General features: G+C 72.1%; 103 protein-coding genes, 5 tRNA genes, 2 pseudogenes and 1 other annotated feature (2 of these 111 only partly in view). Of the genes and pseudogenes, 40 read left to right on the plus strand and 70 right to left on the minus strand.

Annotation, left to right across the window (positions count from 1 at the left end):
* The 3 genes from ACXET9_RS06060 to ACXET9_RS06070 form a co-directional block, all read right to left on the minus strand.
* A protein-coding gene (locus ACXET9_RS06060) for an N-acetyltransferase family protein (RefSeq protein WP_457885598.1) crosses the window boundary here: on the minus strand, nt 1-469 show its 5' portion. Its footprint begins 83 nt before the window's first position; only the first 469 of its 552 coding nucleotides appear in the window; its start codon is at nt 467-469; its stop codon lies off the left edge, out of view.
* Nucleotides 470-554: 85 nt separating this feature from the next.
* The gene (locus ACXET9_RS06065; protein ID WP_457885599.1) at nt 555-1,220 is read right to left on the minus strand and encodes a response regulator; all 666 of its coding nucleotides are present in this window, start codon (nt 1,218-1,220) and stop codon (nt 555-557) included.
* On the minus strand, nt 1,217-2,551 hold the full coding sequence (locus ACXET9_RS06070; protein ID WP_457885600.1) for a sensor histidine kinase: 1,335 nt from the start codon (nt 2,549-2,551) through the stop codon (nt 1,217-1,219). Before ACXET9_RS06070 ends, ACXET9_RS06065 begins: the two co-directional genes overlap by 4 nt.
* A 252-nt stretch (nt 2,552-2,803) precedes the next feature.
* On the opposite strand from ACXET9_RS06070, the gene ACXET9_RS06075 reads away from it, so the two are divergent.
* The 3 genes from ACXET9_RS06075 (at nt 2,804) to ACXET9_RS06085 (ending at nt 4,992) form a co-directional block, all read left to right on the plus strand.
* Nucleotides 2,804-3,331: a hypothetical protein gene (locus ACXET9_RS06075; RefSeq protein WP_457885601.1), complete on the plus strand. Its 528-nt coding sequence runs from the start codon at nt 2,804-2,806 to the stop codon at nt 3,329-3,331.
* Nucleotides 3,328-3,597 (plus strand): hypothetical protein, encoded by a 270-nt coding sequence (locus tag ACXET9_RS06080; protein WP_457885602.1) that lies wholly within the window; start codon nt 3,328-3,330, stop codon nt 3,595-3,597. Before ACXET9_RS06075 ends, ACXET9_RS06080 begins: the two co-directional genes overlap by 4 nt.
* Before the next feature lie 69 nt (nt 3,598-3,666).
* Nucleotides 3,667-4,992: an acyltransferase family protein gene (locus tag ACXET9_RS06085; RefSeq protein ID WP_457885603.1), complete on the plus strand. Its 1,326-nt coding sequence runs from the start codon at nt 3,667-3,669 to the stop codon at nt 4,990-4,992.
* Here ACXET9_RS06085 and ACXET9_RS06090 read toward each other — a convergent pair.
* Nucleotides 4,955-5,608 carry an SIMPL domain-containing protein gene (locus tag ACXET9_RS06090; protein ID WP_457885604.1) on the minus strand — a complete coding sequence of 218 codons (654 nt, stop codon included), beginning with the start codon at nt 5,606-5,608 and terminating at the stop codon, nt 4,955-4,957. The two genes, ACXET9_RS06085 and ACXET9_RS06090, sit on opposite strands and share 38 nt — an antisense overlap.
* A gap of 120 nt (nt 5,609-5,728) precedes the next feature.
* Here ACXET9_RS06090 and ACXET9_RS06095 point away from each other — a divergent pair, with 120 nt between their 5' ends.
* The 9 genes from ACXET9_RS06095 (at nt 5,729) to ACXET9_RS06135 (ending at nt 16,553) form a co-directional block, all read left to right on the plus strand.
* Complete coding sequence (locus tag ACXET9_RS06095) at nt 5,729-6,778, plus strand: LacI family DNA-binding transcriptional regulator (protein ID WP_457885605.1); 1,050 nt, start codon at nt 5,729-5,731, stop codon at nt 6,776-6,778.
* A 239-nt stretch (nt 6,779-7,017) separates the two neighbouring features.
* The gene (locus ACXET9_RS06100) at nt 7,018-7,758 is read left to right on the plus strand and encodes a sugar phosphate isomerase/epimerase family protein (RefSeq protein ID WP_457885606.1); all 741 of its coding nucleotides are present in this window, start codon (nt 7,018-7,020) and stop codon (nt 7,756-7,758) included.
* Between the two features lie 78 nt (nt 7,759-7,836).
* On the plus strand, nt 7,837-8,952 hold the full coding sequence (locus ACXET9_RS06105; protein ID WP_457885607.1) for a Gfo/Idh/MocA family protein: 1,116 nt from the start codon (nt 7,837-7,839) through the stop codon (nt 8,950-8,952).
* 496 nt (nt 8,953-9,448) lie between these two features.
* Entirely contained in the window at nt 9,449-11,596 is a 2,148-nt protein-coding gene (locus ACXET9_RS06110; RefSeq protein ID WP_457885608.1) for a carbohydrate-binding module family 20 domain-containing protein, read from the plus strand.
* A 275-nt stretch (nt 11,597-11,871) separates the two neighbouring features.
* Complete coding sequence (locus ACXET9_RS06115) at nt 11,872-12,258, plus strand: DUF1304 domain-containing protein (RefSeq protein ID WP_457885609.1); 387 nt, start codon at nt 11,872-11,874, stop codon at nt 12,256-12,258.
* A 103-nt stretch (nt 12,259-12,361) separates the two neighbouring features.
* Nucleotides 12,362-13,378, plus strand: coding sequence for an NADP-dependent oxidoreductase (locus ACXET9_RS06120; protein WP_457885610.1), 1,017 nt, complete (start codon nt 12,362-12,364; stop codon nt 13,376-13,378).
* A 323-nt stretch (nt 13,379-13,701) separates the two neighbouring features.
* Complete coding sequence (locus ACXET9_RS06125; protein ID WP_457885611.1) at nt 13,702-14,184, plus strand: CarD family transcriptional regulator; 483 nt, start codon at nt 13,702-13,704, stop codon at nt 14,182-14,184.
* A 153-nt stretch (nt 14,185-14,337) separates the two neighbouring features.
* Nucleotides 14,338-15,207, plus strand: coding sequence for an N-acyl homoserine lactonase family protein (locus ACXET9_RS06130; RefSeq protein ID WP_457885612.1), 870 nt, complete (start codon nt 14,338-14,340; stop codon nt 15,205-15,207).
* Nucleotides 15,204-16,553 carry a YhgE/Pip domain-containing protein gene (locus tag ACXET9_RS06135; RefSeq protein WP_457885613.1) on the plus strand — a complete coding sequence of 450 codons (1,350 nt, stop codon included), beginning with the start codon at nt 15,204-15,206 and terminating at the stop codon, nt 16,551-16,553. Before ACXET9_RS06130 ends, ACXET9_RS06135 begins: the two co-directional genes overlap by 4 nt.
* Nucleotides 16,554-16,577: 24 nt before the next feature.
* Here the strand turns inward: ACXET9_RS06135 and ACXET9_RS06140 are convergent, their stop codons facing one another.
* From ACXET9_RS06140 to ACXET9_RS06170, 7 genes and pseudogenes are all read right to left on the minus strand, one after another.
* Entirely contained in the window at nt 16,578-17,966 is a 1,389-nt protein-coding gene (locus ACXET9_RS06140; protein ID WP_457885614.1) for an FAD-dependent oxidoreductase, read from the minus strand.
* 40 nt (nt 17,967-18,006) lie between these two features.
* Complete coding sequence (locus ACXET9_RS06145; RefSeq protein WP_457885615.1) at nt 18,007-18,204, minus strand: hypothetical protein; 198 nt, start codon at nt 18,202-18,204, stop codon at nt 18,007-18,009.
* Between the two features lie 105 nt (nt 18,205-18,309).
* On the minus strand, nt 18,310-18,585 hold the full coding sequence (locus ACXET9_RS06150) for a metal-sensitive transcriptional regulator (protein WP_457885616.1): 276 nt from the start codon (nt 18,583-18,585) through the stop codon (nt 18,310-18,312).
* Complete coding sequence (locus tag ACXET9_RS06155; protein WP_457885617.1) at nt 18,582-20,375, minus strand: FAD-dependent oxidoreductase; 1,794 nt, start codon at nt 20,373-20,375, stop codon at nt 18,582-18,584. Before ACXET9_RS06155 ends, ACXET9_RS06150 begins: the two co-directional genes overlap by 4 nt.
* Before the next feature lie 252 nt (nt 20,376-20,627).
* A complete protein-coding gene (locus ACXET9_RS06160) occupies nt 20,628-21,188 on the minus strand; it encodes a putative immunity protein (protein ID WP_457885618.1) in 561 nt (186 codons plus the stop codon).
* Nucleotides 21,189-21,239: 51 nt separating this feature from the next.
* A pseudogene (locus tag ACXET9_RS06165) lies at nt 21,240-22,145 on the minus strand (aldo/keto reductase).
* Between the two features lie 77 nt (nt 22,146-22,222).
* Complete coding sequence (locus ACXET9_RS06170; RefSeq protein WP_457885619.1) at nt 22,223-23,707, minus strand: MFS transporter; 1,485 nt, start codon at nt 23,705-23,707, stop codon at nt 22,223-22,225.
* 421 nt (nt 23,708-24,128) lie between these two features.
* On the opposite strand from ACXET9_RS06170, the gene ACXET9_RS06175 reads away from it, so the two are divergent.
* Nucleotides 24,129-25,396, plus strand: a protein-coding gene (locus ACXET9_RS06175; RefSeq protein WP_457885620.1) for an IS3 family transposase whose coding sequence is annotated in 2 segments (ribosomal slippage) — nt 24,129-24,411 and nt 24,411-25,396 — 1,269 coding nt in all. Because the reading frame shifts where the segments join, the coding sequence is not laid out codon by codon here.
* Nucleotides 24,410-24,538 (plus strand) — a sequence feature (AL1L pseudoknot). Its footprint overlaps the gene before it by 129 nt.
* 231 nt (nt 25,397-25,627) lie before the next feature.
* On the opposite strand, the gene ACXET9_RS06180 is transcribed toward ACXET9_RS06175, so the two are convergent.
* From ACXET9_RS06180 to ACXET9_RS06245, 14 genes are all read right to left on the minus strand, one after another.
* Nucleotides 25,628-26,005: a hypothetical protein gene (locus tag ACXET9_RS06180; RefSeq protein ID WP_457885621.1), complete on the minus strand. Its 378-nt coding sequence runs from the start codon at nt 26,003-26,005 to the stop codon at nt 25,628-25,630.
* Nucleotides 26,006-26,078: 73 nt separating this feature from the next.
* Nucleotides 26,079-26,154: transfer RNA gene (locus tag ACXET9_RS06185), tRNA-Ala, on the minus strand.
* A 370-nt stretch (nt 26,155-26,524) separates the two neighbouring features.
* Nucleotides 26,525-26,597, minus strand: a tRNA-Ala gene (locus tag ACXET9_RS06190).
* Nucleotides 26,598-26,674: 77 nt separating this feature from the next.
* Nucleotides 26,675-27,328: a histidine phosphatase family protein gene (locus ACXET9_RS06195; RefSeq protein ID WP_457885622.1), complete on the minus strand. Its 654-nt coding sequence runs from the start codon at nt 27,326-27,328 to the stop codon at nt 26,675-26,677.
* Nucleotides 27,325-27,732: a ribosome silencing factor gene (gene rsfS, locus ACXET9_RS06200; RefSeq protein WP_457885623.1), complete on the minus strand. Its 408-nt coding sequence runs from the start codon at nt 27,730-27,732 to the stop codon at nt 27,325-27,327. Before rsfS ends, ACXET9_RS06195 begins: the two co-directional genes overlap by 4 nt.
* On the minus strand, nt 27,729-28,946 hold the full coding sequence (locus ACXET9_RS06205) for a hypothetical protein (RefSeq protein ID WP_457885624.1): 1,218 nt from the start codon (nt 28,944-28,946) through the stop codon (nt 27,729-27,731). The genes rsfS and ACXET9_RS06205 overlap by 4 nt, the downstream gene beginning before the upstream one ends.
* The gene (gene nadD / locus ACXET9_RS06210; RefSeq protein WP_457885625.1) at nt 28,939-29,547 is read right to left on the minus strand and encodes a nicotinate-nucleotide adenylyltransferase; all 609 of its coding nucleotides are present in this window, start codon (nt 29,545-29,547) and stop codon (nt 28,939-28,941) included. Before nadD ends, ACXET9_RS06205 begins: the two co-directional genes overlap by 8 nt.
* Nucleotides 29,548-29,551: 4 nt before the next feature.
* Complete coding sequence (locus tag ACXET9_RS06215) at nt 29,552-29,731, minus strand: hypothetical protein (protein WP_457885626.1); 180 nt, start codon at nt 29,729-29,731, stop codon at nt 29,552-29,554.
* 220 nt (nt 29,732-29,951) lie between these two features.
* A complete protein-coding gene (locus ACXET9_RS06220) occupies nt 29,952-31,283 on the minus strand; it encodes a glutamate-5-semialdehyde dehydrogenase (RefSeq protein ID WP_457885627.1) in 1,332 nt (443 codons plus the stop codon).
* A 140-nt stretch (nt 31,284-31,423) separates the two neighbouring features.
* Entirely contained in the window at nt 31,424-32,602 is a 1,179-nt protein-coding gene (proB, locus tag ACXET9_RS06225) for a glutamate 5-kinase (protein WP_457885628.1), read from the minus strand.
* Nucleotides 32,603-32,604: 2 nt separating this feature from the next.
* On the minus strand, nt 32,605-34,140 hold the full coding sequence (obgE, locus tag ACXET9_RS06230; RefSeq protein WP_457885629.1) for a GTPase ObgE: 1,536 nt from the start codon (nt 34,138-34,140) through the stop codon (nt 32,605-32,607).
* 176 nt (nt 34,141-34,316) lie between these two features.
* Entirely contained in the window at nt 34,317-34,571 is a 255-nt protein-coding gene (rpmA, locus tag ACXET9_RS06235; protein WP_457885630.1) for a 50S ribosomal protein L27, read from the minus strand.
* A 41-nt stretch (nt 34,572-34,612) separates the two neighbouring features.
* Nucleotides 34,613-34,921 (minus strand): 50S ribosomal protein L21, encoded by a 309-nt coding sequence (gene rplU / locus ACXET9_RS06240; protein WP_457885876.1) that lies wholly within the window; start codon nt 34,919-34,921, stop codon nt 34,613-34,615.
* A 249-nt stretch (nt 34,922-35,170) separates the two neighbouring features.
* Entirely contained in the window at nt 35,171-38,365 is a 3,195-nt protein-coding gene (locus tag ACXET9_RS06245; protein WP_457885631.1) for an Rne/Rng family ribonuclease, read from the minus strand.
* Between the two features lie 507 nt (nt 38,366-38,872).
* On the opposite strand from ACXET9_RS06245, the gene ACXET9_RS06250 reads away from it, so the two are divergent.
* The 5 genes from ACXET9_RS06250 to ACXET9_RS06270 are packed head-to-tail and all read left to right on the plus strand — an operon-like array spanning nt 38,873 to nt 46,291.
* Nucleotides 38,873-40,429, plus strand: a complete 1,557-nt coding sequence (locus ACXET9_RS06250) for a cytochrome ubiquinol oxidase subunit I (protein ID WP_457885632.1) — start codon at nt 38,873-38,875, stop codon at nt 40,427-40,429.
* An 18-nt stretch (nt 40,430-40,447) separates the two neighbouring features.
* The gene (cydB, locus tag ACXET9_RS06255) at nt 40,448-41,533 is read left to right on the plus strand and encodes a cytochrome d ubiquinol oxidase subunit II (protein WP_457885633.1); all 1,086 of its coding nucleotides are present in this window, start codon (nt 40,448-40,450) and stop codon (nt 41,531-41,533) included.
* Nucleotides 41,530-43,227, plus strand: coding sequence for a thiol reductant ABC exporter subunit CydD (cydD, locus tag ACXET9_RS06260; RefSeq protein WP_457885634.1), 1,698 nt, complete (start codon nt 41,530-41,532; stop codon nt 43,225-43,227). Before cydB ends, cydD begins: the two co-directional genes overlap by 4 nt.
* Entirely contained in the window at nt 43,224-45,074 is a 1,851-nt protein-coding gene (gene cydC, locus ACXET9_RS06265; protein ID WP_457885635.1) for a thiol reductant ABC exporter subunit CydC, read from the plus strand. Before cydD ends, cydC begins: the two co-directional genes overlap by 4 nt.
* Nucleotides 45,075-45,076: 2 nt before the next feature.
* The gene (locus ACXET9_RS06270; RefSeq protein ID WP_457885636.1) at nt 45,077-46,291 is read left to right on the plus strand and encodes a sensor histidine kinase; all 1,215 of its coding nucleotides are present in this window, start codon (nt 45,077-45,079) and stop codon (nt 46,289-46,291) included.
* Nucleotides 46,292-46,321: 30 nt separating this feature from the next.
* Here the strand turns inward: ACXET9_RS06270 and ACXET9_RS06275 are convergent, their stop codons facing one another.
* Entirely contained in the window at nt 46,322-46,909 is a 588-nt protein-coding gene (locus tag ACXET9_RS06275) for a response regulator transcription factor (RefSeq protein WP_457885877.1), read from the minus strand.
* Between the two features lie 543 nt (nt 46,910-47,452).
* On the opposite strand from ACXET9_RS06275, the gene ACXET9_RS06280 reads away from it, so the two are divergent.
* Genes ACXET9_RS06280 through ACXET9_RS06290 form a run of 3 tightly spaced genes read left to right on the plus strand, consistent with a single transcriptional unit; the run spans nt 47,453 to nt 50,491 of the window.
* Complete coding sequence (locus ACXET9_RS06280) at nt 47,453-48,235, plus strand: DsbA family protein (RefSeq protein ID WP_457885637.1); 783 nt, start codon at nt 47,453-47,455, stop codon at nt 48,233-48,235.
* Between the two features lies 1 nt (nt 48,236).
* Nucleotides 48,237-49,244, plus strand: a complete 1,008-nt coding sequence (locus tag ACXET9_RS06285; protein WP_457885638.1) for a cytochrome c biogenesis CcdA family protein — start codon at nt 48,237-48,239, stop codon at nt 49,242-49,244.
* Nucleotides 49,241-50,491 (plus strand): hypothetical protein, encoded by a 1,251-nt coding sequence (locus tag ACXET9_RS06290; RefSeq protein ID WP_457885639.1) that lies wholly within the window; start codon nt 49,241-49,243, stop codon nt 50,489-50,491. Before ACXET9_RS06285 ends, ACXET9_RS06290 begins: the two co-directional genes overlap by 4 nt.
* Here the strand turns inward: ACXET9_RS06290 and ACXET9_RS06295 are convergent.
* Nucleotides 50,451-51,290 carry a MerR family transcriptional regulator gene (locus ACXET9_RS06295; RefSeq protein WP_457885640.1) on the minus strand — a complete coding sequence of 280 codons (840 nt, stop codon included), beginning with the start codon at nt 51,288-51,290 and terminating at the stop codon, nt 50,451-50,453. The genes ACXET9_RS06290 and ACXET9_RS06295 overlap by 41 nt on opposite strands.
* Nucleotides 51,291-51,330: 40 nt before the next feature.
* On the opposite strand from ACXET9_RS06295, the gene ACXET9_RS06300 reads away from it, so the two are divergent.
* Nucleotides 51,331-51,792: a DUF6194 family protein gene (locus tag ACXET9_RS06300; RefSeq protein WP_457885641.1), complete on the plus strand. Its 462-nt coding sequence runs from the start codon at nt 51,331-51,333 to the stop codon at nt 51,790-51,792.
* Between the two features lie 79 nt (nt 51,793-51,871).
* On the plus strand, nt 51,872-52,684 hold the full coding sequence (locus tag ACXET9_RS06305) for an aminoglycoside N(3)-acetyltransferase (protein ID WP_457885642.1): 813 nt from the start codon (nt 51,872-51,874) through the stop codon (nt 52,682-52,684).
* 191 nt (nt 52,685-52,875) lie between these two features.
* On the opposite strand, the pseudogene ACXET9_RS06310 reads toward ACXET9_RS06305, so the two are convergent.
* Nucleotides 52,876-52,977, minus strand: a pseudogene (locus tag ACXET9_RS06310) (type II toxin-antitoxin system Phd/YefM family antitoxin); the annotation flags it as partial.
* 562 nt (nt 52,978-53,539) lie between these two features.
* Between ACXET9_RS06310 and ACXET9_RS06315 the strand changes: the two are divergent.
* Nucleotides 53,540-54,559: an Abi family protein gene (locus tag ACXET9_RS06315; protein ID WP_457885643.1), complete on the plus strand. Its 1,020-nt coding sequence runs from the start codon at nt 53,540-53,542 to the stop codon at nt 54,557-54,559.
* Nucleotides 54,560-54,598: 39 nt separating this feature from the next.
* On the opposite strand, the gene ACXET9_RS06320 is transcribed toward ACXET9_RS06315, so the two are convergent.
* Nucleotides 54,599-55,162 carry a TetR/AcrR family transcriptional regulator gene (locus ACXET9_RS06320; protein WP_457885644.1) on the minus strand — a complete coding sequence of 188 codons (564 nt, stop codon included), beginning with the start codon at nt 55,160-55,162 and terminating at the stop codon, nt 54,599-54,601.
* A 97-nt stretch (nt 55,163-55,259) separates the two neighbouring features.
* Here ACXET9_RS06320 and ACXET9_RS06325 point away from each other — a divergent pair, with 97 nt between their 5' ends.
* On the plus strand, nt 55,260-56,207 hold the full coding sequence (locus ACXET9_RS06325; RefSeq protein ID WP_457885645.1) for a ketopantoate reductase family protein: 948 nt from the start codon (nt 55,260-55,262) through the stop codon (nt 56,205-56,207).
* An 8-nt stretch (nt 56,208-56,215) separates the two neighbouring features.
* Here ACXET9_RS06325 and mutM read toward each other — a convergent pair whose 3' ends face one another.
* The 6 genes from mutM to ACXET9_RS06355 form a co-directional block, all read right to left on the minus strand.
* Nucleotides 56,216-57,190: a bifunctional DNA-formamidopyrimidine glycosylase/DNA-(apurinic or apyrimidinic site) lyase gene (gene mutM / locus ACXET9_RS06330; RefSeq protein ID WP_457885646.1), complete on the minus strand. Its 975-nt coding sequence runs from the start codon at nt 57,188-57,190 to the stop codon at nt 56,216-56,218.
* Nucleotides 57,191-57,278: 88 nt separating this feature from the next.
* Nucleotides 57,279-58,031 (minus strand): ribonuclease III, encoded by a 753-nt coding sequence (rnc, locus tag ACXET9_RS06335; protein ID WP_457885647.1) that lies wholly within the window; start codon nt 58,029-58,031, stop codon nt 57,279-57,281.
* Entirely contained in the window at nt 58,031-58,636 is a 606-nt protein-coding gene (locus ACXET9_RS06340) for a YceD family protein (RefSeq protein WP_457885648.1), read from the minus strand. The genes rnc and ACXET9_RS06340 overlap by 1 nt, the downstream gene beginning before the upstream one ends.
* Before the next feature lie 59 nt (nt 58,637-58,695).
* Entirely contained in the window at nt 58,696-59,196 is a 501-nt protein-coding gene (gene coaD / locus ACXET9_RS06345; RefSeq protein ID WP_457885649.1) for a pantetheine-phosphate adenylyltransferase, read from the minus strand.
* 107 nt (nt 59,197-59,303) lie between these two features.
* Nucleotides 59,304-59,681 (minus strand): DUF3224 domain-containing protein, encoded by a 378-nt coding sequence (locus ACXET9_RS06350; protein WP_457885650.1) that lies wholly within the window; start codon nt 59,679-59,681, stop codon nt 59,304-59,306.
* Nucleotides 59,682-59,699: 18 nt separating this feature from the next.
* Nucleotides 59,700-61,643, minus strand: coding sequence for an erythromycin esterase family protein (locus ACXET9_RS06355; RefSeq protein ID WP_457885651.1), 1,944 nt, complete (start codon nt 61,641-61,643; stop codon nt 59,700-59,702).
* Between the two features lie 225 nt (nt 61,644-61,868).
* Between ACXET9_RS06355 and ACXET9_RS06360 the strand changes: the two genes are divergently transcribed.
* On the plus strand, nt 61,869-62,462 hold the full coding sequence (locus tag ACXET9_RS06360) for a hypothetical protein (protein ID WP_457885652.1): 594 nt from the start codon (nt 61,869-61,871) through the stop codon (nt 62,460-62,462).
* 138 nt (nt 62,463-62,600) lie between these two features.
* Nucleotides 62,601-63,170: a hypothetical protein gene (locus tag ACXET9_RS06365; protein WP_457885653.1), complete on the plus strand. Its 570-nt coding sequence runs from the start codon at nt 62,601-62,603 to the stop codon at nt 63,168-63,170.
* A gap of 128 nt (nt 63,171-63,298) precedes the next feature.
* Here ACXET9_RS06365 and ACXET9_RS06370 read toward each other — a convergent pair whose 3' ends face one another.
* Nucleotides 63,299-64,183 (minus strand): helix-turn-helix domain-containing protein, encoded by an 885-nt coding sequence (locus ACXET9_RS06370; protein ID WP_457885654.1) that lies wholly within the window; start codon nt 64,181-64,183, stop codon nt 63,299-63,301.
* 18 nt (nt 64,184-64,201) lie between these two features.
* Between ACXET9_RS06370 and ACXET9_RS06375 the strand changes: the two genes are divergently transcribed.
* Together ACXET9_RS06375 and ACXET9_RS06380 are read left to right on the plus strand one after the other, a co-directional pair.
* The gene (locus ACXET9_RS06375) at nt 64,202-64,642 is read left to right on the plus strand and encodes a VOC family protein (RefSeq protein ID WP_457885655.1); all 441 of its coding nucleotides are present in this window, start codon (nt 64,202-64,204) and stop codon (nt 64,640-64,642) included.
* A gap of 94 nt (nt 64,643-64,736) precedes the next feature.
* Complete coding sequence (locus ACXET9_RS06380) at nt 64,737-65,294, plus strand: hypothetical protein (RefSeq protein ID WP_457885656.1); 558 nt, start codon at nt 64,737-64,739, stop codon at nt 65,292-65,294.
* A 36-nt stretch (nt 65,295-65,330) separates the two neighbouring features.
* Here ACXET9_RS06380 and rsmD read toward each other — a convergent pair whose 3' ends face one another.
* Nucleotides 65,331-65,906, minus strand: coding sequence for a 16S rRNA (guanine(966)-N(2))-methyltransferase RsmD (rsmD, locus tag ACXET9_RS06385; RefSeq protein WP_457885657.1), 576 nt, complete (start codon nt 65,904-65,906; stop codon nt 65,331-65,333).
* Nucleotide 65,907: 1 nt separating this feature from the next.
* Nucleotides 65,908-68,178: an ATP-dependent DNA helicase RecG gene (locus ACXET9_RS06390; RefSeq protein WP_457885658.1), complete on the minus strand. Its 2,271-nt coding sequence runs from the start codon at nt 68,176-68,178 to the stop codon at nt 65,908-65,910.
* 285 nt (nt 68,179-68,463) lie between these two features.
* On the opposite strand from ACXET9_RS06390, the gene rpmB reads away from it, so the two are divergent.
* The 3 genes from rpmB to ACXET9_RS06405 all read left to right on the plus strand — a co-directional run bounded on the left by rpmB (nt 68,464) and on the right by ACXET9_RS06405 (nt 69,495).
* Nucleotides 68,464-68,658 carry a 50S ribosomal protein L28 gene (rpmB, locus tag ACXET9_RS06395; RefSeq protein WP_457885659.1) on the plus strand — a complete coding sequence of 65 codons (195 nt, stop codon included), beginning with the start codon at nt 68,464-68,466 and terminating at the stop codon, nt 68,656-68,658.
* Nucleotides 68,659-68,755: 97 nt separating this feature from the next.
* On the plus strand, nt 68,756-69,121 hold the full coding sequence (locus ACXET9_RS06400; RefSeq protein ID WP_457885660.1) for a hypothetical protein: 366 nt from the start codon (nt 68,756-68,758) through the stop codon (nt 69,119-69,121).
* A complete protein-coding gene (locus tag ACXET9_RS06405; protein ID WP_457885661.1) occupies nt 69,070-69,495 on the plus strand; it encodes a MarR family winged helix-turn-helix transcriptional regulator in 426 nt (141 codons plus the stop codon). Before ACXET9_RS06400 ends, ACXET9_RS06405 begins: the two co-directional genes overlap by 52 nt.
* A 13-nt stretch (nt 69,496-69,508) precedes the next feature.
* On the opposite strand, the gene ACXET9_RS06410 is transcribed toward ACXET9_RS06405, so the two are convergent.
* From ACXET9_RS06410 to ACXET9_RS06425, 4 genes are all read right to left on the minus strand, one after another.
* Entirely contained in the window at nt 69,509-69,955 is a 447-nt protein-coding gene (locus ACXET9_RS06410) for a pyrimidine dimer DNA glycosylase/endonuclease V (protein ID WP_457885662.1), read from the minus strand.
* Nucleotides 69,952-72,168: an MMPL family transporter gene (locus tag ACXET9_RS06415; protein ID WP_457885663.1), complete on the minus strand. Its 2,217-nt coding sequence runs from the start codon at nt 72,166-72,168 to the stop codon at nt 69,952-69,954. Before ACXET9_RS06415 ends, ACXET9_RS06410 begins: the two co-directional genes overlap by 4 nt.
* Before the next feature lie 211 nt (nt 72,169-72,379).
* A protein-coding gene (locus tag ACXET9_RS06420) for an IS3 family transposase (protein WP_457885664.1) occupies nt 72,380-73,545 on the minus strand; the annotation gives its coding sequence in 2 pieces (ribosomal slippage) (nt 72,380-73,258 and nt 73,261-73,545; 1,164 coding nt in all).
* Between the two features lie 62 nt (nt 73,546-73,607).
* The gene (locus tag ACXET9_RS06425; protein ID WP_457885665.1) at nt 73,608-74,177 is read right to left on the minus strand and encodes a TetR/AcrR family transcriptional regulator; all 570 of its coding nucleotides are present in this window, start codon (nt 74,175-74,177) and stop codon (nt 73,608-73,610) included.
* Between the two features lie 116 nt (nt 74,178-74,293).
* On the opposite strand from ACXET9_RS06425, the gene ACXET9_RS06430 reads away from it, so the two are divergent.
* Both ACXET9_RS06430 and ACXET9_RS06435 read left to right on the plus strand, forming a co-directional pair.
* Complete coding sequence (locus ACXET9_RS06430) at nt 74,294-74,923, plus strand: DUF998 domain-containing protein (RefSeq protein WP_457885666.1); 630 nt, start codon at nt 74,294-74,296, stop codon at nt 74,921-74,923.
* A gap of 139 nt (nt 74,924-75,062) precedes the next feature.
* Entirely contained in the window at nt 75,063-75,476 is a 414-nt protein-coding gene (locus ACXET9_RS06435) for a Type 1 glutamine amidotransferase-like domain-containing protein (RefSeq protein ID WP_457885667.1), read from the plus strand.
* 43 nt (nt 75,477-75,519) lie between these two features.
* Here ACXET9_RS06435 and ACXET9_RS06440 read toward each other — a convergent pair whose 3' ends face one another.
* Together ACXET9_RS06440 and thiL are read right to left on the minus strand one after the other, a co-directional pair.
* Nucleotides 75,520-76,599 (minus strand): NAD(P)-dependent alcohol dehydrogenase, encoded by a 1,080-nt coding sequence (locus tag ACXET9_RS06440; RefSeq protein ID WP_457885668.1) that lies wholly within the window; start codon nt 76,597-76,599, stop codon nt 75,520-75,522.
* 159 nt (nt 76,600-76,758) lie between these two features.
* Nucleotides 76,759-77,856: a thiamine-phosphate kinase gene (gene thiL / locus ACXET9_RS06445; protein WP_457885669.1), complete on the minus strand. Its 1,098-nt coding sequence runs from the start codon at nt 77,854-77,856 to the stop codon at nt 76,759-76,761.
* Between the two features lie 99 nt (nt 77,857-77,955).
* Here thiL and ACXET9_RS06450 point away from each other — a divergent pair, with 99 nt between their 5' ends.
* Nucleotides 77,956-78,447, plus strand: coding sequence for a DUF3515 family protein (locus tag ACXET9_RS06450; protein WP_457885670.1), 492 nt, complete (start codon nt 77,956-77,958; stop codon nt 78,445-78,447).
* Between the two features lie 58 nt (nt 78,448-78,505).
* Here the strand turns inward: ACXET9_RS06450 and ACXET9_RS06455 are convergent, their stop codons facing one another.
* The 7 genes from ACXET9_RS06455 to leuC all read right to left on the minus strand — a co-directional run bounded on the left by ACXET9_RS06455 (nt 78,506) and on the right by leuC (nt 85,817).
* Nucleotides 78,506-79,624, minus strand: coding sequence for a D-alanine--D-alanine ligase family protein (locus ACXET9_RS06455; protein WP_457885671.1), 1,119 nt, complete (start codon nt 79,622-79,624; stop codon nt 78,506-78,508).
* 14 nt (nt 79,625-79,638) lie between these two features.
* The gene (locus tag ACXET9_RS06460; RefSeq protein ID WP_457885672.1) at nt 79,639-80,655 is read right to left on the minus strand and encodes an NAD(P)H-dependent glycerol-3-phosphate dehydrogenase; all 1,017 of its coding nucleotides are present in this window, start codon (nt 80,653-80,655) and stop codon (nt 79,639-79,641) included.
* Nucleotides 80,652-81,542 (minus strand): lysophospholipid acyltransferase family protein, encoded by an 891-nt coding sequence (locus ACXET9_RS06465; protein ID WP_457885673.1) that lies wholly within the window; start codon nt 81,540-81,542, stop codon nt 80,652-80,654. Before ACXET9_RS06465 ends, ACXET9_RS06460 begins: the two co-directional genes overlap by 4 nt.
* Nucleotides 81,542-82,261, minus strand: a complete 720-nt coding sequence (locus tag ACXET9_RS06470; RefSeq protein WP_457885674.1) for a hypothetical protein — start codon at nt 82,259-82,261, stop codon at nt 81,542-81,544. The genes ACXET9_RS06465 and ACXET9_RS06470 overlap by 1 nt, the downstream gene beginning before the upstream one ends.
* A 7-nt stretch (nt 82,262-82,268) precedes the next feature.
* Nucleotides 82,269-83,585: a UDP-N-acetylglucosamine 1-carboxyvinyltransferase gene (murA, locus tag ACXET9_RS06475; protein WP_457885675.1), complete on the minus strand. Its 1,317-nt coding sequence runs from the start codon at nt 83,583-83,585 to the stop codon at nt 82,269-82,271.
* Nucleotides 83,586-83,728: 143 nt separating this feature from the next.
* Entirely contained in the window at nt 83,729-84,343 is a 615-nt protein-coding gene (gene leuD / locus ACXET9_RS06480; protein ID WP_457885676.1) for a 3-isopropylmalate dehydratase small subunit, read from the minus strand.
* Between the two features lie 43 nt (nt 84,344-84,386).
* Nucleotides 84,387-85,817 carry a 3-isopropylmalate dehydratase large subunit gene (gene leuC / locus ACXET9_RS06485; protein ID WP_457885677.1) on the minus strand — a complete coding sequence of 477 codons (1,431 nt, stop codon included), beginning with the start codon at nt 85,815-85,817 and terminating at the stop codon, nt 84,387-84,389.
* Nucleotides 85,818-85,985: 168 nt separating this feature from the next.
* Here leuC and ACXET9_RS06490 point away from each other — a divergent pair, with 168 nt between their 5' ends.
* A complete protein-coding gene (locus ACXET9_RS06490) occupies nt 85,986-86,723 on the plus strand; it encodes an IclR family transcriptional regulator (protein ID WP_457885678.1) in 738 nt (245 codons plus the stop codon).
* Nucleotides 86,724-86,813: 90 nt separating this feature from the next.
* Here ACXET9_RS06490 and ACXET9_RS06495 read toward each other — a convergent pair whose 3' ends face one another.
* From ACXET9_RS06495 to ACXET9_RS06525, 7 genes are all read right to left on the minus strand, one after another.
* Nucleotides 86,814-87,629 (minus strand): universal stress protein, encoded by an 816-nt coding sequence (locus ACXET9_RS06495; protein WP_457885679.1) that lies wholly within the window; start codon nt 87,627-87,629, stop codon nt 86,814-86,816.
* A 197-nt stretch (nt 87,630-87,826) separates the two neighbouring features.
* Nucleotides 87,827-87,899, minus strand: a tRNA-Glu gene (locus ACXET9_RS06500).
* Nucleotides 87,900-87,927: 28 nt separating this feature from the next.
* Nucleotides 87,928-88,000, minus strand: a tRNA-Glu gene (locus ACXET9_RS06505).
* Between the two features lie 33 nt (nt 88,001-88,033).
* Nucleotides 88,034-88,105 (minus strand) — tRNA-Gln (locus tag ACXET9_RS06510).
* Nucleotides 88,106-88,287: 182 nt separating this feature from the next.
* Nucleotides 88,288-89,724, minus strand: coding sequence for a glutamate--tRNA ligase (gene gltX, locus ACXET9_RS06515; protein WP_457885878.1), 1,437 nt, complete (start codon nt 89,722-89,724; stop codon nt 88,288-88,290).
* Nucleotides 89,725-89,852: 128 nt separating this feature from the next.
* A complete protein-coding gene (locus tag ACXET9_RS06520; RefSeq protein ID WP_457885680.1) occupies nt 89,853-90,629 on the minus strand; it encodes a fumarylacetoacetate hydrolase family protein in 777 nt (258 codons plus the stop codon).
* A gap of 139 nt (nt 90,630-90,768) precedes the next feature.
* The gene (locus ACXET9_RS06525; RefSeq protein ID WP_457885681.1) at nt 90,769-91,080 is read right to left on the minus strand and encodes a DUF4333 domain-containing protein; all 312 of its coding nucleotides are present in this window, start codon (nt 91,078-91,080) and stop codon (nt 90,769-90,771) included.
* Between the two features lie 186 nt (nt 91,081-91,266).
* On the opposite strand from ACXET9_RS06525, the gene ACXET9_RS06530 reads away from it, so the two are divergent.
* The 4 genes from ACXET9_RS06530 to ACXET9_RS06545 all read left to right on the plus strand — a co-directional run bounded on the left by ACXET9_RS06530 (nt 91,267) and on the right by ACXET9_RS06545 (nt 96,148).
* Nucleotides 91,267-91,830 (plus strand): hypothetical protein, encoded by a 564-nt coding sequence (locus ACXET9_RS06530; RefSeq protein ID WP_457885682.1) that lies wholly within the window; start codon nt 91,267-91,269, stop codon nt 91,828-91,830.
* Between the two features lie 131 nt (nt 91,831-91,961).
* Nucleotides 91,962-92,936, plus strand: a complete 975-nt coding sequence (locus ACXET9_RS06535) for a 3-methyladenine DNA glycosylase (protein ID WP_457885683.1) — start codon at nt 91,962-91,964, stop codon at nt 92,934-92,936.
* Between the two features lie 58 nt (nt 92,937-92,994).
* Complete coding sequence (locus ACXET9_RS06540; protein WP_457885684.1) at nt 92,995-93,561, plus strand: PH domain-containing protein; 567 nt, start codon at nt 92,995-92,997, stop codon at nt 93,559-93,561.
* Nucleotides 93,562-93,583: 22 nt separating this feature from the next.
* Complete coding sequence (locus ACXET9_RS06545) at nt 93,584-96,148, plus strand: DEAD/DEAH box helicase (RefSeq protein WP_457885685.1); 2,565 nt, start codon at nt 93,584-93,586, stop codon at nt 96,146-96,148.
* Between the two features lie 105 nt (nt 96,149-96,253).
* Here ACXET9_RS06545 and ACXET9_RS06550 read toward each other — a convergent pair whose 3' ends face one another.
* From ACXET9_RS06550 to serA, 12 genes are all read right to left on the minus strand, one after another.
* Entirely contained in the window at nt 96,254-97,525 is a 1,272-nt protein-coding gene (locus tag ACXET9_RS06550) for an MFS transporter (RefSeq protein WP_457885686.1), read from the minus strand.
* 378 nt (nt 97,526-97,903) lie between these two features.
* Nucleotides 97,904-98,200 (minus strand): DUF6457 domain-containing protein, encoded by a 297-nt coding sequence (locus ACXET9_RS06555; RefSeq protein ID WP_457885687.1) that lies wholly within the window; start codon nt 98,198-98,200, stop codon nt 97,904-97,906.
* The gene (gene narI, locus ACXET9_RS06560; RefSeq protein ID WP_457885688.1) at nt 98,200-98,931 is read right to left on the minus strand and encodes a respiratory nitrate reductase subunit gamma; all 732 of its coding nucleotides are present in this window, start codon (nt 98,929-98,931) and stop codon (nt 98,200-98,202) included. The genes ACXET9_RS06555 and narI overlap by 1 nt, the downstream gene beginning before the upstream one ends.
* Nucleotides 98,928-99,686, minus strand: a complete 759-nt coding sequence (gene narJ / locus ACXET9_RS06565) for a nitrate reductase molybdenum cofactor assembly chaperone (RefSeq protein ID WP_457885689.1) — start codon at nt 99,684-99,686, stop codon at nt 98,928-98,930. Before narJ ends, narI begins: the two co-directional genes overlap by 4 nt.
* A 125-nt stretch (nt 99,687-99,811) precedes the next feature.
* Nucleotides 99,812-101,455, minus strand: a complete 1,644-nt coding sequence (narH, locus tag ACXET9_RS06570; RefSeq protein WP_457885690.1) for a nitrate reductase subunit beta — start codon at nt 101,453-101,455, stop codon at nt 99,812-99,814.
* A gap of 39 nt (nt 101,456-101,494) precedes the next feature.
* A complete protein-coding gene (locus tag ACXET9_RS06575) occupies nt 101,495-105,280 on the minus strand; it encodes a nitrate reductase subunit alpha (protein WP_457885691.1) in 3,786 nt (1,261 codons plus the stop codon).
* Between the two features lie 83 nt (nt 105,281-105,363).
* Nucleotides 105,364-106,545 carry an MFS transporter gene (locus ACXET9_RS06580; protein ID WP_457885692.1) on the minus strand — a complete coding sequence of 394 codons (1,182 nt, stop codon included), beginning with the start codon at nt 106,543-106,545 and terminating at the stop codon, nt 105,364-105,366.
* Between the two features lie 592 nt (nt 106,546-107,137).
* Nucleotides 107,138-107,698 carry a glycine cleavage system protein R gene (locus tag ACXET9_RS06585; protein ID WP_457885693.1) on the minus strand — a complete coding sequence of 187 codons (561 nt, stop codon included), beginning with the start codon at nt 107,696-107,698 and terminating at the stop codon, nt 107,138-107,140.
* A gap of 217 nt (nt 107,699-107,915) precedes the next feature.
* Entirely contained in the window at nt 107,916-109,553 is a 1,638-nt protein-coding gene (gene cimA, locus ACXET9_RS06590; RefSeq protein WP_457885694.1) for a citramalate synthase, read from the minus strand.
* Nucleotides 109,554-109,563: 10 nt separating this feature from the next.
* Entirely contained in the window at nt 109,564-110,655 is a 1,092-nt protein-coding gene (locus ACXET9_RS06595) for a branched-chain amino acid aminotransferase (RefSeq protein ID WP_457885695.1), read from the minus strand.
* Nucleotides 110,656-110,694: 39 nt separating this feature from the next.
* Complete coding sequence (locus tag ACXET9_RS06600) at nt 110,695-111,765, minus strand: 3-isopropylmalate dehydrogenase (protein WP_457885696.1); 1,071 nt, start codon at nt 111,763-111,765, stop codon at nt 110,695-110,697.
* A 96-nt stretch (nt 111,766-111,861) separates the two neighbouring features.
* Nucleotides 111,862-112,936: the 3' portion of a phosphoglycerate dehydrogenase gene (gene serA / locus ACXET9_RS06605; RefSeq protein ID WP_457885697.1), read on the minus strand. The gene runs 533 nt beyond the window's last position; 1,075 of the gene's 1,608 nt are visible here — the last part of the coding sequence; its start codon lies beyond the right edge, outside the window — the gene reads right to left on this strand; the stop codon is at nt 111,862-111,864.

Raw genomic sequence — 112,936 nt, forward strand, 5'->3', positions numbered from 1 at the left:
ACTTCTCGCCGACCTGGGGCATGAGGCCGACGTGCGCGAAGCCGAGGCGCTCGTGGATGCGGATCGAGCCGGTGTTGTCGGCGTCGATCGCGGCGACCATGACGTGCACGCCCTGCGCGCGAGCACGGGCGAGGAGCTCATGCATGAGCGCGGTGCCGATGCCTCGGCCGCGGGCGGTGCCGTCGACGTAGACGGAGTGCTCGACGGTGCGGCGGTAGCCGTCGTGGGGCCGGAACGGGCCGTAGGTCGCGTAGCCGAGGAGGGGTGCTCCCTCCGTCGGCTCCCCCGGGGCGGCGTCGACGGCGGCGAGGACCGGCAGACCGGCATCGCGGTGGGCCTGCAGCCAGGCGGCCCGGTCCTCGACGGTCACGACCGTGTCGTTCCAGATCGCGGTGGTGCGCTGGACCGCCTCGTTGTGGATCGCGGTGATGGCGGGGAGATGAGCGCTGACGGCGTCGATGATCTGCACCGGAGGATTCTCGCACCGGCGCGGGCGGCGGTGGGCGGCGCCGCCCCGCGGCGCGGGCGGCGCCCGCCGACGCGGATGGCAGGGTTCAGGGGACGTCGCCGGGGCGGACGAGCCCGGATTCGTAGGCGAGGACGACGAGGCGGGATCGGTCGCGGGCTCCGAGCTTGCCGAGCAGACGGGAGACGTGCGTGCGGGCGGTCGCGGGACTGATGTGCAGGCTCGCCCCGATCTCGTCGTTGGACTCCCCCAGGCCCACGCGCCGCAGCACCTCCCGCTCCCGGGCGGTGAGTCCGTCGATCAGCGCGGGGCGGATGCGGTGCGCGAGACGCCGCTCGAGCTGGCCGAGGACGGTCGTCGTGACCGCCGGGGAGAGCAGGGAGCCGCCCGCGGCGACGGTGCGGATGCCGGCGCGGAGGTCCGCGGGGGCGACGTCCTTGAGGAGGTATCCGCTGGCTCCGGCGGCGATCGCCCCGAGCACGTCCTCGTCCTCGTCGAAGGTGGTCAGGACGATCACCCGCACGCTCGCGAGCGCGGGGTCGGCGGTGATCGCGGCGGTCGCGGCGATGCCGTCCCGGCGCGGCATGCGGATGTCCATCAGGACGACGTCGGGCGTCTCGCGGCGGATCCGTCGCAGGGCCTCCTCGCCGTCGGCGGCCTCGGCGACGACCTCGATGTCGCCGTCGCGCTCGGCGAGGGCGCGCAGCCCGGTGCGGACCATCTCCTGGTCGTCGACGAGCACGATGCGGATCACGGGGTCCTCCTGGGCGACGGGGCGTCAGCCGGGGCGTCGGCTGAGGCGTCAGCCGGGGCGTCGGCTGCGGCGGGCGGGAGGGGCAGGCGGGCGTCGACGACGAAGCCGCCGTGCGCGCCGCCGCCCGCGTCGAGGACGCCGCCGAGCAGGCGCGCCCGTTCCGCCATGCCGGCCAGGCCCGTGCCGACCCGGGCGGCACCGGTCGGCCCGGAGGCGGTGCGTGCCGGGGTGATGCTCGCGGGGGCGGGGCCCCGTCCGTCGTCGCGCACGGTCAGATGCAGCTGCTCGTCCTCCCGGACGATGCGGATCTCCACGCGGGTCGCCTCGGCATGGCGCAGGACGTTGGTCAGGGACTCCTGGACGATCCGGTAGGCGGCGGCGTCGACCAGGGCGGGGATCCGCGCGTCGGCCGTCGATGCCCCGTCCCGCGGCTCCGACGGCGCGGCGATCTCCGCGTCGATCTCCGCATCGATCTCGAGGCCGGCCGCGCGCATGCGCTCGAGCAGGGCCGGGAGGTCGGCGAGGGAGCGCACGTGCCGCTCGCGGGCGGCCTCGTCGGCGCGGAGCATGCGGACCATGGCGCGCAGCTCCTGCAGGGAGGCCGAGGACTGCTCGCGGATCCGCTCGAGGGCCGCGGCGGCCTCGGCGGTCTCGGAGCCGTCGGAGGCCCCCTCCGCGAGGGCTTCGCGGCCGACGCCGGCATGCAGGGCGATGACCGACAGCGCATGGCCGAGGGTGTCGTGCAGCTCCCGGGAGATCCGCTCCCGCTCCCCGGCCACCCGCTCCTCGGCGACGCGATCGGCCCTCTCGGCCGTGAGCTCGGCGATGACGCGCTGCTGGAGGTCCCGCTCGCGGCGGGTGCGGATCGCGTGGCCGAGGGCGAGCGCTGCGGCCGCCAGGGCGAGGTTCATGGCGGTGTCGGTGCCGAGGAGGTAGCCGAGCGGCTGGGGGTCGTCGCGCAGCCGGAAGGCGAGGGCGACCGCCACGACCACGGCCCCGGCGATGCCCGCGGCCCGCAGCCGACCCTGCTCGGCGGCCGAGCCGAGGGCCGCGACGACGGGAAGCGCGACACCGATCGTCGGCAGCTGCAGGCTGTAGTAGGCGAAGGTGCCCAGAACGCTGAGGACGAGCACGCCGACGGGCAGCTGCCGGCGCAGCAGGAGCACGCCGCCGAACCCGAGCGCGAAGACGTAGGCGAGGGCGGTGGGAGCAGCGGCGGTCCCGGAGCCGCCGACGGACGCCAGAGCGATGACGAGCGCGAGGACGAGCGCGACGGCGGTGCCGAGGAGCGCATCGACGATGCGGAGGCGACGCGGCGACGCGGTGGACATGGTCGGCTCCATCGCCATCGCCCTCCTCCTGCGCTGTCGATCCGTTCCTGTGCTGCCGATCCGCCGGGCGCTGCTGCGCGCCTGCGTCGCGGTGTCGTCGCGTCCAGCCTAGGAGGCGCGCGCCGCCGCGGCATGCGACCTCGGGCGGAGTCCGATGTCGCTCCTCGACGTAGACGAGGACCGCGATCCTGCGCTCCGGGCGGAGACCGCAGGCCGACGCGTCCGGTGCACCGGGCTCCCTACCGTCGGAACATGGACATCGACACCAGCTCCGACAGCACCCGCCCTCGACCCTCGACCTCGACCTCCGCCTCAGGGTCGCCCTCCCCTCATCCCTCATCCTCTGCTTCAGGGTTCGACCTGCTGCGTCCGGCCTGGGGTATCGCCCTCGGCCTGGGCGCTCTCGCCCTGGTCAGGCCCGTCATCCGGATCCTCCTCGATCAGGCGGGAGTGGAGCTCTTCGGCCCGCTGCTGCCGCTCGCGACGACCGCGCTGATCTCCCTCGTGTGGGTGCTCGCCGCGGTCCTCCTGCGCACTCGCTCGCCGCTGGCGACCCTCACGGCCGCCGGGATCGTCTACGCGCTGCTCGCGATCGTGCTCAGCGGGGTGCTCTCGCCGCTGCTGACAGGGACCCTCTCGGGCCCCCTCGCGCATCCGTTCGCGATCCTCCCGATGCTGCTGACCAATGCCCTCTGGGGGCTCGCCTGCGGCGCGATCGCGCTCGGTCTGCAGTCCTCGCTGCACCGCCGTCCCGCCCCGTCCGACCGGGGCGCCCGATGAGCCGCCACCGCACCAGCGCAGCGCGCGCCGTCGGCATCGCCCTGCTCGGCGCCCTCGGAGGGCTCCTCGCCGCGCTCGTCCTCCAGGACGCCCTCGCGACGCTCCTGGTCGCCTCCACCGGCGGGCCGTCGGCCGCCGGCGCCGTCCTCGGCGGCTCCTCGCGGATCCTCCTGCTCGGCTGCCCGATCGTCGGGGCGGTGCTCGCCTGGCGGATCGACCGACGACGCCGACGGACGCACCGGCATGGAGAGCCGCCGGTACATTGACCCCACGGCGCGCCCCGGAGGCCCGCCCTCGCCCCCGCCGCCCCGCGGCGCCGACGACAGGAGTCCCCGGTGACGACGCCCTCCCTCAGCCGCGCCGAGCAGATCGATGCCGCCACGCCGGCCAGCCGGAACCGGGTCGTGGACCTGCTGCGGGCCGCGGCCATCACCGTGGTGGTCCTCGGTCACTGGACGATCATGGCGGTCGACGTCGACGGCGGGATCCTCCCCCACGGCGTCCTCGACGGCGCCCGCTGGACGCATCCGCTGACCTGGGTGTTCCAGGTGATGCCGATCTTCTTCCTGGTCGGGGGCTACTCCAACGGCCTGTCCTGGCGATCCGCCCGACGGCGCGGCACGTCCTACGGCGCCTGGCTGCGGGCGCGGCTGCGGCGCCTGGGCATCCCGCTGGTCCCGCTGCTGCTGGTGTGGCTGGTCGTCTGCGCGATCGCCCTCGCCGCCGGGGCCGACGCCGCGACCGTGCAGCTGGCCTCGCAGATGGCGCTGGTCCCGACCTGGTTCCTCGCCGCCTACCTGCTGGTGATCATCGCGGGACCGCCCTGCCTGGTGCTGTGGGAGCGCTGGGGATGGGCGTCGATCGTCGGCGGGATCCTGCTCGCCGGGGCGGTCGACGCGGTCAGCATCGCCGCCGACAGCCCACTGCTGGGCTACCCCAATTACCTGCTGGTATGGGCGGCCTTCCACCAGGTCGGCTACGCCTGGCTCGACGGACGCCTGCAGGGCGTCCCGCGGCGCCTGCTGCTGGCCGCGGTCGGCGCCGTCGGCCTGGTGCTGCTGGTGGCTCTCGGGCCCTACCCGGTCTCGATGATCACCGCCGGCTCCGACGCGATCTCGAACTCCAGCCCCACGCGCGTGACGATGGCGTTCCTCGGGATGCTGCAGGCGGGTCTCGTGCTGAGCCTCGAGGGGCCGCTCGCCGCGGCGCTGCGCCGTCCGCGCCTGTGGATGGTGACGGTGCTCGTGAACCGCCGGATCATGACCTGGTTCCTCTGGCACCTCACGGCGCTCGTCGGCCTCTCCCATCTGCTGCTCGCCGTCGGCGGGCTGGGACTGCTGCCGACGCCGCTGACCGGCGTGTGGTGGGCGACGCGCCCCCTGTGGTGCGCGGCCCTGCTCCTGATCACCGGCGGGATCGTCCTGCTCATGGGCCGGTTCGAGGATCCCCGCGCGGACGACCGCCCGGCACCGGCGGCATGGCGTCCGCTCGCGGCGGCCGCCTGCGTGATCGCCGGACTCGCCGTGATGGCCTCGTCGGGGATCGTCGGCCCCGACGGCCTGCACTGGATCTGGCCGCTGCTGCCCGGGGCCGGGCTCCTCGTCTTCGGGGTGGTGCGCCCGCTCAGCCGTCGAGCGGAACCGTCTCGAACAGACCGGTGACCTCGGCGCGCACGGTGATCTCGGCGATCGTGACCTCGGCCGCCTCCACCGCGCCCGCGCCGCCCGCGACCATCCGCATGCTCGCCGCCATCGGCGCGATCGCCCCGCCCCCGGGGACGTCGGAGATCGAGACGACCAGCCCGACCCTCTCCCCCAGCGCCTCCGCGTAGTCGCCGGCGATCTCGCGGGCGACGCGGACGGCGGACCTCCGCGCCGCCTTCTCGTGCTCGCGGCGCGAGGCCTCGGTGAGGCTCCAGTCGACGTCGGTCGTCGCCCCCATCTCCGCCAGGAGCGTGACCAGGGTGCTGACCTGCTCGAGATCGGAGACCTTCACGCGCACCGCCGAGGTCGTGCGGTGCTCGATGACGACGCGGCGGGACTTCCCCTCGCGGTAGGTGCGGGTCCCGTAGGTGCGGATCGGTTCTCCCGCATGCCAGGTCGCGGCCCCCTGCTCGCGCAGGTCGCGCGCGATCCCCATGATCCGCCCGTGCAGAGCCGTCGCCTCGGCGATGCTGCGCTCGCGATCCTCCGAGGCGATCGAGATGCGGGCGGTGATCGTCGCCCGCTCCGCCACATGGTGGCTCTCGTGCTCGCCGCGCGCCTGGATCGTGGTCATCCTCGTGCCTCCTCCGGACGGGCCCGGCCGCTCCGGTCCCGCACCCGCGGAATCGTATCCGGGCGACCCGGGCGACGGCCCTGCGGCCGGCCCGCGCGCGGTCGCTCGTACGATGGGCCGATGCCGCGCTCCTCCTCGCGTCCCACCGTCGCGACCATCGCCCGCGATCTGGGGATCTCCCCCGCCACCGTCAGCTACGCCCTGAACGGCAAGCCCGGCGTGTCCGAGCGGCTGCGCGCGAAGATCGTCGCCCACGCCCAGGAGATCGGGTGGACCCCGCACGCCGGAGCGCAGGCCCTGCGCCGCGGGCTCAGCGGGAACATCGGTCTGGTCCTCACCCGCGATCCGCGGGAGCTGGCCCGCGAGCCCTTCTACTCCTCGGTGACGGCGGGGATCGAGTCCGCGACCTCGGCCCGCGGCTACGAGCTGATGGTCCGCTTCGCGACCGGCGGCCCCGAGCAGCAGCTGGAGGTCCTGCACGACTGGTGCGATCGGCGCCGCGTCGACGGCGTGGTCCTGATGGACATCACCACGACCGATCGTCGGCCCGCGCTCCTGTCCGAGCGCTCCATGCCCTTCGCCGTCATCGGCGACCACGACGCCCTGCCCGACGGTCCCGCGGGCGAGGTCGCCCACGTGCAGGTCATGACCGATGAGCCGGCCGACGCCGCCACGCTCGTCCAGCACGTGAGGGACTGCGGCTACGACGGCGTGCTCCAGCTGACGGGCTCCCTCGCCCACCGTCACGAGCAGCGCCGCCTCGCCCTGGTCCAGCGGCTCTGCGCCGAGCACGGGATCCCGCACGGCTTCGCCGAGGCCGACTACACGATCGATGCGGGGCAGCGGGCCTTCGGCCAGCTCGAGCACGACCTCTCCGCGCGGCCCGCGGTGATGGCCGCGAGCGATCTCATCGCCATCGGCGCGCTGCGCGGCGCCGAGCGCGCCGGCATCGCGATCCCCTCCGAGATGGGACTGCTGAGCTGGGACGACTCGCTCATCGCCGAGATCAGCTCCCCCGGGCTCACCGCCCTCTCCCGGCGCCCCTTCGAGATGGGGCAGCGGGCGGGCGCCCTGCTGGTCGGGCTCCTCCGGGGCGAACCGCCCGTCGACGAGCCGGCCGCGATCGCCCCCTCCCCGCTCGTCGTGCGCACCTCGACCGCCCGGGCCTGAGGAGGCCCCGGTCCGGGAAGACTCCACTTTGGGAGGACCCTTCGTCGTTGACATGTCCGAGACGGCGCTGACATACTTGCCGAATCGATTCAGTCCCGTCGATGCGACGCCCTCCGCGGCGGCGCACCCGCGGCGCCGGACCCGACGATGCGATGGAGCATCCGCCCCTCGCAGGATCGGACCGTCCGCCTCGCCGCACGCACGCCCTCGCCCCTCTTCACTCCGCAGGAGCCCGGTCCATGCAGATCTCCGTCCAGATGTACTCGATCCGCCACGCGCTCGAGGCCGACTACCTCGGTGCCGTCGGCCGCCTCGTCGAGCTCGGCCTGACCGTCGCCGAGCCCTTCGACCTCGTCGCCCAGCGCGAGGACCTCGTCGCCGCCCGCGAGGCCCACGACATCGCCTTCCCGAGCGCCCATCAGTCCTTCCTCGGCGACCAGGACCTGGACGAGGTCCTCGACGCCGCCCGCGCCGTCGGCGCCCGCTACGTCGTCGACCCGTACTGGAACCCCGAGGACTGGCAGCACCCCGATCGCGTGCGCGACCTCGCCGCGCGGCTGAACGAGAAGGCGGCCCGCGCCGCCGACGCCGGCATCCGCCTGGGCTACCACAACCACGGCTTCGAGCTCGCGGCCCGGCACGACGGCGCGACCGCTCTCGAGCTGCTCGCCTCGCACCTGTCCGACGACGTGGTCCTCGAGATCGACACCTACTGGGCCGCGGTCGGCGGTGCCGACGCCGCGGCGCTCATCCGCGACCTCGGCGACCGGGTGCGCATGGTCCACCTCAAGGACGGCGACCTCAGCGAGGACCCCGACCGCCAGCTGCCGCTGGGCACCGGAGCGATGCCGCTCGAGGAGACCCTCGCCGCCTCCCTCGCCGGATCCGTGGAGCTCGGCGTCATCGAGTTCGACGGCTACGCCGGCGACATCTTCGAGGGCATCGCCGCCTCCCTCGCGCGCCTGCGCGACCTCGGCTGACGCCGCCCCTCCATCTCCGGCCCCCGCCGCACTCGCAGCACCCTCCATCGCACTTCACCACCCTCCAGGAGCACCTCCATGTCCTCGTCCCCCGCCTCCGGCCCCGTCGGCGTCGGCCTCATCGGCGCCGGCACCATCTCCGCCGAGTACCTCCGCCACCTCACCTCCTTCCCCGACATCGACGTCCGCATCGTCGGCGACATCGTCCCCGAGGCCGCCGCGGCCCGCGCCGCGGAGTTCTCCGTGCCCGCGCACGGCACGCCCGAGGACGTCCTCGCCGATCCCGCCGTCGAGATCGTCGTGAACCTGACGATCCCCACCGCCCACTTCGACGTGTCCCGCCGCATCGTCGAGGCCGGCAAGCACGTGTGGACGGAGAAGCCGATCACGACCGCGCCCGAGGACGCGGCGACCCTGCTGGCCCTCGCGGCCGAGCACGGCGTGCGCGTCGGCGGCGCCCCGGACACCGTGCTCGGCGCCGGCATCCAGACCGGTCTGCGCACGCTGCGCGACGGCAGCATCGGCACGCCGGCCTCGGCGCTGACGATCTTCCAGACGCCCGGCCCGGAGGACTGGCACCCGAACCCCGCCTTCCTCTTCCAGGAAGGCGCCGGCCCGCTCTACGACATCGCGCCCTACTACGTCACCACGCTCGCCCTCGCCCTCGGTCCCGTCGAGCGCGTGACCGCCGTCGGCTCGACCGCCCGCACGCAGCGCACCATCGGCTCGGGCCCGAAGGCCGGCGAGGTGTTCGACGTGACCGTCCCGACCCAGGTCTCCGCGCTGCTGAGCTTCGCCTCCGGTCAGAACGCGACGGTGCTGCTGAGCTTCGACGCCCCGCACACCCGCGCCGGCTTCGTCGAGGTGTACGGGACCGAGGCGACGCTCGCCTTCCCCGACCCCAACGTCTTCGAGGGCGACAGCGCGCTGACCGCGCACCGCGGAGACACGGCGACGCCGATCCCCGCCGCGGGCGCGACCACCGGGCGCGGACTCGGCGTGCTGGAGATGGCGCGGGCGATCCGCGCGGGCGTCCCGCACCGAGCGCAGGGCGAGATCGCCGCGCACGTGCTGGACGTGATGGTCGCGATCGAGCGGGCGATCGCCGACGGCGGAGTCGTCGCGGTCTCCTCCTCCTTCACCGAGGTCGAGCCGATGCCGGCGGACTTCGACCCCTTCGCCGCCACGCTCTGAGCCACCGCGCTCGAGCCACCGCGCTCGGGGCCACCGCGCTCCGAGCCGACGGGCGGCGACGCCCCGGGCCCCGGCATCCGTCTCCTCGAGGTGGATGCCGGGGCCTTCGCCTTTCTTATGCAAGCTGACGCAAGAATGTGCGGGCGTCGCGACCCGCGCTCGTCCTGTCCCGACGGGCGAGACTTCACCGGATAAAGATTCGGCAAAGCCTGCCAGATCCCGCCGCCAGAGCGACGATGCTCACGGTCCGACACGTCGCGCCAGGTCATCGAAGGTTTCGAACAGCCGTCGACATGACCTGCGACACACGACGGGCGGCGCATTGAGAACGCTCTCTCGCCACGCAGACCCTCCACCCTCCTCGACGTTGCTGACCGGCCGCTGTACTCTCGCCGCGTACCGCATGAATACTCTTGCAATTCTTGCAGTACTTCCCGGCAGAGCAGCCGGTGCCGACGGTCCGACGATGGGCCGCCCCGATGCAGAGGAGAGAACGATGCAGTCCACCCTCACGAGATCGCGCCGCGGGAAGGGGCTGGGCCGGATCGCGCTCGCGCTGTCGACCGCGGCCCTGGTCGCCGCCGGCGGCCTGAGCTCAGCGCCGGTCCCGGCCGCCGCGACCGCACCCGACTCGTCGGTGTCCGCCGACGGCAGCAACGGCGACGTGATCCTGAACCTGTTCCAGTGGAACTGGGACTCGGTCGCCGCCGAGTGCACCAGCACCATCGGCCCCGAGGGCTTCGGCTACGTGCAGGTCTCCCCGCCGCAGGAGGAGATCCAGGGCACCCAGTGGTGGACCTCGTACCAGCCGGTCAGCTACAAGATCGAGGGCAAGCTCGGCACCCGCGCCGAGTTCAAGAACATGGTCGACACCTGCAACGCCGCGGGCGTCGAGGTGATCGCCGACGCGGTCATCAACCACATGACCGGTGCCGACAACGGCAGCGGCACGGGCGTGGCCGGGTCCTCCTTCGGGATCGACTCCTTCCCCGGCATCTACGGGGCGAACGACTTCAACGACTGCCGCAGGAACATCTCCAACTACGGCGACCGCTACGAGGTGCAGAACTGCCGCCTGGTCTCGCTGCAGGATCTGAAGACGGGCTCCCCGTACGTGCAGGACACGATCGCGGGCTACCTCAACGACCTGATCGACCTCGGCGTGGCCGGCTTCCGCATCGACGCCGCGAAGCACATGCCGGCGTCGGACCTCGCCGCGATCAAGTCGAAGCTCTCCGACCCGAACATCTACTGGGTCCAGGAGGTCATCGGCGCCGGCGGTGAGCCCATCCAGCCCTCCGAGTACGTCGGCAACGGCGACGTCCACGAGTTCAACTACGGCCGCCAGCTGAAGTCGAACTTCGACGGCCAGATCAAGGATCTGCGCTACATCGCCGACGGCAAGCTCTCCTCCGACGTCGCCGGAGTGTTCGTGGACAACCACGACACCGAGCGCAACGGCGAGACCATGAACTACAAGTGGGGCGCGAAGTACATCCTCGCCAACACGTTCATGCTGTCCTGGCCCTACGGCTCGCCCTCGGTCTACTCGGGCTACACCTTCGACGACAAGGACGCCGGCGCCCCCGGCGCCACCGCCACCTCGGTGCCGGACGTGGACTGCTCCTCCTCCAGCTGGACCTGCACCCAGCGCTGGACCGAGATCAAGGGCATGGTCGGCTTCCACAACGCGGTCGACGGCACCTCGGTCACGAACTGGTGGGACGACGGCAGCAACAACATCGGCTACGGCCGCGGCGACAAGGGCTACGTCGCGATCAACAACACCGGCTCCGCCGTGACCCACACCTACCAGACCTCGATGGCCGCGGGCACCTACTGCGACGTCATCGCCTCGGACGACTGCTCGGAGACGATCACCGTCGCCTCCGACGGCACCTTCTCCGCCACCATCCCCGCCTACGGCGCCCTCGCGATCCACGTCGGCTCCGACAGCACCGGCGGCGGCGATGACGGCGGCAACGACGGCGGCGACGACGGCTCGACCGGCGAGTACGAGACCACCACGGTCTACTACTCCACCGAGGCCGGCTGGAGCGACTACTACATGCACTACAAGGCCGGCTCCGGCACCTGGACCACCGCTCCCGGCACCGAGATGACGCAGGCCTGCGAGGGCTGGTACTCCACCACCGTCGACAGCGCCGACACCCTCACCGCCGCCTTCAACGACGGCAGCGGCACCTGGGACAACAACGGCTCGAAGGACTACACCCTGAAGGGCGAGGACGTCACCGTCACCGGCGGCTCCGTCGCCGCGGGCGATCCCTGCGGGACCGACGACGGCTCCGGCGGCGACGACGGCTCCGACGACGGCTCGGGCGAGGTCGTCACCGGCACCACGACCGTCGGCGCGACCGTCTCCACGACCTGGGGACAGAACGTCTACCTCGTCGGCTCCATCGCGGCGCTGGGCAGCTGGACCCCGTCCGCGGGCCTCGCGCTCTCGGCCGACGCCTACCCGGTCTGGTCGGGCTCCGTCGACCTGCCCGCCGGGACGACCTTCGAGTACAAGTACGTGAAGATCGACGGCAGCGGCAACGTCACCTGGGAGTCCGGCGCGAACCGCAGCGCGACCGTCGGCGCCGACGGCACGCTGACGCTCTCCGACAGCTGGAAGTGACGGCCGCGGCCGTCCGCTTCCGCTCCTGAGTCCGCTCGGCCTCCTGCGAGGCCGTCCGACGCGGACCCGACATCGACCCTGGGTCGTCACCTCGTGGAGGGGGTGACGGCCCAGGGTCCTCTCATGCGCACCTTCTCCCGCGGGCCTCGGCGTGGAAGGCTCAGGACGGAAGGCTCGGGGTGCGCGTCGTCACCCTCGCTTCGCCGGCGAACCGGTGCGACATATAGTGGAACGGTCATTACAGAACGAGGGGTCGACCCCCGAGGAGGATTCCCATGCTCATCGCAGGTCTCGTGCTCACCGCCCTGGCGGCGCTGATCCACGTCTACATCTTCTTCATGGAGTCGATCGCCTGGACGGGTGAGAAGGCCCGCGCGACCTTCGGCACCACGGCCGAAGAGGCCGAGGCCACCCGGGAGCTCGCCTTCAACCAGGGGTTCTACAACCTCTTCCTGGCGATCTCGGTGGCGGTCGGCACCGTCATCCTCGCGACCGGGTCGACCGGAGCCGGCGCCGCGCTCGTGCTCGTCGGCGCCGGGTCCATGGCGGCGGCCGCCACGGTGCTCTTCGTCTCCAGCCCGAGCAAGCGCGGGGCCGCGCTCAAGCAGGGTGTGCTGCCCCTGCTCGGCGTGATCCTCCTGGTCCTCGGCCTGGCGCTCTGAGCGCCGCGACCATCGCCACCGGGCCCGCGCACCCGCCCGCCCCCTCGTCCGCCCGTCGGACCGGACCCGCCCGGCCCGCACCCTCCGAAGGAGAAGCCCTCTCGTGACCGATGCCCTCAGCACCCAGGTCCAGCTCGTCGCCCGCCCCCAGGGGTGGCCCGATCCGTCGGACTTCCGCACCGTGACCGTCCCGCTCGAGGATCTCGCGCCGGGGCAGGTGCGGGTCCGCAACGAGTTCGTGTCCGTCGACCCCTACATGCGCGGTCGCATGAACGACACCCGCAGCTACGTGGCCCCCTACGCGCTCGGCGAGACCATCGCCGGCGGCGCCGTCGGCCGCGTCATCGCCTCGGAGGCGCCCGGGCTGCCGGTGGGGACGCTCGTCCTGCATCAGCACGGCTGGAGCGACGTCGTCCAGGATGCGGCCGCGACCTTCCGGGCAGTGCCCGAGGTCCCCGGCGCGCCGTCCTCGGTCCACCTCCACATCCTGGGCATGACGGGTCTGACGGCCTATGTCGGTCTGACCGCGATCGCCGGGCTGCAGCCCGGGGAGACCGTCTTCATCTCGGGCGCCGCGGGGGCCGTCGGCACCGCCGCCGGGCAGATCGCCAAGATCCTCGGCGCCGGTCGCGTGATCGGCTCCGCCGGCAGCCCCGAGAAGGTCGAGCTGCTGACCAGCAAGTACGGCTACGACGCGGCCTTCGACTACAAGCAGGGCGATGTGCGCGGCCAGCTCGCGGCCGCCGCGCCCGAGGGCATCGACGTCTACTTCGACAACGTCGGCGGCGACCACCTCGAGGCCGCTCTCGACGCGTTCAACGACGGCGGGCGCGCCGCCCTCTGCGGCGCGATCTCCGGCTACAACTCCGACGAGCGCGCCGCAGGCCCCGACAACATGGCCAACATCATCACCCGCGCGCTCACCCTGAAGGGCTTCACGCTCGCCGCCCACCTGCATCTCGCACCCGAGTTCCAGGAGCGGATCGTGCCGCGGTTCGCCGCCGGCGAGATCGCCTTCGACGAGACCGTCGTGGACGGCATCGAGCACACCGTCGACGCCTTCCTCGACATGATGCGCGGGGCGAACACCGGCAAGATGCTGGTGCGCATCCCGGCCTGACGGCAGGGGCCGCGCCCCCCCTCCAGAACGTCTCCGAGGACCCTCCTGCCATCACGGCCGGGGGGTCCTCCGCCGTCACTCACCACGACCACCGGACGCACTGAACATGCAGGCCAGAGCCTCTTTTGCATCACATCGCACCGACCCCGACCAGCGCTCGCACGATACAATGAGGTGTCGTCTTCGCAGGATCCGACGGTCTCTCCGATGGGAGCCCGCGGTCCCGTGCCTCGCGTGCCCTCGTGCCGCCGTCGCCGACTCCAGCGCCCTGCGGGGCGGGAGGTGTCGCAGACCGACGTCCGCGAGACCCGAGGAGATCAGCGATGAGCTTCGCTGTCGGCCAGACCGTCGTCCACCCCTTCCACGGCCCCGTGAGGATCGTCGAACGCACCCAGCGGATGCTGCGCGGGACGCCGACGCCGTGCCTGCGGATGGTGACCGCCGAGAACACCCTCGACATCAGCGTCCCGGTGGCGCGCGTCGAGCAGGTCGGCCTGCGGGAGGTGTCCTCCCGCGCACGCGTCGACGAGCTCCTGGGAATCCTCGGCACACCGGCCACGACCGGCGGCCTGCAGTGGTCGCGCCAGATGAAGGAGTACCAGCACCGGCTGTCGACGGGCCGGTTGGAGGACGTCTGCCTGGTGATCCGCGAGATCGCCCGCAGCGGTCCGCATGCCCCGGGGACGACGTCCGGGCAGATGCTCCGCACCGCCCGCGGCCGCCTCGCCGCGGAGATCGCCCTCGCGCTCCACGTCTCCGGCGAGGACGCCGACTCCCTGATCGACGGGGCGCTCCGCCCGGCGTAACCCCCGCCGACCGCTCCTGAGACGCCCGCATGACTGCTGCGGCACATGCGGTGGCAATTCGTTCTTACGTCTGTAAACTCTTTACATGCGTAAACCCTCGTGAGCGGGGCCGTCGGCCCGATGGCCCCGCTCGGAACGGAACGGAGCAGAGTCATGAGCGTGAGCGTGTCGATCCTCGAGACGGGGACGATCCGGATCCGCCCCGCGCACCGCCATCAGAGCGCGACCCGCCCGGTGCTGCTGCGCCGGGCGAAGGCGATCGTCGGCGACCGGCGCTGGACGGAGCCGCTGCCGATCAACACCTACCTGATCCAGCACCCCGACGAGCCGATCCTGTTCGACACCGGGGAGTCCCCGCACGCCTCCCATCGGAGCGGTCTGCCGTGGTGGCACCCGTTCTTCCAGCTCGACGTCGACATCGCCGTCTCCCCCGAGGAGGGGATCGGCGCCCGCCTCGCCCAGCAGGGCCTCGCTCCGGAAGACCTCCAGGCGGTGGTGGTCTCCCACCTGCATCACGACCACGGGGACGGGCTCGCCGACCTCGACGGGGCGCGCGTCCTGGTGGCCGCCGAGCACTGGGAGGTCTTCCGCCGCCGGTTCAGCGCGACGATCGTCGGCGCCGCTCCCCAGTACTGGCCGACGGACTTCCAGCCCGAGCAGCTCCGGCTCACCGGCCCCGCGCTCGGCCCGTGGGAGCGGACCTATCCGATCACGGCCGACGGACGCGTCGTCGGCATCCCCACCCCCGGCCATGTGCCGGGGCACATGTCGGTGATCGTGCGCGGCGACGAGGCGACCTATCTCCTCGGCGGCGACGTCACCTACGACCAGGAGCTCCTGGACCAGGAGGAGACCGACGGCGTCAACGGCGACCCCCATCTCGCCGTCGAGCAGCTGCGGAGGATCAAGGCCTTCGCCGCCGAGGAGCCCCTCGTCCTGCTGCCCGCTCACGATCCGCGCGCCGCGGAGCGCCTCGCGCGCGGCACCGTGTACCGCCCCTCCCCGCTCAAGGACATCCGATGAACACGAACACCAGCACGACTGGGCGCGGCACCGGGCGCAGGGCGTCGACCCGCAGCCCGCTGAGGAGGATCGGGCTGTGGCTGGCCCCGACGCTCGTCGTCGCGGCCGTCATGAGCGCCCTCGCCGGCGCGTATCTCGGAGGGAGCCTGAACTCCTCCGAGAGCATCGCAGACTTCCCCCTCGCGATCGTGGACGAGGACGCCGGCGCCGTCCTCCCCGACGGGACGACCCTGGACGCCGGCGAGCAGGTCGCCTCGGGCATCCTCGCCGGGATCGACGCCGAGCGCTTCGACGTGCAGGTCCTCACCCTCGCCGAGGCCGAGGCGCAGATGGACGAGGGTGCGCTGTACGGCGCGATCGTCCTCCCCGAGACCTTCAGCGCGGACCTCCTCGCCTGGGCGACCGGCTCCGTCCTGCCCGGGGAGGAGATCGTCCGTCCCCAGGCGACGGTGCTGACGAACACGCGGGCCGGAACGGCCGCCGCGACCATCGCCGGCACCGCCGGGACCGCCGCGCTGGACGCCGCCGCCGAGCAGCTCGGCATCCAGCTCACCGCGATGGTCGCCCAGCAGCAGGAGCAGGCGGGCCTCTCGACGCCGCTGACGGCGACCGCCGCCGCTGCGCTCGCCGCACCGCTGACCATCACGGTCGAGGCGCACGATCCGCTGCCCGACGGGACCGGAGGGGGCCTCTCCGCGTTCTACTACGCGCTGCTGATCGTGCTCGCCGGGTTCACCGGATCCGTCATGGCGAACACGCTGATCGACGCCCGGCTGGGGTTCCTGCCCACGGAGTTCGGTCCGCTCTACCGGCTCGAGCGCAGCTCCGGGATCAGCCGTCGCACCACGCTGCTGATCAAGTGGGGCGTCGGGGCGCTGATCGCCGTGGTGGTCTCCGCCCTGTACGTGGGGATCTCCGCGGCCCTCGGCATGCCCATCGACGACCCCTGGCTGCTCTGGGGATTCGGGGTCGCGACGATCTTCGCGGTCTCGATGATCGTCCAGGCGATCAACGCGCTCGTCGGCAACGCCGGCATGCTCATCAACATGATCGTGTTCATCGTGCTGGGACTGCCCTCCGCCGGCGGGACGCTGCCGGTCGAGGCGACGCCGCGGTTCTTCCGCTGGCTGTCCGGCTTCGAGCCGCTGCACCAGATCTACCTCGGGACCCGGTCGCTGCTCTACTACGGAGGGACGTGGGAGTCCGGTCTCGGCCGCTCGCTCCTCGCCGCGGCGATCATGGCCGTGCTCGGCCTCGCCATCGGGCTCGTCGGCGTCACCGCCTACGACCGGACCCGCCACGTCCGCGGGTTCGCCGCGCCGACGAGCGCACCGTCTGCGCGCTGATCCCGCCGGTCCTCGGCGCGCCGCCTACCGCAGCGCGCCGAGGACCTCGTTGAGCGCCTCCGTCGCCGAGGGGTGCGTGTAGATCGCGTCGCGGAGCTCGGCGGCGGTCACGTCGTGGCGCATCGCGAGCGCGACGGTGTTGATGACCTCGGTCGAGTGGACATGCAGGAGGGCGGCGCCGAGGATCAGATCGGTCTCGGCGTCGACCACGAGCTTCAGCAGGCCGCGGGGGTCGCCCTCGATCTTCGCGCGGGGCGCGGCGGCGACGTCGGCCATGGCCTTCTGCCCGACGCGCACCGCGAGCCCCTGGGCGCGCGCCTCCTGCTCGGTGATGCCCACGCGGGACAGCGGCGGCGTGGTGAACATCGAGTACGGGACGGCGACGCGGTCCGTGGTCCGGCGCTCGCCGTCGCGCAGCAGCTGGTCGGCGAGGATGCGATGGTCGTCGAGCGAGAGGTACGTGAACATCTCCCCGCCCGTCACGTCGCCGGCGGCGAAGACCCCGTCCGCGGTGGTCCGCAGATGCGCATCGACGACGACGAACCCCGCCTCGTCGGTGCGCACGCCCGCCCTCTCGAGCCCGAGGCCGACGGTGGCGGGGGCGCGCCCGGTGGCCAGGAGCACGGCCTCGGCAGCGAACGTCCGCTCCTCGCCGTCGATCGTGCAGCGCACCCGGACCTCCTCCTCGCCGTCCTCGATCGCCGTCACGGCGGCGCCGTCGACGAGCTCGACGCCCGCATCGGCGAGCGCCGAGGCGACGGCGGCGGCGACGTCCGCGTCCTCCTTCGGGAGCAGCCGCCTCCCGCGGCCGAGGACGGTGACCTGCGTGCCGAACTGCCCGAACATCGAGGCGAACTCGAGGCCGACGTAGCCGGCGCCGACGACCAGGAGGGATGCGGGGCGCGGGGTGATGTGCTGGAGGGTCTCGGAGTCGTGGACGCGGCCGCCGAGGCGGGCGCCGGGCACGTCGGGCATCCGCGCGACGGACCCGGTGTTGATCACGACGGTGTCGGCGGTGAGGGTGAGCTCCTCGTCGCCGCCGGTGACGATCACCTCCCGCTCCCCCGCGAACTCGGCGTGCCCTCCGACGAGGAGGACCTCGTCGAGGTCGGCGAGCATGGCGCGGTTCTTCGCGCGCATGGCGCCGGTGAGGGTGTCGCGCCGGGCGACGGCGGCGGCGAAGACCGCGTCGGGGTCTTCGCCCTCCCGCCGCTGCTCGGCGTCGTGGATGAGGATCTTCGTGGGGATGCAGGCGATGTTGATGCAGGAGCCCCCGATCATGGCCTCGGACTGCTCGACCACGGCGACGCGGCGGCCGGCGCGGGCGAGGGTCCCGGCGAGGGTCTTGCCCGCCTTGCCCCATCCGATCACGAGGACGTCCACGTGCTGGCGTGCGCTCTGCTGAGGGCTCATCGATGCTGCCTCCTGGCTGGTGCGGTCCGGGGGCTCCAGGCTACGACCCGGCTCGGCGCCCGAACAGGCGGGCGAGGAACCCGGAGCGGGTCCCGCGTCCCGGGGTCGGGCCCTGATCGGCGTCGTGGCCGGGGCAGCGCTCGGCGGCGGGGACGTGGCGCATGACCTGGTCGACATGCTGGCCGCATCCGGCCCAGGTGGTCTTGCCGCAGGTGCGGCAGGCGACGGGTCGGCACATGGGTGGTCCTCCTGTTGAGGGGATTCGTGAACGGATTCGTGAAGGGGTTCGTGGACGGGTTCGCGCACGGGTCGTGCGGCGGACGGGCGGCGGCGCGTGCGCCGGTCAGGCGAGGGAGAGGAACAGCTTCTCGAGGTCCTCGGTGGTGAGGCCGTCGCGGTTCTCGCCCTTCTCGGGGTCGGCCAGGCAGTCCTCCATCGCGGTGGAGACGACGAGGAAGCCGGCCCGGTTCAGGGCGTGGGTGACGGCGGCGAGCTGGGTGACGACGTCGCGGCACGAGCCGCCGTCCTCGACGGCGGCGATGACGCCGTCGAGCTGGCCGCGGGCACGGCGCAGCCGGTTGAGGACCTTGCGCTGGGCGGTGGGATCGGGCGAGGTCATCGGATGCTCTCCTCGAGGATCGGGGCGGGGGTCGGGGCGGGGGTCGGGGCGGGTGCCAGGACGGCGTCGGCCTCCGGGCCGAGCACGGCGCGCAGCGTGAGCATGCCGCCGGACAGCGAGGCGGAGTCGATGCCGGACTGCACCAGGATCCGATGCGCGATCGCCGAGCGCACGCCGGAGGCGCACAGGACCCGCACCGGCCGTCCCTGCGCGGCGCTGCGGACCTCGTCGAGCCGCGCGCGCAGCTGCGTGTGCGGGATGTGGAGGGATCCGGGGATCATGCCCTGGGCGACCTCGTCGTCGGTGCGGACGTCGAGGATCAGCGCCTGCTCGCGCACGGCGTCGAGGTCGCGGGCGTCCCACAGGGCGAGGGTCCCGTTCAGGACGTTCTCGCCGACCATGCCGACGAGGGTGATCGGGTCCTTGGCCTGCCCGTACGGGGGCGAGTAGGCGAGGTCGAGGTCGATCAGGTCCTGCGCCCGCATCCCGGCGCGGATCGCGGTGGCGAGCACGTCGATGCGCTTGTCGACGCCGTCGGTCCCGTGGGCCTGGGCACCGAGCAGGCGCCCGTCCTCGGCGTGGATCTGGACGGTCAGGTGGATCTGCGCGGCGCCCGGGAAGTACCCGGCATGCTGGGTGGGGTGCAGGTGGAGCGTGCGGGAGGGGATCCCCGCCCGTTCGAGCTCGCGGCGGCTCGCCCCGGTCAGGGCGACGGTGAGGCGGCCGACGCGGATGATCGCCGTGCCCGCGGGCCGCGGGATCGGTCGTGCGGCGTCGGGGCGCAGGATGTCGTCGGCGACGAGGCGCCCGGCCCGGTTGGCGGGACCGGCGAGCGCGATGGGCCGACGGACGCCGGTGATCGGGTCGGTGCTCACGGTCGCGTCCCCGACGGCCCAGATGCCGGGGGCGCTCGTGCGCCCGTGCTCGTCGACGACGATCGCGCCGTCCGACAGGGCGAGGCCCGCCTGCGCGAACGCCGCGGTGTCGGGGCGGACGCCGGCGGCGAGGACGATCAGTCCTGCCGCGACGGTCGTCCCGTCGGAGAGGACCACGGCGGCTTCCTCCGAACTGTCAGCCGAACTGTCCGCCGAGCTGTCCGCCGAACTCTTCGCCGAGCTGTCCTCCGGGTCCGCGACGGGGCCGGGGTCGATCCGCTGGACGGCGGTGCCGGTGCGGACGTCGATCCCGAGGCGCTCGAGCTCCTCGGCGACGGGTCCGGCATGCTCGACGTCCAGGGGCGAGAGGACCTGCTCCGCGCTCTGCACGAGCACGGTCCGCAGCCCCTCGAGGGCGAGGGCCTCCGCCGCTTCGATGCCGATGAAGCCGGCGCCGATGACGACCGCTCGTCGGGCGCCGCCGACGACGGCCCCGCGCAGCGCCACGGCGTCGTCGACGGTGCGGAGCGTGCGCACGCGGGCGGAGTCGATGCCCGGGATGTCGGGGCGGACGGCGGCCGCGCCCGGGGCGAGGACGAGCGCGTCGTACCGGATCCGTTCGGTGCCGGAGGGCGTCCGCACGGTGAGCTCGCGGGCCTCGGCGTCGAGGCCGACGACGTCGTGCCGGGTGCGGACGTCGAGGTCGAGGGCGGCGCGGAGCCGTTCGGGCGTCTGGACCAGCAGGGAGCCCTGATCGGCGATCTCCCCGCCGACGTAGTACGGGAGCCCGCAGTTGGCGAAGGACACGTGCTCCCCGCGGTCGAGGACGATGATCTCGGCGCTCTCGTCGAGCCGCCGGGCACGGGCCGCGGCGCTCATGCCTCCGGCGACGCCGCCGACGATCACGATCCTCATCGGAGGGCCTCCCCCGAGCTCGTCTCCTGCCGGGCGGAACGGGTGCACTGTCGCGTCATCATGCGCCGACCATATACCCCCCGGGGTATACGTGTCGATGGATCCCGTCACGGCCGGACACCCCACGATCCGCCGCCCGAACTCCTAGGAAGGACCGACCGGCGATGGACGAGACCTCGCCGACGTGCCGGGAGCTGGAGGCGGCGACCGCCGAGCTGCTCCGCCGACACCTCCGCTCAGGTCACCGATCGCTCAGGAGCTCCCGCCGCGATCGGCACACAGCTCCGCCTGGATCTCCCGGATCGTCTCGGCGAGGACGCCCTTCGCCAGGAGCCCTCCGCCGAGCGGGCCGGAGGCGTCCTCGCCGAGCAGGGGCAGGGAGGCGAGCGCGGCCCGGACGTCGGCCGACATCCGCTCGATCTGCCAGCGGACCTCCGCACGCCGTGCGACCTCCGCCGCAACCGGGTCCGGCGCGGTCAGGGCGACGGCCTTCGCGGCATAGGCGGCGGCGCCGAGGGCATGCGCCCCCATATGCGCAACGCCCGAGGCCTGACCGGCGGCGCGAGCGGCGGCGATCGCGGCCGGCGAGGTCACCGAGCGGGCCGCGCGGCCCGCTTCGAACCGTCGCCGGATCTCCCCGGCGGCGTCGAGCTCGCCGCGGCCGTACGCCCGGGCCCGCTCGATCCCGTCCCGGGCGCGCTCGTCGCCCCGGGCCTCGGCCTCGAAGAGCGGCAGGACGCGCTCGGCGCAGTCCGCGGCCCAGAGGGCGACGAGGCGTCGATCGGCGTCGGCGAGGGTCTGCAGGGAGGCCATGCGGTCAGGTTCTCATGCGATGCCCAGCGCCCGGGGAGCGGAGACCGCGGCTCAGGCCTCGGGGATCACGAGGCCGACGGCGGAGGGGTCCCGCACGTCGGGGTCCGGGCCGCCGCGGCGCCCGGTGTCCAGGGCGTCGATCCGGGCGAGCTCGTCCGCGGTGAGGGCGAAGCCGAGCACGTCGAGGTTCTCCGCGATCCGGGCGGGGTTCGTGGACTTCGGGATCGCCGAGCGCCCCTGCTGCAGGTGCCAGCGCAGCATGACCTGCGCGGGCGTCCGCCCGTGGGCGGCGGCGATCTCCCCGAGGACGGGATCGGCGAGCACGCTGACGCGCTCCTCGCCGTAGCCCGGATAGAAGGTGATGCCGCCGATCGGGGACCACGCCTGGGTCAGGACGCCGCGGGCCGCGTTCGCGGCCTGCACGTCCGGCTATGCGAAGTAGGGGTGCAGCTCCACCTGGTTCACCGCGGGCACGACGGTCGCCGACTCCATCAGCGTCTCCAGGTGATGCGGCATGAAGTTGCTGACGCCGATCGCCCGCACCCGTCCGTCGGCGAGCAGCGTCTCCAGCGCCCGGTACGCCTCGCGGGTGCGCTCGGCGTGCTGCGGCATGGGCTGGTGCAGGATCAGCAGGTCGATGCGGTCGACGCCGAGCTTGGCCGTGCTCTTGGTGAAGGCGTGCAGCGTCTCGTCGTAGCCGTAGTCGGAGACCCAGACTTTCGTCTCCAGGAACACCTCGTCCCGCGGGATCCCGGAGCGCCGCAGGCCCTCGCCGACGCCGCTCTCGTTGCCGTACGCGGCGGCGGTGTCGATGTGGCGATAGCCGGTCGCGAGCGCCGTCGCGACGGCGTCGGCGGTCTCCGCCGGCGGCGTCTGGAAGACGCCGTAGCCCTGGGCGGGCATCTCGATGCCGTTGTTCAGCGTGAAGGTCGGGGGTGCGGGGGTCGTCTCGGTCATGTCCATCCCATCGGTCGGGTCGGTCGGGTGAGTCAGGTCGGTCGGGTGAAGCGGTGCGGTCGGGTGAAGCGGTTCGGTCATGCCCGCCGTCCTGCGACGCCGGGGAGAGATGTCGCCGCCGCGACCAGGCAGGCGAGCGCCAGCACCGCCCCGGAGGCGAGGCCGATGCTCATCCCCACGACGAAGTCGTCACCGCGGGAGACGAGGACGCCGAGGAGGGCGACGGCGAGCGCGCCTCCGATCTGGCGGAAGGTGTTCGAGACGGCGCTGGCCACGCCCGCCTGTCCGGAGGGGGCGTGCTCGAGCACGACTCCCGCCACCGGCGGCATGGCGAATGAACCGCCCGCTCCGACGAGGGCGACCGCGGCGCCGACGAGCACCGCGGATCCGGCGCCCGCGGCCAGCGACAGCGCGACGAGGCCGACGATCAGCGAGACCATCCCGATCAGGACCGGGACCCGCGGACCGAAGCGGTTCGTCAGCGGAGCGCTCAGGAGGTTCCCGCCGAGGGCCAGGAGCGCACCGGGGAGGAACACCAGCCCCGCCCGGGCCGGCGCCATGCCGAGCTCCTGCTGCAGAAACAGGCTCGCGACGAAGACGGCGCCGAACCAGGAGTACAGGAACGCGAAGCCACTGAACAGGGCGACGCGTATCGGACGGGACCGGAACAGCGCGAGCGGCATCATCGGATGCGCGGTGCGCGCCTGCACCCGGAGGAACAGGGCGAGCGCCGCCGCCCCGACGACGAACAGGGCGAGGATCGTCGGACGCCCGTAGCCGATCTCACCGCCCTCGATCAGCGCGAACAGGACCGTTCCGAGGGCGACCAGCGCCAGCGCCTGCCCGGCCCAGTCGAAGGGCGCGGGCCGGCGCGGAGAGCGCCGCACCTGCGTTGTGAGCACCAGCATCACGGCGCACACCGGCAGGTTCACGGCGAAGACGAACCGCCAGTCCCAGGCAGAGAACGCCCCGCCGAGGACGGGTCCGGCCGCCGAGGCGACGGCACCGCCCGCCGCCCACAGCCCGAGGGCCTTCGCCCGACGTCGCGGTTCGGGGAACGCCTCGTTGATCAGCGTCATCGATGCCGGCAGCATCAGCGCCGCGGTCACACCCTGCACGCAGCGCGCGGCGACCAGCATCCCCGCCGTCGGCGCGAGCGCGCACAGCAGCGACGCGAGCCCGAACAGGGCGATGCCCAGCACGTAGGCGCGCTTCGCGCCGAACCGGTCCGCGAGGTTGCCGCAGCACAGCAGCAGGGCGGCGAAGAACAGCGTGTACCCGTCGAGGACCCACTGCTGGATGCTGGCCCCTCCCCCGAGGTCCTCGCGGATGCTCGGCAGGGCGAGGTTCACGATGCTCACGTCGAGGGTGACGAGGAAGAACCCGAGCGACGCCAGCTTCAGCGCGGCGACCGCGCCCTGGCGGTCGCCGCCCGTGCCGCGGGCCGGACGCTCCTGCGGGGCGGCGTCCGCATCCGCCGCCGGCGGCTCCGCTGGAGGGGAGGCCGCGTCGTCCCTCGCGGGGCGGAGGCGATCGGGGGCGCCGGGCGGTCGGATGCTCATGGGACCAGCCAATGCGATGGGGAATCCGCCAGCCAGTCCCTGGCGGTACCCCCTCTGGGCGCAGCCCGTCGGGGCGATGAGCACGACGCGCGGTCCGAGACGCGGTCGTCCCTTCCGAACCCGCACAGCACACGACCCCTGTCCCGCGATCAGGCGGAGCAGGGGTCGTGCGATGAGTATCGAGTGGACATCCTAGGAAATTACTTCTACCCCAGACGGTCCGCTGACCAGGCATTTCGTCTCATCGATCTGGCGAGGAAGAGCCAGAGCAGAGGCGGGATTAGAACCCTCAGACGGGAATCTACTCGAACTCCGGGGCGGCGACCGAAGCTCAGCGACGAGCAAGTGCAGCGGCTTATCGCGTGCTGATCCGCCCCGGGGATGATGGAGAGACTGAAGCCACGGAAAGGACTTCACCCTCATGGCCGCACCCCGCAAGTACCCCGACGAGCTCCGTGAGCGAGCGATCCGGATGGTCGTGGACCTCCTCGAAGACGATCCCGGCTCGCAGCGGGGAGTGTTCCGCCGAGTCGGCGACCAGCTCGGGGTGAACCCCGAGACCCTGCGCGGCTGGGTCCGCCAGGCGCAGGTCGATGCCGGCACCCGACCCGGCACGACGACTGACGACGCGCAGCGACTCGCCGAGTTGGAGAAGGAAGTCCGCGAGTTGCGTCGCGCGAACGCGATCTTGAAGTCGGCCTCGGCTTTCTTCGCGGCGGAGCTCGACCGCCCCTCCCGCTGACCTGCCAGTTCATCGACGAGCACAAGGGAGACTTCGGAGTCGAGCCGATCTGCGCGACCCTGCGAGAAGCAGGCGTCCAGATCGCTCCGAGCACCTACTACGCGCGTCAGCACCATGAACCGTCCGCCCGGGAACGCCGGGACGATGTTCTCAAGGAGGAGATCGTCCAGGTCCATCGCAGCAACTTCGGGATGTTCGGCGCGAGGAAGATGCACATCGTCCTGAACCGTGAAGAAGACCGGATGGGCCGCGGTCACGTCGCCCGCTGCACGATCGAGCGGCTGATGCGCGACCTCGGGCTTCATGGGATCCGACGGAAGAGATCGCCGAACACGACCCGATCCGCACCGCGGGAGGAGTGCCCCTCTGATCTCGTGGACCGGCATTTCAGCGCGTTCGCTCCGAACCAGTTGTGGGTCGCGGACATCACCTACGTGCACACATTCTCCGGATGGGTCTACGTCGCGTTCGTGACGGACGTGTTCAACCGGGAGATCGTCGGCTGGCGGGTGTCTCGCTCACTCCATACCGATCTCGCGCTCGACGCCCTGAACATGGCGATCTACCTGCGGAAACGAGAGGGCGATGACCTGGACGGGCTCGTGCACCACTCCGATCGAGGAGTCCAGTATCGGGCCATCCGCTACGGACAGGCCCTCGCAGAGCAGGCCGCGGTCGCATCGGTCGGCTCACGCGGCGACTCCTACGACAACGCGCTGGCCGAGGCCCTGAACTCGCTGTTCAAAGCCGAAGTCATCCGGAACCTGGGGCCCTGGAAGGGCATCGACGACCTGGAGATCGCAACCGCGGAATGGGTCCACTGGTTCAAGACCTTCCGACCCCATCTCTCCCTCGGAGGCCTCACCCCGCAGGCCTTCCGCCACGCCCACCAGACCCCCGCAGCGACCGATCCCGAGCCGCTCCCCGAGACCCTCAACGCCAGATAACCGACCTTCCGTCAAAGCCGGGGCTTGACACATGGCCCCGACTTCCTCGCCGACGTTCGCGCTCTCATGGCCGGCACGCTCGATGATCAGGACACAGCGCAGAAGCTCCTCAAGAAGCAGCTCGACGACCAGCTCGCCGCGCTCGATACCCAGGAAGACAACCTGCTCGACCTCCTCGGCGACCCCGACGTCAACCGGGACAAGATCAAGGTCCGCCTCCGCAAGCTCCAATCAGAGCAAGCCCGACTGCGGGAACAGCGCGACGGCGTCACGCTCGACCTGACCGAAGGCGCCGACTACCTCGAAGCCAACCTCCAGCTCCTCGAGCACCCGTACGAGCTGTACATGCTCGCCGACGACGAAGTGCGCAGACGTCTCAACCAAGCCATCTTCGGCGTCATCTACATCCTGGACGAAGAAGTCGTCGGCCGGACCCTCAAGCCACCGCACGACGAACTCCGCGCCGCCGAAGCCGCCTACCACGCGGCCAAGGCAGGTGGAACGAAGGACGAAGCCATCGCCGCGTTCACCCGATCGTTCATCAAGGCACACGGCACCCAGAAACACCAGAAGGCCACCCCGGAGGATGGCCTTCTGGCTGACATCCACGTGCGTGAAGCGGCCATGTGGGGAGCACTATTCACCAGCAGCTTCGTGGCTGTGGGTTCTAGTAACCCTCCTATGGTGGAGCTAAGGGGATTCGAACCCCTGACCTCTTCCATGCCATGGAAGCGCGCTACCAACTGCGCCATAGCCCCGTACCGGGTGGCCGCTGCGATCCGCTCCGTTCCCGGGGCGTCTCGCGACGACTCCCCAACAATACATCTTCCCTGGCCCTGGGCCAAAACGGAGACGCGCCCACGGGGAGTGCTGTGCGCCACGTCAGCGGGCGGCGGCCACACCTCCGGGCTCTTCGAGCTCTCCAGGCTCTCGGCAGCCAGCTGATGCCGCCGCTGCTGGAGGGGATCCTTGCTCGCAGTGCGCTGAGCTATCCGTTCCAGGAGGAGATAGCCATCGTCTGAGCCCCACCGCTAGCTCGCCGACATGGGCATCTGATCAGGAACGCGAAAGGCCCCCGCTCATCAGCGGGGGCCTTCCGAACGAGTCACTGTCTCACGGTTTCTCGAGTGGAGCTAAGGGGATTCGAACCCCTGACCTCTTCCATGCCATGGAAGCGCGCTACCAACTGCGCCATAGCCCCGTAACGGGTGCCGCTGCGTTCCGCTCCGTTCCCGGAGCGCGCCGCGGCGACTCGTCAAGATTACAACTCTGCAGGCCTCAGGGGAAATCCGGAGGAGCGTTGTGTGACAGCAACCTCATCAGCTCGCCGTTGGTGTCGGAGGCGAGGGGCTCGAGCACCGAGCGATGGCAGTTCTCCAGGCCGCTGATGCCGCGGAAGCCGTCGGCGTCCAGGCCCAGCAGCCGGGTGATGCCGAGGGTGATAGCGGCGCCGTGCGCGACGATCATGATCGTGCGGCCGGGATGCTCGGAGGCGAGGCGACGGCAGGCGGCCGCCACGCGGTCCCCCACCTCGGCCCGGTCCTCGACACCGACGCCGAGCACGGGCCGATGACCGCGCCAGGCGGCATGCTGCTCGGGCCAGCGGCGGCGGATCTCGTCGCCCTGGAGCCCCTCCCACACGCCGAAGCTGCGCTCGAGGAGCGCCTCGTCGGTCGCGACCTCGAGGCCCGTGGCCTCGCCGACGATGCGGGCGGTCTCATGCGCCCGCTGCAGGGGCGAGGCGATGAGGAGATCCGGCGGATCCTGCGCGACGGTCCGGGCGAGCGTCGCCGCCTGGCGCAGGCCGTGAGCGTTCAGCGGGATGTCGACCTGGCCCTGGAGCCGGCCCTCCCGGTTGTAGTCGGTCTGGCCGTGGCGGACGAGGACGAGTCTCGTGCGGGCCTGGCCGCGGATCCCGGCAGGGGCCTTCACGCCTGCGCCTGGGGCCGGTCCTGCCCGGTCTCAGGGCGACGGTCGTCGATCTGGAGGTCGAGCACGGGGGCGTCGCGCCAGAGCCGCTCGAGCGCGTAGAAGGCGCGGTCCTCGGCGTGCTGCACGTGGACGACGATGTCGCCGTAGTCGAGCAGCACCCAACGGGCGTCGCGCTCCCCCTCGCGGCGGATCGGCTTGCGTCGGCGCTGCTCGATGAGCTCCTGCTCGATCGCGCCGACAATCGCGGAGACCTGGCGCTCCGAGTCGCCGGAGCAGACGAGGAAGACGTCGGTGATGACGATCTGCTCGGAGACGTCGAGGCCGATCACCTCCTGCGCCTGCTTGTCGGCGGCGGCCTGCCCGGCGAGGCGGGCGAGGTCGAGGGATTCTTCGGAAGCGCTCACGCGGCGTGTACCTCCAGGGCGGTGCGGATATCGGGATGGAGCGCGGCGACGGCGGCATCGAGGCCGTCGTGCGCAGCGCTGGAGCTGAGGGCGTCGGTCACGCCGGGGCCGAGGACCCCGGTGACGAGCAGGGCGACGAGGACGATCAGGGCGAGGGCGATCAGCCCCCACACGACCCACACCAGCGGCCGGCCGCCGGAGCGCTCGGGCCGGTGCAGGACCTTGCCGTCGAAGCGGGGGGCGGGGCGGGGCGCGGGGGCGTCGGCGGCGGCGAGCTCGCCGAGCTCGGCGCCGTCCTGGTCGCGGTCGATCGCCGGTGACGGCCGACCGGCCGGGGAGCCCGCGCCCGCCGGAGACCCGGCGCGGGGCAGCGCGACCGTCGGCGCGGGATCGGGCGTCGGCGCAGACCCCGCCGACGCTGCGGATGCAGCGGGATCCGCGGCCGCAGCGGCCGACGCCGGGCTCGCGGCGGAGCCGACGGCGGGGCTGCCCGCCGAGGCGCCCAGCGGGCTCGCCGCGGACGCCGAGGACGACGCGCTCGGGGCGGAGGCCGCGGTGCGGAAGGAGATCAGGGCCGTGTCGTCATCGGGCGGAGCATCGGGGTCCTCGACGCGCGCGAGCGCACCGGTGATCTCCGAGGGGGACACGGACGACGCCGAGTCGGCGCTCAGCGCGGAGGACGCCGACTGAGCGGAGATCGCGGACTGGGCCGACTGGGCCGACAGGGCGGAGCCCGCCGTTCCCGCCGACAGCGCCGATGCGGCAGACGCAGCCGACGCTGCGGACGCCGCGGAACGAGCGGACGCCGCCGACGCCGCGGAACGCGCCGACGCGGCGGAGACCGCGGATCCTGCGGTGCCTGCCGACGCGGCCGATGCCGCCGACACGGCCGATGAGGAGACGGCCGCGCCGGCGGTCTCCGGGGTGGTCGGGGCGATCGACGGCGGGTGGGGATGGAGCCGGTCCTCGGCGGGGGCGTCCGCGGGGACGGGCTCGTCGGTCAGCTCGATGATCCGGGCGCGCCGACCGAACTTCCGCAGCATCGGCAGCGGGGCGTCGGAGGTGGGCGGGGCGACGGCACCGCGGCCGCCGGGGACGACGGCCAGCTCGCCCGTCAGCTCTGCTCCCGTCCGGGAGTCGAGCACCGCAGCCTCTTCGGGGCTCAGCTGCCGTGCGCGACGGCCGTGCCGTCGGCCGGTCTGGGGCTCACTCATCTGCGTCACCACCTGTGTAGAGGGCGTACTTGTTGATGTATTGGACGACCCCGTCGGGCACCAGGTACCACACCGGCGCACCCGCACCGACGCGCGTGCGGCAGTCGGTGGAGCTGATCGCCATCGCGGGGACCTCGATCAGCGTCACGCCGTCATCGGGGAGCCCGGAGGTGTCGAGGACGTGCCCCGGCCGGGTGACTCCGATGAAGTGGGCGAGCTCGAAGATCTCCTGGTTGTCCTTCCACGTGAGGATGGACTGCAGGGCGTCGGCACCGGTGATGAAGAAGAGGTCCGCATCGCCGTAGTGCGCGACCAGGTCGCGCAGGGTGTCGATCGTGTAGGTCGCGCCCGGGCGGTCGATATCGACCCGGGACACCGTGAACACGGGGTTCGCGGCCGTCGCGACGACGGTCATGAGATACCGGTGCTCGGCGTCGGAGATCGACCGATCGGCCTTCTGCCACGGCCGACCGGTGGGGACGAACACGACCTCATCCAGCGCGAAGACGCTCTGGACCTCGCTGGCCGCGACGAGGTGGCCGTGATGGATCGGATCGAAGGTCCCGCCCATCACGCCGATACGACGTCGCTGCTGCTCCATGAGGTCAGTGATCGGAGCTCTCGGAGGAGCTCTCCTCACCGCGCTGGTGCTGACCGCTGGTCAGGGCGATGATGCCGAGCAGGGTCAGGAGGATGAGGAGGGCGCCGCCGCCCACATAGCCGGGAGCGATCCCGTGGGAGCCTTCGGCACCGGCCTCGGCGAGGATCATGAGCTGGTCGATCATTCTCAGTTGCCCTTTCGACGTTAGACCGCTTCATCATCCCATAGGGGCGGCCGTCGTCCGGGACGCACACGCGGTCGTGGGAGGGTCATCACGGCCGGATCCAGGACCGAGGTCCCGCCGCGGGCCGACCGGACGGTCCGGGCAGAACGGACACGCCCCCGACGAGCCGCGCAGGCGGACCGTCGGGGGCGGAGCTTCCGGGCATCCGGGCGGCCGCGCGTCAGGGGCGCACGTGCCCCTGACCGACGACGACCCACTTCGTGGTCGTCAGCTCCCGCAGGCCCATGGGGCCGCGGGCATGGAGCTTCTGGGTGGAGATGCCCACCTCGGCGCCGAAGCCGAACTCGCCGCCGTCGGAGAAGCGGGTCGAGGCGTTGGCCATGACCACGGCCGAGTCGACCTCGGCGAGGAAGCGCTGCTGGCTGAGCAGGTCGCGGGTGAGGATCGACTCGGTGTGGCCGGTCGAGTGCTCGCGGATGTGGGCGAGGGCCTCGTCGAGGTCCGCGACGACCTTCACGGCGAGATCGAGCGCGAGGTACTCGGTCTCCCAGTCCTCCTCCGTCGCGGGCACGACGGCGACCGTCGCGGGCGCGTCGGCGACGTCGTCGTGCGCGAGGATCGCCAGCGCCGCGGGGTCCGCATGCAGGGTCACCCCGGCCCGGCCGAGGGCCTCGGCGATCACCGGCAGGGCATGCTCGGCGGCGTCGCGGTGGATGAGCAGGGTCTCGAGCGCATTGCACACGCCGACGCGCTGGGTCTTGGCGTTGACGATGATCTCGACCGCCTGGCCGAGATCGGCGGAGGCGTCGACGAGGATGTGGGTCTTGCCGGTGCCGGTCTCGATCACGGGGACGGTGGAGGTCTCGACGACGCGGCGGATCAGGCCCGCTCCGCCGCGCGGGATCAGCACATCCACCAGGCCGCGGGCGCGCATGAGGGCGTCGGCGCCGGGGCGCCCGTGCTCGTCGATCCCGACGATCAGGTCCTCGGGCAGGCCGCGCCCGGCCAGCACGCGGCGCAGCACGGCGATCAGCGCGGTGTTGGAGTGCAGGGCGGCGGAGCCGCCGCGCAGCACGACGGCGGAGCCCGCCTTGAGGGCGAGGCCCGCGGCGTCGACGGTGACGTTGGGGCGCGCCTCGTAGATCATGCCCACCACGCCCATCGGAACGCGCACCTCGCGCAGCTCGAGGCCGTTGGCGAGGATCGATCCGCGCACGACCTCGCCGACGGGGTCGGGCAGGGCGGCGGCGTCGCGGAGCTGCTGGGCGATCGCCGCGACCCGCTGCGGGTCCAGGGCGAGCCGGTCGCGGAGGCCCGCGGCGATGCCGGCGGCGTCCGCGGCGGCGAGGTCCTGGGCGTTCGCGGCGACGATCTCGTCGGCCGCGGCGACGAGCGCGTCGGCCATCGCGAGCAGCAGATCGTCCTTGGCGGCGCGGTGCAGGCGCGCCAGCTGCGGCTGCGCGTCCCGGGCCGCGCGGGCGGCGGCCCGGACGGCGCGCTCCACGTCGGAGAGGTCGGCGGGACGGTCGTCGAGCTCGGCAGAGGAAGTCATGCCCACCAGGGTACGCCGCAGGTCAGCGCCCTGTCGCTCGGCGTCCAGCGCTCGGGCGCCGAGCCCGGTCGGCGCGGGGCCCGCACGTCCGGTCAGCGCAGGAACCGTGCGTCCGGTCAGCGCAGGAACCGCGCGTCCGGTCAGCGCGCGGGCCGTGCCGGCTCGAGGACGACCAGCTGGTCCCGGTGGACGGCGGGCTTGCGGTACCGCTCCCCCAGCACCTCGCGCAGCTCGCCCGTCGGCCGGCCCGCCATGACCCGCAGCTCCTCGCTCGAGAAGCCGACGAGGCCGCGGGCGATCGTGCGGCCCTCGGGGTCGGCGATGTCGACCGGGACGCCGGCCGGGAAGGTGCCGTCGACGTCGACGATGCCGACGGGCAGCAGGGAGCGGCGTCGGCTGCGGACCGCGAGCGCCGCGCCCTCGTCGAGACGGAGGGTGCCCGCGCCGCGGGTCGCGAAGCGCAGCCACACCAGGCGCGAGCGCCGCCGGCCGTGGTGGGCGGGGAAGAAGGTGCCCACGTCCTCCCCCGCGACGGCGTCCGCGAAGCGCGCCGCCGAGGTCATGACGGTGGCGGTGCCGAGGGTCGCCGCCTGCTGGGCGGCCGACAGCTTCGTGACCATGCCGCCGGTGCCGACCTTCGAGCCGACGGATCCGATGCTGACGCCCTGCAGGCGCGCCGCGTCCTCGACCACGCCGATCCGCTCGGCGCCGGGATCCCGCGGGGGCGCCGTGTAGAGGGCGTCGACGTCGGTGAGCAGCACGAGGGCGTCGGCCCCGAGGAGCTGGGCGACGAGCGCTGCGAGACGGTCGTTGTCGCCGAAGCGGATCTCGTGGGTGGCGGTGGTGTCGTTCTCGTTGATCACCGGCACCGTGCCGAGCGCCAGCAGCGACTCGAGCGCCGTGCGGACGTTGCTGTAGGTCTGCGAGCGGATCACGTCGGACTCCGTCAGCAGCACCTGCCCGGCGATCAGCCCGTGGACCCGCAGGGCGTTCGCCCAGGAGACCGCGAGGATCGACTGGCCGACGCTCGCCGCCGCCTGCTGGAGGGCCACGCTGCGGGGCCGCTCCTCGAGGCCCAGCGGGCCCAGGGCCGCGGCGATCGCCCCCGAGGAGACGACGACGACCTCGGTGCCGTGCTCGCGCAGCGCGGCGACGACATCGGCGATCGCGCCGACCTTCGCGTCGTCGAGGCGCCCGCGCTCGTCGGTGAGGCTCGAGGAGCCGATCTTGACGACCACGCGGCCCGCGCCAGGGATCTGCGCGCGCTCGGTGATCCGCGAGGGCTGGCGCAGCTCGCCGCCGGCCGTCGATCCCGACACGATCAGCGGTCCGTCGCGTCGTCGACGGAGGGGTCGGCCCAGTGGCCGGAGCGCCGCTCGTCCTCCATCGCCGCCAGGCGGTCCATGCGGGCGGCGGTGCGGGCCCTCTGCTCCTCGCGCTTGGCCTCGCGCGTGGGACGGTGGTTGTCCTCCACGCGCTTGTCGGTGCCGCGGCGTCCCAGCAGCTCGGCGCCGCCGACCATCGTGGGCTCCCAGTCGAAGACCACCGCATCGTCGTCGGAGCCGATCAGCACGGTCGACCCGGCGACGGCGCCGGACTTGAACAGGGCGTCCTCGACGCCCAGCTTCGCCAGGCGGTCGGCGAGATAGCCGACGGCCTCGTCGTTGCGGAAGTCGGTCTGGCGGACCCAGCGCTCGGGCTTGTCGCCGGAGATCCGGAAGGCGGTGGAGCCCTCGAACTCCTCCTTGACCACCTGGAAGGGCTTCTCGTTCACCGCGCGGGGCGAGATGACGATGGGGGCGGGCTCCGGCTCGGGCAGCGCGGCGCGCGCCTCCTCGACGATCTCGCCGAGCGCGAAGCTGAGCTCGCGCAGGCCCTTGCGGGACACCGCGGACACGTCGAGCACGGGGATGCCGCGCTGCTCGAGGCGCTCGCGGACGAGATCGGCCATGTCGGCGCCGTCGGGCAGGTCGGTCTTGTTCAGCACGACGACCGTCGGCCGCTCCATGAGCGGCACCCGACCCTCGCCGTCGTCGTCGAGGCCCGCGGCGTAGGCGGCGAGCTCCGCCTCGATGGTCTCGAGGTCGCTCAGCGGGTCGCGGTCGGACTCGAGGGCGGCGGCGTCGAGGACATGGACGATCACATGGCAGCGCTCGATGTGGCGCAGGAAATCCAGGCCCAGGCCCTTGCCCTCGCTCGCACCGGGGATCAGGCCCGGGACGTCGGCGATGGTGTACCGGTGCTCGCCGGCCTCGACGACGCCGAGGTTCGGGACCAGGGTCGTGAAGGGGTAGTCGGCGATCTTGGGACGGGCCGCGCTCATCGCCGCGATCAGCGAGCTCTTGCCGGCGCTGGGGTAGCCCACGAGCGCGACGTCGGCGACCGACTTCAGCTCGAGGACGAGGCGGCGCTCGTCGCCGGGCTCGCCGAGCAGCGCGAAGCCGGGGGCCTTGCGGTGCTTGTTGGCGAGGGTCGCGTTGCCGAGGCCGCCCTGGCCGCCGCGGGCGGCGACGTAACGGGTGCCGATGCCGACGAGATCCGCCAGCAGCGTTCCGTCCTCGCGGCGCACGACGGTGCCGTCGGGCACCGGGAGGACGAGGTCCTCGCCGTTCTCGCCGCGACGCATGTCCCCCTTGCCGAAGCCGCCGGAGGTGGCCTTCCGGTGCGGCTTGTGGTGGTAGGCGAGCAGCGTGGTGGTCGAGGCGTCCACCTCGAGCACGACGTCGCCGCCGCTGCCGCCGTCGGCCCCGTCGGGCCCGGCCAGCGGCTTGAACTTCTCGCGGCGGATCGAGGCGGCACCATGGCCTCCGGAACCACCGACGACGTGCAGCACGACGCGGTCGACGAACGTGGCCATGGGGATCTCCGATGGTCGGGAACGGGTGGAGCAGGAACGGAGCGGCCACGGGGTCCTCCCCGTGCCCGGTCCGCGGCGGACGTCCGCGAAGCGGACGTCCGGGGACGCATCGAGGGGCGGAGCAGTCGGCTCCGCCCCTCGCAGGCGTTGGTTCCCCGGGGTGACCGGGGAGCGCGTCAGGCGCTCTCGACGACGCTGACCACGCGACGGTCGCGGGAGCGACCGAACTCGACGGTGCCCGCGGTGAGGGCGAACAGGGTGTCGTCCTTGCCGCGGCCGACGCCGGCGCCCGGGTGGATGCGGGTGCCGCGCTGGCGGACGATGATCTCGCCCGCGCCGACGTTCTGGCCGCCGAAGCGCTTCACGCCGAGGCGCTGCGCGTTGGAGTCGCGACCGTTCTTCGAGGAGCTCGCGCCCTTCTTATGTGCCATGAGGAGTTACCTTCTCTCGTTGCAGCCTGGGAGGCTGATCGTCAGGCGATGCCCGTGATCTTGAGGCGCGTGAGCTCCTGGCGGTGGCCCTGGCGCTTCTTGTAGCCCGTCTTGTTCTTGTACTTGAGGATCCGGATCTTCGGACCGCGCAGGTCCTCGACCTTCTCCGCCGTGACCTTCACCGAGGCGAGGTCGGACTGCGCCGAGGTCACCTTGTCTCCGTCGACCAGCAGGACGGGGGCGAGCTCGATGCTGTCGCCCGCCTCGCCGGCCACGCGGTTGATCACGATGGTGTCGCCGACCGACACCTTCTCCTGACGACCGCCTGCGCGGACGATTGCGTACACCACGTCACTGCTCCATCTTGTTACCGGAAATGCTTCGGTCATCGCGTCCCCCTCCGGAACGGACCGCGGACCTGCGACCGTCGACCGGCTCCATGTCCCGCGAGCGGAAGCCCGGAGGGGAGGTGCGGTCGCGCGGGACCCGAGGGAATGCACGATGGTGGCGCGTTCTGCGCCGAGGGACAGCCTACGGGGCGCTCCCCGTCGGGTCAACCGTGCACAGCGTTCCGACCTGCAGGAACGCTGTGCAACACGTCACTGTCCCGCGGTCCCGGACTCCCCCGAGGCCTCGCGAGCGGTCTCCGCAGAGGCCTCCGAGGAGGTCTCCGGGGATGCCGCCTCGACACCCTCGGCGGTCCCGACCTCGGCCGCGGCCGCGGGCGCATCCTGCTCCCACGGGCTCGCCGTCGGGGCCGACGGACCCGCGGAGGCGTCGCTCGCGGCGGGCGCGCCGCCGGCAGCGGGCGCGTCGCCGGCAGCAGGCGCGTCGCCGGCAGCGGACGCGTCGCCCGCGGCAGGCGCGTCACCCGACGCGGCGGTGTCGCCGCCGGACGCCTCAGGAGCCTCGTTCGCGCTGTGATGCGTGGAGGCCGCGGCGGCGATCGACGCGATCGACGCGCGCACCCGGTCCCGCGAGGAGTCGTCGTGGAGACGGTGGACGTCGCCGTGCTCCTCCTCGCCGCCCTCGTGCGCCTCGTCCGGACGGCCGGTGCCGTTCCCTCCCCGACCGCGCCCGCGGCGGCGCTTGCCCGAGCGCGGCGAGGTCTCGTCGCCGCCCTGCGCGGGCCCGGAGGAGGACTGCCCGGTGCCCGCCGCACCGCTGCCGCCGTTCCCGCCGTGGGAGTGGGTGCCGTCGATGTCAACGACGAGACCGCGGCCGTTGCAGTGCTCGCAGGCGGTGGAGAAGGTCTCGACGAGCCCCTGGCCCACGCGCTTGCGGGTCATCTGCACGAGGCCCAGCGAGGTGACCTCCGCGACCTGGTGCTTGGTGCGATCGCGGCCGAGGCACTCCACGAGGCGGCGCAGCACGAGATCGCGGTTCGCCTCGAGCACCATGTCGATGAAGTCGATGACGATGATGCCGCCGATGTCGCGCAGCCGCAGCTGGCGCACGATCTCCTCGGCCGCCTCGAGGTTGTTCTTGGTGACCGTCTCCTCGAGGGAGCCGCCGGAGCCGGTGAACTTGCCGGTGTTGACGTCGACCACGGTCATGGCCTCGGTGCGGTCGATCACGAGCGAGCCGCCGGAGGGCAGGTAGACCTTGCGGTCCATCGCCTTGAGGAGCTGCTCGTCCACGCGATGCTTCGCGAAGGCGTCCTGCGGGCCGACATGCGCGGTGACCCGCTCGAGGAGGTCGGGGGCGACGGAGGAGACGTACTCGTGGACGTCCTCGTAGACCGTGGTCCCCTCGACGATCAGGCTCGTGAAGTCCTCGTTGAAGACGTCGCGGACGACCTTGATCGCGAGATCGGGCTCCTGCGAGAGCGCCACCGGCGCCGACTTCGAGCGCTGGGACTTCTGGATCCGCTCCCACTGCGCGCGGAGGCGCTCGACGTCCTGCGTCAGCTCCTCCTCGCTCGCACCCTCGGCGGCGGTGCGCACGATGACGCCCGCGTCCTCGGGGATGATCTGGCGCATGATCCGCTTGAGCCGCGCGCGCTCGGTGTCGGGCAGCTTGCGGGAGATGCCGGTCATGGAGCTGCCGGGCACGAACACCACGTAGCGGCCGGGCAGCGAGATCTGGCTCGTCAGGCGGGCGCCCTTGTGGCCGATGGGGTCCTTGGTGACCTGGACGAGCACGGGGTCGCCGCTCTTGAGGGCGAGCTCGATGCGACGCGGCTGGCCCTCGAGGCCCGCGGCGTCCCAGTTGACCTCGCCGGCGTACAGCACGGCGTTGCGGCCCTTGCCGATGTCGACGAAGGCGGCCTCCATCGACGGCAGCACGTTCTGCACCTTGCCGAGGTACACGTTGCCGACCATCGAGGTCTGCGCCTTCTGCGCGACGTAGTGCTCGACCAGGACGTCGTCTTCGAGGACGGCGATCTGGGTGCGACCCGGGCGCTCGCGCACGATCATCGAGCGCTTGACGGCCTCGCGGCGGGCGAGGAACTCGGCCTCGGTGATGACGTTGCGGCGACGGCCCGCATCGCGGCCCTCGCGGCGACGCTGCTTCTTGGCCTCGAGCCGGGTCGAGCCCTTGACCGCCCGGACCTCGTCGCGGGCCTCGCGGACCTTCACGACGGTGTTGGGCGGATCGTCGGGCGATGCGGTCTCGGAGCTGTCGGTGCCCGAGCGGCGACGACGGCGACGACGACGGGAGCTCGTGGTGCTTCCGCCCTCCTCCGTGCGCCCCTGCTGATCCGAGCCCTCGGACTCGTGGGACTCCTCGTCCTTCGCCTCCCCGGATCCGCTCGTCGCCCCGGCACCGGCGTCGTCGGAGCCGTCGGCGTCCTCGCGGCCTGCACCGCCCTCGGTCCCGAGCTCGTCCTCGCCGCGGCCGCGGCCGCGGCGTCCGCGGCCGCCGCGACGGCGACGCCGACGGGAGGTCCCGATCTCGTCCTGCTGCTCGTCGGCGCCGGCACCGGCCGTGCCCGAGCCCTCGGCGGCGTCCGCTGCGGCGCCCTCGGTCCCGTCGGAGGATCCGCCGACGTCGGAGCGGTCGTCGCGCTCGTCGGCGTGCGCATGCGCCCGGTCCTCCTCATGCCCGGAACCGGAACGCGAGGGACCCCCGACCTCGAAGGAGAGGTCGGAGGAGCCGCCGGAGGAATCGTGCGGACGATGGTCGCCGCGCGCCTCGGGAGCGGTCGGCGCCCGGAAGAGGAGGGATGCGAAGTCGAGCTGGACCTGCTCGCGGCGGGCGCGGTCGTCCTCGGCCGCGGCGTCGGAGGAGGAGCCGCGGGAGCTCGCGAGCGCGCGGAGGTCGTCGACGACGCTCGCGGTCGCGGCGCCGTCGTGCTCGTCGTGCTCGTCGTGCTCGTCGTGCTCGTCGTGCTCGGACGCATCGTCGTGGGCGTCGTCCGCGTCCGTGGCGGGCTCCTCCGCGGCGATGCCGGCGACGACGGGGGCCGCCGTCTCCTCGGCGAGCGCGACGCGCTCGGCGGCACCGTCGCCGGCGACCGTGGTCACGGGGGTGGCGGCGACGGTCTCGTCGGCCGCGGGCGGGGTCAGCACCGGAGCGCCGGCCGGGGCGCCAGCGCGGCGGCGCGTGCGCGTGACCGGGCGAGCGATCGGCGCGGACTCGGCCGTGCTCTGCTGCGCCACCACGGTGCGGGGAGCCGCGGGCGTCGTCGGCTCGGTCTCGGGCGGACGCACGGGGGCGGGGGCGCCGGCGGGCGCTCCCGCGCGACGGCGGGTCCGCTTGGCGGGGGCGCTCCCCGAGGTCGGGGTGCTCGAGGTGCTCGCGGTGCCGTCCGCATCGGTCGCGTCCGGGAAATGGGTGCTGTCAGCCATCGGGCCGTCTCCTTATCGCGGATCCAGCGCACCCTGGGCCCGTGCGGTCATCGTCCCTGAGGACGGAAGTCTCAAGCCCTCGCCGTCGCGCTGCTCCCGGAGGAAGCGCAGCGATGCCGATCGCAGGAGCGAGCACGGTCGCGATTCGCGTCACCGGCGCTCCGACGCTTCGACGCCGGGAGGTTCTCCCGACCGGTACGGACCGGGAGAGTGCCTGCGGTCAGTATGGCACAGCGCGACGCTCGCGCCCCGTCGATCCGTCAGGTCGATCGACGCGTCGCGCGGCCCGCCGGGCGGAGACGGCGGTCACGTCCGGGAGCGCTCCACGCCCTCCTCCGCGCCCGATCGCCGGCGCGAACCGTCTGCGATCGCCTCACATCGGCCCGGATCCGCTCGGATCGGCCGGACGGTGCTGGCGGTACCGCTCACGGACGAGGACCATGGTCCCGTCGGCGCCGGAGGCCCGCCTCTAGCTTCATGACAGCGTGTCGTACTCCGGGAGGTCCCATGGAAGCCCTCGATCTGGCACGGTGGCAGTTCGGCATCACCACCGTGTACCACTTCATCTTCGTGCCGCTCACGATCGGCCTGTCGCTGATGGTGGCGATGATGCAGACGATGGCGGTGAGGTCGAAGGACGAGCTCCGCAAGGACGCCTGGACCCGGATGACGAAGTTCTTCGGGTCGATGCTGATCGTCAACTTCGGCATCGGCATCGCCACGGGCATCGTCCAGGAGTTCCAGTTCGGCATGAACTGGTCGGAGTACGCCCGCTACGTCGGCGACGTCTTCGGCGCTCCGCTGGCCCTCGAGGGCCTCGCGGCGTTCTTCCTCGAGTCGGTCTTCCTCGGGCTGTGGATCTTCGGCTGGGGGCGCATCCCCGAGAAGATCCATCTGCTGACGATCTGGGCGGTCTCGATCGGGACCATGGCCTCGGCCTACTTCATCATCGCCGCGAACTCCTTCATGCAGCACCCCGTCGGCGCGATCCTCAACGAGGAGACCGGCCGGGCCGAGCTCGATCCCGAGCAGGGCGGCCTGCTGGCGGTGCTCACCAACGTGACAACGCTGGCGGCCTTCCCGCACGTCATCTCCGGCGCCTGGCTCGTCGCCGGCGCCTTCGTCACCGGCGTCGCGTCCTGGCACATGGTCAAGCACCATCGCTCCGCCCGCGAGATCGGTCTGGAGACCGAGGAGGGCCAGGAGCAGCATCGCGCGGCGCGCGACCTGTACCGCCCGGTGGTCCGCTTCGGCGTCGCCTCGATGTTCGTCGCCGCGCTGGTGCTGGTCGTCTCCGGCGACTTCCAGGCGCAGATCATGTTCAAGCAGCAGCCCATGAAGATGGCCTCCGCGGAGGCGCTGTGCGAGACCGAGAGCGGCGCCAGCTTCTCCATCCTCGCCGTCGGCGGACCCGACGCCTTCTCGACCGACTGCGACGGCGTCACCCACCTCATCGAGGTCCCCTACCTGACCTCGTTCCTCGCCACCCACACCTTCGACGCGACCCTGATGGGCGTCGACGACCTCAACCAGCAGTACAAGGAGCAGTTCGGGGAGACCGTCGTGGCGGCCGACGGGTCGACCGTCACGGCCGACTACCGTCCCAACCTCTTCGTCACCTACTGGTCCTTCCGCCTCATGATGGGCCTGGCCGCGTTCAGCGGCGTGCTGGCGCTGTGGGCGCTGTGGATCACCCGCGGCAAGGGCGAGAGCGCCCGCACCTCGGGATCCCGGCTCTTCCAGTGGTTCGCCGTGCTCGCGATCCCCATGCCGTTCTTCGCGAACTCCGCCGGCTGGGTGTTCACGGAGATGGGGCGCCAGCCCTGGGTCGTGCATCCCAATCCCGATGATCCGACGGTCCGGCTGATGACCATGCAGGGCGTCTCCGACCATCCCGCCTGGATGGTGATCACCTCGCTGGTCGCGTTCACCCTCGTGTACGGCGTGCTGGCCGTGCTGTGGTTCGGGATGATGCGGCGCGCCGCGCTGAAGGGGGCCCCGCTCCCCCGGCGGGACGCCGAGACGCAGCAGCTGGACACCCCGACCCTGTCCTTCGACTACTGAGCAGGAAGCGAGACGACTATGGACGCCATGCTCGATCCGACGGGGCTGCAGAGCCTCTGGTTCGCGATCATCGCCTTCTTCTTCCTCGGCTACTTCGTGCTCGAGGGATTCGACTTCGGGGTGCAGATGAACCTCGCCGCCCGCTGGCGGGGCGGCTCCGAGCGCCGCGGCACGATCCTCTCCACGATCGGCCCGGTCTGGGACGGCAACGAGGTCTGGCTGATCACCGGCGGGGCGCTCATGTTCGCGGCCTTCCCCGAGTGGTACGCGACGCTGTTCTCCGGCTTCTACCTCGCCCTGCTGGCGCTGCTGCTGGTGCTGATCGTCCGCGTGTGCGCCTTCAAGTGGCGCGACAAGGTCGACTCCGAGCGCTGGCGGCGCAGCTGGGACGTCGTCCACGTGATCGGCGGCTTCGCGCCGGCGCTGCTGTGGGGCGTGGCCTTCTCGAACATCGTGGCGGGCGTCGGCATCGATGCGAACCGGTGGGTGACCACCTCGCTGCTCGGTCTGCTGACCCCCTTCGCGCTGCTCGGCGGCCTCGTGTTCGTGCTGCTGTTCTGGCTGCACGGGACCCTCTACCTGACGCTCAAGACGGAGGGGCCGCTGCGGGAGGAGTCGAACCGCCTCGCGGGCGTCCTCGTCTGGCCGACGATCGTCGCCGGCGCCGCCTACCTGCTGTGGTTCCAGCTCGCGCACTCCCACCAGGCCTGGACCTGGATCCCCCTGGCCGTCGCCGCCCTCGCGCTGATCGCCGTGGTGCCGCTGAACCGGATGCGCCGGGAGGCCCTCGCCTTCACCGCGACCGCGACCGCGATCGCCGCAGCGGTGGTGACCCTGTTCGGCGGGCTCTTCCCCTACGTCCTGCCCGCCGCGAACGACGCCGCGCTCTCGCTCACCGTCGCCAACGCCTCCTCCACCCCGTACACGCTGCGGGTGATGCTCGTGGCGACGGCGATCTTCACGCCCATCGTCATCGCCTACACGCTGTGGACCTACCGGGTCTTCCGCCACCGCATCGCCGACGACGCCGGCACGCCCGCCCCCGGCGCCGACCTCCTGGACCGGGCGCGCCGCGGCTACCGTCGGGCGTTCGAGCAGGAATGACGTCCGCCGCCTCCGCTGCCGCTGCCGCTCCCGCCCGCGCGAGCCGCGCCCCGCTGGATCCGCGGCTCGTGCGGGAGGTCCGCGCGGCCCGCGGCCATGTGGCGCGGACCGCGGGCCTCGGGCTCGTCCAGGCCGCCTGCGTGATCGCGACGGCGCTCGCGCTCGCGGCGCTGGGGTCGGGCCTGCTGGTCGAGCGGGAGCTGCCGTCGTCGGCCCCGACGCTGCTGATCGTGCTGGTGCTCGCGCTCGGCCTGCGGGCCCTCGCGGTGCTGGCCGAGCAGCGCACCGCGCACCGGGCGGCGACCGCCGCGATCGCCGATCTGCGCCGGCGGGTCGTCGCGCATGCGGCCGCGCTCGGGCCGCGCGGCGCCGCCGGGCGCGGGGCCGACGTGACGGCGCTGGCCACCACCGGCCTGGAGAAGCTGCGCCCCTATCTCGTCGGCTACGTCCCGCAGCTGCTGCTGACCGCGACCGTCACCCCGCTGTGCCTGATCACGATCGCCGTGCTCGACCCGATCAGCGCGCTGATCGCCGCGCTCACCCTGCCGCTGATCCCGATCTTCATGATCCTCGTCGGGAAGCTCACCGCCGGCCGCTCCGAGCGCCTGATCGCCGACATGCGCGTGCTGTGGGCGCAGCTGCTGGACCTCGTCGACGGGCTGCCCACGCTGCGCGCCCTCGGCCGCGAGAAGGGTCCCGAGCGCATGGTCCGCGCCCTCGGCGACCGGCATCGGGCCTCGGCGATGGGCTCCCTGCGCTACGCCTTCCTGTCCTCGATGGTGCTCGAGCTGCTGGCCACGCTCTGCGTCGCCCTCGTCGCCGTCAGCATCGGCATGCGCCTGGTCTACGGCGAGATGGAGCTCGCCCCGGCGCTCGCGGTGCTCGTCCTCGCCCCCGAGGTCTACCTGCCGCTGCGGAACGTCGGCGCCCAGTACCACGCCTCGACCGACGGCCTCGCGGCCGTCACCGGCGCCTTCGCCGTCCTCGACGAGGAGGCTGCGGCCGACGGGACCGTCGAGGCCCCCGACCTCCGCACCTCGAGGCTCGCGCTGCGCGGGGTCTCGGTCCGCTCCCGCGACGGCCTCGCCCCCGATCGGGCGGAGCTCGAGCTGCGGCCCGGCCGCGTCCTCGCCGTGACGGGAGCCTCCGGCTCCGGCAAGACCACCGCCATCCAGGTGCTGCTGGGGCTGCTCCCGCCCGATGCGGGCCGCGCGGAGGTGATCGCCGCCGACGGCACCGTCCACGACATCCGGGATCTGCGCCGACGCAGCCTCTGGGACCAGATCGTCCATCTCCCGCAGCGTCCCGTCCTGCCGCCGGGCACGATCCGCGAGGTCCTCGCCGCCGCCCGCCCCGGCGCCGACGAGGCCGCCCTGGACGCCGCCGCCGAGGCCGCCGGCCTCTCCCCCGTGATCGCCGAGCGCGGCTGGGACGCGGACCTCGGCCGCGCCGGACGCGGACTCTCCCTCGGGGAGCGCCAGCGGCTGTCCCTGGCCCGCGCGCTCCTCGCCGATGCGCCGGTCGTCGTGCTCGACGAGCCCACCGCGCATCTCGACGGGGGCACCGAGCAGATCGTCCTCGACCTGATCGCCCGCCTGCGCGCCCAGGGCCGCAGCGTCCTCGTCATCGCCCACCGCTCGCGGCTCGTCGACGCGGCCGACGACGCGGTCGAGATCCACCGGAGCACCCGATGAGCGCCCGCACCCTCCGCCCCTCCGCCCCCGAGGTGTCCGAGACGTCCACGGCGCGCACTGCTCCCGCGGACGCCCGGCGTGCCCTGCGGCGCACCGAGGGCGCCCTCGAGATCCCTCGGTCCCGCCTGCTCGCCGCGGTGCTCTCGGCCGCCGCGACGCTCGCCGCGGCCTTCGCTCTCGCCGCCGTCGCCGCCTATCTCGTCACGCGCGCCTGGACGATGCCACCGGTGCTGGACCTGACCGTCGCCGTCGTCGCGGTGCGCGCCCTCGGCGTCTCCCGCGGCGTGCTGCGCTGGCTCGACCGGATGATCGCGCACGACGTCGCCCTGCGGGGCGTGGTGCGGCTGCGCACGAACCTGTTCACTGCGCTCGCCGCGCGCACCGGCGACGGCCTGACCCGGCTGCGGCGCGGCGATCTGCTGGCGCGGCTCGGGGACGACGCCCAGGAGCTCGGCGATCACGTCATCACGGCGGTCGTCCCGGCCCTGGTGTCCGTCGTCATGGCGGTCGTCGTGCTCGCGACGATCGCCCCGATCTCCCCGGCGGCCGCGGGCGCCATGCTGCTGGCGCTGGTGCTCGCGAGCATCATCGCGCCAACGGCCGCGCACCGCGCGGCGACCCTGCGCGAGGAGGCCGTGGTGACCGCTCGCGGCGGGCTGACCGCCTCGACGCTCGAGATCCTCGACGACGCGACCGCGCTACGCCTGGACGGCCGGCTCGAGCCGGCCCTCGAGCGCCTCGCCGCGGACCAGCGCGCGCACGACGAGGCGATCGACCGGGCCGCGCTGCCCGGGGCGATCGCCTCGGCGGCGGTCCCGGCGGCGATGCTGGTGGCGGTCCTCGGCTCGCTGCTGGCGGCGGGCGCGGCCTGGACCGCGGGCGGCGCCTCCGCCGGGCAGATCGGCATCCTCCTGCTGCTGCCGCTGTCCTCCTTCGAGGCCGCGAACGCGCTGCCCGCGGCCGCCGCTCAGCGCGCCCGCACCCGGGCCGCGGCCCTGCGCCTCGACGCGGCCGTCGGCCCCGGCACCCCGCTGCGCGGCTCCGGGGAGACCGCCGCCGACGCCATCGGCCCGACGCACGCCACGGACACGACCGACACGACGGGCGCGACGGGCGCGGCGGACGAGGCGTCGTCGGCCTCCGTCGTCGCGACCCCGCATCTGCGCGCCCGGGCCCTCGATGCCGGCTGGTCGCCGGAGGCCGTGCGGGTGCACGGACTCGACCTGGACCTGCCGCCGGGCGCGCGCCTGGCGGTCGTCGGCGCCTCCGGGATCGGGAAGTCGACGCTGCTGGCGACGCTCGCGGGGCTGCTCTCGCCGCTCGGAGGATGCGTCGAGCTCGATGGCGCCGACATCTCCGGGATGCCCGAGACGGAGGTCCGCCGACGGGTCACCCTGTTCGCCGAGGACGCGCACGTCTTCGCGACCACGATCCGGGAGAACCTCAAGGTCGTGCGCGGGGGCCTGGACGATCAGGAGATCCTCCGGGCGCTGAGGGCGGTCGGCCTCGGCGACTGGCTCTCCACGCTCCCGCAGGGACTGGACACGATGCTCGGACCCGACGGGACGACCGTCTCCGGCGGAGAGCGCAGGCGCCTGCTCCTGGCCCGGGCCGTGATCCGTCGCGGCCCCGTGCTCCTGCTCGACGAGCCGACCGAGCATCTGGACCTCGCCAGCGGGGATGACCTTCTGCTCTCCCTGCTGGACCCGACGGATGAGAGGCTGGTGCCGAGCTCGACCACCGTGGTCGTGGTCACGCACCGGACCGAGGCGATCCCCTCCGGCACGAGAGTGCTGCGGATCGACGAGGTCGGCATCCCCCGACTCCAGCCGCCCCAGGAGCGATGAACATGAGCGCCGCCGCCTCGGCCCCCGCCCGCGTCCGCCGCGGACGATCCCGCATCCAGGACCTCGTCGGCGCCGTCCTCGCCGGCGCCGACACCGATGAGCTGCTCGACCTGCTGCTGCGCACGGCCCGCCACGATCTCGCCGCCCGCTCGGCGCTGCTGATCATGCCGCTGGGCGGGGACGAGGGCTGGGGGGTGGAGATCGTCGAGGGGGCCGATGCCCGCGATCTCCTCGGCCAGGAGGTCGCGCCCTACTCCGCCGTCGGCGCCGCGCTCCTCGCGAGCGATGTCGACGCCCTGGAGAGCCGCGGGGACCTCGCGATCCTCGACTCCGGCGACGGGACCCCCGTCGGCGGGACCTCCGGCTCCGCCCTCCCGCCCGCGGAGGCGCTCATCAGCATCGTCGACGCCGGCGACGGCATGGGGCTGCTGGTCGCGCTCCGCTGCCGCGGCGTGGCGGAAGAGGCCGGGTCCGCCGATCCGGGCCCCTTCACGGAGACGGACCGCGAACGCCTGGATGCGCTCGCGGGCGTCGTCGGCCTGGCGCTTCGGATGCCGGACCTCGGCTCCGCGAGCGAGGTCGACGACGAGCGCAGCCGCATCGCCCGCGATCTCCACGACCTCGCGATCCAGGAGCTCTTCGCCGTGGGCATGGGGCTCGAGGGGCTCACGCAGGCGCTCTCGAGCACCGGGGAGCCGCCGACGAACGCCCGCATCCGCAGCACCGTCGCGAGCTCCGTGCAGGGGGTCGAGAACGCGGTCGCGCAGATTCGCGAGATCGTCCAGTCGCTGCGCCGCGAGCGCAGCGAGGCGACGCTCAGCGAGCGGCTCCGTCACGAGGTGGGGCTCGCGACCTCCGGCCTGGGATTCGTCCCGACCCTGCGGCTCTCCCCCAGCGCGCCCGAGCTCGACCGGGATCTGCCGCCCGAGATCGCCGAGGACGTCGTCGCGGTGGTCCGCGAATGCCTCGCCAATGCCGCCCGGCATGCGCATGCGAGCGCCGTCGCCGCCTCGGTCAGCATGTTCTCCGAGGGCGTGGACCGCGTGGTGCAGGTGAACGTCTCGGACAACGGCAAGGGCATCGACCCGTCGGTCCGCCGACGCAGCGGACTGGCGAACATGTCCTCGCGCGCCCGCCGGCACTCCGGCTGGGTCGATGCGATCAACCTCGAGCCGGGGACGATGATCTCCTGGCGGGTGACCCTGCCGCCGCAGTGAGCGCCGAGTGCGCGGACCGTCCCGGCGGCGTCACTTCCAGCCGGCGCGGCGGCGTGCGGCGACCATGGCCGCGACCTGGGTGCGGCGCTGCATGCCGAGGGTCTGCAGGATGACGGTGACGCGGTTCTTGACCGTCTTCTCCGCGATGCCGAGGGCCTCGGCGATCTCGCGGTTGGAGTGGCCGTCGCCGATGAGGTCGACGATCCGGCGGTCGGTGTCGGAGAGATCCGGCTCGTCGTCGCCCTGGCCGGCGGGCCACATGTGCCCGCCCTCGTGGATCGCGACGATCGCATCGACGATCTCGCGCGAGCGCGCGGACTTCAGCATCAGGCCCGCGGCGCCGGCGGCGCGGGACTCCCGCAGCGCAGCATCGTCGTCGAAGCTGGTCAGCACCAGCATCTTCTGCTCGGGATCCAGTTCTCGGGCCTTGCGCATCACGTCGATGCCGGTGCCATCGGGCAGCTGAAGGTCGACCACGAGCACCTCGGGGCGGATCGCCGGCAGGCGACGGTTCGCCTCGGCCACGGAGGATGCCTCGCCGATGACGCTGAGCTTCGGGCTCGCATCGATGACGGTCACGATCCCGCGCCGGACGACCTCGTGGTCGTCCACCAGCATCACGCGGATCGGGGTGGGCTCTTCGCTCGCAGACACAGGCATCCTTCCTCGCAGCTCCGTGCGACGCCGCAGGGACAGGCGCCCGGATCCGGAGCAGTCTTCGCTCACTCCGCCCCTGCTGGACGGCACCGACCCAACCTATCGCACCCGGAGGCGCGGATCGCCCGCATGACCATGGGGATCCCCGCCGGCCGGAGGTGCTCCCGAGGGCCCTGCGGACCGCAGGCACGACGGCGTGATCACGCCGTCCTCCGTACATCGGCTTCTTCTGACGATGCTGCCCATTACAGCGCGGATCATCGATGCCCCCGCTCACAGACCAGCACGACGATGCGCCGCTGCCGGAGCATCCCGACGCCCGACTGTCCGACCCCGCCCCATTCACCGCGGCTATGGGCGCATTCACCTCCCGCACCTGCCCGCGCTCGTCGGCAGCATCTACGGTGGATCTGCGCGTTCGCCGCCCTCCGCCGGCGCGATCGCACCGATCCCGGCTCCGTCGTCCGGCGACGACGCGAGCCTCCCGTCCCCGAGGAGTCCCCGTTGTCCCCTGCCGGCCCGTCGTCCCGAGAGAACCCGCGCCCGGAGGATGCCCCGCCGCCGCGCTGGAGGACCCCGCTGATCATCGTCGCCAGCACCGTCGCCCTCGTCGCCGGCGTGCTCGGCGTGAACGCGACGACCGGCGGATCCGACAGCTCCCGCCAAGGCGAGCCCGTCGCCTCCGCGACCGAGCCGGGCGCCGTCGTCGTCGGCCCCTCGGAGCTGGCCCAGCCGGATCTCAGCAGCGAGGAGTCCCGGGACCCCGACGACCTCCTCGCGGAGGGGCCCGTCGACGCTCCCGTGACGATCGTGGTCTTCAGCGACTACCAGTGCCCGTACTGCGCGCAGTGGACCGCCGAGACCGCTCCGGTCCTGCGCGAGTACGTCGACCGCGGAGAGCTGCGCATCGAGTGGCGCGAGGTCAACATCTTCGGGGAGGACTCGGAGCGCGCCGCCCGGGCCGCGCTCGCCGCGGCGATGCAGGGAGCCCATGAGGAGTACCAGGCGCGTCTCGTCGAGGGCGGGACGCATCGCTCGGGCGACGAGCTCAGCGAGGAGGCCCTGATCTCCCTCGCCGGCGAGCTCGGCCTGGACACGGACCGATTCGCCGAGGACATGGCATCGGCGGAGGTCGCCCAGACCATCGGTGAGAACGCCCAGCAGGGCATCGACCTCGGCGCCATGTCGACGCCGGCCTTCATCGTCGACGGGCGGCCCATGGTCGGGGCGCAGCCCACCGAGGTCTTCACCGCACTGGTCGACGAGGCCCTCGCCGAGGAGGGCTGAGATGGAGATCGGTCTGCTCACCGCCTTCCTCGGCGGCGCCCTCGCCCTGCTCAGCCCCTGCGGGGCGCTCCTGCTGCCGGGCTTCTTCGCCTCGACCGTCACAGCCCGCGCCGGACTCGCCGTCCATGCGCTCCTGTTCTACCTGGGGCTGCTGGTGACCCTGCTCCCGCTCGGCCTCGGCGCCGGGGCGCTGGGGTCCCTCCTGGTGAGCCACCGCTCGGCCCTCGTGGCCGGCACCTCGATCGTGCTCGTCGTGCTCGGCGCGGCCCACGCCCTCGGTCTCGGCATGGACCTGAGCCGGGCGCTGCCGGGGTTCTCCCGGCTCCAGCGGGCCTCCGCGGAGGGCGGAGCGGCCGGCGGCTACGGCCGCACGCTGCTGCTCGGCGCCGTCGGCGGTGTGGCGGGCGTCTGCGCGGGCCCGATCCTCGGCGCCGTGCTGACGCTGGCCATGGGCCGCGGGAGCATCGTCGGCGCCGGCATCCTGCTGGCCGTCTACGGGGCGGGGATGGTGGTCCCGCTGATGCTCCTCGCCGCCGTCTGGGATCGGCTCGGGGATCGCACCCGCTCCCGCCTGCGGGGACGGGGCTTCACCGTGCTCGGCCGGCCGCTGCACACGACCACTGTCGCCACCGGCCTGCTGATCATCGCGCTCGGGATCCTGTTCTGGATGACGAACGGCCTGGTGACGATGCCCTCGCTCATCCCCACCAGCACTCTCGCCCGCTGGCAGGCCGGCGGCGCCGCGCTGTCCGATCCGCGCATCCAGATCCTCGTCGTGGTCGCGCTCGGCGCCCTGGCCCTCGCGATCTGGTGGGCGGGCGACCGACGACGGCGCCAGGCTCCTGCGAGCGGCTCCGCGCAGGAGCCGGTCCCGGACGGGGCGGCCGCTGCGAGCGACGGGACGCCGCCGTCCGAGCCCTCGGGATCGGGCCAGGGCCAGAGCCGGGACCAGGACCGGATCCTCATCCTCCAGCAGGACCTGCTGCCCGGCCGGAAGGGGCGTTCATGAGCGTCCGCCGGCGTGCGCTCCTCGCCGCCCCTCCGCTCCTCGCCCTGCTCGCCGCCTGCCGCACCGGGACGGACGCGGAGGCAGGATCGGACGGCGCCGCGGCCGGCTCCCCCGCGGCCCGGGTGGAGGACCCGACGCCGAGGACCCGCGGCGAGCTCGCCGGGCTCGTCGGCCCCGAGGAGCTCCTCCTGCCTCTCGAGCTGACGCCGATGATCGTCGTCGACCCCGGCTGGACCGCCGCGCCGCAGCAGCTGGACGGGATCCTCGCCGGCTTCCGCGAGCAGGACGACCGTCTGCTCTTCCTCGTCGTCGACCAGGACGGCACGATCCTCTGGGAGGCGGATCGCCCGCTCAGCTGCACCGGCTTCGCGCTGACCCGCGGGGCCGACGACCGACCGGTCGCGGTCCTCGCGGATCTCGCCCCCGCCGAGGACGCTCTCGGTGCGATGACCCTCACCGGCTACGACCTGCGCACCGCCGACCGGCTCTGGGGACCCGTCGCCGCGCCCGGCCCCCAGGTCGCGCCCGGCCTCGTCCTCGCCGAGCCCTCCGCCGAGCCGATGGGCGCCGGCGGTCCGCGCACGGCCCACTCCGGGGCCGACGGATCGGTGGCCGCCGCCGAGGACGATGGATCCGACGCACGGATCCTCGCCGAGCATCTCGGGACGATCCTGCGCAGCGACGGCCGCCGTCTGATCGCGTCGGCGGCCGACGGGACGAGCCTGTGGACGCACGACCTGACCGTCGCTCTGGATGCGGCGAGCATGCACGTCGTCGGCCCGATCGACGCCGTCACGCCGTACGCGGTCGTCTCCGGCACGAGCACCGCGGAGTCTGCGGACGCGACGGGCATCGTGATCGACCTGCGCGACGGCGCCGAGATCGCCGTCGGCGCCGAGGCGGTCGCGCAGGAGCGCATGCTCGACATCACCGTGATCGCCGCCGGGAGCACGATCCGGGGCCTCGACGCCGATGGCGTCGAGCAGTGGCGCCATGAGGACGAGGAGCGCCTCACCCTGCTCAGCGCCGGCGAGCGCCTCGCCTATGCGGTGCGGGAGGACGAGGGGACCCTCGTCGTGCTGGACACGGGGCGCGGACTGATGGTCCAGCCCTATGACGTCGACAGCACGGCGCCGCTGGCGGTGCCCGAGCTCTTCACCGCGGACACCGCGGTCGTGGTCCTCGCCGGGACCCGCCGTTGCCTGGTCACGACCGTCCTCGACGAGTCGTACGGGACGCGGGGCTGACGCTCTCGTCGTCGGGCGCCCGCGATCGGAGCAGGTCGCTGAGGTCCGTGCCCGCCCTCAGGAGGGCGTCGGCGCGGACGGCGATGCTATGCAGGCGATCGCGGAGGACCGCCCGGGCATCGGCCTCGTCGCCGAGCTCGCGCAGGGACGCCATGACGGTGCGCAGGTCGGGGATCCGATAGCCGCCCGCACGCAGGGCCACGACGATCCGGGCTTCCCGGACCGCCTCCGGCGGATAGCGCCGTGCCCCGGTGCTCCCGCTCCGCTCCGCACGGAGGAGCCCCTCCTGCTCCCAGAAGCGGAGCGCGGAGGATCGCACGCCGAGGGCGGAGGAGAGCTCGGTGATCGTCATCGCGTCGCCCGGCGTGGCCGGGACCTCCTGGAGGCTCTCCTCGACGATGGCGTCGAGTGCTCGCAGCGCGGCGAGGGCCTCCTCCCGCGCTCGCGCGAGGTCGACGTGCAGGGCGACGGCTCGGGCGACGGCCTCGTCGTAGTCCATCTCCCGCATCTCCCGCATCGTCGAGCGCGCGGAGCGCGGCCCGATCGCGAGGGCGAGCGCGCGGTAGGCGCGGAGGGCGATCACATGGGCGTCGCCGAACTCGCGGTACCCGTTCGTGCGCCTGATGGCCGGCGGGATGACGCCGAGGCGCTCGAGATCCCGGACCTGCTGCACCGAGCAGCCGGAGAGCGCGGCGAGGCCGCCCGTCGACCATCGCCCGCCCGCCGCTCCGGGCTCAGGGCGCTCTGAGCGTTCTGGGCGTTCTGGGCGTTCTGGGCGTTCTCGATGCGCGCGTTCCATGCCCAACCCTCCATAAGCACTTCAAGGTCACACTCGAAGCATGTCGATCACCCAGATCCTGTCAGACGTCCGCCGCCACGACGACCTCCTCGAGATCGCGCCGACTCCCGGGAGCGAGCATCCTCCGATCTCCTGGGGCGACCGCTTCCTCTATGTCGCCCCCGACGGGCAGGTGCCGCGCACGCGCCAGCCCTTCGCCACGATCACCACGAAGGACTACCCGGAGGACTCCCTGTCCCGCCTCTCCGCCGAGGGACGCTGGAGGGTGAACATCCACGTCGGACGGGCGGCCTTCCTGGATCTCCTCGGTTATGCGCCCGAGGAGATCGACGCATCCGCCGCGGACTTCGCCGCGTCGGACGTCCTGCTCCCCCACCCGGTCTACGGCGCCTACGGCTGGATCTGCGTGGTCCTGCCCGGGGCTCGGATGGAGAGCCGGGTGCGCGAGGCCCTCGATCTCGCCTATGCCGAGGAGCGGCAGCGGGTGCAGCGGCGAGGATGATGCCGCCGCCATTACGCTGACGTCGTGCGCCGCGGACCGTCCGCCGCACGATCCGCTCGCGCACCGGAGACGAGGCCCCATGTCCAAGCACCCTGCTCCCGGCCCCGTCACGCGGGAGCGGCTCACCGCTGATCTCCACGCGCTCGGGCTCCGTCCCGGCGCGGCCGCGATGGTGCACACCTCGCTGAGCTCCCTGGGGTGGGTCGTCGGCGGGGCGCAGACGGTGCTGGACGCGCTCCGCGATGCGGTCGGCCCCGAGGGGACGCTCGTGATGCCGGCCCAGTCCTGGCAGCTGTGCGATCCCGCGGTGCTGCAGGACGCGCCGGAATCATGGTGGCCGATGATCCGCGAGAGCCTGCCCCTCTACGATCCCGCCACGACGCCCAGCCAGGCCATGGGAGCGGTCGCCGAGCTGTTCCGCACCCTCCCGGGGACGCTCCGCAGCGGGCACCCGCACCGGTCCATCACGGCCGCCGGCCCTCACGCGCAGCGGATCACGGCGCGGCATCCGCTGGACTCCCCCGCCGGCGAAGACTCCCCGCTCGGCGCGCTCGTCGCTCTCGATGCCCAGGTACTGCTGCTCGGCGTCACCGCGGCGAAGGCGACCGTGCTGCATCTCGCCGAGCACCGCGCCTCCTACCCGGGCAAGCGAGGCCTCGCCAACGGCGTCGCCATGCTCGTCGACGGACGGCGCGAGTGGGTGGGCTTCGAGGAGCTCGACGTCGACGACAGCGACTTCGTCGCGGTCGCCGACGCGTTCGCTGCGGAGACGGGGCTGGTCAGCACGGGAAGTGTGGGCGACGCAGCGGCGCAGCTGCTGCCGGCGCGCGAGCTGGTCGATTTCGCAGCCGGATGGTTCAGCGCGAACCGGTCTTCGCCGTCGTCGAGGTAGACGAGCCGTCTCTCAGCGGCCTTCGGTCGCATCGTCAGCGCGATCGAGATCGTGCGCCTCGGTCCTGCCTGCGGTCGTGCGCTCGTCCGCGTCGAGCAGCCGACGGGCGGTGGCCGGCGATCGGAACAGGATCGGATCAGGGAGGCAGTCTCCTGCCACGCCGCGTATTCGTCGGCCGGCATCAGCACCGCATCGCCGTTGCGGGAGGCGATCTCCACCGCGTCGCGGTCCTCGTCGATGCGCTCGATGAGCAGGAACAGGGTCTTACTGGTCCTGCTGACGCTGATGGACATGACGGCGCCTCCTCCGATCGCAGGAGTCGCAACTATTCACGGTACGTCTGAATGATGCTCGGGACGGTCAGGCCTCCCCCGTCGTGCACGCGCCGAGGCGCTCCCGCGGCACGGCTCGCGCTCCCGGCCGTAGGCGCTGAGGGAGCGTGCGAAGCAGCCGCTGCGCCGGAGCTTCCTGGCGCAGCCCGACCCTGCGGCATCCCACGATGGCAGGGAGGGCACGATCTCCGCGATCACCGGGACGACCACCGCGCCGTGCGAGCCGGTCGCGGCCGATCGGGAGAACGCCGCGGCCCGACCCGAGGTGCTCGCCCGCACCCAGACCCAGCTTCTCATCGAGTGGCTCACCGCTCTCGTCGCAGAGACCGCGCCTCACGGGACCGACTGACGTAGCCGACGACGTCGGATCCGCGTGGTAACCTCAGAGCACTACATCCCCCACGCCTCTCGAAGAAGCGCACTTGGGGGATTTTCTCTACCCAGAGCCGGAGACGACGACCGGATGACCCGACCGCCCCGCGTGCCCCGCCCGCGCGGGACGCTCCGCTACGACAAGCCGCCCATGTCGCTCGAAGACCTTGTCGACCGGCTCGCTGAGCGCGGAATGGTGATCGTCGACCGCGACCGTGCGGTCCGCTACCTGCGCCACATCGGGTACTACCGCCTCTCGCCCTACACGATCCCCTTCCAGAAGAGCCGCCCGGATCACCTGCTTCGCGAAGGCACGTCGTTCGACGATGTACTCGACCTCTACGTCTTCGACCGCGCGCTGCGGCTGCTCGTGATGGATGCGCTGGAGCGGGTGGAAGTAGCAGTGCGCGCAGCCCTCACAGACCATATGTCCACGACTTACGACGACCCGTTCTGGTACACCAGCCCGCAGCACTTCCACGATCAGCGAAAGCACACCGGCCTGCTGAGGATCGTCAGGGATGCATCGGAGAGCCGCCTCCGAGCTGTCGCCGAGCCTGCGGACGCCTCTGGACCGAGGCCAGAGAGCGACGACAGCGTCGCCGCGACAGCCGTGATCCACCGATCCGCGCTCGAGCACTACCTGACCACGTACGGAAGCCCGGAGCTGCCGCCGTCATGGCTCATGGTCGAGACGCTGTCCATCGGCCAGCTGGCCAGTGCCTACCGGAACCTCAAGCGACGCGCCGATCAGACCGCAGTCGCAGAGAGGCTCGGCCTCACAACCCCGGTGCTGGAGTCCTGGTTGCAGACCTACGTCCGCGTTCGGAACATCTGCGCGCATCATGGTCGGCTCTGGAATGTCGGCCTCGGCGTGTACCCGGTGATCCCGACGTCACGCTCCATTCTCTGGCTGAGCTCGCCGGACGCGTTGCCCGACCGATCGCTCAAGCGGCTCTACCCCGCGCTCGTCTCCTTGCAGTCGATCCTCGGCATCGTCTCACCGAGAAGCTCCTGGGCTGTGCGACTCCACGAGCTCGTCAGTGCGCGCCCTGCGATGAACCTCGCCGGCATGGGATTCCCTGCAGACTGGGCGCAGGACGAGTTCTGGCGCGCTCACGGCGTGCGAGCCCAGTCCTCAGAGCAACGTCGGATGCCCACAGAGTCATAACGCACGTCCTGCGCTGGCAACGTGGACAGAAGCAGTCCGTCAGTCCCGCCGCAGCCCGTCGATCATGAGCGCGACGACGCCGTCGGCCTCCTGACGCCGCTGGGAGCGGACGGCCGCCACCGCGATGCCATGGAGGGCGAGCATCACCGCGCCCGCGGGGACGTCACCTCGGAGCTGCCCCTGCTCGACGCCGCGGCTCAGCATCTCGGCGACCTCGTCCTCGAGCACCCGCCCCTCGTCGGAGAGTGCCCCGCCCACGGTCTCGGACGCCGCGAAGAGCGTTCGCGCGAGACCGCGCTGGGAGTACATGTGGTCGACCATCTCGCGGAGGAACGCGGCCAGAGCATCGCCCGGCGACAGGGCTGCCACGAGCTGACGCGCGCGGTCGCGCAGTGCTGCGACCTCTCCCTCGAACACGGCGGCCAGCAGCGCGTCGCGGTTCGGGAAGTGACGGTAGAGGGTGCCCGCGCCCACGCCGGCGCGGCGGGCGACGTCCTCGAACGGCACCTCGTCCTGCTCCTCGGAGAAGATCTCGCGGGCGGCGCGCACGATCGCGTCGCGGTTGCGCTGCGCGTCGGCGCGAAGGGGCTTGGCCTGCGTCATGGTCACCTCGGATTGACAAGCGGAGAGAGTCTCCATATCTTGCAAGCGGAGACCGCCTCCAGTCAGACTAGCGCAGCGAGGTCGAATGCGGATACTGATGTTCGGACGCGGGGTCATCGCCTCGGTCACCGGATGGGCCCTCGCCGGCGCAGGGCACGACGTCGAGTTCTACGTCCGCCCGGGACGCGCCGCCTCGTACGGCGACGAGCTCGCCCTCGACATCGTCGACACCCGCCGGCGGCGACGTGATCAGCAGGTGCGGGAGACGTGGTCGCCCCGATACCGCGAGGATCTTCCCGGGGAGCACGGCTTCGACCTCATCGTGGTGAGCCTCCCCCACCACAGCATCCCGGGCGCGGTCGACGTCCTCTCGACGCGCCTGGGCGATGCGACGCTCGTGATGCTGAGCAACATGTGGGACGAACCGCTCGATGCGATCGCCCCGCTGCCGCCTGAGCAGGTGGTCTGGGGAATCCCGCCCGCGGGCGGAGGGTTCGACCAGGACGGACGGCTTCGGGCGACGCTGCTGTCCACCGTCGTCCTCGGACATCTCGGCGCGAGCCGGACGGATCGCGAGCTCGCGGTGCGCGAGGTGTTCAGCCAGGCGGGCTTCCGGGTGCGCGAGCAGCCGGACATCCGCGGCTGGTACTTCCTCCACACCGCCACCGACGCGAGCCTGTACTCCCAGGCGCTGCAGCACGGGACGATGGCCGACCTGATCGGCCGCTCCGCGGCCCTGCGCGAGGCCATGCTGGTCGGCCGCGAGCTGCTCCCGGTCATCGCGGCACGCGGCGTCGATCTGCGCCGCCATCCGTCGTCGACGCTGGCGTTCCGACTGCCGTCGCGGCTCGTCGCGGGGGCCTTCGCCCTGGCGACCTCGAGGATCCCCTTCGTGCGGCGCGCCTTCGAGACACACGACGACCCCGCCGCGGAAGAGCCTCGGGCCGTGTACCGCGACGTCCTCGCCGAAGCGCAGCGCCTCGGCGTGCCCACCCCACGGCTGGCGGCCGCCGCCTCGGGGTTCGTGCGCGGCCCGAGCGCCTGACTCAGCTGTCAGCGCGCCACGCCGCTGCTCGTTCTCGACCTCCGCTGACAGCGCGGGCAGAAGTGGCTCGAACGGCCCATGAACGCCTCGCGGCGCATCACGGTGCCGCAGCGCGGGCAGGGCTCGCCCTCGCGGCCGTAGGCGCTGAGCGAGCGGGCGAAGTAGCCGCTGCGTCCGTCGACGTTGACGTAGAGGGCGTCGAAGCTGGTGCCGCCGACGGCGAGGGCGCGCTCCATCACGGCGCCGGTCTCCCGCAGCAGCTGGAGGGCCTTGCGCTGGCTGAGCGCCTCACCGGGGGTGTCGAAGCGGAGGCGGGCGGCCCACAGCCCCTCGTCGGCGTAGATGTTGCCGATGCCGGAGACGACCCCCTGGTCGAGGATCAGCGACTTGATCGGGGCGCGGCGGGAGCGGATCCTCCGCGCGATCTCCGGCAGGTCGGCCGCCGGGTCCAGGAGGTCGCGGGCGATGCCGCGGGCGTCGGCGGGGAGCAGCGCGTCGGGACTGCCGGCGCCGGCGCTGCGCCCGTCGGCGGACGGTTCGAGCGGGCTCGTCCAGAGGCCTCCGAAGATCCGCTGGTCGAGCATGTCGACGATCGTGCCGTCGTCCAGATGGAGGGTGAGGCGGCGATGCCGGAGGGGATCCGACGCGGGTCCTTCCGAGGGCGCGGCAGCCTGCGCCGGCGCGTCGGCGTCCGCCTGTTCCGTCGTCCGCACGCGCAGCTGCCCGCTCATGCCGAGGTGCCCCATGAGCGCTTCGCCGGTGTCGGCGCCGTCGGCATCGGCAAGGCGCCACCACAGGAACTTCCCGCGGCGGACGACGGCGGTGATGCGCGATCCCTCGACGGCCGCGCGCAGGCGGTCCGTCCCGCCGTGCTGGCGGCGGATGATGCGGGCGTCGGCGACGTCGACGTGCTCGACGATGCGGCCGACGACGTGCGGCTCGAGGCCGCGCCGCACCACCTCGACCTCGGGCAGCTCGGGCACGGGCGGGATCCTCCTGGTCGATGCGTCCGACGGGTCGGACGCGCGGGGTCGCGGGGCGGAGAGTCTCCGCCGAGCGGGGCGGGGAGCCTCAGCCGCGCGGGATGAGGCTCTCGCCGCGCTCGGCGAGGAGAGCGCGGACGGCGTTCTGCGCGGCGGCGAGCTCGGCGTCCTTCTTCGAGGCCCCGTCGCCGGAGGCGGTGACGACGCCCTCGACGCTCGCGGTCGCGGAGAACACCTTGCGGTGCTCGGCGCCGGCCTCGCTGATCTCGTAGCGGACGGTCTGCCCGGTCTCCGCGGCGATCTCCTGCAGGCGCGACTTGAAGTCGTAGCTGGTCTCGAGGAACTCGTCGGAGTCCAGCAGCGGCGCCATCAGCTCGAGCACGAAGCGGCGCGACACGTCCTGGCCGAGGGCCAGGTGCACCGAGCCGATGACGGCCTCGGTGGTGTCCGCGAGGATCGAGACCTTGTGGCGTCCGCCCGTGAGGTCCTCGCCGCGGCCGAGCTTCACATAGGCCCCGAGGTCGAGCCGGGAGGCGATCACGGCGAGCGCGCGGGAGCTGACGGTGCCTGCCCGTCGGCGTGCGAGGTCGCCCTCCGGGAGCGTCGGATGCGTCGTGTAGAGCCGCTCGGTGATGGCCAGCTGCAGGACCGCGTCGCCGAGGAACTCGAGGCGCTCGTTGTGCGGGAGGCCATCGTGCTCGTAGGCGTAGGAGCGGTGCGTGAGCGCCAGGTCCAGCAGTCCCGAGTCCAGGAGGTCCTCCTGCTGGGCGGCGTCGAGCGGGAGGAGGTCCAGCAGCGTGCGGGGGTCGGCGGCCTCCGCCGCCTTGCGCCGGCGCGCCATCAGCGGTCGCCCTCCGCGCGCTCCTCGGCGGTGTCCTCGCGGGAGGTGTCGGTGCCCGCCTCGGTGCCGAAGAGACCCTGGAGCGCGGCGAAGCGGTCGTCGATCACGTCGTGGCGGTGGTCGGGGTCGTCCTCCATGCGGAAGCCGCACTGCGGGCACAGGCCGGGGCAGTCGGGGCGGCACAGGGGCCGCTCGTCGGACTCGACGGCGAGGGCGTCGTGGACGATCGGGGCGAGGTCGACGTCGTCGCCGTCGAGCATCGCGGTGTCCTCGCGCTCGTCGGCCTTGACCTTCTCGGGGTACATGAAGAGCTCGCCGATGCGCACGTCGAGGTCCTGCTCGACGGCGTCGAGGCAGCGCGAGCACTCGCCCTCGAGGTGGGCGCGGAGGATGCCGTGGGCGTAGATGCCCTCGACGACCGATTCGAGCTCGAGATCGAGGTCGAGCTCCTCGCCCTCGGGGACCTGCATGGCCGGGCCCAGCGCGTCGTAGGCGGGGGCGGGGATCGTGCGCTCGACGTGCCGGTGGGTGCCGGTGCGGCCGACGAGGTCGACGGCGTCGAAGCGCAGCGCTGTGCCGAAGGGGGTGTCGGAGACCGTGGACATCGTGGAGTGTTCCTGTTCGTCGGAAGGGGTGAGCGCGGGGCCGCGGGGGCGGGGACCGCTCAGGATACGTCGGGTGCCGCCGCCTGCTCCGCCAGGAGCGCGAGCGACGCCGCGGGAAGCATGTCGGACACGTCCCCGCCGAGCGCGCGGACCTCGCGCACGAGGCTCGAGGAGATGTGGGAGAAGGAGGCGTCGGTCAGGAGGAAGAGGGTGTCGACGCCGGCGAGGTGCTGGTTCATCCGCGCCATCGGCTCCTCGTAGGCGAGGTCGAGCTGGGAGCGCAGTCCGCGGACGACGGCGCGGGCCCCGACCTCGCGGCAGAAGTCGACGAGCAGGCCCTTCGGCAGCGCGCGCACCTGGATCTGCGCGCTCAGCCCCGCCTTGGCGGTCGCCCGGACGATCGCCTCCTGCCGCGCCTCGAGACCGAGGAGGCCGACCTTGGAGGGGTTGTGGGAGACCGCGATGATCACGGTGTCGGCGAGCGCCGCGGCCCGACGGGCGAGGTCGAGATGGCCGAGGGTGAAGGGATCGAACGAGCCGGGCAGGACGACGGTGCTCATGCCGTCACTGTAGTGCGGCGATCCGGCGCCCGCGCGCTCCGCGGGGCGGGCTGTGACGCGCGTCGGCCCGGCGGGCCCGGCCGGGGACGCAGGCGCCCGCGCGGCCGTCAAGAGAGGTCGACCTCGACGTGGTGGACGCCGGCGTCGTCGATCCTCACGATCGTGACGGTCCCGGTGACGCCGGCCAGGTCACCCGTGCCGGAACCCGGGGCGATGGCGTAGGTCAGATCGGGCTCGCCGTCGGCCATGGCGCCGAACTGCTGGAGCACGAGGGTGCCGCGCCGCCCGTCGATCTCGACGTCGAGGTGCTCCATCGCCACGTACCCGGCGCTGCCGGTCGCCGGATCGCCGGCGGTCAGCATCGTCCCGGCGCTCGTCCCCACGATGCCCCCGGTCCAGGTCTTGGCCAGCAGGAAGCGGGCGGTCCCGGCCTGGACGGACTCGGCGGGCGTCATGGAGACGGTGAAGGCGGCGGTGATGGTCACAGGGGCTCCTCGATCGGATCAGCGAGGCTCGCGCGAGGCCGAGCCCGATAGTCGCGGGACAGTATCGCGCAGGTCCTTGCGCCCCGGCTCCGAGGTCAGGTCCGGGGCCGGGGCGGACGGCGCGATGCTCCGGTGCCGCCGCGGGGGCGGCGTCCCCGCGGCGACGCTGCGGGCGTGGAAGCGGATCGCCGCGAAGTCCGACGCCGGCCGGCGGACGAGGAAGACCGCGGCGGCTTCGTCGGAGAGCTCGCCGACCCCGGAGGGATCGCCGGCCTTCGAACCGGCGTCCCCGGGCGAGTCCTCGACGAGCGAGCTGTCGATGAGCCATCCGATGAACCGTCGCGGGCCCGGGTGCGGGAGGTCCGCCGTCGGGTGCAGGCCCTCGCCTCGGCGCGCGAGCAGCGCCTCGGTGCTGTCGGCGGGGATCGGCGGCAGGGGAACCGCCCGGTACTCCTCGTCCTGGGCGGAGGGGTCCACGGCGTTCGCCGTGCCGGGCCCGCAGAGCATCCCGATGGGGACGTACCGGTCGCCGAGGGCGCGGGCGAGCACATGGCCCATGGCGGGGCCGCCGTGGTTGTCCTCGTTGCGGGCGACGTGCTCGTTGTGCGCCCACAGCACGGTGAGCCCGCGGGCGGGAAGCTGCTCGATGAGGTGCTGGGCCATGGAGGTGTCGCGGCGAGGGAGGTTCGCCAGTCCGGGCGCCGAGAGGTAGGCGTCGACGTACCGCAGGAGATGACGGGCGTGTCCGGCGGAGTCCTCGTCCCCGGCGGCGGTCGCGACCTCCTCGAGGCGCGCGCACTCCTGCTCGAGGCGGGCGACGGCCTCCCCCTGCGGCAGCCTGCGCTCGGCGAGGTCGGCGAGGAGGGCCGTGCCGTGTCCGGCGTCGAGGAGGGCCCGGGCGGCGAGGTGCGGCTTCTGCACGTCGACGCCGACCATGCGGACTCGCCGTTCGGGCGCGACGGGGCGGTTGTGCGCGCGCAGGCGGTGGATGCCCTCGCGGATCTCCGGCACGTTCCACAGGGACAGGCCCTGGGCCCAGGCATCGTCGAGCGCGGCGCGATCGGCCGACGGATCCTCTCCCTCCATAGCGTCGGCCCGCAGAGCACGGTCGACGAGGAGGCCGACGGCGCGGGAGTCCTCGATGGCGAATGTCGAGAGGACTCCTCGCTCGGCGAGCGCGAGGATCACGTCCATCTTCCAGGTGAAGGCGTTGCCGCTGCCGTGGGTGGGCTCCCCGAGAGCGAGGACGCCGTCGGGCGGGAGCATGGCGAGCAGGGCCTCGATCTCCGATTCCGACGCGGTCGCGGCGATCGCCTCGATCGCGAGGTGCGGCCGCGCGCCGTCGTCGGTGCGGCGCTCGCTCGCGACGACGGTGAAGCCGGCGTCCTCGAGCAGGCGGGTCATGCCATCGACGGACCAGGTGACAGCGGCGATGACCTGATGCTCGAAGGCCTCGCCGTCGGGCCCGTCGAAGAGGCCGAGCAGGAGTCGGCCACCGCGGCGGAGAGTGCGCCGGATCGCGCGGAGGGCGTCCGGCACCGCGGCGGGCTCGAGGTGGATCAGCGAGTACCAGGCGAGCACTCCCCCGTGGCTGAAGTCCGGGACGCCCGGGTTCTCGATGGACCCGGCGGCGAAGGGGACGCCCGGGTGGGTCCGACGGGCGATGGTGAGGAACTCGGGCGTCGGATCGACGCCGAGCACGTCGTGACCGCGGTCGGCGAGGTGCGCGGTCCAGCGGCCGGGGCCGCAGCCGAGGTCGAGTATCGGACCATCGACCGCCTTCGCCCAGGCGGTGACGCGCTGGATGTCGGCCCCGGCGGCCCCGGCGATATCGCCCAGCAGCGCGTGGTACTCCTCCGCACGGCGACCGTAGGCCTCGACCACCTTCCCGTGCTCGGAGAGGTCGGTCGGAGCGAGCGACGTCGGAGGGGGCGGAAGCATCGGGGGCGTCGGCGAGCTCACCCGACGACCCTATCGAGCACCCCTCTCCACCGGCGCAGCGCCCGGAATGCGACGCCGACCACCCGATGCGACGCCCGAGAGCAGCATCACGCCTGCCGTGCCGGACGCTCCTCACCTGCCGCGTCGCCGCGTCTTGACCGCCGCCCGGGACGCAGGGCCCACCCCCGTCGGGTGACCCGTAGGTAATTTAAAGCCAAACATTCGATGAAGCCCTGAGGAGCGCCCATGTCGGCGTCGGCCGATCCATCCCACGCCACTCGCCCATCAGGCCATGCTCTGCCCAGCCGGCGCTCGCTGCTGCGCACCGCCGCCTGGGCCGCCCCCGTCGCGACGATCGCGGTCGCCGCGCCGGCGATCGCGGCGAGCCCGTCGGAACCGACGGATCCGGTCCTCGAGCCTCAGGGCAGCTCGGGCTGGCAGGGCACCGGCAACGTCGACTTCCGCGCCCAACTTCTGGCGATGGTCATCACGGTGCGACTCGGCGAGGACGCCGAGGACATCCCCGTCGGGTCCGTGCGCTTCACGGTCCATGTCTCACCGGACGACGTCGTCTCGGAGTACGGGGCGCAGGACGTCGGCACCGCTGGATACAACTGGGACGTCGCGCTGGACGACGATGCGCACGCCGTCACCTTCAGCAACCGGGAGGTCTGGCCCGCCGGGCGCTGGCACACGCCGACCGGGAACATCACGGTCGTCGTCAGCCCCGGAAGCAGCGGAGACCCCGTGACCGTGCCGACGCTCACGATCGCGTCGGACATCGTCCCCCTCCGCACTCTCTACGACCCGCCGGACCCCGGCTGGACCTTCCGCGGCTGACCCGGCTCGACGGTTCCCCCCGCATGCGGACCGCGCGCAGCGCCGTCCGCAGCCCATCGTGACCAAGACCCCTCTTCCCCTAGTCCGACCCCTCGGATACTTTGTTTTGGTCTCGACGAAACGGATTTAGGAGTCATCGTGCAGTCTGCAGACCCCCGCTCGGACCTCTCCCCCGCACATCGCGTCCCCTCACCCCCGACCCGGCGGTCGCTGCTGCGCACCGCAGCCTGGGCCGCCCCCGTCGCGACGATCGCCGTCGCCGCGCCGGCCATCGCAGCGAGCTCGGATGTCGGGAGCGTGCGGATCTGGACCGGCGGAAGCATCACGGTCGACAGCCAGGACGCCGAGGATGAGTTCTGGTACCTGAACTACAACGTCTGGTACGACGGAGGCGGCACCTCCGGCCCCGACTTCGCCCCCGGCACGATCGTCTTCACGGTCACCGCGCCGGACGGCACGACGATCGAGAACGCGACGACGGCGACCGGGAACACCGCTCTCTCCTGGGACGTCTCCGTGGTCGGCCGGGTCGCCACCTTCTCCAACAAGGTCGCCTTCCCCTGGGACGAATGGACTCCGCGCTCGACGGACCGCTTCAGCCTCGAGGTCCACGCCGACCCCCACGGCTCCTACCCCGAGCCGCCGACGGTCGCGCTCAGCCCGGCGTTCGCGAAGCAGGACGACGGCTGGGTGGCCGCGACCCCCTGACCCGCTCCTGGGCCGCGGGCCGCAGGACGCGTCTCGTGGGCCGCGGCCCGCGGCACACGGCCTGCGACAGCAGTTCCCCCCGCCTCCGCCCCAGGCGGCCCCCTCCGCATGCCGTCGCCCAGCGCCCCTCAGGTCCGCCGGTTGCCGTACTCCGAGGGCACGACTCCCACCACGGCCCGGAAGTCCCGCACGAAGTGCGATTGGTCGAACCAGCCGAGCTCTCCGGCGATGTCCGCTAGCGGCCGATCATCCCCCGCATCGAGGACCGCGACGGCATCCATCACCCGGGAGCGCAGGAGCATCCGCTTGGGCCCGATGCCGACGAAGCGGGCGAACAGGCGCTCGAGCGTCCGCGCGCTCATCCCGGAGCGCTCCTCGAGCGCGGAGACCGAGGCGATGGCCTCGTCCCCGAGCAGCGCCCGGACCTCGCAGAACCCGGCCCATCCGTCGGGCTCGCGGGGCGCGAGGGAGAGCAGACGCCGATCGAGCTCGGGCGCCGCGGCGACGGCCCCGCCTTCCATACGATCAGCCCCATCAGCGCCGACGGACCCGTTGGGGCCCACCCAGTGCGCGAGCGATGCCGTGCGATCGCGCAGCGTCCGCAGATCGGAGGCGCGCCGGTCTCGGCGCCCGGCGGCGTCGAGGAATGCACGGATCCCTCCGACCGCGAGCCTGACGCCGATCACCCCTCCGGACCCGGTGAGCTCCACGTCGAAGCGTCCATGGCTGCTGGGTCCCGTGATCCACGGGCCCGGACCGTCCGCGCCGTCGCGGCGCACCCCGCCGCGCTCCCATGTGAGGTGCACGGTCGGATCGTCCAGGGTCGAGCAGCGCAACGACTCGTCCCCCGCGAAGGACCAGTCCACCGACCAGTAGCGCTCGACGAACGGCGCGAGGTCCGGATGCGGCGCGGCGCTCTCGTACCGCGCCCGCGCGAGCAGCTCCTGCGGTCGCAGGACATGACCGGCCAGGATCGCGGGTGTCGCGTTCGTCCAATCCCGCCGCTGGGCCATGGGTCCAGTCTGACAGGCATGGAACAGGACACAGCTCCCGCATCGACGACCAGGACCGCTCAATCCGACGACGCCGATGGCACCGGCGGGACCCCGCCCGTCGCCCGGCTCGCGATGATCACCCTCGACGCCGAGGAGACCGAACCCGAGGCCCGCTTCTGGCACGGCGTCCTGGGCTGGCCGATCCTCCACCTCGAGGAGAGCTACGCGATGCTCCAGGGTCCCGCCCATGCGCTCGGCATCGGCGCGATCCCCGACCGGGTGCGCCCCTCCTGGCCCGACGACGGACGCAAGCAGTTCCACCTCGATCTCGCGGTCGACGATCTCGAGTCCGCCGCGCGACGCTGCGAGGAGCTCGGCGGCGTGCGAGCCGTTCCGCAGCCGGGCACGACCTGGATCGTCCTGCATTCCCCCGCCGGGCACGCCTTCTGCCTGACCGACGCGAAGAACTGGGGCTGAGCGCGAGGAGAACTCCCTTGCCTTACTTTGTTCGTCAACCTAAGATAGTGCGGGTTACTCACCTCACCTCGCCCTCACCATCCAGGAGTCCGCCATGACGTCGACCGTCGACGCCACCGCATCTCGTCCCGAGCCCGCGCCTGCGCGCCGGGCCCTGCTCGCCGCCGCGGCATGGTCCGCCCCGGTGCTGGTCGTCGCCACCGCCGCGCCGGCGATGGCCGCCAGCCCGACCGACCTGGCCGGCGTGACCGTCTACTCCGGCGGCACCATCGACTCCAACGACGACCAGAGCATCTGGACCCTCGACTGGTCGCTGAACTTCAGCACCGGGGAGTGGCCGAGCACCACCGACATCCCTGCAGGGACCGTGACGGTGACGGTGACCATCCCCGACGGCAACACGATGACGGTGGCGTACTCGACCTTCAAGAACCAGTGGTACCCGTGGACCGTCGACTGGACCGAGGGGCAGAACGTCGCCACCTTCACCAACGCCACGGCGTGGCCGGCGAACACATGGACGATCCAGACCGACGACATCACCGTCGAGGTCCGGTCGACCACGGACGGCGCCCCCGCCGACCCTCCGGTCGCGACGATCACCCCCGACTCCGTGGAGAAGCGCGGTGGCGGCTGGGAAGCCGTCGTCTGACACCGACCGACGCAGCCGACGGCGGGCCGAGCGGGGCTACTCCCCGCTCGGCCCGCCGTACTGCAGGACCGTCTCCCCGTACGCCTTCGTGCCGTCGTCGGCCCAGCCCTCCGGCCAGGTCACCGGGCGCGATCGGCTGGAGCGCTCGATCACCACGAGGGCGTCGTCGGCGAGAGCGGGACGCAGGGTGAGCAGCAGCGCCTCGAGGGTCTCCGTGGAGACGTCATAGGGCGGGTCGAGGAACACCAGGCCAAAGGGCGACGCCGCGCCGGTCGCCGCGGCGAGCTGCCCGGCGACGGTCTCCGCCTTCGCCGAGCGGACCTCGACGGCATCGGCGACGCCGAGCGCGGCCGCGGCCCGGGTGAGGTTCTTCGCCGTCGCGCCGTGCATCTCGACCAGGAGTGCGGAGGTCGCACCGCGGGAGAGCGACTCGAAGGCGAGCGCACCCGTCCCGGCGTAGAGGTCGAGCACGCGCTGCCCGGCGATCGCATCCCAGCCCGCGAGGCGGGAGAACAGGGCCTCGCGGACACGGTCGGAGGTGGGGCGGGTGCCCTTGGCGACGGTCGCGGGGATCGTGCGGCCCCCGAGGGTCCCGGCGATGATGCGGGGCATGTCAGCTCCTCTCCACATCGGGATCGGCGTCCCGGAGGCGGTGGTCGATGGCGGCGGCGAGCGCCGGATGGTCGGTCAGCTCCGGATCAGCGGCGATGACGCCGACGGCGTCCTCGCGGGCCAGCGCGATCGCGTCGGCGTCGCGCACGACATCCAGATGCCGGAGCGTGCGGGCGAGGCCCGACTGGGCGTCCCCGACGAGGTCCCCCGCGCCGCGGCGCAGCAGGTCCAGCTCGGCGAGCGCGAAGCCGTCGGCCGCGCCGGCGATCAGCGCGAGCCGCTCGGAGACCTCGGAGCCGTGGAGGGCGCGGGTGTCGAGGAAGGCGATGCCGGGATGCTCGCCGCGGCCGACACGGCCGCGCAGCTGGTGCAGCTGGGACACGCCGAAGCGCTCGGCGTCCAGGGCGATCATCGTCGAGGCGTTGGGGACGTCGACACCCACCTCGATGACGGTGGTCGCGACGAGCACGTCGAGGCGGCGCGCGAGGACGTCGTCCATGATCCGCTGCTTCTCCTCGCTCGTGAGGCGCCCGTGCAGGACGCCGATGCGGGCGCCGGCGAGCTCGGGGCGGGCGGCGAGGCGCTGCGCGGTCTGCTCGACCCCGCGGGGCGGCTCCGCCGGGGCGCCGGGACCGCCGCCCTGCTCCGGATCCGGCGGGAGCGCGGCCGCCGACGACGTTCCCGGCTCGCCCGGCGCCCCCGGCTCGCCCGGCCCGTCGGCCTCCTCCTCGTCGATGCGGGAGCAGACGACGAACACCTGCCGGCCCTGGGCGATCTCCTCGCCCGCGCGCGCCCACATGCGCTGCTCCCAGCGGGGATCGCTCTCGTGGACGACATAGCTGGTGACGCCGGCGCGCATGCCGGGCCGGTCGCGCAGGGTGAGCACGTCCAGGTCGCCGACGGTCGCGAGCGCCGCGGTCCGCGGGATCGGGGTCGCGGTCATGACGATGACGTGGGGCGTCGCCCCCTGCGGCCCCTTGGTCCGCAGGCGCCGACGGTGGTCGACGCCGAAGCGGTGCTGCTCGTCGATGACGACGAGGCCGAGGGAGGCGAACTCGACGGACTCGGTGAGCAGCGCATGGGTGCCGATCACGATCCCGGCCTCCCCGCTGGTCACGTCCAGCAGGGTGCGGCGGCGATCCGCGGTCCGCTGCGATCCGGTCAGCAGCCGCACCCGCGTGGCATCGGGATGCCCGTCGAGCCGGCCGGCGAGGGCGAGCTCTCCCAGGAGTCCGACGATCGTGCGATGGTGCTGCTCGGCGAGGACCTCCGTCGGCGCCAGGAGCACCGCCTGGTGCCCGGAGTCGACGGCCCGCAGCATCGCCCGCAGCGCGATCACGGTCTTGCCGGAGCCGACGTCGCCCTGCAGGAGCGCGCTCGTGGGATGCTCCCGCTCGAGGCGCGCGACGATCTGCGCCCCGACCTCCTTCTGCCCGTCCGTGAGCGCGAAGGGCAGGCGCGCGTCGAGGGCCTGCTGGAGCGGCCCCTCCTCGCGCAGCGCGGGGGCGGCGGTGCGGGCGTCGACGGCGCGGCGCTGCGCGAAGATCGCCTGCAGCACGAACGCCTCCTCGTAGACGAGGTGGGACATGCCCGTGCGGGTGTCCTCGACGGTGCGCGGGTCGTGGACCTTCCGCGCCGCCTCCTCGAGGGAGGGGATGCCGCGCCGCGCGAGGATCTCCGCGGGGACGACCCGGGTGGCGAGCCCGGCGTGCTCGGCGCCCGCCAGGGCGGCCTCGCGCATGGTGCGCTGGGCGATGTTCTTGCGCAGCGGATAGACGGGCCGGGGCCGCATGGCGAAGGCGCGGCCCTCGTCGGTGTCCTCGTAGGGCTCGTAGTCCGGGTGCGCGAGCTGCGGGGTGCGGCCGTTCCAGCGGACGATCCCCCGCACCAGGATCCGGGCGCCGACGGGCAGGCGCCCGCGATGCCACTCCACCAGATGCGGCTTGCCGAGGAAGAAGGTCAGGGCGAGCTCGTCGGAGCCGTCGGTGACGACGGCCTCCAGGACGAACCCGTGCCGGCTGCGCATGCGCCGGTCCCGCACGCGCAGGACCTCGACGAGGGCGCTCATCTCCTCGCCCTCGTGCACGTCGTGCAGCGCGCGCAGCGGCGCGGGGATCGAGTAGCGGCGCGGTGCGAAGCGCACGAGGGCGTCGAGATCGCGCACGCCGAAGGAGGCGAGCGCCCGCTGATGCTTCGACTCCAGCAGCTCGCCCAGCGGCATCGACCCCGGCGCGGAGACCGGCGGGGGCGTGCGGGGGGAACTGCTGGCCATGCATGCCTCCTGCTGCGATGATGTCCCTGCGCCGACGGGTCCGACGACGGGTCCATCGTGCCATCACCGCAGGGCCCTGTGTCCGAGTCCACAGGCCACGACGGGCGCCCTCTCTTCAGAGCGCACACCCTCCTGGGTTATGATTCCGTGGTTGCCCTGACCTTCGGGGGCTTTGCGTCCCCGCGCGATGCCCAGGTCATCGACTCCTGCACATGCGGCCCACCCGGGTCTCGTCGGCAGGGACCGGTAGGGCATCCGACCAGACCTCGACTTCAGGAGACGACAGTGGCTTCCACGTGTGAAATCTGCGCCAAGAGCCCGAGCTTCGGCAAGAGCGTGTCCCACTCGCACCGCCGCACCTCGCGCCGCTGGAACCCGAACATCCAGTCCGTGCGCACCGTGATCAACGGCACCCCGAAGCGCCTGAACGTCTGCACCTCCTGCCTCAAGGCCGGCAAGGTGCAGAAGCTCAGCGCCTGAGCCTCACCGCTCAGCTCGGCCTGAAGCCCCCTCCCGGTTCGCCGGCAGGGGGCTTCTGCATGTCCGGACGCCCTATGCGACGCCCTACGCTGGGGCCGTGACCGCGTCCCAGCCCACGATCCTCGCCACCAGCGCCGGCTATCTGCCGCATCCGCGGCAGCGATTCCGCTTCGGCCCGATGATCCGCTTCGCCCTCGAGCTCGCGGGCGCGCCCGCCCCGACGTCGGGCATCGCCGCGTCCTCGGACTCCTCCGCCGCCCGTCGGCCCCGGGTCTGCAACATCTCCACCGCGAGCGGAGACGACGCCCGCTTCCAGCGGGACATGGAGCAGCCCCTCATGATGGAATGGTCACGCGTGGAGAACGGAGGAGTGTGCCCGGAATCGAACCATCTGATCGCGAAGCATTGGTCATGGACGTGCTTCGCGAAGTTCGTGCGTTCGGCGATGCACATGACCGCATGAGCAGCGGGATGAAGCACGGGATGGACATGAACATCACCGATGTCGCCACCTTGCGCCTGCTCATCATGCGCAAAGAACAGGGTCTCGTGGTGACTCCAACCGACATCGCTCGCCATCTTCGGATCTCCACTGCCTCGACGACGAAGCTTCTTGATCGACTGGTCGAGTCCGGTCACGTGACACGCCACCCGCATCCGTCGGATCGTCGTGCTCGCTCGATCGAGCTGACGGATGCCGCTCGCGCCGAGTTCTTCCGGCTCTTCGGTCGACGGCTGGCCGCCATGCGCTCCGTGCTCACTGACTTCACGGATTCCGAGTTGGATGCCGCGCGGCGACTACTGAGCGCGATCGGCGTAGCGCTGGACCCCGACTGACGGCATCCTCGCCTCAGCTCTTCGGTTCGGACGCCGCGCGTTCCCACAATTCGATGCCTCCGGGGATCGTTCGGAAGATCGGGTGCGGTGATGCGGCGCCCGTCAGCCAGATCGCCGCGCCTTCCGGACTGCGGGCGCGTAGCTTTTCACCGAGATGCCGCCACTCGAAGTCGAGCTGACCGAGAGTCACCGGTAAAGCGACGGCCTCCGATCCTGGTCGCAGGATCCGCCCGCTGTCGAAACGATAGCCGCGCCGGCGAGCATCGGCGGCGATCCCGTCGAGATAGCAGCCGATGGCCGCGAGCGGGTCGGGTGCAGCACGGAACCGCAGCAGCTGCGGGTGGTGGCGGTATCCTTTGGTGCGCTCGGCGAGCACCGCCTGGGCGAGCAGCGCCTCACGCCAGCAGGCGACCAGACCGATCCGGTCGAGGTGCCGAGGATGCAACGACCAGATCCTCATGCCAACTCCTCGCTTCGCACTTCGTCAGGCCCGATCGGCGGTGCGGACTCCCGGCTCAAACGCGACGGCCACCAGATCGCGCGACCGATGTCGTAGCTCAGCGCGGGCACGAGCAGGGTCCTGACGATGAAGGTGTCAAGCAGCACACCGAACGAGACGATGAACGCGATCTGGACGAGGAAGAGGATGGGGATGATCGAGAGCGCGGCGAACGTGGCCGCCAGCACCAGGCCGGCAGATGTGATGACACCACCGGTGATGCCAAGCCCGCGCAGAACCCCCTCACGGGTGCCGTGCCGATGGGATTCCTCGCGCACTCTCGTCATGAGGAAGATGTTGTAGTCGATCCCCAGCGCCACCAGGAACACGAACGAGAACAGCGGCACAGCAGGGTCAGCACCGGGGAAGGCGAAGATGCCGTTGAAGACGACCGCGGAGACGCCGAGAGCTGCCCCGAACGAGAGCACCGTGGTGAGGATGAGCAGGATCGGGGCGAGGATCGAGCGCAGCAGCGCCATCAGGATCAACAGGATCACCACCAGGATCACCGGGATGATCGTGTTGCGGTCATGGATCGACGCCTGGTTCGTGTCGACCGCCGTCGCGGTGACACCCCCGACCAGCGCATCCATGGGCCGCAGCCGTTCACGCATCTCGACGACAGTGTCGGCAGCGGCGGTCGAGTCCGCAGCATCCGTCAGCGTCGCCTGTAGCAACACTCGCCCGTCACGCACGGTCGGCTCCGGCGCCGGCGTTCCCGGGGGTCCGAGAGCCACGATCCCGGCGGTCGTGACCGGTGCGGAGCCGCTGGGCGAGTCGGCGGACACGACTGAGACACTGCTCACGCCGGGCAGGTCGAGCACGGCATCCGCCGCATCCGTCAGATTGCTCTTGCCGACGAGGATGTAGGCGGGGCTGCCGGACCCGCCAGGGAAATGTTCGCCCAGCACGGCCTGGCCGTCGCGGGCTTGGGACTGGCCGAGCACGAGGTCGGACTGCGGGACGCCTTGGGCGTTCAACTGCAGCAATCCAGTCGCTGCGACAGCGAGCACGATGGTCGTGACGAGCCAGATGACGCGGGGGCGTCGCGAGACGAAGGCGGCCAGGCGACGCCACCCTACGCTGACATGCGGATGCCGCACACCAGCCGAGTCCAGTGCAGGGATGCGCGGCCAGAACACCGGGCGCCCGAACGTGAACAGGAGTGCGGGCAGGAGGGTGAGCGCAGACAGCATGGCGAATGCGATGCCGATCGCGGCAACCGGGCCGAGTGTGCTGTTCGATTTCAGATCGCTCAGTAGCAGACAGAGTAGACCCGCGATGACGGTCCCCCCCGACGCGAGGATCGGCTCCGCCGAACCGCGGATAGCGTTGCCCACTGCAACGCCTCGGTCACGCGTCGAATGCAGTTCCTCCCGGTAGCGCGAGACCATCAGGAGCGAGTAGTCGGTGGCTGCGCCGATCACCAGGATGAACAGGATCCCCTGCGTCTGGCCGCTCAGCAGCAGGACGCCTGCTTTGGCGAGCCACCAGACGGTCAGCAAAGCCACGCACAGTGCGAAAAGGCTCGTAGAGAGCACCACGATTGGCAGCAGCAGCGAGCGATAAACCGCGATTAGGATCACGAACACCGCCAGCAGCGCCACCCCCAGAAGCAGGCCGTCGATGCCGGCGAACCCGGCGATCAGGTCGGCGGTGAAGCCGGCCGGTCCGGTGACGAAGACATCGACCCCCGCGGGGACGCTCGCCTTCAATGTCTTGCCCAACTCGGCGACAGCATCCCCCAGATCCAACTTCACATCGATCGGCACGAACGCCTGCGCGGCGAGGCCGTCCTCGGAGACCAGCACCGGAGAGATGTCCCCCGTGACTCCGGCGGCATCCGCTGCCGTGCGAAGGCTCTGAGTGAGTTCCGTCTTCTGGGCATCATCGATGCCGCCCTCAGCGCGGAACACCACAACCGCAGGGATGACGTCCGTGCCGAGGAAATCACCCAGCACAGCATGCACCTCGGTGGCTTCCGCGTTCTCCGGAAGGTAGGCAGTCTGGTCATTCGATGAGACCTCGTCGACTCGGCCGAACAGCGGCCCGCCGAGCGAGGCGCCGACGAGCCAGGCCAGGATGATCAATGCGGGGATCAGAATCCGCACCCAGCGACCGCCCCTACTGGTACGACGCTGCTCCGCCTCGCTGCTCCGAAGCCTCGGTGCCATGGGAACCCCCTTGTTTCACTAGCTAAGCTAGTGAAACACTATCAGGGAAAGAAGAGCCAGTTCCCATGATCGGAGGTCGCCGCGTGGAGCAGGAGTCAGACCGCACGTCCACCCCGACCGGTGCGGAGCCAGAGTTGCGCGCGCGCATTCCGGCCGACGGCCAACCACCTCTTGCGCTCGGGACTGGTGCAGCGATAGGTGACAGCTGGGGTTAGGCCGCCAGGCTGACAGTCGGGTTCATGATGATCTCGTACTCGATGGGGGTCAACCGGCCCAGGCTGTCCTGCCGGCGGCGGCGGTGGTAGGTCCGTTCGATCCAGGTGATGATCGCGATCCGGAGCTCCTCGCGAGTGCGCCACCGCTTGCGGTTCAGGAGGTTCTTCTGCAGCAGCGCGAAGAAGGACTCCATCGCGGCGTTGTCGCCGGCAGCGCCGACTTGCCCCATCGATCCGATCAGGTGATGGCGGTGCAGAGCACGCACGAACTTCCTTGATCGAAACTGCGACCCACGATCCGAATGGACGATACAGCCGGCCGTGTCGCCGCGGCGGATCACCGGGTTGTCCAGGGCGTTCACCGCAAGTCGAGACTTCATCCTGGAGTCCATGGAGTAGCCCACGATCCGACCCGAGAAGACGTCCTTGACCGCGCAGAGGTAGAGCTTGCCCTCGTCGGTCGGGTGCTCCGTGATATCTGTCAGCCACAGCTCGTTGACATCGTCAGCGGAGAAGTCGCGCTGGACGAGATCATCGTGGACGGGCGGGCCGGAGCGCTTGCCGTTCTTGCCCCGCTTCTTCCCGAAGGCGGAGAACCACTGGTTGTCCCGGCAGATCCGCCACGCGGTTCGCCGACACATCACCTCCCCGGCGACCGCAGCCTCGTCCGCCAGCAGTCGATAGCCGAAGGTGTCATCGTCGCGGTGCGCGTCGAACAGGGCGTTCGCCCGGTGGGCCTCGACCAGCTCAGCCTCGGCGACCTGCTGTTTCCGCCAGCGGTAGTAGGACTGGCGGGAGAGCCTCAGGACCCGCAAGGACACCGCGACGGGGATCCCGTCGGCGGCGAGCTCGCTCACGAGCGGGTAGAGCCTTTTCCCGGCAGGTTCGCCTGCGAGAGGTAGGCGGCCGCGCGGCGGAGGACCTCGTTCTCCTGCTCGAGCAACCGGATCTTCTTGCGAGCATCACGCAGCTCGGAGGACTCCTCCCTGGTCTTGCCGGGCCGGGCACCGTCCTCGACGTCGGCCTGGCGCATCCAGTTCGTCAGGCAGGACTCGGAGATCCCGAAGTCCCGCGCGATCTGAGAGAGCTTCTGGCCGGGTTCACGATTCCTCGCGACGCGGACGACGTCGTCACGGAACTCCTGGGGATAGGGAGCAGGCATGGTGCACATCCTTCCCTGCAACGCTGTCCAGCGCCACAGATGATGTGACACCTACTCGTGCATCAGTCCCCTCCGCCGCTCAGGTGGGCGAAGTGGCGACGGACGATGGTGGCGGCGCGGTGCGGCGGCATCCGGTCGGGCTCGGAGGCTCGAGCGACTGCGAGACCGTCGAGGACGGCGAGCAGATGCCCGGCTTCCTCGGCCGCGTCGAGCTGTGGGAAGAGGTCGGCGATGAGGCCGCGCAGGTAGTTCTCTGTCAGTGACCATCCGGCAGCAAAGGCATCGGCGACGGCGCCACACTGCGTAGCCTTCGCTGCGAACCACAACCAGACGATCGTGGCGTTAGTGTCCCCGGCCTCTCCATCGGGAGCCTCAATCGCGTTGGCCAGGAGTTGACAGAAGGCGAGGAATGCAGCAGCTGCCCCCTCCTCGGCCAGCACCCGATGGGTCAACTCTTCAGCACGCGACTTGAACTGGGCGGTTACGTGATTGGCGGCGGCGACCAACAGAGCATCCTTGGTGGCGAAATGATACTGAACGGCACCGATAGAGACACCTGCCTCAGCAGCCACTCGCCGCACTGACAGGCCGTCAAGACCGTCACGGACCAGCACTTGCACGACAGCGTCCATCACCAGCTCCCGGACGGAGTTGCGGCCACTTCCGGTCATTGCTACGGTATCCATACGTTCGTATGGTACATGAGGGGGACGTAGTGAATCGATACCGCGCCGGAGCCGTGGCTTGGATGGCCAGCGCTGTGATATTCCCTGTGCAGCTGCTGGTCGCACTGCGGTGGCCCCAGGGGTACTCGGTGACGCGCAACGCCATCAGCGACCTCGGGGTCGTCGGTTGTGGGCAATTCTCCGAACAGGGCCAGCAGGTGCGCGACGTTTGCTCTCCATGGCATCCGCTGTTCAACGCCGGCATGGCCGCATCCGGTGTGCTGATCATGATCGGCGCGATCTTGATGTACGGCTGGTGGGACAGCCGCTCAGGTCGAGCTGGGATGATCATGATGGCGCTGACCGGGCTCTTGGTCTCGATCGTCGGCCTGGCGCCGTGGGACATATATCCCGGGGCGCACGATAGTGCCGCACTCGGCCAAGCGGTCGCACAGTGGCTGGCAATGGGCATGCTCGCCGCAGCTGCTGGGCCGGGGCGCTTCCGCCAGCTCACAATTGTGGCCTTGGTGGTGTCAATAGTCGGGTTCGCAGCGTTCCTCGCGGCGCTGGAGGGGGCCGAGGTGCCTTGGTTGGGGCTCGGCGGCGCCGAACGGATCTCCTTTGACACGCTTAGCCTCTGGACGGTCCTTGCCGGTGTAGCTCTCATGACAAGCCGCGGAGTTCGCGATAAGGCTTCAACCAGCGCCTGCTGACAGATCGTCAGTCCAAAACAGAAGGGGGCTCACCGTTCCCGCTACGTGTTGGCGATCGTCTTGCGGGACGCCGTACCGCAGTCATCGCTCCGGAGCCACAACGACGGGGCCGCCATCGAGCGTCGGAAGATCCCCGCCAATGAGCGGACGAAGTCACACCCACGGGATCGACGCGATCCTGCGGCGGCTGTGGCTGGACGGGGTGGTCCTCGCCGGCATCTCCGCCGGGTCGATCTGCTGGTTCGAGGGCGGCGTCACCGACTCCTTCGGCCCCGAGCTCGCACCGGTCACGAACGGGCTGGGCTTCCTGCCCGGCGCGAACGGCGTCCACATGGACTCCGAGGCGGAGCGGCGCCCGCTGCTTCGCACCCTCGTCGCCGCGGGCGAGCTCCCCACCGCTCTCTGCACCGACGACGGCGCCGGGCTGCTGTTCCGCGGTTCGGAGCTGATCGAGGCGGTCGCCGAGGTCGAGGGCGCGACCGCCTGCCGGATCGAGACCGACGGGACCGGCGGGGCGATCGAAACCGCCCTGCCGGTGCGTCAGCTCACCTGATCGTGCGGGGGATCGCCGATCCGGCGAGGCCCCGACCCTGCCCTCAGACGGGCTCGACCTCGGCGAAGGTGGAGGTGTCGATCACGGCGCGGAAGAACACCTCGCCGGCGACCACGCGGTCGTAGGCGGAATCGACCTCCTGGACGCCGACGGTCTCGATCTCGGCGCCGAAGCCGTGCTCGGCGCAGAAGTCGAGCATCTCCTGGGTCTCGGGGATGCCGCCGATGTTGGAGCCGACGAGCGCCTTGCCGCCGCCGATGACCGAGCCGAAGCCCAGTGTCTGCGGCGCCGGCGGCAGGCCCACCACGGCCATGACGCCGCGCGGGGCGAGCAGACGCAGGTAGCCGTCCACGTCGATGTCCGCGCTGATGGTGTTGAGGATGAGGTCGAACTCGCCGCGATGCGCGGAGAAGAAGCCGTCCTCGGTGGTGGCCAGCACCCGGGAGGCGCCCAGCTCGATCGCCAGCTGTTCCTTCTTGCGGGAGCGGGACAGGACGGTGACGTCGGCGCCCATGGCCGCCGCGATCTTCACGCCCATGTGGCCGAGGCCGCCCATGCCGAGCACGGCGACCTTCTTGGCGGAGCCGTCGGCCTTCTTCTCGCCCGCGCCCCAGCGGCTGAGGGGCGAGTAGGTGGTGATGCCCGCGCACAGCAGCGGGGCGGCCTGCTCGAAGCTGAGGGCGTCGGGGATGCGGCACACGAAGCGCTGCTCGACGGTGACCTTCTCGGCGTAGCCGCCCTGGGTGATCGAGCCGTCGACGTCCTTCGCGTTGTAGGTGCCGACGCTGCCGTTCAGGCAGTTGTTCTCGAAGCCCGCGAGGCACTGCTCGCACTCGCCGCAGGAGTTCACGAGGCAGCCCACGCCCACGCGGTCGCCGACCTTCCAGTCGGTGACCTCAGAGCCGACCGCGGAGACGACGCCCGCGATCTCGTGGCCGACGGTGAGGGGGAAGTGCGCCTCGCCCCACTCGTTGCGGATCGTGTGGATGTCGCTGTGGCAGATGCCCGCAGCCTTGATGTCGATGACGACGTCGGTCGGCCGCGGGTCGCGGCGCTCGATGAGGGCGACGCGGAATGGCTCCTCGGGGCCGGTCTTCTGCAGCGCCTTGGCGGTGAACGGCATGGGGAACCTCCTGGGGAGATGAGGGGCCCGGGGATGGGCGCGGACCAGGATAGACCCCTCCTGCTGGGACCGGGCCGAGCCCGCACTGCAGGACCCCGGTCCCAGCGACGGCAGCGGCAGCAGCAACGGCAGCGGCAACGGCAACGGCAACGCTTCGCCTCAGCCGAAGTGGTCGAAGCCCTCTCCTCCGATGCGCCGGCCGTCGAGCAGCACCCGCGGAGCACCCTCCGGGACGCCGCCGGGAGCCGAGGCATCGGCGCGGTCCCCGGCGTCGGCACGCTCCGCGGCATCGGAGCGGTCCGCGGCGAGCACGCGGCCGACGGGCCGGAAGCCCGCGGGGACCTCGTCCGGGGCGAAGGCGGCGAGCATCGCATGCTCCTCGGCGCTGTGCAGGATCCACTGCCAGGGATCCGCCCCGAGGTGCCCGGCGAGATCGGCGAGCGCGGTGGCATCGCCGGCGAGGGCCGACCGGTCGAGGTCGATGACGACCTCGCTGGCCCCGGCGATCCGTCCGGCGTCCCGGACGAGGCCGTCGGAGACGTCGATCATCGCGTGGGCGGAGCGTCCCCCGGTCCATCCGAGCGAGAGGTCAGGATCGGGAGCGTCGTGCCAGGCGACGAGGGCGCGGGCCCGCTCCGCGAGGCCCGCTCCGCCGGCCATCCCGTCGATGCTGATCGTGGGGGCGTCACCGCCGTCGAAGGGGATCCGCACCCGTCCGGACAGGACGAGGGCGAGGCCGGCCGCCGAGCGTCCGAGCTGCCCGCTGCCGACCGCGAGGACGTCCCCGGGCAGCGCCCCGGACCGACGGATCGGCTCCTGCCCGTCGGGGATCGCGCCGACGGCGGTGACGGTCGCGGTGAGCGCGTCGGCGCGGCCGAGGTCGCCGCCGACGACGGTCGCGCCGTCGGCCGACGCCCGCTGCGCGCAGCCGGCGCTGATCGCGGCGAAGACCGCGGGGTCCTCCGCGCGCGGCGCGGAGATCGCGACGACGAGAGCCTGGGGGCGGGCGCCCATGGCGGCGATGTCGGCGAGGTTCTGCACGGCGATGCGGCGGCCGATCCAGTGCGCGGTGGTCGCGGTGCGCAGGAAGTCGTAGCCCTCGACGACGGAGTCGGTGGAGATCACCAGCCGGGAGGACGCGAGGCGCACCACGGCGGCGTCGTCCCCGGGACCGACCTCGGTGCGCGGGTCGACGGGGAGCTGCGGGAGCATCCGGGCCAGCAGCCCGGCCTCCCCGAGGTGCGCGGATCGGGCCATGGGCCCAGTCTGCCCGATCCTGAGCGGGCGTCCCGACGCGAGGGGGCGGGGACGCGCCCCGCCACCAGGACGCCCAGCCTTCCCCGGTAGGCTCGTCGGGTGCTTCGTCCCCGCCGTCTCGCCGCCGTCGCCGGCGGCCTCCTCGCCCTGTCCGCGCTGACCTCCTGCGGCGCGATCACCGTCCCCGCCGGTCCCGATGCCGCGAACCCGGTGTGCGCCGATGTGGTCCTCGGCCTGCCCGACACGCTGCTGGACCTCGATCGCCACGAGACCACCAGCCAGTCGACGGCCGCCTGGGGTTCCGGCGAGGACACGATCGCCCTGCGCTGCGGGGTGAGCGACCCGGGGCCGACGGCGGACATGTGCACCACCCTCGAGAACTCCTCGGGCGTGCAGGTCGACTGGATCGTGAAGGAGGAGGACGGCATCGTGACCTACACGACCTTCGGCCGGACCCCCGCGATCGACATCTCGGTGCCCCGCTCGGTCGCCCCCGATCAGCCCTCCGCCGCGGCCCTCGACCTGGCGGGCCTCGTCGACGCGTCCACGACGGTCACCGCCCGCTGCGTCGGCGTCGAGGACGTCGGCTGACCGGTAGCGATGCCCGTCGACCGCGGGATCTGCGAGCCGGCGATCGTCGGCCGACGGGTCAGCGGGAGCCGATGCGGCGTGTGCGGGCCTGCTCCACCAGGTCGGTGATCAGCGCGGTGTAGTCCAGGCCCATGTTCTGCCACAGCACCGGGAACATCGAGTACGGGGTGAAGCCGGGCATGGTGTTGACCTCGTTGACGATGACGCGGCCGTCCTCGGTCACGAAGGTGTCCACGCGGGAGAGACCCTCGAGGCCGAGCGCGGTGAAGGCGCGGGCGGCGACGGCGCGCACCTCCTCGAGCTGCTCGGCCGGGAGCGCGGCGGGCACGTCGATCTCGACGGTGCCCTTGCCGAAGTACTTCGCCTCGTAGTCGTAGAAGTCGAGATCCTCGCCCACCCGCACCTCGCCGGGGACGGTGGTGCGGGGCGCCGCGCCGTCCCGACCCTGCAGGACGCCGCATTCGACCTCGCGACCGACGACGCCGACCTCGACGAGGACCTTCGGGTCCTCCGCGAAGGCGGTCTTCATCGCCTGCTCGAGCTCGTCCGACGCGGCCACGCGGCTGACGCCGAGGCTCGATCCGGCACGGGCGGGCTTGACGAACCAGGGCAGCGGGAAGCGCGCCTCGAGGTCCGCGCGCAGCGCGTCGGCCTCGGCGGCCCAGCGATCCTCGTGCACGACGATCCCGTCGGCCGAGGCGATGCCGGCGGCCTGCAGCGCGAGCTTCGTGGCGGCCTTGTCCATGCAGATCGCCGAGGCGAGGACGCCGTTGCCGACGTAGGGCAGGTCGAGCATCTCGAGCTGGCCCTGGACGGTGCCGTCCTCCCCGTAGGGGCCGTGGAGCAGCGGGAGCACCACGTCGATCCCCGCGAGGGGGACGATCCGGCCGTCGGCGTCGACGGTCCGCAGCTGCGCCTGCTCCCCCGGCCGCTTCCGGGTCGCGGGCAGCAGCACCTCGGCCCCCTCGGCGGGGACCTCGGGGGCCTCGCCGTCCGCGAGCGTCCAGTCAGCGGGATCGTCGGAGACGCGCACCCAGCGGCCCTCGCGGGTGATGCCCACGGCGATGACGTCGTAGCGCTCGCGATCGATCGCGCCGAGGATCCCGCCCGCGGTCACGCAGGAGATCCCGTGCTCGCCGCTGCGGCCGCCGAAGAGGAGGAGGACAGTCGTTCTCATAGGGTGAAGCGTAGTCACTCCGGACGGACGGATCGCGCCAGCAGGGCCGCTGTGACCTGGTCGATCCTCGCCCCGTGGTCGACGACGGCGACGACGGCGCGGGTGATCGGCACGTCCACGCCGAGACGGTCGGCGAGGTCCGCGACCGCACGGGCCGTGGCGACGCCCTCGGCGGTCTGGCCGACCTCGCTCGCGGCGGCGGCCACGTCGAGGCCGCGCCCGAGCGCGAGCCCCAGGCGATGGTTGCGGCTGAGCGGCGAGGCGCAGGTGGCGACGAGGTCGCCCATCCCGGCGAGCCCCGCGAAGGTCTCGCGCCGGCCGCCGAGGGCGACACCGAGCCGGGTGATCTCGGCGAGGCCGCGCGTGATCAGGCTCGCCGTCGTGTTGTGGCCGTGGCCGAGCCCGGTGGCGGCGCCGACGGCGATCGCGATCACGTTCTTCACCGCGCCCGCCACCTCGACGCCGACGACGTCGGTCGAGGTGTATGCCCGCAGGTACGGGGCATGGCACCAGGTCGCGAAGGTCTCCGCGAGCTCCTCCGAGGGAGACGCGGCGACCGAGGCGCAGGGGCGGCGCTCGAGGATCTCGCGCGAGAGGTTCGGGCCGGAGAGCACGCCGACGAGCTCGGCGGGCACTCCCCCGGCCTCGGCGAGCACCTCGCTCATGCGGGCGTCGGTCCCCCGTTCGATCCCCTTGACGAGGGAGAGCACGGGCACCGCCGGGAGCCCGCCGTCGAGCCCGGGCTCCTGCCGCCAGGAGGCGAGGGTCGCGCGCAGGGACTGCGCGGGCACGGCCACGACGATCCCGTCGGCGCCGGCGACCGCCTCGGCGACCGAGGAGGTGCCACGGATGCTTGCCGGCAGCTCGTGCTCGCCCAGATAGGCGCTGTTGCGGTGCTCGGCGTCGATCTCGCGGGCGACCTCCTCGCGGCGGGCCCACAGCGCGACCTCGGCGCCCGCGTCGGCGAGGACCTGCGCGAAGGTCGTGCCCCAGCTGCCGGCTCCGAGGACGGCCAGGCGGGCGGCGCTCATCGGGCCTCCTCCGCGTTCTCCGTGTACTCCGTGTTCTCGGCGGTCTCCGCATTCTCGGCGGTCTCCGCGTTCGCGGTCTCCGGGAGGACGGTCTCGGCGCGCAGCTGGGCGGCCGCGGCCGCGTCCCGCAGGCAGCGGTAGTCCTCCTTGGAGATCCTCTGCCCGTTCTCGGGGCGCAGCGCGTCCCGGGCCGGATCGTGGAGGACCTGCGGCGGCCGCTGACCGCGCAGCTCGCCGAGCTGGCCGGCGATCGCCGTCATCACCTCGGCGGTGATGCGGACCGCCGCCGCATGCTCGGTCTCCCCCTCGCGCCGCTCGGCGGGGATGGGCTCGCCGACGAGCATCGTGATCCGCCGGCCCGGACGGGGCCGCGGGAGCGAGGTCCCGACGGGCCACAGCGCCCGCGAGCCCCAGCAGGCCACCGGGATCAGCGGGGCGCCCGAGGCCAGGGCGAGGCGGGCGGCGCCCAGGCGTCCCCGCATCGGCCACACCTCGGGGTCGCGGGTGTACGTGCCCTCGGGGAACACCATCATCATCTCGCCGCGGCCCAGAGCCTCGCGGGCGCTCGCGAGGGCGTCCTGCCCCCGCCGCGAGCCGCGATGCACCGGGACCTGGCCGGTCGCGCGCAGGAGCGTCCCCAGCACCGGGACCCGGAACATCGCCTCCTTCGCGAGGAAGCGCGGCGCGATGCCCGAGGCCTGCAGCAGGTGCCCGTAGGCGAGGGCGTCGAGCGGCCCGGTGTGGTTCCCGCAGACGATCGCGGCCCCGCGCGCGGGGAAGCGATCGGTGCCGATCCACCGCGGGCGCGAGAGCAGGGCCAGGAGCGGACGCAGCGGGATCTGGGCGATGCCGATGACGGCGCCGGCGCGCCGTTCGGGAGGGCGCATCAGTCGGCGACCGCGTCGCGTCCGCGGCCCAGGGCCCGACGGGCGGCCTGGCCGCCGATCGAGCGGGCCGGAGAGCGTCCGGCGGCGACCGCACGACGGCGGATCGTCGTCGGAGCACGCCGGGCGAGGGTGTGCACGGCGGACGCGTGCATGAGCCGTCGCGGGGCGAAGGCCAGGCGCCCGCGGATCGAGCGGAACTGCACGGCCGTGGTCACCTGCAGCAGCCGCCCGCCGGGCAGCAGCGCGACGCCGATGCGCATCCGCCACTTGTCGTCGTCGTCCTTGATGAGGGCCTCGCCGCCGACGACCTCGTCCGCGAGGTACTCCTTCTCGGGCGGCGGCACCATGTCGAACAGCCGCACGGCCTCGTCGCGCAGGGCCAGCATCCCGCGCTTGGCCAGCGGCGTGTTCTCGTGGGCGAAGATCGCCTCCGCCCAGATCCGCGGGTCGGGCTCGTCGACGCCGCCCGTGGGCACGATGACCACATCGCAGTAGTCGGGCACGGGGATGTCCCGCAGCGCGAGCGAGGAGGTCCCCGCCGCCGCGGTCTCGCCCGTGCGGGCTCCCGCACCGGTGCCGGTCGTGTCGTCGTCGGCGCGGCGGGAGCTCCCTCCCGCCGTCGCGACGGGCTCCAGCAGCTCTCCGCCGACGGCCGACGCCGGAGCGTCGCGGTCGGCGAAGGCGTCGTCGCGGTCGGCCGCGGTGTCGTCGTGGCTCATCGGCGGATCAGTCCTCCCAGAACTCGGCGCCCAGCGCCGTGAGCTTGTCGCGGAACAGCTCGTAGCCGCGGTCGATCAGGTCGATGCCGTGGATCGTCGACTCCCCCTCGGCGCCGAGCGCGGCGACGAGATAGGAGAAGCCGCCGCGGAGATCGGGCACGGTGATCTCCGCGCCCCGCAGCGGCGTCGGCCCCGAGATCACGGCGGAATGGTTGAAGTTGCGCCGGCCGAAGCGGCAGCTCGAGCCGCCGAGGCACTCGCGGTACACCTGGATGCGGGCGCCCATGGCGTTCAGGGCCTCGGTGAAGCCCAGCCGGTTCTCGTACACCGTCTCATGGACGATGGAGATGCCGTCGGCCTGGGTCAGCGCCACGACGAGGGGCTGCTGCCAGTCGGTCATCAGGCCGGGATGGACGTCGGTCTCCACGGCGACCGCGCGCAGCGGCCCGCCCGGGTGGAAGAACCGGATCCCGGCATCGGTGATGTCCATGCCGCCGCCGAGCCGGCGGAAGGTGTTCAGGAAGGTCGCCATGGGCTTCTGCTGGGCGCCGCGGATGAAGACCGAGCCCTCGGTCACGAGCGCCGCGCACGCCCAGGAGCCGGCCTCGATGCGGTCCGGCAGCGCGGTGTGGTCGTAGCCGCTGAGGCTCTCCACGCCCTCGATCGTGATCGTGCGGTCCGTCTGCAGGGTGATGAGCGCGCCCATCTTCTGCAGCACGGCGATGAGGTCCTCGATCTCCGGCTCGACCGCGGCGTTGGTCAGCTCGGTGATGCCCTGGGCCCGCACCGCCGTCAGCAGCACCTGCTCGGTCGCGCCGACGCTCGGGTACTCGAGGTGGATGCGGGTGCCGTGGAGGCCGTTCGGCGCGGTGATGGAGATGCCCATCTCGCGCTTGTCGACAACGGCGCCGAACCTGCGCAGCACGTCGAGGTGGTAGTTGATCGGACGGTCGCCGATGCGGCAGCCGCCGAGGTCGGGGATGATCGCCTCTCCGAGGCGGTGCAGCAGGGGGCCGCAGAACAGGATCGGGATGCGCGAGCTGCCCGCATGGGCGTCGATCTCGGTGGCGTGCGCGCGCTCGACGTTCGAGGGATCCATCCGGATCGTGCCGCCGACGACGTCGCGCTCCACCTTCACCCCGTGGATCGACAGCAGCTGCGAGACGATCTGCACGTCGCGGATGTCCGGCACCGAGCGCAGGACGCTCGGCGACTCCCCCAGCAGCGCGGCCACCATCGCCTTCGAGACGAGGTTCTTCGCTCCGCGGACGGTGATCTCGCCGTCGAGGGGCCGTCCTCCGCGCACATGGAATGTCGAGGTCATGGTGTCCTTGCTTCGGGGACCGGACGCCCGTGCGCCCGGATTCAGACCAGGTCACCATACCGGAGCAGGCTCCGGACGCACCGCGACCCGGGTCCGCCGGGACCCGGGTCGCGAGGCGAGGGCCGCACGAGGTGCGGCGGTGCTCAGTTGCTGTCGGCGGTGCGGGCCGGCAGGGTCTTGGGCATCCAGGAGGGACGCTTCGCCTCGAAGGCGGTGATGTCCTCCTCGTGGCGGAGGGTCAGGCCGATGTCGTCGAGGCCCTCCATGATCCGCCAGCGGGTGTAGTCGTCGATCTCGAAGCGGAAGGTCGCATCGCCCGCGTGCACCTGGCGCTCGACGAGGTCGACGGTCACCTCGGTGCCCGGCGCCTCCTCGAGGATCTTCCAGAGCTGCTCGATGTCGTCCTGCGCGAGGACGCCGGCGACGAGGCCCTGCTTGCCGGAGTTGCCGCGGAAGATGTCCGCGAAGCGCGAGGACAGCACGGCCTTGAAGCCGTAGTCGCGCAGCGCCCACACGGCGTGCTCGCGGGACGAGCCGGTGCCGAAGTCGGGGCCCGCGACGAGCACGGAGCCCTTCGCGTACGCGGGCTGGTTCAGCACGAACTCGGGATCGTTCGTGCGCCAGGCGTTGAACAGGCCGTCGTCGAAGCCCGTCTTGGTGACGCGCTTGAGGTAGACGGCGGGGATGATCGCGTCGGTGTCGACGTTGCTGCGGCGCAGCGGGACGCCGATGCCGGTATGGGTGGTGAAGGCTTCCATCAGAGGCTCCTGGAGATCTGCGGGCGGTCGGGCGCGGGGGCGCTCAGGCGACCGCGGTGAGGGCGTCGACCGGATCGAGGTCCGACGGCGAGGACAGCGTGCCGCGCACGGCCGTGGCCGCGGCGACGACCGGGGAGACCAGGTGGGTGCGCCCGCCCTTGCCCTGGCGTCCCTCGAAGTTGCGGTTCGAGGTGGAGGCCGCGCGCTCGCCCGGCTTCAGCTGATCCGGGTTCATGCCCAGGCACATCGAGCAGCCGGCCTGGCGCCACTCGGCGCCGAACGCGAGGAACACCTTGTCCAGGCCCTCCTGCTCGGCCTGCAGGCGCACGCGGGCGGAGCCCGGCACGACCATGACGCGGACGTCGGGGTTCTTGCGGCGGCCCTCGATCACGGAGGCGAAGGCGCGGAGGTCCTCGATGCGGCCGTTCGTGCACGAGCCCATGAAGACGGTGTCGACCTTGATGTCCTTCAGCGGGGTGCCGGGGACCAGGTCCATGTAGCGCAGGGCGTTCTCGGCGGCGACGCGCGAGGTGTCGTCGGTGAAGTCCTCGGGGGCGGGCACCGAGCCCGACAGCGGGAGGCCCTGGCCGGGGTTCGTGCCCCAGGTGACGAAGGGCTCGAGCGCGTCGGCGTCGATGTGCACCTCGGCGTCGAAGGTGGCGTCGTCGTCGGAGCGCAGCGTGCGCCAGTAGGCGACGGCCTCGTCCCAGTCCGCGCCGGTCGGCGCGTGGGGGCGGCCCTCGACATAGGCGAAGGTGGTCTCGTCGGGAGCGATCATGCCGGCGCGCGCGCCCGCCTCGATCGACATGTTGCAGATCGTCATCCGGCCCTCCATGGAGAGGTTCCGGATCGCCTCCCCGCGGTACTCGAGCACGTAGCCGGCGCCGCCGCCGGTGCCGATCTTCGCGATGACGGCGAGGATGATGTCCTTCGCGGTGACGCCCGGCTTGAGGGTGCCGTCGACGGTGATGGCCATCGTCTTGAAGGGCTTCAGCGGGAGCGTCTGGGTGGCGAGCACGTGCTCGACCTCGGAGGTGCCGATGCCGAAGGCGAGGGCGCCGAAGGCTCCGTGTGTGGAGGTGTGGGAGTCGCCGCACACGACCGTGATGCCCGGCATCGTCAGACCCAGCTGCGGGCCGACGACGTGCACGATGCCCTGGTCCTTGTCGCCCAGCGAGTGGATGCGCACGCCGAACTCCTCGGCGTTGCGGCGCAGGGTGTCGATCTGGGTGCGCGAGGTGAGGTCCGCGATCGGCTTGTCGATGTCGATCGTCGGGGTGTTGTGGTCCTCGGTGGCGATCGTCTGGTCGATGCGGCGCGGCGCACGACCCTCCTGGCGCAGGCCGTCGAAGGCCTGCGGGCTGGTCACCTCGTGCAGGAGCTGGAGGTCGATGTAGAGAAGATCCGGCTCGCCGTTCTCACCGCGGCGGACCACATGATCCGCCCAGACCTTCTCCGCGAGCGTGCCCGCCATGATCGTTACCTCCTCGCATCCGGGGTGCGGATGCTCCTCGTCGCCGGCCCGTCGCCGGTCCGGCCTCGTTCCTCAGACGCGCCCGTGATGGGGGCGCTGGGACCATGGTCGGAAGGATCTGTGTCGCTCGCACTTGCGTCTCACAAAATAAGACGGCAATATCGGAGCATGGACAACACCACGTCGGAGGATAACGGGAGCGGCGTCGGCGTGCTCGACAAGGCGGCCATCGTCCTGGGCGCCCTCGAAGCCGGACCCGCCACCCTCGCGCAGCTCGTGCAGTCGACCGGGCTCGCCCGCCCCACTGCGCACCGCCTCGCCGTCGCCCTCGAGTACCACCATCTGGTCTCCCGCGATATGCAGGGCCGCTTCATCCTGGGGCCGCGGCTCGGCGAGCTCGCCGCCGCCGCCGGCGAGGACCGCCTGCTGGCCTCGGCCGGCCCGGTGCTCGCCGCCCTGCGCGACCACACCGGCGAGTCCGCGCAGCTCTACCGCCGCCAGGGCGACCATCGCATCTGCGTGGCCGCCGCCGAACGGCCGATCGGCCTGCGGGATTCGGTGCCGCTGGGCTCGGCGCTCACCATGAAGGCGGGCTCCGCCGCGCAGATCCTGCTGGCCTGGGAGGAGCCCGACCGGCTGCACCGCGGCCTGCTCGGTGCGCGCTTCACCGCGACGCAGCTCTCCGCGGTCCGCCGCCGCGGCTGGGCCCAGTCCATCGGCGAGCGGGAGCCCGGCGTCGGCTCGGTCTCCGCCCCTGTGCGCGGCCCCAACGGCCGCGTGGTCGCCGGGCTGAGCGTCTCCGGCCCCATCGAGCGGATCACGCGTCAGCCCGGCCGCCTGCACGCCGCCTCCGTGATGAGCAGCGCCAACCACCTCACCGAGCTGCTGCGCCGCGCCGGCTCCTGAGGGAACGGGCACGAGGACCAGCAGGAAAGCCGTCCGAGACCACGGGCCCGCGCGCCGACTCGCCTCCGAGTCGGCGCGCGGGCCCGTCGCTCATTCGCGCTCGATCCACACCGGCGTGTTCGCGTAGCGCAGCACGGTCACGAGCTGACGCGGGGAATGGACAGGGGCGTCGGGAGCGGACCGCTCCCCCGCGACGACCATGATGCTCGCGTCCTGGCTGGCCCGGACCAGCTCGCGAGCGCTGCCGCCCGCGGCGATGCGCACGCCCTCCACGTAGACCTGCGGGTGCGTGGTGCCGAGCCGGCCGCGGATGTCGGCGAGGATCTCCTCCGCCTGCTCCGGGGTGGTCGTCGCGCGCACGACCACGGAGATCCGACGGCCGTAGGCGGCCGCGAGATCGCCGGCGCGCTGGACGTGCTCGAGCGCGGTCTCGTGATGGACCAGGCCGATGGGGCCGTCGGCGTCGACGGCGCCGCGCACGACCACCACCGGGCAGTGCGACCGGGCCGCGAGGGCGAGGCTCTTGGAGCCGACGATCAGCGTGAGCAGGCGGCCGAGCCCGCGGCCCCCGACGACGATGACATCGGACTCCTCGCTCACCTCCACGAGCACCGGCACCGCATTGCCGTCGATGATCTGCGAGGTGATCTCGAGATCCTCATGCTCGGCCCGCGCGATCGCGGCGGCGTCCTTCATCAGGCCGTTCGCGGCGGTGCGGATCCCGGAGCCGGTCAGGCCGGGGATGGGATCGGTGTTCACGTCGAGCTCGGTCCAGACGAACGCGTGGACGAGGTGGAGGGTGCCGCCGACCTGATGGGCGTGACGTGCACCCCATCGCACGGCATGGTCGGACTCCTCGGCGTCGAAGACACCGACTGTGATCCTGGGCTGTGTGAGGGGCGTCATATCGCGATGATACTCTGCGGCGCGCTCTCCCGAGCAGGACTTCGGAGCAGCTCGGGCGCGGCGCATGGACAGCACGCCGGCGGCACGCGGGCAGCGCGAGGACGGTGCGAGGCCGACGCGAGGATGCCCCGAGGTCGCCGTGGGCATCCCGGGCATGACGAAAGGAGCCGGTGCACATGTGCACCGGCTCCTGTCCGTACCCCGTACCGGATTTGAACCGGTGTTACCGCCGTGAGAGGGCGACGTCCTAGGCCGCTAGACGAACGGGGCTTCCGCAGGACCCGAGGGTCCTGCGTCGTACCCCGTACCGGATTTGAACCGGTGTTACCGCCGTGAGAGGGCGACGTCCTAGGCCGCTAGACGAACGGGGCGCGGACTGTCAGATTCCGAAGAACCCTTCAGCGCTGGGGTACCAGGACTCGAACCTAGAATGACGGTACCAGAAACCGTTGTGTTGCCAATTACACCATACCCCATGGTGAGCGAGCACTTCTTACGATCGATCCGGTCCAATCCCCGATGGCTTCGAGGCCTTTCCGTCTCGCACTTCCGTGCCGCAACGAGATAGAACATTACCCGCTGCGCGGCGCCCGCACAAATCGAAACGGGCCCGGAACGCTGTGAGGCTGACCACCCGGCCCCACAGCGTTCCCGGAGGTCATCCCGCAGTTGCGAGGCGATCCCGCAGGGCGCCGAGGCGCGCGAGGCTCGACGCCTTGCCCAGCAGCTCCATGGACTCGAACAGCGGCGGGGAGATCCGTCGGCCCGAGATCGCGCTGCGGAGCGGCCCGAAGGCCAGGCGCGGCTTGATGCCCATGTCGTCGACGATCGCGGCGCGCAGGTGCTCCTCGAGGGCCGCCGCGGCGAAGTCCGCCTCGTCGACGCCCTCGACCTCGGAGATCGCCCGCTCGAGGACCGCGACGGGGTCGTCGCCGATCTTCTTCAGGGCGTCGTCCTCGACCACCAGATCGGCATCGGCGATGAAGAGGAAGCGGAGCATGTCGGGCGCCTCGCCCAGCAGGTTCATGCGGGGCTGCACGAGCGGCGTGGCGGCCTCCAGCACCGCCTGCTGCTGCGCCGTCGGCGTCTCGTCCACCAGGCCCGCCGCCTGCAGGTACGGCACCATCCGGCGAGTGAACTCGGCGGGATCGAGCAGACGCATGTGGTCGGCGTTGATCGCGGTGGCCTTCTTGAAGTCCACGCGCGCAGGGTTCGGGTTCACGTCCGCGGCGTCGAAGCGCTCGACCATCTGCTCGCGCGTGAAGATGTCCTGGTCCGCGCTGTAGCCCCAGCCCAGCAGGGCGAGGTAGTTGACCATGCCCTCGGGCAGGAAGCCCTGGTCCCGGTAGAGGAACAGGTTCGACTCGGGGTCGCGCTTGGACAGCTTCTTGTTCCCCTCCCCCAGCACGTAGGGCAGGTGGCCGAACTGCGGGACGGTCTGCGCCACGCCGACCTCGATGAGTGCCCGGTAGAGCGCGATCTGGCGGGGGGTGGAGGAGAGCAGGTCCTCGCCGCGCAGCACGTGGGTGATGCGCATGAGCGCGTCGTCGACCGGGTTCACGAGCGTGTACAGCGGCTGGCCGTTCGCACGCACCACGACGAAGTCCGGCGTGGAGCCGGCGCGGAAGGTGATCTCCCCGCGCACGAGGTCCTCGAAGACGATGTCCTCGTCGGGCATGCGCAGGCGCCACACGGGCTCGCGACCCTCGGCGCGGAAGGCGGCCTTCTGCTCCTCGGTGAGATCGCGGTCGGCACCGTCGTACCCGAGCTGCGGGTCGCGTCCGGCCGCCAGATGGCGCTCGCGGATCTCGTCGTTGGTCGAATAGGACTCGTAGATGGAGCCCGCGGCCTTGAGCTTCTCGATGACCTCGCGGTAGATGTCGCCGCGCTCGGACTGGCGGTAGGGCCCGTCGGGCCCGCCGACCTCGACGCCCTCGTCCCAGTCGATGCCGAGCCAGCGCATCGCGTCGAGCAGCTGGTGGTACGACTCCTCGCTGTCACGGGCGGCATCGGTGTCCTCGATGCGGAAGACGAGCTTGCCGCCGTGATGGCGGGCGTGCGCCCAGTTGAACAGGGCCGTGCGCACCATGCCCATATGGGGCGTGCCGGTGGGGCTCGGGCAGAAGCGCACGCGGACCTCCGCGCCGGAGGCGTCGGTGGTGGGTGCGGTGGCAGGGGCGTGGGTCACGCGGGGATTCTCCTTCGAGGGGGACGTCGGGGCGCTCAGCGCCGGACGACAGGATTGGTGAGGGTGCCGATGCCCTCGATGGTCACGTCGACGCTGGCGCCGGCCTCGACCGTGCGCACCCCGGCCGGGGTGCCCGTGAGGATCAGGTCCCCGGGCAGCAGGGTGACCACGCGGGAGATCTCGGCGACCAGCTCGGGGACGGAGCGGAGCATGTCGGCGGTCGTGCCGGCCTGCGCGACCTCGCCGTCGACCGCGGAGCCGATCGCGAGGGAGGACGGGTCCAGGTCGGTCTCGATCCAGGGCCCGATCGGGCAGGAGGTGTCGAAGGCCTTGGCGCGGAACCACTGCTTCTCGTCGCGCTGGGCATCCCGGGCGGTGAAGTCGTTGGCGCAGGTGTAGCCGAGGACGACGTCGGCGACGTCCTCGGGCGCGACGTCCTTGGCCATCCGCTGGATGACGATCGCGAGCTCGGCCTCGAGGCTGACCTCGCTGCTGTACGCGGGCAGCACGACGGGGTCGCCGGGGCCGACGACGGCGGTGTTGGGCTTGAGGAACAGCAGGGGGCTCTCGGGCACCTCGTTGCCGAGCTCCTCGGCGTGGGCGGCGTAGTTGCGGCCGACGCACACCACCTTGGAGCGCGGGATCACGGGGGCGAGGAGCCGGACGTCCGCGAGGGGGTGGACCTTCCCGGTGGGACGGATCTCGGTGTACAGGGGGTCGCCGGTGATGCCGAAGACCATGTCCTCGCCGTCCCGGTCCTGGACGATGCCGTACATGGGGTCTTCACCGGTGGTGAATCGGGCGATGCGCATGGGGGCAAGTCTAGGACGTCGCCGCGCCGCCCTCCGGAGGACGATGCCTCCCCGAAGGGCGCGGCGGCAGCGCGCGGCGGCGCTGTGGAGCGGCGGCGCGGAGCGCCGGGCCCGACGCCGTCCGCGGATCAGGCGCAGGTCACTCGGCGACCTCGATGTCGAAGCTCGCGGTGCCGTCCTCGACGGAGGTGACGGTGACCGTGAGCGGAACCTCCTGGCCCTCGACGGTCATGGAGCAGGTGATCTGCGCGTCGACCTCGGCGGGGAGGTCCTCGTCGCAGGAGACCTCGTCGGGCGCGGTGCCGACCTGGGCCTCGTACTGCGTGCTGATCTGCTCCTCGACGTCGGAGGCGGACACGCTCGAGCTGCAGGCGGTGAGGGCGAGAGCGCCCATCGCCGCGAGGGCGAGCGGGGCGAGGACACGGCGGGTGCGGGTGCTGGTGGTCGACATGGTGTGCTCCTCGTGGGGGTGAGCGGGGAAGGGATTCCGGTCGAGCACGTCCCGCCGTCGCCCTGACGGACGCGGACGAGCCGTCCTCGCGGACCCATCCTGCTCCGACGGCGCGCACCCGTCCATGGGGAGAGGTCCCCATGCTGCGCCGTCGCGGGGAGGGAGGCCAGCGCCTAGGGTCGGTCCATGACGACCCCTCCTCCGACCGACGCCGCGCCGCCGCTCTTCTCCATGCCCACCCCGGAGAGCATCCGTCGCGATCTGATCCTGATCGCCGTGGGCGGCGCCCTGGACCTCCTGATCATCGCCCTGTGCCTCGTCCTGGGCGCCGTCGCCCTGTGGGCGGCACCGGTGCTGGTCGTCATCATCATCCTGCCGCTGCTGCTCGCCGTCGTGGTGGCGGCGCTGCTGGTCTACCTCGCCATGACGACCGTGCGCTCCCGCTTCGAGGTCACGGCCCTGGGCATCACGCTGACCGCGCCCTACAGCCTCACGCCGGTCCACGTCCGCTGGGAGCAGGTCGTCGAGGTCGCCCCGTCCGACGGAGGGCTCGTGCCCGGTGCGGTCGTCGTCTCCGTGGACGACGGCCGACGTCTCCTCGCCGCGCGCACCGGGCGCGCCGCCGAGCGGAACGCCCCGCCGGTCCCGTCATTCCTCGCCGAGGCGGCCGAGGGGTCCCCCTCCGCCTACCGTGCCGCCGCCGGCGCTCTGATCCGCTTCCGTCGCGGGGAGCTCGGCCCTCGGGCGTGAGCCGTCCGCGGCCCGGGGCCACCAGGGTGGGCCGCACCGCCGCTGAGGCCGACGGCACAGCGTGGATGCGACCTCCCGCTCGTACGATGGACCGACCGCGTCCCGCCCCGCCCCGCACCTCAGGAGATCCCGTGACCGCGCCGACCCTCGCCGCCCCCTCGAGCGCGCTGTCGGCCGCCGAGGCCCGGTCCGCGCGCCGGGCGCATGAGGAGCGGGCCGACGCGCTCACCGCCGGGCATCGCGAGCGCCGCCGGCTCGGGCAGAAGCACCCGGTGGAGGACTTCCTGTTCACCTACTACCCGTTCTCCGCCGCGCGCCTGCGCCGCTGGCATCCGGGCTGGCAGGTCGCCTACGACGCCTCCGCAGACCGCGACGAGCACGGCGGGAGCGCGATCGCCGACGTCGACGACGAGGGCCGGCGCTCCTGGTACCTCGACTCCCCCGCCGGCTCACCCCTCGGGTCCCCCGCCGGCATCGAGGGGTCGACCCTGCGCCGGGCCGACGTCGGCCGCTATCTCGAGGAGCGCGCCTCCGCCTTCGCGTTCATGAGCCGTCTGCTGTCCTCCTCGACCCTCGCGGCGCGGCGCCCCCAGTTCGGCTGCTTCGGCCTGCACGAGTGGGCGATGGTGCATGGCCTCCGCGAGGGCGAGCAGCGGCACGAGGACCTGCCGCTGCGGCTCGGGCAGGCTGAGACCGACGCCGTCGTCGAGCGCGAGCAGCTGGTGTGCTCCCATATCGACGCCTTCCGCTTCTTCACGCCGACGTCGGCCCCGCGCAACGCGCTGCAGCCGGACCGCTCCACGCAGTCGGCGCTCGACAACCCCGCCTGCCTGCATGTGGGGATGGACCTGTACAAGTGGGCGATGAAGCTGACGCCCCTGCTGCCGTCCTCGCTCGTGCTCGACTGCTTCGAGCAGGCGCGCAGCACCCGGGTGCTGGACATGGAGGCGAGCCCGTACGACGTCCGCCCGCTGGGATACGGCGTCGTGCCGATCGAGACCCCCGCCGGGAAGGCCGAGTACGTGCGGCGCCAGCGGGAGCTCGCCGACGGCGCCGATGCGCTGCGCCGCCGGATCCTCGAGGAGCTCGCCCCTCTGCTGCCCTGACGGCGCCCTGACGCGGCGAGCACGCCCCCGCGCGGGGAGCCGTGGCAGGGTGGGACCCATGCACGGCCAGATCCTCCACGTCTCGCAGTTCCACGCCGGCCTCCGCTGGCTGCAGCGGATCTCCCTCGCCCTGGTGGCGCTCGTCGGCGGTCTCGTCCTCGTCCTGATGGCTGTGGTCCCCGCCGTGAGGCTGCTGTCGTCGGAGACGCCCTCCTCGGAGGCGTGGACCGGGGTGCTCGTCGTGGGGGTCCCCTTCCTCCTGGGCTTCGTGCTGCTGCTCGGCATCATCGCGCTGGTGTGGCGCAACTCCCGCCAGGCCTTCACGGTCACCACCGCGGGCGTCGAGGTCCGCGGCATGCTCCGCCGCCGTTGGATCCCCTGGGAGCAGGTCGCCCGCGTGGAGACCAGCGACCACTGGTACTGGCGGCGCGCGACCTGCATCGCGACCATGTCCGGCGAGCGCGTGGTCGCGCCCATCACCGCCTATCAGCTCCTCCACCTGCGCGACGGCCTCGTCGGCTCCGCCGATCCCTCTCGCCACGATCCCCGGGTTCCGCAGCCCTCCACCCGCATCGCCGCCGACGTGCACCGGCGCTGGCTGGCCGGGGAGTTCGGGGCCCGCTGACGGGCCTGGCAGACTGGACCCCATGCCCCTCCTCGCCCCCTTCCTGCCCGATGCCGCCTCCGCCGCCGGACAGGAGGCGATCGTGGACGGATTCGTCGCCGCCCAGGAGTCCGTCGGCCGCACCCTGTACCCGCATCAGGAGGAGGCGCTGCTGGCGATCGCGGCGGGCGATCACGTGATCGCGGCGACGCCCACGGGCTCGGGGAAGACGACGATCGCGTATGCGGCGATCTTCGCGGCCGTCGCGCGCGGCGAGCGCGCCTGCTACACGGCCCCGATCAAGGCCCTCGTCTCGGAGAAGTTCTTCGACCTGGTGCAGATGTTCGGCGCGGACATGGTGGGCATGATGACGGGCGATTCGGCCGTCAACCACGATGCCCCGATCATCGTGTGCACCGCCGAGATCCTCGCGAACCATGCGCTGCGGGACGGTGCGACCTCGGACATCGGGCTCGCCGTCATGGACGAGTTCCACTACTACGGCGATGCGCAGCGCGGCTGGGCGTGGCAGGTGCCGCTGATCGAGATGCCCGACTGCCAGTTCGTGCTGATGAGCGCGACCCTCGGGGACGTGTCCTTCCTGGTGGAGGATCTCGAGGAGCGCACCGATCGGGACGTCAGCGTGATCGCCGATGCGCCGCGTCCGGTGCCGCTGGACTTCCGCTGGTCCCTCGAGCCGCTGCCGGACACGATCACGACGATCCTGCAGGACCGCGACGCCCCGGTGTACATCGTGCACTTCACGCAGAAGGACGCCCTCGAGCAGGCGCAGGCGCTGCTGGGGACGAAGGTGCTGACCCCCGAGGAGAAGGAGCGGATCCGCGAGATCATCGGCGACTTCCGCTTCTCCAAGGGCTTCGGGCAGATCCTCTCGAAGCTCGTGCGCGAGGGCATCGGCGTGCACCACGCCGGCATGCTGCCGAAGTACCGCCGTCTGGTGGAGAAGCTCGCCCAGTCGGGTCTGCTGAAGCTCATCTGCGGCACCGACACCCTCGGCGTCGGCATCAACGTGCCGATCCGCACGGTGCTGCTGACCGGGCTCGCGAAGTACGACGGGCGCCGGATGCGCCTGCTGAACACGCGCGAGTTCCATCAGATCGCCGGGCGGGCGGGGCGCGCGGGCTTCGACACCGTCGGCCACGTCGTCGTGCAGGCGCCGACCTGGACGATCGAGTTCGAGCGCGAACGGGCGAAGCAGAAGGCGCGGGAGGAGTCGGGGAAGGCGCCCAACAGCGCGAAGAAGCGCAAGAAGGAGCCGAAGCCGCGGATCCCCGAGGGCGCGGTCTCCTGGTCCGAGCAGAACCTCGACAAGCTCGTCGAGAACCAGCCGGAGGCGCTGCGTCCGCATCTGCGGATCACGGCCTCGATGGTGCTGGCGCTGATCTCGCGGCCCGGCAGCGCGGTCGCCGCGGGCCGTCACCTGATCTTCGCGAGCCATCAGACCCGCACGCAGAAGGTGAAGCTCGCGCGCGAGGCGATCGAGCTGCTGCGCGGCCTGAAGGACGCCGACATCGTCGAGATCCTGCCCGAGCCCGATCATCTGGGCCGCCTGATCGCACTGGTCGAGGACCTGCAGCTGGACTTCACGATGAATCAGCCGCTGGCTCCCTTCGCGATCGCGATGATCGACACGCTCGACGAGGAGTCGGAGACCCTGACGATGGACACGGTCTCGATCCTCGAGGCCATCCTCGAGGATCCCTTCCAGATCCTGCTGGCGCAGCAGAACGCCGCGCGCGGGGAGCTGCTGGCGGAGCTCAAGGCCGACGGCGTCGAGTACAACGAGCGGATGGCGCGGCTGGACGAGGTCACCTGGCCGAAGCCCCTCGCCGAGGATCTCGAGGCGGCGCTGGAGATCTATCGGCGCCGGCATCCGTGGGTGCGGGAGTCGGACCTCTCCCCCAAGTCGATCGTCCGCGAGATCCACGAGACCGGGCAGACCTTCTCCGAGTTCGTCCAGCGCTACGGCCTGCAGCGCTCCGAGGGCATCGTCCTGCGCTATCTCTCCGACGCCTACCAGGCGATGCGCCGCACGATCCCGCAGGACCTGCGCACCGAGGAGCTCGAGGATCTCATCGAGTGGCTGGGCGTGCTGGTGCGCGGGATCGACTCCTCGCTGCTGGACGAGTGGGAGGCCCTCTCGCATCCGGAGGACCTCGAGTCCGATGCCGCCTCCGAGGTGCGTCCGACGAGCCCCCGCGGCCTCTCCGCGCAGACGAAGGTGCTGCGGACGATGGTCCGCGCGGCCATGTGGCAGCGGGTCGAGCACTTCGCCTTCGAGCGGGAGGAGCGCCTGGGACAGCTCGACGCCGCGTCCGGATGGGACCGGAGGGCCTGGGCAGAGGCGATGGACGAGTACTACGACACCTACGACGAGGTCGGCATCGACGGCCCCTCCCGCTCCCCCCAGCTGCTGCAGATCACCGAGGAGTCGAGGATCTGGCGGATCCGCCAGGTGCTCGACGATCCCGACGGCCACCGCGACTGGGCGATCGAGGCGGAGCTCGACCTCGAGGCCACCGACGAGGCCGGCGAGCCGGTGCTCGCGATCACGCACGTCGGCGAGATCGGCGGCTTCCGCGACTGATCCCGCGGCGGACCCGCGCCCGTCAGCGGCGCAGCGCCCGTCGGCGGCGCAGCACCACCCATCGGCGGCGCGGAGCTCGTCGGCGGGCGCCGCACGAGGCGGGCCTCAGCGCCGCGCGAGCCGCAGGGTGACGATCCCGGCGGCGACTGCGCCGAGCGCCAGCAGCGCGAAGCCCGCCGTGTAGGCGCCGGTCGCCGCGAGGATCGCCGCCATCAGCAGCGGGGGCAGGAATCCGCCCAGGCCCCCGGCCGCGCCGACGAGCCCGGTGATCGCCCCGACCTCCGTGGGCGCCGCGACCGTCCCGACGAGGGCGAAGACCGCGCCGGTCCCGAGGCCCAGGCCGCCCGCTGCGGCGAGGAAGGCCAGCGTCCCCAGCGGCATCAGCGGGAGCGGCAGCGCGAGCGCCGTCGCCGCCGCCGCGACGATCGCGTAGGACATCAGCAGGGTGCGGGCGGCACCGAGCCGGTCCGCGAGGATGCCGCCGACGGGCCGCAGCAGCACCGCGACCACGACGAAGCCGGCCATGCGGAACGAGGCGTCCGCCGCGGAGAGTCCGTAGCGGATCCCGAGCAGCGTCGGCAGCAGCACCGTGAAGGCGACATAGCCGCCGAAGGACACCGCGTAGAGGTAGGAGGCGGGCAGGCTCACCGGGTGGCGCAGCGCCCGCATCGTGCGGCCGACCATGTCGCCGCTGCTCGGGCTCCAGGTCGGCGCGGTGGGCATCCAGCGCAGGACCACGAGCGCGTAGGCGACGAGCATCGCCGCGGTCAGCACGAAGGGGGCGCGGTCCCCGATGTGCGTCACGAGCGGGACCGTCGTGAAGGCGCTGATCGCCGTGCCGCCCATGCTCATCCCGAAGATGCCGAGCGCCCGTCCACGGCGCTCCGGAGGGAACCACGAGGTGACATAGGGGATGCCGATCGCGAAGACGGTCCCGGCGGTGCCCAGCAGGAAGCCGCCGAGGAGGAGGCCCGGGTAGCTGTGCTGGCCGATGAAGCCGAGCAGCAGGACCGGGACGACGGCCAGCAGCGAGACCACGCTGAACATCGTGCGCCCGCCGAATCGGTCGGTGAGGGCGCCGACCGGGATCCGTCCGAGGGAGCCCACGAGCACCGGGATCGCGACCATCAGGGCCGACGACGGGGCGATGCCCCGTTCGACGGCGAGGGGGCCCAGCGGGCTCAGCAGCGCCCATGCCCAGCAGTTCAGCGCGAAGCCGAGGGTCGCCAGGGCGAGGGCCCGCCCGGCCCCGACCGGGGCCGGGGCCGGGGCCGGGGCGTGATCGGACGCCGACGACGCCGCCGGTGCGGATGCAGATGCGGATGCGGCGGCAGGATTCAGGACGGCGGGGATCGGGACGGCGGGGTCGATGCTCACGGGCGTCTCGGCTTCCACGAGGGGGATGCGGTCCGCGCCAGCGTCGTCCCTCGCCCCGCGAGCGGGCGGCCTCCGCTCCCGCGGCAGGACGCATGATCACGGAAGCATCACGGCCGGAGTCCGGCATCGCCGTCGGCCGCCGACGGAGGCACCGTGGTCCTGCGACCGCGCCTGCCGACCCGCGGAGCACCGCGACGGGGCGCCGCATGTGTGGATGCGACGCCCCGTCGGAGCGGCTGGCCGGATCCGCCGGCGCCGTCGGAGCCGTCGGAGCCGTCGGAGCCGTCGGAGCCGTCGGAGCCGTCGGAGCCGTCGGAGCCGTCGGCCGATGATCCTGCAGGACTCGGTTCTGCAGGAACCGATCCTGGGAGATCCGGGTCAGGGCACGGGCGCCGCCGAGCGCTCGCGGGTGATGCGCTCGACCGCGCGGCAGGCCTCCTCGAGGCTCGCTCCGCGGCCGATGGCCAGGCCCACGAGGAACGAGGAGATGGGGGCCATCGAGCGCTGCACCTCCCCCGCGACCACGCCCGTCATCGAGTGCACGCGGTCGACGTCGAGCTCGCAGTCGGCGATGCCGAGGCCGTCCTGGACCTCCCGGATCCAGGGCAGCAGGAGCGATTCCCAGTCGTCCTGCTGGGTGACCGGCGGACGGTCCGCGCCATGGGCGTGCCCCATCAGAACTTCACCTTCTCCCAGCCGCGGCGCTCGGCCTCCTTGGACGGGTCCTTGCTGCGGTAGACGATGTACGGACGGGTCAGGTAGCCGATCGGCGCCGCGAAGACATGCACGAGCCGCGTGAACGGCCAGGCCGCGAACAGCGTCAGCGCGCTGAGGATGTGCAGCTGGAAGAAGATCGGCGCCTGGGTCATCAGGTCCGTGGTCGGGCGCAGGGTCCAGAAGTCGCGGAACCAGATCGACACGCCCTCGCGGTAGTCGTACGTCCCGAAGGTGGAGTGCACGAGGGTCGCGAGCACCCCGAACAGGATCACGAGGCTCAGCAGCAGGTACATGACCTTGTCGCTCACGGTCGTCGCGCCGAACACGCGACTGTTGGTGCGGCGCCGGTACAGCAGGATGAGCAAGCCGCCCACGCAGGAGACCGCGGCGGCGAGGCCGATCGTCACCGCCATCAGGTGATACATGTGGTTCGACAGGCCGATCGCCTCGGTCCAGGCCTTCGGAATCCCGAGGCCCACCACATGACCGAAGAAGATCCCGATGATCCCGAAGTGGAACATCGGCGAGCCGATCGACAGCAGCTTCGACTCGTAGATCTGGCTGGAACGGCTGGTCCAGCCGAAGCGGTCGGCGCGGAAGCGCCACACATGCCCCAGCACGAACACGGCCAGCACCATGTACGGGTAGACGATCCACAGCAGGATCGCGGTGACGGAATCGGGGTTCACGAGGGCCTTCCTCTCATCAGGTCCACCGGGACGGGGCCGGGCGCGGCGGCATCGGATCCGCAGCCGGAGGCGAAGGTCTGGCCGGCGAGATCGCCGGCGTCGCCGTCGAGCCCGTAGCCGTCCAGGCCGACGGTCTCCTCCGCGGGCCCCTCCGCGGCGAGCGCCATGACCGCGGCGCGGTCGTCGGCGTCCAAGGGCGGGAGCGTCGCGCACAGCGCCGCGACGGCACCGTGCCAGGGCGAGCCGACGTCCTCCAGGTGCAGGCGCAGCAGCTCGACGCCGGGACGGTTCGCACGCAGGATCTTCGCGCCCCGCTCGGGGTCGTGCCCCGCGGCGAACTCCAGCACGAGCGGCAGATGGTCGGGCAGCTCCGCGCTGCCGACCTCGACGCCCGCGGCGCGGAAGTCCTGCTTGATGCGCAGCAGGGCCATCCCCCGCCGACGCGTATCCCCCTGGCTGAAGTACGTCAGGTACAGGCAGCCGCGACGTCGGGTGTCGAAGGTGTCGACATACTCCTCCTGCAGGTCCAGTGCGTCCCGGGCCTCGAGCGCGTCGACGGTCCCGAGCAGCAGGGCGCGGGCCGCCGGCTCCGCCTCGTCGGCGAGCGCCCGCACCTGCCCGAGCCGTTCGCGGACCTCGGCGTCGGGATACGACAGCAGCCAGGAGACCGCCAGCCAGCAGGCCCGCAGCTGCGGCGTCGTCATCCCCGAGGCGTGCAGCAGGTCGCGGGAGCGACCGGCGGGGCGCGCGAGCATCGCGATGCCTCCGCGGGAGGCATCGGTCGGTGCCGCCCCCGCGCCAGCGCTCCGATCAGCGACCCGATCAGCGCCTGCGCCGGCGGGATCCGCCCGTCGGCCCAGGAGCCTCGCGAGCGCGCCCATCATGCACCCCCGGTCGCCGGGGAGGCGCTCGGGAACAGACCGTCGGGCCGTCCGCGGCCGTCCCAGTTCAGCAGGTTCACCGTCACGCCCGACGGGCGGTCGGGGATCCCGCCCTCGCGGCGCTTGCTCGCGTAGCCGGGGCCGGCCATGCCGAGGGACTCCTCGGGCAGGGACATGCCCATGCCCGGTCCGCCGGGGGCGTTCAGCGGGCAGTCGGTGCCGGTGCCCTCGAGCGAGTGGGCGGACTCGTGGTGCCCCACGGGGATGACGTAGCGGTCCTCGTACTTGGCGATCGCCAGCAGGCGGTACATCTCCTGCATGGTCTCGCCGTCCATCCCGACGGCGTTGGCGATGCCCTCGCGCGGTGCACGGCCGAGGTTGATGTCGCGCATGTAGGAGCGCATCGCCGCCATCCGGTAGAGGACGCGTTCGACGGCGGGGACGTCACCGGCGGTGAAGAGGTTCGCGAGGTACTCCACCGGGATGCGCAGGGCGTCGATCGCGGCGAAGAGGTTGTCGGCGTCCTCCGCGTCGTAGCCGGTGTCCTTGACGACGTCGACCACGGGCGACAGCGGCGGGATGTACCAGACCATCGGCATCGTCCGGTACTCCGGATGCAGCGGCAGCGCGACCTCGTACTCCTTGATGAGCTTGTAGGTCGGGGACTTCTGCGCCGCGAGCAGCCAGTCGTGCGGGATCCCCGCGGCCTTCGCCCCGGCGATCACCTCGGGATCGTTCGGGTCCAGGATCAGATCGCGCTGGGCGCGATAGAGGTCCTTCTCGTCGGGCGTCGACGCGGCCTCGGTGACCTTGTCGGCGTCGTACAGCACGAGCCCGATGTAGCGCAGGCGGCCGACGCACGTCTCCGCGCACACCGTCGGCTCCCCCTGCTCGATGCGGGGATAGCAGAAGGTGCACTTCTCGGCCTTGCCGGTGCGGTGGTTGAAGTAGATCTTCTTGTACGGGCAGCCGGTGATGCACATGCGCCAGCCGCGGCAGCCGTCCTGGTCCACCAGGACGATGCCGTCCTCCTCGCGCTTGTAGATCGCGCCCGACGGGCAGGAGGCGACGCAGGTCGGGTTCAGGCAGTGCTCGCAGATGCGCGGCAGGTAGAACATGAACGTCTGGTCGAACTCGAACTGGACCTTGTCCTCGATGCCCTTCAGCATCGGGTCCTTGTCCTTGTGCAGGTAGGTGCCGCCGAGGTCGTCGTCCCAGTTGCCCGACCACTGGACCTGCACCCGCTCGCCCGTGATCAGCGACTTCGGCGGGGCCGTCGGGATGGTGTCCTGCTGGGCGGGGGCGTTGAGCAGGTTGTCGTACTCGTACGTCCACGGCTCGTAGTAGTCCTCGATCCCGGGCAGGCGCGGGTTCGAGAAGAGCTGGAGCAGCTTCGTGATGCGGCCGCCGGCCTTGAGCCGCAGCCGACCGTTGCGGCCGAGCTCCCAGCCGCCCTTCCACTTCTCCTGGTCCTCGTAGCCGCGCGGGTATCCCTGACCGGGACGCGTCTCGACGTTGTTGAACCAGATGTACTCCGTACCGGCACGGTTGGTCCAGGCCTGCTTGCAGGTGACCGAGCAGGTGTGGCAGCCGATGCATTTGTCGAGGTTCATCACCATCGACATCTGGGCCATGACTCGCATTGCGAAGGTTCCTTCCGACGGGGGATCGTCAGCGACGGATCAGTATTCGACCGGAGCGGTGCGCCGGCGGATGACCGTCACCTCGTCGCGCTGGTTCCCGGTGGGTCCGTAGTAGTTGAAGGCGTAGGACAGCTGCGCGTACCCGCCGATCAGATGCGAGGGCTTGAGCATGATGCGGGTGAGCGAGTTGTGGATGCCGCCGCGCTTGCCGTCGCGCTCGGTCAGCGGCACGTACACCGTGCGGTCCTGCGCGTGGTACATGTACGCGGTGCCGCGGGGCATGCGATGGCTGACCACCGCGCGGGCGGCGACGACGCCGTTGCGGTTCACGGCCTCGATCCAGTCGTTGTCGGTGATGCCGACGGCCTCCGCGTCCTCGACGCTCATCCAGATCGTCTGGCCGCCGCGGGAGAGGTTCATCATGAAGAAGTTCTCCATGTACATCGAGTGGATCGACCACTTGTTGTGCGGGGTCAGGTAGCGCACGGAGATCGACGTCCCGTCGTCCTCCCCCACCGGCCTCTCGCCGAACAGGGCGGTCATGTCCAGCGGCGGTCGGAACACCGGCAGCGCCTCCCCGATCTCGAGCATCCAGTCGTGGTCGAGGTAGTAGTGCTGACGCCCGGTGAGGGTGTGCCACGGCTTCTTGCGCTCGACGTTGATGGTGAACGGGCTGTAGCGGCGCCCCCCGGACTCCGATCCCGACCATTCGGGGCTCGTGACCACGGGCACCGGGGCGGCCTTGGTGTCGGCGAAGCGGATGCGCTTGCCCTCGTTCTCCGCGGCCAGGTCGTGCAGCCGCACGCCCGTGCGCTTCTCGAGGGTCTTGAAGCCCTCCGTGGCCATGTGCCCGTTCGTCGTCCCCGAGAGGCTGAGGATGAACTCGCAGGCCTGCAGGTCCGTCTCGATCTTGGGCCGCCCCGCGGCGGGCCCCGTCCGGTGCACGCCGTTGAGCCGCCCGAGCTCCTCGACGTACTCCTTCACGTCGTAGGTGATGCCCTTGGTCGTCATGCCGAGGGTGTCCAGCAGCGGGCCCACGGAGGTGAACTTCGCGTGGATCGCCGTGAAGTCGCGCTCGACCTCGACGAGCGTCGGCATGGTCTTCCCGGGGATCGGTTCGCACTCCCCGTACTTCCAGTCCTTGACGCGACCGTGGGGCGTGGCGAGCTCGCCGGGGCTGTCGTGCTGGAGCGGGAAGGCGACGACGTCGGTGCGGGTTCCCAGGTGCTTCCGCGCCATCTCGGAGAACTTCTCGGAGATGGCCGCCCAGGTCTCCCAGTCCGTGCGGGACTCCCACGGGTTCGAGATCGCCGGGTTGAAGGAGTGCACGAAGGGGTGCATGTCCGTCGTCGACAGGTCGTGCTTCTCGTACCAGGTCGCCGCCGGCAGCACGACGTCCGAGTGCAGGGTGTGGCTGGTCATGCGGAAGTCCAGCGTCAGCATGAGGTCGACCTTGCCGATCGGCGCCTCGTCACGCCACACCACGTCCCGGGGCCGGAACTGCTCGGGGGTCTCCTCCTCGGTCGCCGAGGAGTCCACGCCCAGCAGGTGCCGGAAGAAGTACTGGTCGCCCTTCGCGGACGAGCCCAGGGTGTTCGCCCGCCAGATCGACCAGATGCGGGGGAAGTTCTCGGGAGCGTCCGGATCCTCCGCGGCGAAGCGGATCGACCCGTCCTTGAGAGAGTCCACGAGGTACGGGATGGTCTCCCGACCGGCCTCCTTCGCCCGGTCGGCGACGTCGAGGGAGGAGACGTCGAACTGCGGGAAGAAGGGCTGCCAGCCCAGGCGCTGCGAGAGGGCGACGGCGTCGGCCGTCGTCGTGCCCGCGAAGCGGCCCGCGCCGGTGGTCGCCGTCAGCGTGTCCGCGCCGAAGCGGTCGTAGCGCCACTGGTCGGTGTGCATGTACCAGTAGGTCGTCTGCGTCATCTGGCGCGGCGGACGGGACCAGTCCAGCGCGTTGGCGAGATGCAGCCAGCCGGTGATGGGGCGGACCTTCTCCTGGCCCACGTAGTGCGCCCAGCCGCCGCCGTTGACGCCCTGCGTGCCGCAGAGGTTGGTGAGCGTCAGGAAGGAGCGGTAGATGGTGTCCGAGTGGAACCAGTGGTTGGTGCCGGCGCCCATGATGATCATGGACCGGCCGCGGGAGTCGATCGCGTTCTGCGCGAACTCGCGGGCGATCCGCGCGGCCGCCGGGCCGGGCACGCCCGTGATCGTCTCCTGCCAGGCCGGGGTGTAGAGCGCGTCGGCGTCCTCGGGCCCCGCGGCCCACTCCCCCGGCAGGCCCTCGCGGCCCACGCCGTACTCCGCCAGCAGCAGGTCGAAGACGGTCGTGACGATGCGTCCGCCGACCCGGCGGATCGGGACGCCGCGGGCGATGTCGCCGCGGCCGCCCTGGCCGGCGGTGTCGAAGCGCGGCATGAGCACCTCGGCGACGTCCTCGTGATGGCCCAGCAGGCTCAGCGCGGGATCGATGTCGCCGAGCTCGAGGTTCCAGCGTCCTTCGCCGTCGCCCGCGTAGCGGTGCCCGAGGGTGCCGTTGGGGACGACCGGCGCGCCCGTGACCGCGTCCAGCACCATGGGCTTGAAGTCGCCGTGCTCGGTGTCCGCCTCCGCGGTGAAGGCGCTGCCGAGATCGGTCGCGACCAGGAACTTGCCCGGCACCAGAGCGCCGTCCTCGCGCTCCTCGAGCTGCACCAGGAAGGGCAGGTCGGTGTACTGCTTCGAGTACGAGGAGAAGTAGGGAGTCTCCTGCTCCACGTAGAACTCGCGCAGGATCGTGTGGCCCATCGCCATCGCGAGGGCGGCATCGGTCCCGGGGTGCGGGGCCAGCCACTCGTCGGCGAACTTGACCGACTCCGCGTAGTCGGGGGCGACGGAGATGACCTTCTGGCCGCGATAGCGGGCCTCGGTCATCCAGTGCGCGTCCGGGGTGCGGGTCTGCGGGACGTTCGAGCCCCACATGATCAGGTAGGCGGCGTCCCACCAGTCGCCCGACTCGGGGACGTCGGTCTGGTCGCCGAAGACCTGCGGCGACGCCGGCGGAAGATCCGCGTACCAGTCGTAGAAGGACAGCATGGAGCCGCCGATGAGCTGGTGGAAGCGCGCCCCCGAGGAGAAGGAGACCTGGCTCATCGCGGGGATCGGCGAGAAGCCCGTGGCGCGATCCGGCCCGTACTCCTTGACCGTGTGCACGTACGCCGCGGAGATCATCTCGATGGTCTCGTCCCAGTCGGCGCGGACGAGGCCGCCCTTGCCGCGGGCGCGCTTGTAGCGCATCGCCTTCTCGGGGTCGGAGACGATCGCCTTCCACGCCTCGACCGGGTCATGGCCGGGCGCCTTCGCCTTCTCCTCGCGGTACATGCGCAGCAGCTCGGAGCGGACGTACGGGTAGCGCACGCGCGTCGGCGAATAGGTGTACCAGGAGAACGAGGCGCCGCGGGGGCAGCCGCGGGGCTCGTACTCGGGCTTGTCCGGGCCGGCGGAGGGATAGTCCGTCTCCTGCGACTCCCACGTGATGACCCCGTCCTTGACGTACACCTTCCAGGAACAGGAGCCCGTGCAGTTCACGCCATGGGTCGAGCGGACGACCTTGTCGTGGCTCCAGCGCTCGCGGTAGAACGAGTCGCCGCTGCGGCCGCCGACCCGGTGGGTCTCGCGGTTGTCCTCGGTGATCCGCTCGGAGCGGGAGAACATCTTCCGGGCCCCGATCAGCGCGTCCCAGGCGGGATTGTCGATCCCCGCATCACCGCCGCCTCCGCCGCCCGTCGTCCCGGGGCGGGTCGGATCATCGGCATCCTGGCGTCCGTGCTGGTCCTGGATCGTCATCGGGTGCTCCTTCGCGGGGTGGTTCGGGGAGAGGTTCAGAGTGGCGGGGCCGGGCAGCGGCTCAAGCGTGGTCGGTCACCGGGTCAAGCGGGGTCGGTCGCCGGGTACGTGCGCTTCCGGGCGACGACGAGGGTCACGGCGACCGCGCCGAGCGTCGCGAGCAGCAGCAGGGCGACGCCCAGGGAGTAGCTGCCGGTCGCTCGGTGGACGGCCGCCATCGCGAGCGGCGGGACGAAGCCGCCCAGTCCGCCCGCGGCGCCGACGAAGCCGGTCACCGAGCCCACCATCGAGGGCTCCGAGGTGCGGGCCACGAGCGCGAACACCGCACCGGAGCCGAGGCCGAGGCCGGCGGCCATGAGGATGAAGTCGATCGTCCCGATCGGCATCAGCGCCGGGCGGAAGACCAGCACGGCGGCGCAGACAGCGACGACGATGTACGAGATCAGCAGCGTCTTCGGCGCGCCGATGCGGTCCGAGAGGACGCCGCCCATCGGGCGCATGATCACGGCCGCGATGACGAAGCCGGCCATCCGGAAGGAGGCGTCGGAGGGCTCGAGCCCGTACCAGGTGCTCAGCATCGTCGGCAGGAAGACCGAGAAGGCGACGTAGCCGCCGAAGGACAGCGCGTACAGGTAGCAGGCCTGCCAGGTCAGCATGATCTTCGTGACCGCGGCCGTCTGGCTGATGATGCTGCGCTTCGAGGGAGCCCAGCTCGGCGAGGTCGGCATGGCGAACCAGGCGATGACGGCGTAGGCGACCAGGGCGATCGCGGTGACGACGAACGGCGTGGCGTTGCCGGCGGCATGCACGAGCGGGACCGTGGTGAAGGCGGCGATGGCGGTGCCGCCCATGCCGATGCCGTAGATGCCCGTCGCCATCCCGCGCTTCGCCGGCGGGAACCACGAGTTCACGTAGGGGACGCCGATCGCGAAGGTGGTGCCGGCGATCCCGAGGAAGAAACCGCCGACGAGCAGGGTCGCGTACGTGTACTGGCCGACGAAGCCGATGAACAGCACCGGCAGCACGGTCACCAGGGTCACCAGCGGGAAGAGGATGCGCCCGCCGAAGCGGTCGGTGAGGGCGCCGATCGGGATCCGGCCCAGGGAGCCGACGAGGACGGGGATCGCGACGATCAGCGACGCCTCCGGGGCGAGACCGCGCTCGACGAAGACCGGGCCGAGGGGGCTGAGCAGCGCCCAGGCCCAGAAGTTGACGCCGAAGCCGAGGGTCGCGAGCAGCAGCGCGCGGTAGGCGCCGGGATGCATCGCCGCGTCCGTACCGGACGAGGCTGCGGAGGAGCCGGCGGACGCGGCTGCGGAAGAGCCGGCGGACGCGGCTGCGGAGGAGCCGGCGGAGGAGGACGACGAGCCGACGGCCGGGGCTGCCGCGGAGGGGCTCTGCTGGCGGGGCGAGGGAACTGCGGACATCCGTGGACCTCCACTGTGGAGAGCGGTCAGCGGTCAGCTCGACCCGGCCGTTCTGGACTGAAGCATGTACGGGCCCAGCATGGTCGAACGATGAACCAGGTCACGGGACCTATGGCCCCCGCTCTCCAGTTCGTGGCAGTGCGTCAGCAACCACCATACGCGCTGTGACGTGGCTCATGCAGGTGACCAGGGGTATCGATTCTGTCGTGACGAGCGTCAGAACCGGCTCGTCCAGCGCCCGGCAGCCGCGAACCGCGGCCCGCGAACCGCGCCCCGCACCCCGCGGCCCGTGTGAGATCGACAGTGTCGCCTGGCGAACCATCCGACCCCCTCAAATGGTTCGTGAGCCGACAGTGTCGACTAGCGAACCATCCGACCCCCTCAAATGGTTCGTGAGCCGACAGTGTCGAGGCGCCAAGCGCGGCGGTCGTCAGGCCAGGTCGTCGACCTCGAGGTCGACCATGAGCTCGGCGGCGATCCGCTCGAGGGCGCCGCGCAGCTCCGCGGCGTCGGCGTCCCCGGTCAGCCGGACCTCGGCCTCCGCCTCGAACAGGACGCCGCCGCCCTCCGGCGTCTCCCGCGTCCAGCTGCGCAGGCCGTCGAAGGTCGCCCCGGCGTCGGCGAGGGCCTCGGTGACCTCGCGCACCATGCCGGTACGGTCCTGGCCCAGGAGGTGGAGGCTCAGCGCGGGCGCGTCGGCGGCAGGCGTCGCCCCACCGGAATGCGTCGCCCCGCCGGAATGCGTCGCCCCGCCGGAGGGCGTCGCCGTGACGTGCAGCCCGACCTGCTCCTCGAGCGCGGGCAGGGCGGCGAGCAGCGCCGGCACGCTCTGCGCCGGCACCTCGACCTGCACGATCCCGGCGAACATGCCGGCGAGGAGGGACATCTGGCTGTCGACCCAGCTGCCGCCGTGCTCGTCGACGACGGCGGCGAGGGCGGAGGCGAGGCCAGGACGGTCGGCGCCGATGGCGGTGAGCACGTAGGTGGTCATGCCGCCCAGGCTAGGGCCGAGGATGTGTCCCTGTCCCCTGTTTCCCGAGGCGACCCGGCGGGATCCCTCCCCTGCTGCCGCGGCCGACGCGGCCGATGGGAGCGACGACGCTCGTCGGGCCCGGACATCCCAGCACCTCAGCACGTCAGCACGTCAGCGCAACAGCACGTCAGCACGTCAGCGCAACAGCACCTCAGCGCCCCAGCACCCCAGCTCGTCAGAGACCCGCCTTGTACAGGCCGTAGGTGTAGGCGTCGACGATGGCCTCCCAGGAGGCCTCGATGAGGTTCGGGCCGACGCCGACGGTCTGGAACTCGAGCCCCGGTCCCCCGGTGCGCACGAGCACGCGGGTCGTCGCATCGGTGCCGTGCTGGGAGTCGAGGATGCGGACCTTGAAGTCCTGGAGCTCGAGCTCGTCGATCAGCGGGTAGCGACCGCGCAGGGCCTGCCGCAGTGCGTTGTCGAGGGCGTTGACGGGGCCGTTGCCCTCGGCGATCTCGACGGCTCGGCCGGATCCGTCGGCCGATCCATGGATCTTCACGGTCGCCTCTGTCTCGAGGGAGCCGTCGCGCAGCTGGTGGGAGATGGCCCGCCAGGACTCGACCTCGAAGTAGCGGGGCGCACGCTCCATCTCGTCGAGCAGCAGCAGCTCGAAGGAGGCGTCGGCCGCCTCGTAGGAGTAGCCCTTGGCCTCGCGGGCCTTCACCGTCGCGGCGAGGCGCGTGAGCAGGTTCTGCTGTCCGGCGAGGTCGAAGCCGAGCTCGCGGCCCTTGAGCTCGATGCTCGCGCGGCCGGCCATGTCGGAGATGATCATCCGCATGTCGTTGCCGACCAGCCGGGGATCGATCTGCTGGTAGAGGTCGGGGTCCACGCGGATCGCGCTCGCATGCAGACCGGCCTTGTGCGCGAAGGCGCTCTGGCCGACGTACGGGGCGCGGGCTCCGACGGGCATGTTGACGATCTCGCCGATCGCGTGGGCGATCCGGGTCATGTCCGCGAGGGTCTCCTCCGGGACGAGCTCGAGCCCCGTCTTCAGCTGCAGATCCGCGAGGATCGTGAGCAGGTCGGCGTTGCCCGTGCGCTCCCCGTAGCCGTTCACGCAGCCCTGGACGTGCGTGATCCCCGCGCGGACGGCGGTCAGCGAGTTGGCCACCGCGCAGCCGGAGTCGTTGTGCGCATGGACGCCCAGGCGCGGTTCCGCATGGCCGAGGGCGGCGAGCCGTCCGCGCAGGTCCTCGACGATCTCGGTGATCTGATGCGGGAGCATGCCGCCGTTGGTGTCGCACAGCACGGCGACGCGGGCTCCGGCCGTGAGGGCCTCCGCGATCACCGACGTCGTGTAGGCGGGATCGTCGAGGAAGCCGTCGAAGAAGTGCTCGGCGTCGACGAAGACCTCGCGGCCGGCGGCGATCAGATGCTCGACGGTCTCGCGCACCATCGCGAGGTTCTCCTCGCCGGTGGTGCGCAGCGCGCCGAGCACATGCCGCAGATCGGACTTGGCGACCAGGGTGATCGTCGGCGCGCCCGAGTCGAGGAGCGCGGCGACCTGGGGGTCGTCCTCCACCGCCGTGCCGGCCTTGCGGGTCGCACCGAAGGCGGCGAGGCGTGCATGGCTCAGCTCCAGCTCGGTGCGGGCGAGCGCGAAGAACTCGGTGTCGCGCGGGACCGCTCCCGGCCAGCCGCCCTCGATGTAGGTCACGCCGAGCTCGTCGAGGAGCCGGGCGACGGCGATCTTGTCGGCGACCGAGAGCGTCAGCCCCTCCTGCTGCGAGCCGTCGCGCAGCGTCGTGTCGTAGAGGTGGAAGCCCGCGAGGGGCTCCGGGACCTCGGCGTGCGCGGCGTCCATGGTGCTCATGCCGGTCCGCTCACACCAGCTGGTGGAGCCAGCCGTGACGGTCCGCGACGCGGCCGTACTGGATGCCGGTGAGCTCCTCGCGGAGGGCGAGGGTGACCTCGCCCGAGCCGCCGTCGCCGATCGTCCAGCTGCCGTCGGTCGTGCGGAGCTCGCCGATCGGGTTGATGACCGCGGCGGTGCCCGCCGCGAACATCTCGACGACCTCGCCCGCGGCGATCGACGCCAGCAGCTCGGAGAGGACCAGATGCTTCTCGACCGGATGGAGGCCGCGGTCGGCGGCGAGCTGCAGGATCGACTCGCGGGTCACGCCCTCGAGGATCGACCCCGACAGCTCGGGCGTCAGGATGCGGCCGTCGGCCGTGATCGCGAAGACGTTCATCCCCGAGAGCTCGTCCACGCTGGTGTGCGTCTCGGAGTCCAGGAACATGACCTCGTCGGCCCCGTTCGCGGCGGCCTCCTTCTTCGCGAGCAGCGAGGAGGCGTAGTTGCCGCCGCACTTGGCGGCGCCGGTCCCGCCCGCCCCGGCCCGCGCGAACACGTCGGTCACCCACACCACGAGCGGCTGCACGCCGCGCGGGAAGTAGGCGCCGGCGGGCGAGGCGATCACGTAGTAGTCGACCGTCCGTGCCGCCCGCACGCCGAGGAAGTCCTCGTTGGCGAACATGAACGGACGCAGGTACAGCGAGGTCTCCCCCGTCGGTGCGGGCACCCACGGCTCGTCGGCCGAGACCACGGCGCGCAGCGACTCCAGGAAGTCCTCGGTCGGCAGCTCCGGCAGCGCGAGGCGCCGCGCCGAGCGCTGCATGCGCGCGGCATTGCGCTCGGGCCGGAACGTCCACACCGTGCCGTCCTCGTGGCGGAAGGCCTTGAGGCCCTCGAAGATCTCCTGCGCGTAGTGCAGGACCGCGGAGGACGGCGAGATCGCCAGCGGACCGTAGGGCAGGACCGCGGCATCGGCCCAGCCGCCCTCCTCCGACCAGCGGGCGTGCGCCATGTAGTCGGTGAAGTGATCACCGAATCCGGGGTCGGCGAGGATGGCGGCGCGCTCGTCGTCGCCGACGCGACGGGTGGCCGTGGACGGGGTGAAGGTGAGCGCGCTCATCGAGGACTCCTGGGGACGGGGCGGTACGGAAGAGGGAGGTCAGCGGCCGGAGACGGCGGCGACGAGGGCGTCGCCGATCGCGACGGTCCCCCGGGCGCCGAGCTCCGCGCGGGCGGCGAGATCCGCCTCGACCGCGCTGCGGACGCGGTCCGCCGCATCCGCATGGCCGAGGTGGTCCAGCAGCAGGGCGACGGAGAGCACCGTGGCCGTGGGATCGGCGAGATCCTGGCCCGCGATGTCCGGTGCGGAGCCGTGCACGGGCTCGAACATCGAGGGGAAGGCCCCGGTGGGGTTGATGTTGCCGCTCGCCGCCAGGCCGATGCCGCCGCCGACGGCGCCCGCGAGGTCGGTGACGATGTCGCCGAACAGGTTGTCGGTGACGATCACGTCGAAGCGGGAGGGATCGGTGACCAGGTAGATCATCGCGGCGTCGACATGGGCGTAGTCGACGGCGACCTCCGGGAACTCCTCGCCGACGGACTCGACGATCCGGCGCCACAGGTGGCCGGCGTGCACGAGCACGTTGTGCTTGTGCACGAGGGTCAGCTTCTTCCGACGCTGCTGGGCCTGCTCGAAGGCGTAGCGGACCACGCGCTCGACGCCGACCGCGGTGTTCAGCGACACCTCGGTCGCGACCTCGAGGGGCGTTCCCACGCGCATGGCGCCGCCGTTGCCGACGTACGGGCCCTCAGTGCCCTCGCGGACGACGAGGAAGTCGATCTCGCCGGGGTTCGCCAGCGGGGTCGACGCCCCCGGGAACAGGCGGGTCGGGCGGAGGTTGACGAAGTGGTCGAACCCGAAGCGGAGCTTGAGCAGCAGCCCCCGCTCGAGCACGCCCGAGGGGACGTCGGGGTCGCCCACCGCGCCCAGGAGGATCGCATCGTGCTCGGCGAGACGGGCCATGTCCTCATCGGTCAGGGTCTCGCCGGTGCGGTGCCACCGGCCCGCACCGAGGTCGAACGCGGTGGTCTCGACCTCGATGCCGGCCGGCTCGAGAGCGGCCCGCAGGACCCGCAGCCCCTGCGGCACGACCTCCTTGCCGATGCCGTCGCCCTCGATGACGGCGAGGCGCAGCGGGGTGCCGGGCGCGGATGCGGACGTGGTGCTCATGAGATGGATCCTCCGGTGCTCCGCCCTGGGGCGGGTGGTGCTGGGGTCAGCCAGCGGGTCGACGAACGGGTGCGGGGTGCGGGGTGCGGGGACGACTCAGTAGGTGAGGTCGACCGCGTGGATCGCGCGAGCGCCGATGGCCTCGCCGATCTCCTCGGCGAGCTCGCGCGGGGCGGCCTCGTCGAGGTTGAGGATCACGAGCGCCTCGGCACCGGGGACGTTCCCCAGGCGCGAGACCTGCATGCCGGCGATGTTGACCTGGGCCTCGCCCAGCTTCGCGCCGTACTGGCCGACGAGGCCCGGGCGGTCCTCGTAGCGGATGATCAGCAGGTGATCGCTCAGCGGCACGTCCAGGGCATGGTCGCCGATGCCGACGAGCTTCTGCGCCTGCTCGTTGCCGCTCAGGGTGCCGGCCACCTGGACGACGCTGCCGTCACGCAGGGTGCCGCGGATGGCGACGACGTTGCGGAAGCGCTCCGACTCGTCCTCGGTCACGAGCGACACGGCGATCCCGCGCTCGTCGGCCATCACGGGGGCGTTGACGTAGCTGACCTGCTCGGTCACGACGTCGCGGAAGATGCCGCGCAGCGCCGAGAGCTTGAGCGCGGTGACGTCGCGCGAGGCGATCTCGCCGCGGACGATGATGTCGAGCACCTCGGGGGCGCCGCCCGCGATCGCGGTGAACAGCTGGCCGAGGCGGTCGGCGAGGGCCACGCCGGGGCGGACCAGGTCGTCGATGGCGCCGCCGGCGACGTTGACCGCGTCGGGGACGAGCTCGCCGGCCAGGGCCAGGCGGACCGAGTTCGCGACCGCGACGCCGGCCTTCTCCTGCGCCTCGGCGGTCGAGGCCCCGAGATGCGGGGTCAGGGTGACCGAGTCGAGCTCGAGGAGCTTCGAGGCGGTCGGGGACTTCGCCGGCGGCTCCGAGCTGTAGACGTCGAGCGCGGCGCCGGCGATCTTCCCGGTGCTCAGCGCCTCGAACAGCGCCTCCTCGTCGATCAGGCCACCGCGGGCGGCGTTGACGACGTGCAGGTTCGGCTTGGCGACGGCGAACTGCTCGGCGCCGATGAGGCCGGTGGTCTCCGGGGTCTTGGGCATGTGGACGGTGACCACGTCGGCCTCGCGCATGAGCTCGTCGAGCTCGACCACGCGCGCACCCAGCTCGGCGGCG

This window comes from Brachybacterium netajii (SeqCode) (assembly GCF_054114245.1).

Coding starts and splice junctions, on each gene's coding strand:
- ACXET9_RS06070 (WP_457885600.1), bottom strand. CDS start 2,551: ATGTCCACCGCGTCGCCGCGTCGCCTCCGCATCGTCGATGCGCTCCTC.
- ACXET9_RS06075 (WP_457885601.1), top strand. CDS start 2,804: ATGGACATCGACACCAGCTCCGACAGCACCCGCCCTCGACCCTCGACC.
- ACXET9_RS06080 (WP_457885602.1), top strand. CDS start 3,328: ATGAGCCGCCACCGCACCAGCGCAGCGCGCGCCGTCGGCATCGCCCTG.
- ACXET9_RS06090 (WP_457885604.1), bottom strand. CDS start 5,608: ATGACCACGATCCAGGCGCGCGGCGAGCACGAGAGCCACCATGTGGCG.
- ACXET9_RS06095 (WP_457885605.1), top strand. CDS start 5,729: ATGCCGCGCTCCTCCTCGCGTCCCACCGTCGCGACCATCGCCCGCGAT.
- ACXET9_RS06100 (WP_457885606.1), top strand. CDS start 7,018: ATGCAGATCTCCGTCCAGATGTACTCGATCCGCCACGCGCTCGAGGCC.
- ACXET9_RS06105 (WP_457885607.1), top strand. CDS start 7,837: ATGTCCTCGTCCCCCGCCTCCGGCCCCGTCGGCGTCGGCCTCATCGGC.
- ACXET9_RS06110 (WP_457885608.1), top strand. CDS start 9,449: ATGCAGTCCACCCTCACGAGATCGCGCCGCGGGAAGGGGCTGGGCCGG.
- ACXET9_RS06115 (WP_457885609.1), top strand. CDS start 11,872: ATGCTCATCGCAGGTCTCGTGCTCACCGCCCTGGCGGCGCTGATCCAC.
- ACXET9_RS06125 (WP_457885611.1), top strand. CDS start 13,702: ATGAGCTTCGCTGTCGGCCAGACCGTCGTCCACCCCTTCCACGGCCCC.
- ACXET9_RS06130 (WP_457885612.1), top strand. CDS start 14,338: ATGAGCGTGAGCGTGTCGATCCTCGAGACGGGGACGATCCGGATCCGC.
- ACXET9_RS06135 (WP_457885613.1), top strand. CDS start 15,204: ATGAACACGAACACCAGCACGACTGGGCGCGGCACCGGGCGCAGGGCG.
- ACXET9_RS06140 (WP_457885614.1), bottom strand. CDS start 17,966: ATGAGCCCTCAGCAGAGCGCACGCCAGCACGTGGACGTCCTCGTGATC.
- ACXET9_RS06145 (WP_457885615.1), bottom strand. CDS start 18,204: ATGTGCCGACCCGTCGCCTGCCGCACCTGCGGCAAGACCACCTGGGCC.
- ACXET9_RS06150 (WP_457885616.1), bottom strand. CDS start 18,585: ATGACCTCGCCCGATCCCACCGCCCAGCGCAAGGTCCTCAACCGGCTG.
- ACXET9_RS06155 (WP_457885617.1), bottom strand. CDS start 20,375: ATGAGGATCGTGATCGTCGGCGGCGTCGCCGGAGGCATGAGCGCCGCG.
- ACXET9_RS06160 (WP_457885618.1), bottom strand. CDS start 21,188: ATGGCCTCCCTGCAGACCCTCGCCGACGCCGATCGACGCCTCGTCGCC.
- ACXET9_RS06170 (WP_457885619.1), bottom strand. CDS start 23,707: ATGAGCATCCGACCGCCCGGCGCCCCCGATCGCCTCCGCCCCGCGAGG.
- ACXET9_RS06205 (WP_457885624.1), bottom strand. CDS start 28,946: ATGAGTGAGCCCCAGACCGGCCGACGGCACGGCCGTCGCGCACGGCAG.
- nadD (WP_457885625.1), bottom strand. CDS start 29,547: ATGGAGCAGCAGCGACGTCGTATCGGCGTGATGGGCGGGACCTTCGAT.
- ACXET9_RS06215 (WP_457885626.1), bottom strand. CDS start 29,731: ATGATCGACCAGCTCATGATCCTCGCCGAGGCCGGTGCCGAAGGCTCC.
- ACXET9_RS06220 (WP_457885627.1), bottom strand. CDS start 31,283: ATGACTTCCTCTGCCGAGCTCGACGACCGTCCCGCCGACCTCTCCGAC.
- obgE (WP_457885629.1), bottom strand. CDS start 34,140: ATGGCCACGTTCGTCGACCGCGTCGTGCTGCACGTCGTCGGTGGTTCC.
- rpmA (WP_457885630.1), bottom strand. CDS start 34,571: ATGGCACATAAGAAGGGCGCGAGCTCCTCGAAGAACGGTCGCGACTCC.
- ACXET9_RS06245 (WP_457885631.1), bottom strand. CDS start 38,365: ATGGCTGACAGCACCCATTTCCCGGACGCGACCGATGCGGACGGCACC.
- ACXET9_RS06250 (WP_457885632.1), top strand. CDS start 38,873: ATGGAAGCCCTCGATCTGGCACGGTGGCAGTTCGGCATCACCACCGTG.
- cydB (WP_457885633.1), top strand. CDS start 40,448: ATGGACGCCATGCTCGATCCGACGGGGCTGCAGAGCCTCTGGTTCGCG.
- cydD (WP_457885634.1), top strand. CDS start 41,530: ATGACGTCCGCCGCCTCCGCTGCCGCTGCCGCTCCCGCCCGCGCGAGC.
- cydC (WP_457885635.1), top strand. CDS start 43,224: ATGAGCGCCCGCACCCTCCGCCCCTCCGCCCCCGAGGTGTCCGAGACG.
- ACXET9_RS06270 (WP_457885636.1), top strand. CDS start 45,077: ATGAGCGCCGCCGCCTCGGCCCCCGCCCGCGTCCGCCGCGGACGATCC.
- ACXET9_RS06275 (WP_457885877.1), bottom strand. CDS start 46,909: ATGCTGGTGGACGACCACGAGGTCGTCCGGCGCGGGATCGTGACCGTC.
- ACXET9_RS06285 (WP_457885638.1), top strand. CDS start 48,237: ATGGAGATCGGTCTGCTCACCGCCTTCCTCGGCGGCGCCCTCGCCCTG.
- ACXET9_RS06290 (WP_457885639.1), top strand. CDS start 49,241: ATGAGCGTCCGCCGGCGTGCGCTCCTCGCCGCCCCTCCGCTCCTCGCC.
- ACXET9_RS06295 (WP_457885640.1), bottom strand. CDS start 51,290: ATGGAACGCGCGCATCGAGAACGCCCAGAACGCCCAGAACGCCCAGAA.
- ACXET9_RS06300 (WP_457885641.1), top strand. CDS start 51,331: ATGTCGATCACCCAGATCCTGTCAGACGTCCGCCGCCACGACGACCTC.
- ACXET9_RS06305 (WP_457885642.1), top strand. CDS start 51,872: ATGTCCAAGCACCCTGCTCCCGGCCCCGTCACGCGGGAGCGGCTCACC.
- ACXET9_RS06315 (WP_457885643.1), top strand. CDS start 53,540: ATGTCGCTCGAAGACCTTGTCGACCGGCTCGCTGAGCGCGGAATGGTG.
- ACXET9_RS06320 (WP_457885644.1), bottom strand. CDS start 55,162: ATGACGCAGGCCAAGCCCCTTCGCGCCGACGCGCAGCGCAACCGCGAC.
- ACXET9_RS06325 (WP_457885645.1), top strand. CDS start 55,260: ATGTTCGGACGCGGGGTCATCGCCTCGGTCACCGGATGGGCCCTCGCC.
- rnc (WP_457885647.1), bottom strand. CDS start 58,031: ATGGCGCGCCGGCGCAAGGCGGCGGAGGCCGCCGACCCCCGCACGCTG.
- ACXET9_RS06340 (WP_457885648.1), bottom strand. CDS start 58,636: ATGTCCACGGTCTCCGACACCCCCTTCGGCACAGCGCTGCGCTTCGAC.
- coaD (WP_457885649.1), bottom strand. CDS start 59,196: ATGAGCACCGTCGTCCTGCCCGGCTCGTTCGATCCCTTCACCCTCGGC.
- ACXET9_RS06360 (WP_457885652.1), top strand. CDS start 61,869: ATGTCGGCGTCGGCCGATCCATCCCACGCCACTCGCCCATCAGGCCAT.
- ACXET9_RS06370 (WP_457885654.1), bottom strand. CDS start 64,183: ATGGCCCAGCGGCGGGATTGGACGAACGCGACACCCGCGATCCTGGCC.
- ACXET9_RS06375 (WP_457885655.1), top strand. CDS start 64,202: ATGGAACAGGACACAGCTCCCGCATCGACGACCAGGACCGCTCAATCC.
- ACXET9_RS06380 (WP_457885656.1), top strand. CDS start 64,737: ATGACGTCGACCGTCGACGCCACCGCATCTCGTCCCGAGCCCGCGCCT.
- rsmD (WP_457885657.1), bottom strand. CDS start 65,906: ATGCCCCGCATCATCGCCGGGACCCTCGGGGGCCGCACGATCCCCGCG.
- ACXET9_RS06390 (WP_457885658.1), bottom strand. CDS start 68,178: ATGGCCAGCAGTTCCCCCCGCACGCCCCCGCCGGTCTCCGCGCCGGGG.
- ACXET9_RS06405 (WP_457885661.1), top strand. CDS start 69,070: ATGGACGTGCTTCGCGAAGTTCGTGCGTTCGGCGATGCACATGACCGC.
- ACXET9_RS06410 (WP_457885662.1), bottom strand. CDS start 69,955: ATGAGGATCTGGTCGTTGCATCCTCGGCACCTCGACCGGATCGGTCTG.
- ACXET9_RS06415 (WP_457885663.1), bottom strand. CDS start 72,168: ATGGCACCGAGGCTTCGGAGCAGCGAGGCGGAGCAGCGTCGTACCAGT.
- ACXET9_RS06425 (WP_457885665.1), bottom strand. CDS start 74,177: ATGGACGCTGTCGTGCAAGTGCTGGTCCGTGACGGTCTTGACGGCCTG.
- ACXET9_RS06430 (WP_457885666.1), top strand. CDS start 74,294: ATGGCCAGCGCTGTGATATTCCCTGTGCAGCTGCTGGTCGCACTGCGG.
- ACXET9_RS06435 (WP_457885667.1), top strand. CDS start 75,063: ATGAGCGGACGAAGTCACACCCACGGGATCGACGCGATCCTGCGGCGG.
- ACXET9_RS06440 (WP_457885668.1), bottom strand. CDS start 76,599: ATGCCGTTCACCGCCAAGGCGCTGCAGAAGACCGGCCCCGAGGAGCCA.
- thiL (WP_457885669.1), bottom strand. CDS start 77,856: ATGGCCCGATCCGCGCACCTCGGGGAGGCCGGGCTGCTGGCCCGGATG.
- ACXET9_RS06455 (WP_457885671.1), bottom strand. CDS start 79,624: ATGAGAACGACTGTCCTCCTCCTCTTCGGCGGCCGCAGCGGCGAGCAC.
- ACXET9_RS06460 (WP_457885672.1), bottom strand. CDS start 80,655: ATGAGCGCCGCCCGCCTGGCCGTCCTCGGAGCCGGCAGCTGGGGCACG.
- ACXET9_RS06465 (WP_457885673.1), bottom strand. CDS start 81,542: ATGCGCCCTCCCGAACGGCGCGCCGGCGCCGTCATCGGCATCGCCCAG.
- ACXET9_RS06470 (WP_457885674.1), bottom strand. CDS start 82,261: ATGAGCCACGACGACACCGCGGCCGACCGCGACGACGCCTTCGCCGAC.
- murA (WP_457885675.1), bottom strand. CDS start 83,585: ATGACCTCGACATTCCATGTGCGCGGAGGACGGCCCCTCGACGGCGAG.
- leuD (WP_457885676.1), bottom strand. CDS start 84,343: ATGGAAGCCTTCACCACCCATACCGGCATCGGCGTCCCGCTGCGCCGC.
- leuC (WP_457885677.1), bottom strand. CDS start 85,817: ATGGCGGGCACGCTCGCGGAGAAGGTCTGGGCGGATCATGTGGTCCGC.
- ACXET9_RS06490 (WP_457885678.1), top strand. CDS start 85,986: ATGGACAACACCACGTCGGAGGATAACGGGAGCGGCGTCGGCGTGCTC.
- ACXET9_RS06495 (WP_457885679.1), bottom strand. CDS start 87,629: ATGACGCCCCTCACACAGCCCAGGATCACAGTCGGTGTCTTCGACGCC.
- gltX (WP_457885878.1), bottom strand. CDS start 89,724: ATGGGCATGGTGCGCACGGCCCTGTTCAACTGGGCGCACGCCCGCCAT.
- ACXET9_RS06520 (WP_457885680.1), bottom strand. CDS start 90,629: ATGCGCATCGCCCGATTCACCACCGGTGAAGACCCCATGTACGGCATC.
- ACXET9_RS06525 (WP_457885681.1), bottom strand. CDS start 91,080: ATGTCGACCACCAGCACCCGCACCCGCCGTGTCCTCGCCCCGCTCGCC.
- ACXET9_RS06530 (WP_457885682.1), top strand. CDS start 91,267: ATGACGACCCCTCCTCCGACCGACGCCGCGCCGCCGCTCTTCTCCATG.
- ACXET9_RS06540 (WP_457885684.1), top strand. CDS start 92,995: ATGCACGGCCAGATCCTCCACGTCTCGCAGTTCCACGCCGGCCTCCGC.
- ACXET9_RS06545 (WP_457885685.1), top strand. CDS start 93,584: ATGCCCCTCCTCGCCCCCTTCCTGCCCGATGCCGCCTCCGCCGCCGGA.
- ACXET9_RS06555 (WP_457885687.1), bottom strand. CDS start 98,200: ATGGGGCACGCCCATGGCGCGGACCGTCCGCCGGTCACCCAGCAGGAC.
- narJ (WP_457885689.1), bottom strand. CDS start 99,686: ATGCTCGCGCGCCCCGCCGGTCGCTCCCGCGACCTGCTGCACGCCTCG.
- narH (WP_457885690.1), bottom strand. CDS start 101,455: ATGCGAGTCATGGCCCAGATGTCGATGGTGATGAACCTCGACAAATGC.
- ACXET9_RS06575 (WP_457885691.1), bottom strand. CDS start 105,280: ATGACGATCCAGGACCAGCACGGACGCCAGGATGCCGATGATCCGACC.
- ACXET9_RS06580 (WP_457885692.1), bottom strand. CDS start 106,545: ATGCATCCCGGCGCCTACCGCGCGCTGCTGCTCGCGACCCTCGGCTTC.
- ACXET9_RS06585 (WP_457885693.1), bottom strand. CDS start 107,698: ATGACCACCTACGTGCTCACCGCCATCGGCGCCGACCGTCCTGGCCTC.
- cimA (WP_457885694.1), bottom strand. CDS start 109,553: ATGAGCACCATGGACGCCGCGCACGCCGAGGTCCCGGAGCCCCTCGCG.
- ACXET9_RS06595 (WP_457885695.1), bottom strand. CDS start 110,655: ATGAGCGCGCTCACCTTCACCCCGTCCACGGCCACCCGTCGCGTCGGC.
- ACXET9_RS06600 (WP_457885696.1), bottom strand. CDS start 111,765: ATGAGCACCACGTCCGCATCCGCGCCCGGCACCCCGCTGCGCCTCGCC.